Raw genomic sequence first — 87,772 nt, forward strand, 5'->3', positions numbered from 1 at the left:
TGTGATCCGCCAGCACGTGCCCGAGGATTTCACCGCGCTGCCGGCGTTTCCGGCCCCGCTGGAGTAGCCCCGGGGCTGACGCGTCACTTCGGGCGGCTGATAATTCATGAATTCTTTTGTTCAGCCACGCGGGCAAACACCTTGAGGGCCAGGTTCGTGGCGGGCAGGAGTGAGGACTTCGGGTACTCCTTGACCAGCCGCGCGTGGACCTCCATCGCCTTGGCGATCTTCTCATTCACCAGGTGCAGGTGGACCAGGGAGGAGAGCGTCTCCTCGCGTCGCTTGGACCGGGGAGACCCGTCGATGAGTCTCGTGTACTGCGCCTCCACATGCTGGGCGGCCTCCTTGGCATGCCGTCCGCGCAGTCGCCGCAGCCCCGCGCGGTGGAGTCGCTTGTCGAGGTCTGAGCGACGGACTCGGCCTACGAGGCGCTCCAGGAGTAGGAACGCGATGCTTTTTTAGCATCTTCCGGCGCGGAGCCCTTGTGGCACTGTGAATGTCCCATGCCTCCGCGCCCCTTCCGTATCGATGTGCCCCAGGACGTCCTCACCGACCTGCACCGCCGGCTCGCCGCCGCCACCTCGGCCCCGGACGCCGAGGACAAGGAAGACATCAAGGAGTGAGTTCCCTTCTTTTCCAAGACAAAGGCTCCACCATGTTTGAAATCACCCACCGCATCGTTCAGACCAACGGCATCCACCTGCACATCGCCGAGGCCGGCCAGGGACCCCTGGTGCTGCTGCTGCATGGCTGGCCGGAGTCCTGGTACTCGTGGCGCCACCAGATCCCCGCGCTCGCCGCCGCCGGTTACCACGTCGTGGCTCCCGATGTGCGCGGCTACGGCCAGAGTGACAAGCCCTGGGAGATCGAGGCGTACAGCATGAAGCAGCTGCTCGCCGACTGCACCGGCCTGCTCGATGCCCTCGGGGAGAAGACCGCCGTCATCGTCGGCCACGACTGGGGCGCGGCGATGGCGTGGACCAGCGCCGCGCTCCACCCCGAGCGCTACCGCGCGGTCGTCAGCATGAGCGTGCCGCACCTCGGCCGCTCGCCCCAGCCGCCCACGCAGCTCTTCCGGCAGACGTTCCAGGACACCTGGTTGTACCTCCTCTACTTCCAGCAGCCCGGCGTCGCCGAGGCGGAGTTCGAGGCGGATGTCGCCAAGGCGCTGCGCACGATCTACACCGGCACTCCCGGCTACGATCCCATGTCACCGGTCGTGCGCGCGAAGAAGCCAGGCGACGGCTACCTCGTTGGCCTCGAGACCCCCTCCACCCTGCCCGCCTGGCTCACGGAAGAGGACCTCGCGTACTTCGTGAAGGAGTTCTCCCGCGGTGGCTTCCGCAGCAGCCTCAATCGCTACCGCAACATGGACCGGGACTGGGAGGAATTGCCCGAACTCGCCACGATGAAGATCCATCAGCCCGCGCTCTTCGTCATCGGTGAGCAGGACCCGGGACGCGCCTTCGCGCCAATCGAGCCGATGAAGGCCCTGGTGCCTCACCTCCACGAGCCGGTCATCGTCCCGGGCGCGGGCCACTGGGTCCAACAGGAGCGCCCCGCCGAGGTCAATGCCGCGCTCCTCTCCTTCCTGAAAGGATTGCCCCCCTGAACAAGATCCACGAGGGCACCCACCAGGTGCAGCGCATCGTCATGGCGCGCCAGCTGCTCGCCGGCGTCCAGTCTCTCCGAGGGCCGTGACTCGCCGACTGGTCATGACGTGGTCGTGGTGAGGCTGCGAAGGGAGCACTCCTGCTCGGTCAGGAACCGCTCAGGGTGCGCGCCCACGGCTCGTCGATGTCGGCGAGGCCCAGGGCGGTGACGACGTTGTCGAGCATGCCGGCACCGAACCACTGACGGATCGCTGACTCGTCGGACCCCAGGAGCTCTCGGACGAGCTCGACCTGCTTGGAGTAGCACCAGCGCACGGCGTCGCCGACGAGCGGCTCGTCGGCGGCGCAGTTGGCGTGCATCAGGAACATCAGCACGTCGCGGTCCTCGATGAGCGCGGCGTACGCCCGTCGTGCCGCCCGCAGCGCCTGCGCCGGCGATCGCGGTGGCGGGGACGTCCTGCTGACGTGCTCGGTCAGCGTGCTCGTCATCAGCTCCGAGACGAAGTAGACGGCGCCCGCGAAGAGTTCCTGCTTGTTGGCGAACAGGCGGTACACGTACGGCTGCGAGATGCCGGCGCGCTCGGCGATCTCGTGTGTCGTGGTCCCGTAGAACCCCTTGCGCGAGAAGCAGGCGACAGCCGCCTCGAGCACGGTCCGACGTCGCTCGTCGCTCTTCGCGCTGGTGCCGGGTGCGGGCATGGGAGGAAGTTAATCACGCGTGCCCAGCCGGGGTACACCAGGGCTTTCGGACGGTCCGTCAGCCGCCGAAGCTCGCGGCCACGCCCGTCCCCGTGGCGTCGCCGTCGGGCGTGAGCGCCTCCATGGCGACCAGCGGGTTCCAGTAGTCGACGTAGCGGGTGATCCGCCCCTCGTCGTCGGTGTGGACCACCGAGATGCAGGTCTGCTCGTACGGCTTGCCGGTGGGAACCGCCCGCCCGACCGACCGGAACTCGGCGACGGCCCGGTTCGGGTCGGTCGTCTCGTGGAAGACGAGTCCGACGAACTCCACGTCGAAGGTCTCGGGGAAGCGGCTCATGTGCGCTCGCAGCGCCTCGCGACCCTGGACATGCTTCGGCATCCCGGTCGGCGCGAAGGGAAAAGGGTGGGAATGGAGCGAAGGGGGGCCGCCCGGGCTGTGCTCCGGGCCGGTGGAGCGGCGCTGCGGCCCTCTTCAGGCACACGCCGACCCCAGGCCCTTCCCATGAAATCATGCTAGACTATAATTACCAGTTTTCCCCTTCAGGAGGAGCATCGTGATTGTCATCTGGAGATGGTGGGCGGTAGGGATTGGGCTGCTGTGGATGGCGGGCTGCGGCGCGGCGGGTGAAGAGGTGCTGTCCCAGGGGCGGAGTGCCCAGGCGGTACAGAGCGGAGCATGGCGCATCGCCGCGGACGACCATACCCTGGCGCTGCGCTACGACGGGACCGTCTGGGCCTGGGGAGAGAACGGCAACGGAGAGCTTGGAGATGGCACGACACTTTCCAGGAGCACTCCAGCGCAGGTCCCGGGTCTGAGCGGGGTGTTGGCCGTTGCCGCGGGAAGGAATCACTCCCTGGTGTTGCGTGTCGATGGCACGGTCTGGGCCTGGGGCGGCAACTCCTCGGGACAGCTTGGCAACGGGACGACCACCAGCAGTCTGGTGCCGCTCCAGGTGCCGGGCCTCGGTGGTGTGAAAGCCATTGCGGCGGTGGCGTACTCCTCCTTCGCGCTGCTCTCCGATGGAACGGTGCGCGCCTGGGGCCGCAATGGATTTGGCGTGCTCGGAGACGGGACGACGTCGGATCGCTACACCCCGGTCCCGGTCCTCAATCTCTCCCAGGCCGTGTCCATCGCGGCCGGTGGAGACCACGCCTTCGCGGTGCTCGCCAACGGCACGGTGATGGGGTGGGGCTATAACTACTTTGGCCAGGTGGGAGACGGCACGACCATCAGCCGCACCGCTCCCGTCCCGGTGAAGAACCTCACGGGCGTGAGCGCCGTCTCCGTGATGGGGAGCAACTCCTCCGTGGCGCGGAAGTCCGACGGGACCGTGTGGAGCTGGGGTGACAACTGGGTCGGGCAGCTCGGCGTCGGTTCGGCGGTCAGCACCAGCCCCACTCCCGTCCAGGTCCCCGGTATCACCACGGCCGTGGCCATCCAGTCCGGGGTGGGTCACGGCATGGCACTGCTCGCCGACGGTACGTTGAAGGGCTGGGGCTACAACCTCTATGGCCAGCTTGGCGACGGCACCACGAGAACCCGCTACACGCCCGTCCTGGTGCCAGGGCTTGCCCAGGTCGTGCATCTTGCCGCCGGGACCCTGCACTCCCTGGCGGTGACCGCTGACGGGAAGGTATGGGCCTGGGGCGACAACGCCCAGGGGACACTCGGAGACGGGACAACGACCCAGCGCCTCGCTCCCGTGACAGTCGTTGGGCTGCCACAGTAGGTGGCCGGCAGGACCACGAGGCCCGGTGTCGCCGCCGGGCCTCGTGCGCTGAAATCAGAGTTCCCTACGGATCAGCTGCTCGAGCGAGACCGGTCCGTCGCCCCTGCACCAGCCCGCCGCCCAGCAACACGGCCCCCATTCCGCCTGGACTCATGGTGGGTTGAGCGGGCTCGGTCCAGAAACCTGGGTCTCGACGCCGGTTCGTGCTCAGTAAATCAACAGGCCCCAATCCTTCTCATACATAAAATTTCCGGCAGGCTGGAAGACGGGCGGCCTCGTCCGTTCCGCCGAGGGAGTTCTCATTTTTTTGGGATGGCACCCCACCCGAGCCCTCTTTCTTTTCGGGAAAGCCTTTTTCCGGCCTTCACTGGCGGGGCCGCGCCGCGTGCTGGTGAGGAGAATCATGAGGATCCGCGTCGGTGATGCAGTTCTGGAAAATTCATATCGCCGTATGCCTATCGCTCCTGACCCCTCTCATGCGTCGGCCACGCAGGGGGCCCTTCGTATACGCCCAGGCTGATTTTCTTTTTTGCACCAGCCCGCCCCCTCAAACAGGGCCCCCATTCCGCCTCTAGTTTGTCGGCGTTCATCGCAGCAGTCTCTCAACCACCCTGTTCGTCCCCACGGGCCCCCCGGAGTTGTTCGCATGCGCGTATTGTTCGGTCATTCGAAGGAGCAGGAAACCCCGAAGTTGCCAGTGAAGCGCCCGCGGAAGCTCGGCGCGATGTTGCTGGCGTGCCTCTCCCTCGGCGGCATGTCCATGACGGGCTGCGGCTCGACGGAAAGTGGTGAGCCGCTCGAGCAGGTGGTGAACGAGTCCGCGGACCTGCGCCGCAGCGAGCTGCACTACCTGAACAAGACGGACCGCTTCGCGACAGGCGAGGGAGAGGTGGTGGCCCACCGTCCCTTCCGGGCGGTGACGTTCCAGGTGACGGCGCCGGAGTCCTCCCGCTTCGAGTACCAGCTGCGCGAGCCGGGCGGCACGTGGGGCAGCTGGCAGCCGGTGCCCTTCGAGTGGCGCCAGGGAGAGATGGGCAGCGGCCAGGTGGTGCTCGCCACCGAGGCGGACGCGGTGCGCGTGCGCGCGAGTGAGGGGGCCGAGTTCGTGCGCCTGGAGCTCTTCGCCAAGGCCCAGGTGATTCACGACGACGACGAGGGCCTCGGCCTCTACGCGAGCCCCGACAGCATCCGCCAGTCCGTTGCCATTGCCGGCCGGTGGGCGCCTCCCGCGGACGTGCTGAATGCAGGTGCCTCGCAGTACATGCCCTACGAGGGCCCGCCCGCCGTGTGCGCCGGTGGCCTGCTGCCCGGCACGCGCGAAATCGGTGACTGGATTCGCCAGCACTTCCCGCAGGCCACCTCCTACGGCGGCTACGCCTGCCGCGGCAACACCGCCGACCCGAGCGTCCTCTCCATCCACGCCGCGGGCCGCGCGCTGGACGTCTTTGTCCCGCTCTCCGGAGGGGCCGCGGACAACACGAAGGGCGACGCGATTGGCAACCACCTCATCAAGAATGCCCGCTACATGGGCGTGCTCTACATCATCTGGGACCAGGCCCAGTGGAGCGGCTCGGCGTCCGGCACCAAGATGAGCGCGTACACGGGCCCCAACCCGCATACCGACCACCTCCACATCGAATTCTCCACCGCGGCCGCGCGCGACCGTGCCACCCAGTTCTTCAAGGACGGCAAGCCGCCTCCGGGCGGCGTCGCGGGCCTGAACCCGGCGCACAACCACCCGTCGGCGGTGTCCATGGCGGCCGGCACGCAGCAGGTGTACATCCGCGGCCCGGGCAGCTCGCTGTGGGTGAAGGGGTGGAATGGCAGCGTGTGGGGCAGTTGGCTGGACTTGGGTGGCCAACTGACGTCCGCGCCCTCCGCCACCTCACCGGCTCCCAACGTCACGCACGTCTACGTGCGCGGCACCGACAACCAGTTGCACGTGAAGGGCTTCGCCAACAACACCTGGGGGGACTGGGTGCCGCTCGGTGGCATCCTCACCTCCGGCCCCTCCGCCGTCTCCCCCAACCCGAACGTCACCTGGGTTTTCATCCGCGCCCAGGACAACAGGCTGTGGGTGAAGGGCTGGGCCAACAACACCTGGGGGGACTGGGTGCAGATTGGTGGCGACTTCACCTTCGCCTCCGACCCGTCCGCCGTCTCCATGTCCCCCGGCACCACCCAGGTGTACGTGCGTGGCCACGACAACGCCCTCTGGGTGATTGGCTTCGACGGCACCCAGTGGGGCACCTGGGTGAACCTCGGTGGCACCCTCTCCTCCGCGCCCGCCGCCGTCTCCGCCTCCCCCAACACCACCTACGTCTACGGACGCGGCTCCGACAACGCCATCCACGTGAAGGGCTTCTCCAACAACACCTGGGGCAGCTGGCTGTCCCTCGGCGGCACCATGACGTCCTCGCCCACCGCCGTCTCCGACACCCTCAACACCAACCACATCTACGCACGCGGCTCCGACAACGCCGTCTGGGTAAAGGGCTGGACCAACAACACCTGGGGGGACTGGGTGTCCATCGGCGGCACCATGCCGGACTAGGCCTGTTGAGGGAGAGGGCTGGTGCGGAGGGGCCGAGGAGGGCCGCTGACGGGTGGCACCTCGTTCTCCTCCTCCGCACCTGCTTGGGGGAGCGCACCGGGGACCGGGGGGGTGTTGCTCCCCGGGTCAGGGACTGACCCGGGGCCAACGCGTCCTACCTGTACCGGTAGGCCACGTTCTTGCCGTCGACGGTCACCGGCTCCGGCTCCCGCGCACCCACGACTTACGTCGCGAGCTTGTCCGCGCTCACGCCCGCTTCCCGTTGGCCGTGCTCGGCGGCCACCAGGCGATCCGCGAAGGTGGCGACCACCAACGCGCTGACACCCACCAACGCGGCGGGCAGGCCCAGCATCCGGGGCTCCATCACCGTCACCAGCACCCCGCCGATCGCTCCACCCAGCGCGATGCCGAGGTACAGCGCGGAGGAGTTCAGCGAGACCGTGAACGCCCCCTGCCGGCTGGCCAGGGACAACAGCCGGTGTTGCTGCGGGACCAGGTACATCCACCCGGTCATCCCCCACACGAACATCGACACGCCGGCCAGCACCGGGTGAGTGAAGGTCCACGGGATCAGCGCGAGGTCCAGGGTCATCCCGCCCACGGATAGCCACAGCACCGCGCGGTCGGAGAACCGGTCGGTCGCCGGGCCCGCGATCGCATTGCCGACCATCGCGCCCACGCCGAAGACCAGCAACAGCACCGACAGGGCCCCACCACCGCCACCGCTCGACGCCTGCAGCACCGGGCCGATGTAGGTGTAGATGAGGTGCTCCGAACAGACCGCCAGCAGGGTGACCGTGAGGGTCGCCAACACCGCGGGGCTCCGCAGGGGGGAGAGCCGATCGCGCAGCGAATGCGCACCCCCTGGAGGCAGCGTGGGCAGCCGCGCGGCCACGCCGAGCAGGGACAGCAGTCCGAGCGCCGCCACCAGCCACAGCGTGGCGCGCCAGCCCAACCGGCTGCCCACCAGGGTCCCAATCGGCACGCCGAGCGCCGTGGACAGGGTGAGCCCGCCGATCACGATGGACAACGCCGAGCCACGGCGTCCCTCCGGCACCAGGGCCGCCGCGACCCCCGAGGCCTGCGGGGTGAACGAAGCCGCACCGGCGGCGGCGACGATCCGGCCCAGGGCCACGATGAAGAAGGAACTCGCGGTAGCCGAGATGATGTTGCCCAGGGAGAACACCACCAGTGCGGTGAGCAGCACGGTGCGCCGGGGCAACGAGCCCGTGAGCGTCGCGCTGATCGGCGCGAACACCGCATAGGCGATGGAGAACACCGTCACGAGCTGTCCGGCGGTACCGACCGAGACGGACAGATCGGCGGCGAGCTCCGGGAGCACTCCAGCGATGACGAAAGCGTCGGTGCCGATGGCGAAGGTGCCTACGGCGAGCAGCCATAATACGAACGGCACGGTTGATTCACTCCTGTAGTCGGTTGGACGAAGGGCTCGCGAGAGCGTCGCGCGCGAAAACGCCGATCACGAACGCCTCGGCAGGTTGAGCTCGGACCAGACCTGGTCCAGGGCCTTGGCGAACTTCGTGGTCTCCTGCTCGGTGTGGCGCGACGTCGGCGTCACCCGGAGCCGCTCGGTCCCTTCCGGCACCGTCGGAGCATTCACCGGCTGCACGTAGAACCCATGCCCCTCCAGCAGCCGCGCGCTGACCGCCTTGCACTGGTGCGCATTGCCGACCAGCACCGGCAGGATGTGGCTGTCGCTCGACACGAGCGGGATGCCGCTGGCGGCCAACGCCGCCTTGAGCTGCCCGCTGCGCGCCATGAGCAGCTCGCGCTGGGTGGCATCGTGACGCAGGTGCCGCACGCTCGCCAGCGCACCGGCCACCACCGGAGCGGGCGCGGACGTGCTGAACACGAACTGCACGGCGAAGGAGCGCACGGTGTCCACGATCTCCTCGGGACCGACGATGTAACCGCCGGCGCCGCCGTAGCCCTTGCCGAACCCTCCCTGGAAGATGGTGATCTGATCGCGCAGCCCCAGGTGCTCGGCGTAGCCGGAGCCCTCCCGGCCATAGATGCCCGCCGAGTGGATCTCATCCAGGTAGGTCATGGCGCCGAACTCGTTGGCCAGCTTCACGATCTCCGCCACCGGGGCGAAGTCGCCCTCCATCGAGTACAGCGACTCGAAGGCGATCAGCTTGGGACGGTCGGCTCCCACCTCGCTGAGCAACTGCCGCAGGTGCGCGACATCGTTGTGCCGGAAGATGCGCTTGTCGGCCCCGCTGTTGCGGACACCGTGAATGATCGACGCGTGATTCAGCTCGTCGGAGAAGATCACGAGCCCGGGGATCTTCCGGCCGAGCGTGGTGATGGTGGCGTCGTTGGCGGTGAAGCCGGTGCTGAACAACAGCGCCCGCGGCTTGCGGTACAGCGAGGCCAGCTCGGCCTCCAGCTGCTGGTGATAGATGCTCGTGCCGGAGATGCTGCGGGCGCCACCCGTCCCGAGGCCGACCCGCTGGACGGCCTCGACGACCGAGGAGACCACGACCGGATGCTGGCTCATCCCCAGATAGTCATTGGAGCACCAGACGGAGATCTCCCGGGTCCCGTTGGCCTCGTGAACCAGCGCGGTGGGGCTCAGGTCCACGCGGCGCTCCAGGTTCAGGTAGGTGCGGTAGCGCCCCTGCGCCTTCACGGTGTCGATCTCGGAGGCCAGTTGCTTGAGGACGGTCATTGCGAAACTCCTGGGGAAGGGAAACAGGTTTTCCGGGCGCTGCTCGCGCCCGGCTCATCATGTGGGTTGCAGGGACGCCGACAGGGCGGGCCTTATATCAGGCGAGCAATTTCTTTCCGGTGATGGCGGCGGCCCGCAGGGCCGGGGCCACCCGGTATCGGGTGGGAGGGAGGATCGTGGCGAGGTGATCGAGCACGGTGCACACCCAGGGGGCACCAACGGAGTCGCCCCAGTGCAACAGACCTACCGGGTAGTTGACGGCGAGGCGCATCGCGATCTCCACCGCCTCGGCACTACACACGCCCTGTGCGACCACGTCGGTCGCCTCGTTGATGAGCATGCACACCGTGCGTGCCACCACCAGACCTGGCGAATCCCTGAAGACCGCCGTCCGGCCAGCGAACACACCGATCAAGGCGAGTGCCTGCTCGAGCTGCTCGGCCTGGACGTCATGGCTCGGAGCCACCGCCAGGTGTTTCACCGCGCGGTAGTCGAGCGCCAGATCGAACACCACGACCGGCCGGCCGAGCGCCCGGGCACGCAGATAGGCCGTCCGCCCATCCGTCACGGTCACCGCGACGCCCCCTGGAAGTTCGAGGAACCCAAGGCCGTCCGGCCCGCCTTCGTGTGCCGCCAACGGCCGGGACTCGACCTCGACTCCCTTGTTCCGCAACACCTCGACCACCGGGTTGGCGGGGCCGAGGCTCCCGTGCAGCGTCACCCGCGACGGCCGCTGGGACGAGGACACCTCTGCGCCCGAGACCGCCCGCAGACCACTGCTCCCCTCGTAGGTGAAGAAGCCCCGGCCCGTCTTGCGCCCCAGCAACCCTGCCTCGACCAGGGCCTGCTGGGTCAGCGAAGGCGTGAACCGGGCGTCATGGCCGAACGCGTTCCAGATCTGCCGCGTCACCTCCGCGTTGACGTCCTGCCCGATGAGATCGGTCAACGCCAACGGCCCCATCGCGAACCCGCCACTCCCGGTCAACACCGAGTCGATGACCGCGGGGTCGGCATTGCCCTCGTCCAGCAACCGCAAGGCTTCGGTATAGAACGGCCGAGCGACCCGATTGACGATGAAGCCGGGGGACGGTCGGCACGTCACGGGCGTCTTGCCCCAGGCCTGGAGGGTGGCGACGGCCCGGTCGGTGACCGCTCCCTCGGTGCGCATGCCGGGCACCACCTCGACGAGCTTCATCAACGGCGCCGGGTTGAAGAAGTGCAACCCGAGGAACCGCTCCGGATGCTTCAGCTTCGATGCGAGCCGGTTGATGGACAGCGACGAGGTGTTCGTGGACAGGATCGCCCCGGGAGCAAGCACCGCCTCGAGCTCGGCGAACAGGCGCTGCTTGAGCTCGAGGTCCTCGGCGACGGATTCGATCACCAGCTCGGCCTTCGCCAGCCCCGCCAGCTCGGAGACCGGGTGCAGACGCTGGCCAGCCTCCCGCGCCTGCTCCGCGGTGAGGAGCCCCTTCTCCGCCAGCCGCGTCAGCCGCGCCCGGACGGAGTCGACGCCGGCCTCCAGCCGCTCTCGCGAGCGGTTGAACCACTGGACCGGGTGCCCGGCCAGCACGGCGATCTGGGCGATCCCCTGCCCCATGCTGCCAGAGCCGAGGACCGCGATGACCGCGGTGGATGGCAGGGCCCCAGCCCGGGGCGAGACGTCCACTTTGGGCGCCCAGGCAGGCCCGGCAGCGCCATCCAACTTGTATGAGTATGAAACAGTCATGTCATTCCTCTGATGCAATGCCGAGCGAAGCGGAGCCTCGAGCGGGCGCTACGCTGGCGCGCTCATGGCGACGGCGGACGTCTGGCTGCCGATCGCGAATGCCATGGAGAGCACCTGATTGACCGACGTCTCCCGAGCCCCCTCGGCCACGTGATCCCAATCGCAGTCGGGATCCGGCTGCTCCAGGTTGATGTTCGGGCACAGGCACTGGTTGTGAATCATCAGCGCACTGGCCGCGATGTTGACCACCCCGGAAGCCCCCATCATATGGCCGAAGATGGGCTTGACCGAGGTCATGGGCGCCCACTGGCTGCGCAGGGTGGTGTCGCCATAGAGCGCCTTGATGGCCCGGCCTTCCGCCATGTCGTTGTACCGCGTCGCCGTGCCGTGACCACAGAAGTAGTCGATGCCGTCGAGCGAACGGCCCACCGTCCGCAGCACCCCGCGCAGGAAGTTCGCGGTCACCTCTCCGGTCAGATCCATGCTGGTGGGATGGTTGTTCTCGTTCATGCAACCCACCCCATCCACCAGGGCGTAGATGCGGGCGCCGCGGGCCACCGCCCGGTCCAGACGCTCCAGCGACAGCACCATCGCGCCCTCGCCGAAGGCGAAACCGTCCCGCCGCGAGTCATACGGCTTCATCGCCTCCGAAGCCACCGTCTCCCGGGTGAGGAGGTTGTTGGCGCCGTAGATCTCCAGCATCGGCCGGAAGAGCGGGAACTCGTAGCCGCCGACGAACATCACATCGGCGGTGTCGCTCTCGAGCTCACGGAGCGCGACGTGGAGCGCCTGGTAGCCGCCCACGCAGGCGCTGCTCAGGTTCATCACGAGCCCCTGGATGCCACTGTACATGGCGGCCATGGACGTCGGCGTCCCCGGCAGCCCCGGGATCATGTCGTGACCAACGAACGAGCCCTCACCCTCGAAGTGGGCCTCGAGCTTGTTGCACCACCACTCCATGGGACCGCGCGAGTTGGACGTCACGAACCCCATGCGGCTCGGGGACACGTCGTCCTGGGCCAGGCCCGCATCGCGGCGGGCCTGCTCGAGCGCCGCCATGACGATGAGGATCTCCCGGCTGTACCTGGCCGCGAACTTCTCGGGGAGCTTGGGAAGGAATTTCTTGTAGTCGAAGTCCCGGACCTGTGCCGCCAGCTTGACCGCGAAATCAGTGGTGTCGAATCGATCCAACAAGCCGATCTGCGAGCGTCCCTGCCGGAGATGAGCCCAGAAGCTCTCGACGGAGAAGGTGCCCGGCAGGATGGGACCGATGCCAGTGATGGCCACAGCACTGCTCCTCGGAACAGCGTGCAATAACATTGAAGAATCTCTTTCCTCAACAACCAAAACAGACGCGCCAGGGTCGGCCTCGTGCCGACGGATGTCAGAATTCTGCTTCGATGCAATCCATTGAGTCAGTCATGGCCCAGGACGTCGACGCTCCCCTCACCTCGCACACGACTGTCCACTGCCCAACTAACACGTCTTCCCGATTACAGCAAGACAGGGCGTTCATCCAGCCTCTCTTTTTTTCCTGCATTTGCGCGAGTGCTCGTGTCAGGCCCGAGGCCCGAAGAGCATGCGGATGCACTGGAGGGGACGAACAGGACGCAGGGGGGCGTCTACGGGCGGCCTAGGGACAACACAGACAGATACAAAGGCGCCGCATACACCAGCCTCCTGGTTGTGACACAATCGTGAGCCAATCCTTTTCAAGCCTGGATAAATCGGATTTTCGATTCTTCTACGGAAACAGGCCGAGTCGGGACAGCCATGGGGCGAGCGGCTTATACGTGAATCGCTTCTGCACTTCAATGACTCAGTGCAGAATCCGACACACCCAGGGTATGGAGGAAATCGTTTTCCATCGTGATGGAAGGGCATCAGGTCAACGGCCCGGTCGTCTCGGCTGCCACCATTGCAGACATCGACCGCCTCGCGACCCACATCCACGCACACCAGCCGCGACAGCCCGTGTCTGCCTTTGGGTCACTCCTCGTGGCGTCCAGGCGGGATGGGGGCGCGCAAAGGCCGAGGACGCCCAGCAGCGGCTGCAACTGGAGCTCACCCAGCGCAGGACGAAACACACTGGTACCTGATGTATGCCATTGAGGCCGACTTGCCCAACCCGCACGTGCTGGAGGGGGAGTAACAGGCCGCGGCACTCGCGCTCCGTCTGGGGCGGTGCGACGGGAGAAGTCGGCCCCACTGGTGACTGCAATCCGCGAGTGGGCGCCGGCCCAGCGCTCGCGTCCAGCTCCGACGGACACTGCCACACCTTGATTCGATGCCCGGTGCGATCGCACCGGGGACCAGGGGTGTGTTGGTCCCCGGGTCAGGGGCTGACCCGGGGCCAACGCGTCCCTACTTGTACCGGTAGGCCACGTCCACAGCCTGGCTCGCCAGACGCTCGGCCACCTTGACCGTCAGGACGCGGCTCGCGGCGTCCCAGGTCCAGCTGCCGGCCGGCGCCGCCTTGCCGTCGAGGGTCACCGACCCCGGCTCCCGCGCACCCACGAACCGCACCGTCCACGTGCGCTTCTGCACCTGCCCGGCGAACGACCCGACAGGCCCGTCGACACGGAGCGCCGCGCTTTGGCCGTCCTCGGTGTAGCGGATATCCGTGCGGGTGCTCTGCGTGCGGTCGGAGGTCGTGCCGTCGTCCTCGAAGAGGCTGGCGTGCCCCGTCGCGCCCGCCGCCACCGTGAGCGTGACCGCGTCCAGCGGGTTCTGGACGTCGTTGGTGACGTTCTTGCTGCGCGTGGGCACGATCCCGCCGGACCTGACGAACACCGGCATGGTGTCCAGCCCGGTGGTGATGCTCTGGCTCGTCCCGCCCGCGTACGTCTTGCCGGTGAACCAGTCGGTCCACGAGCTACCCGGCGGGAACCACACCGTGGTCGTGGCGGTGTTGCCGGGCGTGGTCACCGGCGCGACGAGCACGTCCGAGCCGTACAGGTACTCGCTGCCGGCCGTCGCGTACGCGTCCTGCTCGTTCGGGTACGCGAGGTACGTCGGCCGCACCACCGGGACGCCGGTCGCCTCCGCCTCACGCGCCAGCGTGTAGGTGTATGGCACGAGCGCCTCACGCAGGTTGAGGAACTTCTTCGCCGACTCGGCCGCGGCGCCCGGGTACTGCCAGGGCAGCCGGTCGCCGTGGTTGCTGTGCAGGCGATCAATCGGCTGGAAGGTGCCGAACTGGACCCAGCGGGCGTACAGGTCGTCGGGCAGCTTGTCCGTGCGCTGACCGTGGACGACGACCGAGCCGGGGAGGCCCCACAGGCCGCCGTTGTGCCCGCCGATGTCGTGGCTGATCGCCGACAGGCCGGTGGCAACGCCCTCGCCGGAGGTGAAGCCGATCTCGGCCGCGAGGGTCCCCCACGTCGAGGTGGTGTCACCGGTGAAGGGCAGCGTCGTGCGCTTGTCCGCCCACGGCCCGGTCGGCACCGCGGTCGGGTTGCTGTAGCCGCCCGCCTGCAGCGAGCCGAACGCGCGGGAGAACGCGAAGCCGCGGCCGATGCTGGCGTTCGTGTAGTCGGTGTACTGCTGGTTGATCCACGCGTCGCCGGTGACGCCGTCGATGTTGGCCTCGCTGGCGTCGCAGCACCAGTCGAGCCACCAGAAGTCGGTGCCCTGCTGCGTCATCGTGTCGTGCAGGCTGAAGAACGCCTTCAACTGGTCGGGATCGCCGAAGTCGAAGGTGTAGCACTCGGAGGCCTCGCCCGAGCAGCCGCCGGTGTGCCGGGTGAGCTTGCCCTTCGCGGTCGCCTGCGCGGCCGCGAACTTCGGGTCGGTCGGCAGGATGCTGGGATGGATGTTCAGGGTCGTGTGCAGGCCCTGCGCGCGCGCCCAGTCGAAGAACCCCTCGGGGTCGGGGAACTTGCTGGTGTCGATCGCCCAGCCGTTCCAGTAGTTGCCGGCCTTGAAGTTGGTGTCGACGACGAGGACGTCGAGGGGCACGCCCTCCCTGCGGAACGTCGGGATCAGGTCCACCTGGAAGTCGGCCGCGGTGAAGTCGAGGTACTCGGAGAACCAGACGCCGTACGCCCAGCGCGGCAGCAGCTTCGACGGACCCGTGAGCGTCGCGAGGTCACCGAGGGCCCGTGGGTAGTCCTGGCCATAGCCGAAGACATAGCCGTCCTGGTAGCCGCCAGGGTGCGCGGCGCGGGGAGTGAGCTTGCGCGTCGCCGGGTCGTACTCCGCCGAGGCGGTGTCGTCCAGCAGCGACCAGCCGTCCTGGTAGAGAAGCCCCGGGTTGAGGATCGCGCTGCCCTTGTCGCCGTCGAAGGCGTCGAGGCCACGCCGGTAGCCGCCGAGCGCGGCGTGCGGCGCGAGCAGCGGTGCGTCGGTCCTCGTCAGCGCCACGGTGTCGACGTTGATGGCGCACCCGCCGGCCTGCGGGCAGCTCAGGCGCACGTCGCTGGTGCCGCCGGGGAGAGTGACGTTCGTACGCACCGTGCGCCAGCTGTCCCAGTCGCTCGTGGGCGGCAGCGTGAGGGTGGAGGCCGCGCCCGTACCTGCCTGCACGGTCACCGCGCCCGGCGTCTTCAGCCCGCGGGCGTAGCGCAGTTGCAGCGAGTACGTGCCAGCCGCCGGAACGCCGACCGCGCGCACGGTCATCCGCGAGCCGACGACGTCGAACCCCGCCGCGAACCCCTTGCCGCTGTAGCCGTTGTGGTCCTTGGCGGTCCTCGCGCCGCCGGACAGGCCCGCGGACTCCGCCTCACAGATGCCACCGAAGCCGCAGGCACCACCCGCCGTGCCGCCAGGCGCGGGAAGGCCCGTGCCGGCCGGGCCGATGGCCAGGCTGTCGATGTTGGCGTTGCCGGCGTCGGTCGCCTGCCGCACGAGCGTGACGTGGTTGGTGCCGGCCGCGAGGTGCACCCGCGCGGTGACGGGCTTCCAGGTGTCCCAGTTGCCCGTGGGCGGCATGGGGATGGGGGTGCTCGAACCGCCCTCGACCCTCAGCGTCACGCCGGCCTGCGACGCGAAGCCGTTGGCGTAGCGGGCGGTCAGCTCGTAGTCGCCAGCGGCGGGCGCGTCGATGGCGAAGCCAATCGAGTCACCCACGCCCTCGAAGCCCGCGGCGAACCCGTTGCCGGTGTAGTTGAGGTGGTCGGTCGCCAGGTGCATCTGGCCGGTGAGCGCGAGCGCCTCGGCCTCGCAGAGCGCTCCGAAACCGCAGGTCCTCGCCGCCTGCGGGTACGCGTCGCCGGGCTTGAGCAGCGCGAGGCTGTCGATGTTGAGCTGGCCCGTGTCCGACTTGGTGCGCGTCAGGGCAACCACGTGCGGCCCGGCGGTCAGGTCGAGGGGCAGTGCCAGGTGGCCCCAGGAGTCCCAGTTGCCGGTGCGCGGCAGCGAGAACTGGCGCGCCGACCCGCCGTCGACCGTGAGCGTGAGCGTGCGCGGGTCGCCGAGTCCGTTCGCGTAGCGCAGGTCCAGGACGTAGGAGCCGCCCGCCGCGGGCGCGACCTGGAAGGTGACGCGGGTGCCGGTCCCTTCGAAGCCCGCGGCGAAGCCGGTGCCGGTGAAGCCGGTGTGGTCGCGCGCCTCGCTGATGCCTTCGAGCACGAGGCCCTCTGCCTCGCAGAGCACGCCGAGCGCGCAAGTCGGGATGACCCGGCTCGCCCAGGGGCGCGCCTCGACGTCCTGCGCGCCGGCCTTCAGCCGGACGACGAGGTTCTCGTCGGTGAACTGGCCGGAGCCCACCTTGTAGCGCAGCGTCAGCGCGCCGGTGTCGATGACGAGCCAGCCGTCCTCGGTGCGCGTCGTGAAGCTCGTCTTGCCGAAGCCGGCCCGCCCGATGGCGTTGAAGGTTGGGGCGTCGAGGAAGCGGGCGTCACCCGCGTACTCCGTGCGGATGAGCGTGGGGCTGAGCACCTCGAAGCGGGCCTTGCCCGAGGTGACAGCCGTGTTGGTGGCCGGGGGCTGCTGTGGGGAGTCCGGAGGCTGCTGTGGAGCGTCTGAGGGCTGCTGTGGAGCGTCCGGGGGCGTCGAGGGCGCGGTGCAAGCCGCCGAGGCTGACACGATCGCCGCGAGCAGCGCGAACGTACGCGCGCGGCCCCCTCCTCTCCTGAGTACAGCGCGACTTTGCATCGAAAGAGTCCTGCTCATTGTTCGAGCTTCCTTCCCTTCACGAGGGCGTGGCCGAGACGGCTCGCACCGGTGCTTTGCTCAGGGCTCGAACGTGCGCGAGCCTCCGGTGCGCGCTTCCTCGAGCTCAGGGTGGCAGCTCTTCCGGAGGCATCCAAGGATAAACTGCTTACCTGAACATCTCTGGTTTGTTGCTCACTCAACACCGCCTTGGGAGGCTGCTCTCCGCGGTGGCCGTCATTGCCGCCAGCATCGGGGGCTACAGTTGGCTGACCAGGGGCGTCTAGTACTACCCGGTCACTTTCCCTGGGCCGCTGCGGCTATCCGAGGGAGTGTCCTCCTCAAGGGGGTTCGAAGTGACCGAGTCGTACTAGGTCCACCGACTCCGGTAGCCCACATCCGCCACCTTCGCGTCCTCCGCCAGCCCGGGCGCCTTCACCACCTCGTCCGGCTTCTGCCACGCCTCGCGCCCCGGCTCCTCGAAGTGCCTAGCCCACTCCTCCGCGTTCTCGAAGAGATGCGGCATCGCCCCATGGTGCGCGGCCGGTTCATGGTGCGAGGTAGCTGATGTCTCCGTGGCCCGGTGCGCACACGCCGCGACGAGCAGGAACATCAGGGGAATGAGTGAGGGGGGGAATGATTCGAGGGCATGACAGTCTCCAGAGCTCCGAGCGGACGTCATAGCCCATTCGCCAAGCGTCACCCCTGACGACCTGATGCCATTCCGCTGCTCGGCCTCCACGGATTACTCAACGCATCTTTGGGTATGGGCGTCACGATCAGACTCTGGCTCACGATCCTCACTCCGGCTATAGTCTCGTGAACCGAAGGATGCAGTGATGGTCGTGTGATTGCGCAAGCGTTTGTCCACGAGGGGGATGAATGGGTGTAGCCATAGTTGTTTTCACCTGGATGGTGGTGTCGGGAACTCCGGTCAACCTGAATTGCGAGGAGCCTCTCGTCGAGGCGACAACCGGGGGTAACCCACGATGGAAGATCCATCTGGATGGAACCGCCGAGGTCGATCCAGGCGGGGAGCCCTTGATTGTATTCGATGACCTCGGAGCGGAGCCGCTCAGCGTGAGCGTCGAGGCTGCGGGTGGGCGTCAGGTGCTGTGCGGCAGACCCGAGTCCGGGAAGCCTTACGGCTTGAATCTAAAGAAAGATGACCACTCGCCGCAGACCCTGCTCACGGTCCGCTTCCTCGGGGAGGCGAGGACCTCCGAAGAAAAGGATCTCTTGGCCATGCAGGCCACCACTCTAAGGTTGGCTCACCTGCCGCGAACCGTCCTCATCGAAGCATACGCCTTGGATACCAAACTCGGATTGAGCGGGCTCAGCAAAAAAGTGAAGGAGTACAAGAATAACGTCCAGGTCAGTCCCCCAAAGGATCTCGTGAGAGAGGTCGAGACCGCTTTGACGGACGCGAAAGCGCGTGAATCCTGCGGCTCCAGCGTCCAGGGTTCTCCAACCCATGCACAGTGTCAGCGCGCGCAGGCCGTGAACGGAGCATTGAGCAGCCTGATGCAGGATCTTGAGTCGACCCCCCGCCCCACCACCCGCCTCGACATAGAAAGAGCAGAGTCCAGGATTGAACTTGCACTCCAGAAGCTGGAGACGGTGCTCGAATTCAAGCCGGAGGAGATTCAATCGTACTGTGAGCAAGTGGCCCCGGCCCTTCTCTGGTTCGACAATCCCGCCCACGCCGTACTCAACGTCGTCCAGGTTCCTTTCGGGGGGCTTGGCACGACAGTGCACCGCATTGGCTGGGGCCGAGGAAAGCACCCCATCAAGAACCAAACGCCGGGGAGCGCCGTCTCGTTCATCATCTCGAACGTGCCGCATGGCACCGACATCTCGGTCGAGGCCAGGGAGCGTACGGGCCAGAAAAAGGACGTTGCCGAGCTTCTCTCGGGATTCGCAGCAGTCGTGCTGCGGGCACTTCCATCGGCTACTCATCTCATCGTGGGTCATGAAGGTACCAAATACCTACCCCCTGCGATTGCCTCTACGGCCTGCCCCAAGGTCGATCCCAAACCTCCTCCCAACTTCGCCCCGCTCGAGCCCCGCTCAAGCCGCGCGTACGTTCTGGCGGAGATGCCAGAGGCAACCGTAGACATCCTCTTCTGCGAAGGAAAGACGTGTCCCAAGGACACCAGCACCGTGACCCGCGCTGAAGTCAAACCCACGGTGAGCCCTTCCTGGACCCTCCTCGCCGAAGTCGGCCTGAATGGAGCCATCCCGACTGCGGATCCCGGCTGGGCGATGGGGGCCCCCCGGTTCGAGTCGACCGGCGGAGCCGCCGGTCCCGAGACCCTCTTCGAGCTGCGGTACCCATTGGATGTCCGGCGTCTCGTCACCGCATCGCTGCTCTTCGGCTGGCGGTTCCACGACGACAAGTGCTTCTTGGGCTTCGGCCCGACACTGCTCGTCGGCTCCGGAGGCGGCGCGCTGACCCAGTTGAACCTCCGCGCGGGCAACCGCATTTCGAAGGGGCTCTATTTCACGTATGGCGTGGGGGTCCGGTTCGTACCGGTTGCGACGGACTTCAGGCCGGGTGACCTCCTTGCCGTAACCGGGACCGGAAGCACCGCCAAGGCGCCGGAGAGCTTTCGAACGGATCATACCGGCATGCTGGTCGTGACCGGAGGCTTGAGCTTCGATCTCGCGGTGCTCGGAACAGCAGCCGATTCACTGGTGGCTTCCATGGGGACAAAGAACTGATGCGCGCATTCGTGATGCTCGGCCTCTCAGGCCTCCTGACCCTGAGCTGTGTTCCTGACGCGCGGAGGACGCTCTCCCCCGTGGTCGACATCCGCCCCATGGATGGAGTGGAGAGCCTGCCCTGGGTCTCGGGAGGGAAATTCACGGTCAAGGTCAATGTTCCCGCGCTCCCGGACAAGAGCGGGCGCCTCTGTGGCCCCTTGAGTGCGCGTGCGGAGATCACCACGCCCACCCTGGATTCCACCGCGGTGACGAGTTCGAACTTCTCCCTCAAGCAGGAGGGAGACTGCGGTGCGTACCAGGGGCTCACGGAACTCGCGTGGCCAGCAGGCGGAGCCTTCCAGGTCCGTGTCACCGTCGCGGGCGAGGAACAGGTGCACGAGCTGCGCATGGACGAGCCGCTGGTCAGGGTCGTGCCCGGGCTCCAAACACGGGAAGGCGCCCGGCTCAAGGTCCCCCTGTGCATCGTCAGTTCCGCTTCACGCGGAACGGTGACCCTCACCGTGGAAGGCGGGACGCTCGAAGACGGTCAGGCGGTAGGCCGCGTCAACCTGGGGTCAATGGACTGCGGCGCTCCAATGGACAGTCCGAGGGCCCGATGGGCGAGCGCCGCGCTCTTCACCACGTCCGAGCGTGTCACCATCCGAGCGGACCTCGAAGGGCGCGCGAACGATGTGCGCTCGGTCGAACTGGCCCAGGATCTCCAGTCGCTCGACCTGAGGGTGGAGCCAGAGCCGAGCACCTTGCCTCCACCGGGTTCTGTCTTCGCGGTCACCATCATCGCCACTCTCAACGGAGATGCAGCGGATGGCGTGCCCGTACGGCTCGAGACGACGCCAGCGGCCGAGATCCTCCCGGCGACGGGGATCACAGGAGAACAAGGCACCTTCGTGGCACACATCACGGTCCCCGAAGGCGCCAGGTCGATGCGGATCGACGCCATCAGCGGGTCGCTCCGCCGCGGTGAATTCGTTCCCCCCTCACCCTGAAAAGGCCTGACCATGAAGTTCACCAGTGCCCACGCGTTGAAGGCAGAGCTGTCATCGGAGCTGGACAGGATGGGGGCGGGGCAACTCACCCCCCTGGCCTCGATGATGTCCACCGCGATGGGCGAAAACACCAAGGCGCTGGAGCCCCGCCATCTCGTACCGCAAGGCGTGGCGGTCGGAATCGCGGTAGGCCAGGGGAATGACGACTACCAGCTCGCGCTGAGGCTGCAGACCTTGAGCCCCGCCGACACTGCCTTCGCGAGCTATGCCAAGGAGTTGGCTCGGCACGAGGCCGACGTTCGATACATTGGACCGATCATCATCGTTCCAGAGACGGGAACGGGAGTGCAACCGTATTGCGGCGAAGTTCGTCCGGTCAGGCCAGGCTATTCCGTAGGCCATCCCACCGTCGGCGTGGGCACGATTGGCGTCATGGTGAAGAACAACAGGGGCCAGGAGGGGCTGCTCTCCAACAACCACATCCTCGCCGCTGCGGGTGACGCGATGAGGCGAGACCACATCTTCCAGCCGGGGGTGACAGATGGAGGCAAACGGCCCATGGCCATCATCGCAAGCTTCGAGGGTAGTATCGACCTCGACCGCCAGGGCATCAACGTCGTGGACGCTGCCTATGCACTGCTCGATCACGACATCGAAGTGGATCCGACCTACGACGGAAGGCCCATGCGTGGCGTCCTCGGCACCAGGGACATCGTAAAGAGACTCGACGTCTGGAAAATCGGCCGGAGCACGGGAAAGACCCATGGCAAGGTATCCGTCGTGGACTGCGATAATCTCATGGTCCGGATCAGAGGTCGTGTCTACCAATTCAACGACCAGATAGAGATCGAGAGTGATTCGCTCTTCTCTCTCGGCGGTGATTCCGGTTCCGCAATACTCAGTGACCGCGATGAGGGAGTGGGGTTGCTGTTCGCGGGTCCAGAGAGCGGCAGATTGAACGGGAAGTACCTCGCTTACGCCAACCCGATGGAGACAGTGCTCAAGCTGCTTCACCTCGAGCCCATGTGACGAGGTCAGCCCTGGCCCTGGAAGGGTGTCAGACGATTTGTAGGAGACGAGGCGTCAGAACGAAGAACGAATCCTCTGACACCTTCCCCGCGGCTCCTTGCCGGCTCCTTGCTGGCCGCTGCCTGGGGCGCCTCGTTCTCCCCCTCCCCACCTGCTTGGGGAGCAGCGGCCCTTCTCGGCCCCTCGCTCCAGCCCAATTCCTCCACATGGCTTTTCTCCCGCCTATACGCCACTCGCTTCCTCAGTTCGATGGGGTACGCCTCTGCCATGGCTGCGTCAGATCAAGACCCCATCGGTCTGGCAAACAGTATCGACGCACCCGAGAACTGGGGTTAAGTCAACTCTTCCGCCTAGAAAAAGCGGCTGTAAAGACAGCGGTTCGGCGTTGCATTCAATACACTACCGGTGGTCGCATTGCCTATAATGGCATTGGCTACTTCCCAACCGGAAGCAGTCGGGTGTTGCTGCAAATACATTGCGGCAGTGCCAGCAACAAAGGGCGCCGCCTGAGAAGTGCCACTCTTGAAGTCAATGTCAGAATTGCTCTCCATTCCAGCGGCCCCGATTTGCGACCCAGGAGCAAACAAGTCCACGCACGCTCCCTGGTTCGAAAAAGAAGTCCGCAGATCATAACCATAACTAGAACTACCACCAGTTATCGCACCAACCGTTATGGCAGCTCCAACTCGCGCGGGAGAGAATGCGCATGCATCTGAGTTATTATTACCTGCAGCGACCGTCACGGTCAACCCAGCATTGACAAGGGCGGACACGGCGCTATCCAACGTATCGTTTGCAGGTCCGCCAAGGCTCAGGTTCACAACAGCAGGCCGCACATGATTCATAAGCACCCAGTCCAAGCCCGCAATAATGTCTGACACAAAAAGTTCATCGGAGCATGCGCCAACACGCACAGGATGCAAGAGGACATCCTTAGCAACTCCGGCGCTTCGTCCACCGACGATTCCAGCAACGTGCGTTCCGTGGCCATTGCAATCGCCTACATCAGTACCAAATATGCTAAACCCCTCACGAACGCGTCCAGCAAACTCTTGATGGGCTGTATTCATGCCGGTGTCGACTATATACGCATGCACGCCAGCCCCGGTCCTATTCCAGCCATACATGCCATTCACCTTAGGAGAGCGCTGGTCGATACGATCCAAGCCCCACAAGGTCGTATATTGCATCCCGTCAACGCTTGCGATCTCGTCTTCTACAACGCGTTCCACCAGCGGGTCTTCAAGGAGCCCACGGGCCTTGTCTTCTGACATCCTCACCGCAATTCCATTGAGCGTTGCCTGATAGACATGCCGCAGAGTCAGTCCTTTCTGCGCTGCGTACTCAGCACTAGCGCGCGGCATTCTCTGACGAAACACAACGATGTATTGACCTGCGACGGGACGCGCTGCTCGAATGAGTCCGCGCGGCAGAACGAGATTGGCTCTCTCCATCTCTTTCTCAGTTTGGTCCTCTTCTACCCCACAAGAACTCATCGCCGAAAGAAGCAGAATCACACTCAACATTCGAGAATGGGTCATGTTTAGCACGCTCCGTACTGAGGGAATCCAAATCGCACAAACAACAAAACTCATACTAAGCCATCCTGGCCAAATCCGTTCAGGAGTGGCAGTGCCAAAACCCGATTTCTCGGCCTCGGCGGTTGTCAACTCTGACAGAGCTTACTTCGGCTGGCTTAGGTCGCGACACTAGCGGCCAACGAATGAAAGTGCAATGCTCTCCGTTAACGCCCGTTCTGCACCTACATGCCACACCTCAAGCAAGCGAACACCTCCAGCACGAACGTCCTGCAGGAGCCCCGCCCAGTCCAATCGTGGTGTGCGCTCCTTCTTCGGCTCATCCACGGTTGCGGGAAAGGACGGGCTCTCCTCCTCCGGCTGCGTATAGGCGGGTTGCGTCCTAAATCGCCGCCCAATCGTAATTCGCGAAGCACAGCTTCTGCGGTGTCCCCTCTGTCTGCTCGATGAACCGCGTGGGTGGGCTGCTGGGGCCGGCGTGTGCCTGAAGAGGGCTGCAGCGCCTGTCCACCCGCCCGGCGCACAGCCCTGGCGGCCCCCCCTCCGCTCCACCCCCCACCCTCTACACGGCCCCCAACGTCAGAACGGAATTCCGTCGTCGTCCTGCGCGTCGTCCTGCGGCGATTCGGGCTCGGAAGGAGGAAAAGCGTTGAGGAAGTCGGGGTTGGCTACAAGCCAGTCGCGGGCAGCATCCGTCAGGCGGTAGCCCCACAGGCGTCCTTCTTCATCCACGTTGTCTTCTAGAAAATGGCGGCGTTGCAGACCGATGAGCCCTATGTTGAAGGTGCCGCGCTCGCGCTTCGGCATTCCATTGAGAATCTCGTGTTCACGGAAGACGTTGTTGGTTTCTTGGATTATCATCGCCATCACGTTCACTTCCGCTTGACTCAATCCTTCTACCGCATTGTGTCCTGCGGACCACTCGGCCCTACGCTGCTTCTTTAGCTGGCGCTGTACGTCCAGGAGCGCCTCAACGAGTTCATCCATCGACTGGAAGCGCTCATTTACTGCCACCGCCGTCATCTTTGCCACGAGGCTTTCCCAGATGCGCGGCACCTGGGGACGCTCCCTGGACACAGGGTGTTTACCCGTCGTGATGAAGGCGACGGTCTGACCCAAACTGTACATGTCGGAGTGATGAGTGGCGCTGTGAGAACCCAGAGCTAGGACCTCGGGTGCCATGTACCCAGGGGTCCCCATAGCGCCCCGAGTTTTCGGCTCGCTCGACGTTCCCTGTGGCTTCCTCACGAATCCGAAATCACTCACGACCCAACGTTTGCCGATACGAAGAATATTATTCGGCGATACATCTCGATGAACCCGCCCGGCGATGTGGACTGCGGCCAAGCCCTGCGCGGCTTGAGCCACCGCTTCGATTCGCTCCTCGTCGCACAGTTCAGGTGCGAGCTTCGTCAGGTTTCCGTCCGCGAGGGGCATGGTGTACCAGCAGTCCCCGGCGTCGAGAATCTCAATGACGTTCTGGTGACGCAGCTCTCGGAGCGTCGCGACCTCGCGTCTGAACCGCCGAAGTTCCTCGCCGGACTCGTTCGACACCTTCAACGCAACAAGCTCGCCGGAGCGTTTGTCGAGCGCCCTGAAGACCTCGGCGCAGCCCCCTCGCCCGAGAGAGTCGAGCTTCTTGAACGTCTCTTCCCAGCCGAAGTCCGGCTGAGGATCCGCACCGAGATGCTGCGAGGTCAGTGGAATGCTGGCGCTCTTAGATTGGCGGTCCATCAGGAGATCAATTGTCTGCACCTACGGAAAGTCAAGAAACCGTTCGCGCTCCGTCTCAGCGGGCTTCAAGCGCACGACGAAAGCACGCAGCGCCTCGGGGAACGACAGTGACCTACTTCTACGGACCATCTCCCAACATGTGGTCAAACATACCCCCCCTCGGGGACGGGAACCTGTCACGACGGTGAACGGCGCGGTCTTAAAAGCGGTGCTTCGCCTCTTACGACTGGCATGCGCTGTTGCCTGCGAACCACGCGCGGGAAGCGCACGCATTTACATTTAAGGGTTTGTCGGCGGTCGCACGCTCGCGTCGCTGACACAAACCCAAACAGAGGAAGCAAGCAACGTGAACAGCGCACTCAACAAGATCGCGACGGCTCCGGTTGCGGCCGACGGGCGCTACCCGAAGTTCGATCACTACCTGCTCGAGGTGCTCGTCAATCGCACGAAGGAGGGCTTCAAGGGGGACAGCTCTATCGCCGAGCTGCTCGTGCGCGAGTGCGAGCCGCTAAGCCAGGGCGAGACGGCCAGCCGTCCGGGCGAGACGGTCGATTACGTGGAGAACCTCACCGACCAGAAGAAGGGCGGCGGCGGCCGGTTCAAGTCCTACCTGATGACGCCCGTGGGCGCGGAGGAGCACGAGTTCGCAAATGCGTATAGGCGGGATGGGGGCCGTGTGGAGGGAGGGGGATGGAGCGGAGGGGGTCCGCCAGGGCTGTGCGTCGGGCCGGTGGACAGGCGCTGCAGCCCTCTTCAGGCACACGCCGGCCCCAGCGGTCCACCCAGCAGGGGGGGGCGGCAAGGAGCGTGGGATCATGAGGCAGCGTGACGGCTTGGGGCTCCACACCCTGCGCGCTGGGCGAGCCCCTGCGCTTTAGCCTCAGCGGCGCTGGGAACCCGCCCCACGCGCCTGTTCGAACCAGCGGCGCCAGGCCGCCGTGTCCGCGCCGAAGTCCTGCCCCGCCAGCTGCGCGAGCACCTTGCGCGCGGGCTCGTGGTCCATCCCCGAGCGCATGCCCGCCATCTCCACCAGCACCTCGCCCGCCTTGTCGAGGATCTGCCGCCGGTGGACGCTGCCCTCCACCTCCATGATGTGCACCAGCGTCCAGCCGGCCTTGTTGCGATCGGACGCCAGCGGGAACCAGAGCGCCTCGAGCACGGGCTCGAGCGGAACGAGGCCGGGCTTCTTCGAGCGCTCCACCGCCGTCCCGAGCCGGCGCAGCGCTTCGTTGCGCACCCCCTCGTTCGAGTCACGCACCGACGGCAGGAGGGCCTTCACCAGCTGCTCGGGCGAGGACAGGTACGTCAGCAGCATGAGCGCGTTCATGCGCTTGCCGCCGTCCTTGTCCTCACGCAGCACGCGCACGAGCGCGTCCGCGCTGCGGGGCACCCCCTCGATGAACCGCTGCTCCAGGGGCGCGAGCTCGGGGTGCTCGAAGCCTCCGTAGCACCCCAGGGGCGCGCGGCACGTGCCCAGGCCCCACTCGGGCACCGCGCCCTCGTTGCGCAGCTTCCAGAACGTCTTGAGGTAGTCCGACCAGGCCGCGAGCAGTCCCTCGGGATCGGCCACCTCCCCCGTCGGCTCGGGGTGGAAGCGCATGCGCCACTCGTCCCCGGTGTCCACCAGGTCCACCGTCACACCCATCGTGTGATCCTGGTTCTGGCCCACCGACATCCGGATGAACGCGAAGGCTCCCAGGTCGGTGAGCCGCTTCTTGCTCTCGATGAGGTTGGCAACGAACTCCTTCTGCCGCGGCTCGTTCTTCGTGTCGAGCCGCGTGCCAGGCGCCGGCAACGTGAGCAGCCCGAGCAGCTTCTCCCTGGCAACCTTGCGCGAGCCGAAGACCTCCACGCCCTGGAACACATAGATGGAGTCCTGCACCCGTGGCGCCTCCGCCTTCGCGGGCGCGGCGGGCTGCTGGGTGGTGGCGGGCGGCTCGGCCTGGCGGGTGGTGGTGATGCAGCCGGCGAGCAGGGCGAGGCCCATGACGAAACGTTTCATGATGAGGAGGTCCCCCTTGGTGCCTGGGCGCGGGCACAGGCCTCGCGACTGTAGTGGCACGTGCACGGGCTGGCGAGGCAAGGCCTTGGAACCTCCACGTCCATGAGGCTCTCCCTGCACTCCGCTTCCAAGTTTCGCGTGTGGCCGCTCGTCGCGGCGCTGCTCTCCACCGGGGTGTCGGCCCCGGTGTACGCCTCCGAGCCGAAGAAGCCCACTCCCGCGCCCTCCCCTGCTCCGGCTCCTGCGCAGACCTCGCCCGCCGTCCCCACCGCCCCGGAGGCGAAGCCCGAGGACGTAGGTACTGACCTTGGACTGGCGCCTCACACCTCGACGAAGCGCGTGCCGGTGAGGCCCTCCGCCTCCATGGCCTGCTTGAGGTCCTCGGAGATGATGAGGCCCAGGGAGAAGCCCCAGGTGCGGAAGATGCGCGCATCCCCCACCTTCAACGGGTCGATGCGCATGCCCGCGACGACCCGATACCTGCCCACCTTCTCAGGCTGACCATCCTCTGGCTTCCAGTACTGCACTTCCTCGCATCGGGTGTCGTCGATGCAACGGAGGGTGCGCAGTGTGTTGAGGATGAAAAAGGGTCCCATGTGGCCCTCGATTCGTGCGGGTAGGAATTGCACCTCTTGGATGCCCAGGCGCTCGAAGAGCTGGACCATGCGACCATGGACCACGGGGGTGCCGAAGGCGTCCACGGTGAAGTCCAGCGTCAGCCCATCAGGATTCACGGGGAACCGGATGGTTCCCTGGGGCTCGAGCCATTGGCTCTTGGTGAACCGCCAGGGGTTGATTTTCTGACCCTGCTCATCGAGAGGATGGCGTAGGTGCCAGCGTCCCTCGATGCGCATGTCGTCCTCCAGCGCGAAGTACCTGAGCATGCTTTACTCTTCGTCCTCAGTCCGGAGACTTCGTCGCCAGCCGGTGAAGGAGTGAGCCCGCCGTGCATACCTCTTCAGCAACTTTCCGGAGCGCTTGTTGCAGCGCGCTCTTGCATTGAGAGGTGGTTCCACAGTCTTCAGTCGCAAGGCTGAGCCTCCTGAATACCTCTTTATGGTACTCCTCTGGATGCGGACCTTTGTGGCCCTTGAGGTAGACGAGATTCTCCGCTGCGTCCAGGCTCATTCCCGCCAACGCGAAGAGATCTTCGAACCTGGGAGTCCAGGGCCCACCAGAGACCGTCGAGACTTCATTTTTGTTCGTGGCGAGGTGGTGCCAGTGATAGCCACCCTTGCCCTCGGAGCCGTCGGTGCAGGCACCGCCCACCGCGGCGGCCGCCGTGCCCGCCGCCACTCCCGTCACGACGATGGAGCCATCCGCCACCATCCGCACCGTCGTCGCGCCTTCCGTCGACATGCCTCCGGGCAACGCGAACCGGGGAGCACGCAGCAACGCCCCGAGTCCTCCTGTAGGCACCTCGGGTAGACCCCTGGCCACTCCCATGCTGGCCACCAGCATGAGCACTCGCAGCCCCGTGCCTCCCACCGCCTTGCCGAAGCGTTCCGATACCGCCTCCAGTTCCTGCACCGTTCTCGCCGCTTGTGCCTCCCGGTACAGTTGCACGCAGGCCCAGGCCACCCGGGAAAGTTCCAGGACCCCCACTGCCAGTGCCAACCGGAGCGTCAGTGTCGCCGCGAAGGCTTTGGTGAACAGCGGCTCGGGCAGCAGCCATGCCGAGAAGTACACCAATACCGAGAGTGCCACGCTGGAGAGGAAGATGGGTGAGCTGAATAGTTCCCGCGCGGCCTCACGCACGCCCGCGCCCATGTAGCGAGGAGAGAGCTTCAGGGCCAGGAAAAGGGGGCTCGTCTCCAGCGATTCGGGCAGGGGAAGCAGCGGCGGGCCGTACCGCGACACGAACTCCTCCCTCAGCCGTAGTTCCCACTCCGCTGGCCCCGGCTCCGTGGAGGTCCGCACGAGCCGGAACCGGCGTCCCTCCTTCCTCGGGAAGGATTCACGAAAGGCCGCGAGCACAGCCCGCCCATCCGCCACCCGTAGTTGCTCCAGTGCCGGGTCCAGTGCCACCGGCTCGAAATGGAGCTTCAGCGCGCCTTGGGGTAATACGCTCGTCCGCACCACCTTCGGTTGCACTGGAGTTCTCGAGGAAATTTCCTCCGGGGACGTGGCACACGAAATAGTCAGAGCGAGCCACAGGGCCACGACCGCGCGCTGCCAGGAGCGGGTTCTCATGCGCCGACATCATGCATGGCCCAGGGGCCTCAAGCGATCACGTGCCGAAGAGCCGTCTCCCGCGTCACCTGGACCCGGGAAGATACGTGGAGCAGGGGCTCGCCCGGCTCGTGGCCTGGTACCGGAGCCTCAAGGGCTGAGCCCGGTGGCAGAGGTGACCTCCTCCGCCGCCGGAGCGGCCTTGCCTACCAGCGGCCCTGGACGCGCTACCACGGGAGACACCGTCCACAACTGTTCCGGGAGCCATCGCCGCGAACGGAGTTCACCCATCGGCGGCACGATCAAAGACACGTGCCAGGCAGGCCCTCGGCTCCAGCCCTCACGCATGCGCCTCGGCATGGCGCAGCAGCTCGTCCACGGAGCCCACCAGCACCCGGTTGTCTCCTACGGCCGTGGCCACCACCGGTGCGCTCGTGGCCGCCGTGAGGAGCGTTACCTCGGGCCCTCCCTCTGGCAGAGTCAGGGAGGCGCTGATCTTGTCGTGCAGATGAGGGCGGAAGTGGAGCGCGCTCCAGCTCCGGCCGACGAGGCTGCCGTCGGGCAGGAACACCGCTTCGTGTTCCCACCAGGACGTCAGAAGGGGCGTCGGGCCCTGGCTGTTCTCGAGCACCACGAAGCCGGTTGCCCCGACTCCTCCGCTGCTGTCCCTCCACGGGTTTGGAGCGACCGCCAGGTGCCCGGCCGGGCTGAACGATACCGAGCCTGAGTAGTGCAGCGTTCCCACGAAACGTTGCTGCAGGAGGGTGCCCGTCGCCACCTCCACCACGGCGAAGAAGGCGCCCTCCGTGGTATGCCCATCGACGTTGAGTGCCGCCAGGGTCCGACCGTCCGGAGCGAACGCCAGGGAGCAGTTGCCTTGGGTCTTGTCCTGAGACAGCAGCTCGACAGGGGTTGCACCCGGGGCGAGCACGACCACGCGGGTGCCAGCAGAAGTGCTCTTTGTTCCCAGCCCCACGGCGATGTGGCCGCCGTGTGCGGTCACTGCCAGGGCGATGACGGGCTGCTCCCACTGCACGCGCTGCACATCCGCTCCAGCGGGGAAGGCCCAGCGCCGGAGTGTCCCGTCCCGCCCGCCGATGAGCAGGTGCTCCCCCTCGGGCGTGAAGCACAGCGCCTCGACCGGGCCCACGTCGGCGCGAACCGCCAGTGGGGTCCCCTGCTGCGCGTTCCACAACCGGAGTCCGTCCATCCCCCCTGTCGCCAGGAGCGTGCCGTCCGCGCTCAAAGCAAGACAGCGAGCCTCGTGATGGTCCACCAGGTGCATGAAGTTCTTCATCCGCGCTCCCAGAGCCACCCGCGCCATGGAGGGACGAAAAGTATACCGCGAGGTCGATGGGGCAGGCGCACCTTCATGGCTCGCGAGGCTGGATGAGCCTCCAGGCGAGGGGCATCCACAGGCCGGCGAGGGTTGCCTTGAGCAACCCACCGGGGAGGAAAGGCAGCAAGCCCTTGCGCAGGGCCGTGGCGAGGTCGAGCGGGGCCGCCACACAGAGCCAGGGCACGCCGATGGCCAGGATGACGAGCTGGCCAGCGAGGAAGAGCGGGACCGCCTTCCATGCCACCCTGTCCAAGCCGTGCCGCGCCGCGAGGCCCACGAGGAAGGCCGCGGGGATGAAGCCCACCAGGTAGCCGCCGGTCGGCCCGAGCACCTGTGCCCAGCCGCTGGCCCCCTTGGAATAGAACGGCAGTCCCACCGCCCCGAGCAGGACGTAGGCGAGCTGCCCGGCCATGCCACGCACGGGCCCGAGCGCGGCGGCCATGAGGACGACCGCGAGCGTCTGGCCCGTGATCGGCACCGGGGAGCCCGGCACCTCGATGGCGACCTGCGCGAGCAACGCGGTGAACAGCGCGGCGCCAAGCACGAGCGCCCCATCATGGACGCGCGTGCGTGCGAAGACGTCGGCCAGGACGCGAGGCGGTGGAGAACCAGAGGGGCGTGGAGACACGAACCGATGCTCAGCGAAGAGGAGCTCCGATGCAAGACGTCAGCGAGCCCGGGGAACGTGAGCCGCTCCAGGCCCTGCCTGTCGTTGGCATGCAGGGTTCGATCCTTCAGCCGGTCGATGGCTTGCCGGTGTAAACCGCCAGTTGAGCGTCGAAGGCTCGCTTGTAGGCGGGCCGCGCTTCGCCGCGGGCGACATGAGCGGCCAGGTTCGGGTATTCGTCCAGAATGCCCGATGATTTCAGCCTGAGCAGCACCGACACCATCATCAGGTCGCCCGCGCTGAACGCACCATCGAGCCAATCGGCATCGCCCAGACGATCGGAAAGTTGTTTCAACCGGTTTCGGACACGCTCCTCGACCAGAGGCAGGCGCTCCGCATGCCAGGGCTTGTCGCCCTCCAGCAGCCTGGCGGTTTCGAGTTCAAGGATCGGCGGCTCCACCGTGTTGAGCGCGGCAAACATCCAGGTGATCGCGCGCGCCCGCGCGTTGGCATCCTTCGGCAGCAGACCCGCATGGCGCTGGGCGATGTGGAACACGATCGCCCCTGTCTCGAACAGGGCGAGCTCGCCTTCCTCATAGGTCGGAATCTGGCCGAACGGATGAAGCGCCAGATGCGCGGGTTCCTTCATCGCACGAAACGAAACAAGGCGAACCTGGTAGGGTTGGCCCACTTCCTCGAGCGCCCAGCGAACGCGCGTATCACGCGCCAGTCCCTTGCCGCCATCGGGTGAGCGTTCAAAGGCGGTAATGGTGATGGTCATCGAGAGGCTCCTCCTTGGCGAGAATCATCGGCTGCGTGGTGTTGAAGCTCAAGACCCCCAAGAACCCCAGCGTGGCGTCAGGACGGGGTACAGCGAACCGTTACGTGACAAACATCGTAATCCTCATTACCTTGAGAAGACCTGAAGACAAGGGAGGGGCTCGAGGATGTTCCAGCGTGCATGGATGAATGAAAGGCGGAAACGACGGACCATGGGAATCGTCGCCTTGGGGGCGCTCCTGGTTGTCGGCGGGGCGTCCATGGGGGATGCCTCGGCAACGACTTCAACGACGACCGCCCCATCCGCACCGTCGACGACCACGGCATCCAGTTCCGGGAACACGTTTCCTGATCGTTGGAGTGTCGGTGCGCCGGGGGTCGGAACGTACAGCCAAACCGACGCCCATCTTCCGGTGCCGGCCGGCTACACGGAGATCTCACCACCCAACGGCGAATACGACCTCTATGACTGCGGATCCGTTGTACTCGACCACGTCTACATCCGCGGATTCATCTACCTCGGAACGAACTGCTCGGGCACGGTGACGATCAAGAACTCGATCATCGCGCCTCCCGCGGGTACCAACCAACGGAGCATCCTCAACAACTCGAACGGTGGACTCACGCTCAACATCATGGACACCACCATTCGTCCGGAACCCGTGCCGTTCGGCGGAACCAACGCCGCCCTCACGGATCACGCCACGAACGGATGCGCTCCGAACTGCTACATCAACATGAACCGTGTGGACGTGGCGAACAGTGGTGGCATGTGTCTCTGCGGGGAGAACACCATCATTGAGAACAGCTGGTTGCACGACAACTACATCGCTCACCTGGCCGATCCATCGGAGGCTCACACGGGTGGTGTGTTCCCGTACGGCGGTAGCGGTCCGGTCACTATTCGGAACAACCGTCTTGAGCCGGGCTTCAATGCCGGGACCGGGCAACCCGTGAACAACTACTGGCAGGCGATCACCGCGGTGCTGTTCACGCAGGGAACCGGTGGCACGGTGTTGCGCAACTACGTCGCCGAGGGCAACTTCATCTCTCTCGGGGCATTCGACGTGGGGGTCGAGAACGGTGAAGGCCTCGTCTTTCGCAACAACGTGTTCGGTCCGAACCACTGGGGAGAGACCACGACGTGTAGCACGAGCTGCGGCGTCACCTACGCCGACTGGTCGGGCAACGTCAAGGGAGATATCAACGGCGTGAAGACTTCCGTGGTGGTGCCGCACCCGTAAGGCTTGAGAACGGCGTATGCGTATAGGATGTCCTCAGCAGCTTCCTGAACGTCTTCAGGTAGTCCGGCCAGGCCACGAGCAGTCCCTCGGGATCGGCCACTTCCCCCGCTGCATGAGGGCATCAGCGCCACGGATGAAGGCGGGAGACTTCGCCCTTCCCCGGGAGGCGCCACTACGGCAGGGCCGAGGGAACGTCTGGTGTACAGACCGTGGGGCCATCCGGAGGGCCCGTGCATTTGAATCCCTCGTCACACTCCGCGCGGCCATCGGGTGAACACCGCGCGAGGCATTGGTTGTCTTCACAGACACTGCCCTCGGGGCACGGAGGCGTTCCCTCGAGACCACAGGTCTGGGTGCACTGCATCCACACCTCCCGCGCGGGTTGAGGATAGGCACTCACCGAGCAGTACTGGCCGGGACCACAGGGCTCGGATTGACAGTTCCCTCCGTGGACCTTCGCGCAGATGGAACGCTGACCTCCCACGCCAATGCACCACTGCCCCTCGGGGCAGGCGCGTCCCTCGCAGGTAGGCTGGCAGGCCGCGCCCGCGCGGGCCTCTTCACAGAAGAACCCCTCGGGACAGGTGGACGGGTCGCCCGGCGTGCAAGGACGGCCACACCGTTCATGGCAGAGGAGTCCTCGCTCGCAGCCATACTCTGGATCCCGAGTCCAGGCGCGACACACCTCCCCTTCTTGCCTGAGGCCCACCGCCGAGCAGGCCCGGATCAACTCCTGCCGTTGGCGCACCGGATATGTCTGGCAGGAGAAGCCCTCCGGACAATGCTTGTCGGTTACGCAGCGGCTGTCCACGCAGTATCGGGACTCCAGCGTCGGGGTGGAGAAGCAGCGCAGTCGGGGATCGCAATCGCCGTGGGTGCGGCACTCGCGGCCATAGGTCAGGGTGCCTTCCCGCTCCTCGGGCGGGAGCATGGGAACGAGCGCGAGCGTGGGAGTTCTTGACGCGCGCGAGGAATGGCTTCCGGGCAGCGAAGAGAAAAGCCACAGCAGAGGCAACGGCAGGAGGATGCCACCGAGGACCACGAGCCATGTCCTGAGCCGTCCATCCTCTCGCACGTCAGGGCCCACACTCGGGATGGCAGACGTCCGGCGTCTTCTCCCGCCATCCGGCCTCGACATCCTTCGCCAATGCTCTGTCGATGCGGCCGCCCTTCCTCCACGTCTCGGGGCCTGCCGTACAGAGAGCGACAAGAACCAGGAACGTCACTGAACGCCTCATGTGTTCGAGCCTACCTGTTTTTTCCGCCCTGGGTGGGCCGCTTGGGCCCGCGTGTGCCCAGACGGGCTGCACGGCCCTTGGGAAATCCAACTGTCGTACTAGACGCGCGAGCGGAGGGGGATGTAGCGGAGCGGCAGCGCGATGGGGCCCCGTGTCGTGAGCGCGCATTGGTATTGAAGGTCGTCCGAGACACGTTCGACCCGCTGGAAGCGCGCGAGCAGCGTCTCGAGAACGAGCCGACTCTCCATGCGAGCGAGCATCGCGCCGACGCAGAAATGAGCGCCCTGGCCAAAAGCCAGGACGCCCTGCGTGTTGCGCTTCAGATCGAACCGATCCGGATCCGGGAACTTCCGCTCGTCCCGATTGGCCGAGCCCAGCATCGGGAACACCAGCGCGCCCGCGGGCAGGGTCACGCCCGCGAGCGTGGTCTCGGCGGACGTGAGCCGGGGAATGCCCTGGCCGGGACTCTCGTAGCGGAGCATCTCCTCGATGAACGGCGGAATCAGGGAGGGCTCGGCTTGCAAGCGCTCCATCATCTCGGGATGCGCGGCGAGGAAGACGAGCGAGTTGCCGAGGAGATTCGTCGTGGATTCCAGTCCGGCGATCAGCAGCAGGATGAGGAAGTCGGTGATCTCGGCGTCCGACAACCGTTGTCCCTCCACCTCCGCGCGGAGCAATTCGCTCACCGTGTCGTCCGTCGGCGTCCGACGCCGCGCCTCGATCACCTCTCGCACATACCCGGTCACCTTCGCGACGGTGCCCCGGACCCGCTCGGCGACCTCGGGGCTCGGAGGCGTGGGGGTGACCGAGATCAAGTCATCCGACCACTGCTTGAAATAGGGAAGGAGCTCCTCATCGAGCCCGAGGATGTTGCTGATGGCGGACGCGGGCAGCGGCAGCGCCATTTTCTGAACGAAGTCAGCGCCCTCCACGAGCCCGTCCGCGAGCTTTTCGGCGGTGGCGCGCACGCGCGGTTCCATCCTGGCGATGGCGTCAGGTCCGAAGGCGCGGAAGACAAGGCCGCGCAGGCGTGTGTGCTGCGGCGGATCCGTGGCAATCATTGAATTGGCGATGGGATTGTAGCCGACCCAGGGCGGCTGCCACGCCGCCTTGAAGCCCCCCGAGGAGAAGAGGGAGTGATTCTTGAGCACGTAGAGCACGTCTTCGTAGCGAGTCACTGCCCAGATTCCATTGGGCTCGACCTGGCAGACCGGGCTCCGGCGCCGGAGCTCCGCGTAATGTGGATAGGGATTCGCCAGGAACTCGGGATCCAACAGGTTGATGGAATGAGTCACGGTCTCTCCTTCGGGGGTGCGGTTTGCGAGCGCCCCCCAGACTCTAGGTGGAATGGGGACCCTGGTTGAAGGGGCGTGGCGTCCTCCAGCCAGGGTAGAGCTCGCCCCGGAGTTTGTCCGCGCGCGAGGGCACTGGCGATGCCTTCCGCCGCCCCCCCGGGCCGCCTCTGCCCGGGAGGAGCAGGCCCCGTGTGTCATCTGTTCAACCGTGTGTTACCTCGATGGCGATTGGCGTTTTTGTCACTTACGGAGCGTGCGGGTCCGTTATAACTTGGCTCTCCACCTTTGCGGGAGTTCCCATCATGCCATCTCTTCGTACATCATTGCTCTCCCTCGCCTTCCTCGCCGCCTGCGGCGACGCGACGAGCGCCGACCCTCGCGACCTGGATTCCGACAGCCCGGAGAGCCTCCCCGAGGCGATCGCCGCGGGCTTCTCCATCACCGAGGTCGCGGATTTCAATTCGCCCTGGGCGATGACCTTCCTGCCGGACGGCCGGATGCTGGTAACCGAGAAGGCGGGAACGCTCCACCTCGTCTCGGCGGACGGAACGCAGCGCAAGACCGTCACCGGCACGCTCCCCGTGTCCAGCGCGGGTCAGGGCGGACTGCTGGACGTGGTGATCCATCCCCAGTTCGCGCAGAACCGGCTCGTCTACTTCAGCTACTCCGAGTCGCGCTCAACCGGCAAGGGCGTGGCGCTCGCGCGGGGCACCTTCACCGACGGCACCTCGCCCTCGCTGGCCAACGTGCAGGTCATCTTCCGGGCCACGCCGTATGTGAGCGGAGATGGCCACTTCTCCGGCCGCATCGCCTTCTCTTCCGACGGCAAGCTGTTCTTCACCAACGGAGATCGGCAGAAGTTCGATCCCGCCCAGGACCCCACCGCCACGCTCGGCAAGGTGCTGCGCCTCAATGACGATGGCACCCCCGCCGCGGGCAACCCGCTGGCCGCCCGGGGCTTCCACCCCGCCGTCTGGTCCTATGGCCACCGCAACCTGCTCGGCCTCGCCTTCGACGCGAGCGGCAACCTGTGGGAGCAGGAGATGGGTCCCCAGGGCGGCGACGAGGTGAACCTCATCCAGCCCGGCCTCAACTACGGCTGGCCCAACGCCTCCAACGGCAGCCACTACGACGGCCGTGACATCCCCGACCACCGCGCGGGCGACGGCTACGAGGCTCCCAAGGTGTGGTGGAACCCCGTCATCTCGCCCGGCGGCTTGATGGTCTACTCGGGCAAGCTCTGGCCGGAGTGGAAGGGCGACCTGTTCATCGGCGGCCTGTCCAGCCAGTCGCTGGTGCGCGTCGACCTGAACGGCACCGCGGCGGCCAAGGGTAACCAGTGGAGCATGAACAGCCGCATCCGCGAGGTCGAGGAGGGTCCGGACGGCAGCATCTGGCTGCTCCAGGACGGCCAGAGCGGCTCCCAGGGCAAGCTCCTGCGGCTGCGTCCCGCCCCCTGAGCCACCCGCGCTCCGCGGCGGAGGGCGGGGCTCGACTCGCACCTGGGTGATGGCCTCACCTGGGTGCGGAGTTCGGGACTGCACCCTCCGGCAATGTTAAGTTCATCACATGCCCCCTCCATTTCTGGTTCGCGGTCAGGATGTGAGTCAGCTTCTCCATGGATCCCTTCCCGCTCATGACTCGTTGTACTCGGTCATGTATTCGGCACGGGCGCCCCTGATGGAGACGCTCCGAACGCATTGGGACACGAATCACCAGGGTTCGACGCCCATGGGGGGAACCTACCGGCCCGCGCTCGCGGCGTTTTCGGCGCTGGAGGGATGGTGGGGAGCGTCCTATGGAGATCGGGAACTGGCGCGAGCCATGTTCGCCAGTCCTCGCGCGGCCGACATGGCGAACATCGTGGGTCATCCCACCGCCGACGCGTTCGCGGCCGCGTTCGAGGCCGCGCGGGACGAGGCCTTCTATGTCTTTGCCCAGCCCCTCTCCATCAACGTCCTCAACGGCTTTTCCTTCAAGGCGACCTATCTCCATCAGGACGTCGAGCGGCTCTTTACCCAGTTGCCGCACTTCCAGAACCCCAACGTCCTGCGCTTCCGCGTGATGGAGACGGCACGCATCATGCTCCGCCTCCTCTGGGGCAACATGAATGGACTGTGGCGCGGCGTCTACGAGAGGCGCACCCTGCTCACCACCCTGCTGCTGGGCATGATGCACAACCGCCTGCTCCGCCAGCATTCCCACCAGGGAAGGCCGCTCTACAATCAAAGTGGCGTGGCCTTCACGCTGCTGACCTTCGCCTATGCACCCGCGCAGGCCTGGCGTGACAAACAAGCCCAGATGCCTCAGGGCTACGGCTTCAACGAGGACCAGTGGTACTACTTCTGGCGGATCTTCGGCTCACTCCTGGGTCTGCATTCACAGCTCATTCCGCACAACCACGATGAGGCCCAGGAGATGTGGTACCAGTTCTTCGCCAATGGCATCTGCCGGGGCAATCCCCACTCACTGGATTACCGGCAGCCCGGCTTCAGCTCCCTCAACGTGGGCCTGAACAATGCCTTCAACGCCGCGAACAACGTGGCACCCGACAAGATGACGACCCTCGACCTGCTCTCCTTCTTCCCCTCCTGGCTGGTCACCCAGGTGAGGAACCACCCGCGGTGGAGGGAGTTCCGAAAGGGGCGGTAGGCCTCTCGCGGGAGTGGAGGTCAGGCGCACCTCATGCCATCGAAGAACATCGCGATCAGGCGCCGGATGCGGGCCGGGTCGCCCGGGGCGGCCAGGGCGACCGCGGTGACGATGCAGACGACATCGTCGAGCAGGACGTCGCGCTTGATGACGCGCTCTCGCTTCGCCCGGGCCAGCAGCCGCTCACCCTCCTGCGTTGTCGCGTGGCAGCCCGGCGTGCCGCTCCGCAGCACCACTCCAATCGAGGTGGCCAGCCCGCGGTAGAGGCCCGCCGAGGTGACGAGCTGCTCGATGTAGCTCGCCAGCGCTTCGGCCGCGTCGCCCTCCTCCCCTTCGCGTGACTGGCTCGCCCGCGCGATCTCCAGCAGACGCTCGTCGCACGCGGCCGCCAGCAGCGCCTCCCGCGAGGGGAAGTGCCGGTAGAGCGTGCCGATGCCGACCTTCGCGTGCCGGGCGATGTCCTCGAACGAGGCGTCGGCGCCACGCTCGGAGAAGACCTCGTGGGCGGCGGTCAGCAGCCGCGCCCGGTTGCGCGCGGCGTCGGCCCGCAGGGGGCGCTCTTCGGGACGTTTCTCCATCTCGTTCATCTCCCTTGCGAACCGGAGGCTACCTCCGTATTCAATCGGAGCATTTTCCGGAGGGTTCCTCCGTATTTAACCGGAGTCACCTTCCGTTCCTATCACTACACGAGGGAGCGACCATGGCAGAGGCGAGAACGATCCTGGTTCTGGGGGCGACGGGGCAGCAGGGGGGCGCGACGGCGCGGGCGCTGGTGCGCGACGGCTGGCGGGTGCGAGCGCTGGTGCGCGATCCGGCGAGCCCGCGGGCGCGGGCGCTCGAGGGGGTGGAGCTGGTGGCGGGTGACATGGGCGATGCCGGCGCGCTCACCGCGGCGATGGCGGGGGCGTACGGCGTCTTCAGCGTCCAGCCCAGCTCGGGCCAGCCGCAGTACGGAGTCACGGATCAGGAAGAGGAGCGCCTTGGCATCGCCGTCGCCGACGCCGCCGGCCGAGCGGGCGTCGCGCACCTCGTCTACTCCTCGGTGGCGTGGCTGGGGCCGGACACGGGGGTCGGGCACTTCGAGAGCAAGTGGCGCATCGAGGAGCACATCCGGCGCAGCCGCCTGCCGGCGACCATCGTGCGGCCCGCGGCGTTCATGGAGTTGCTGCTCGAGCCCCACCTCGGGCTGACGCAGGGGCATTTCCATTTCTGCATGCGTCCCGAGCAGCCGCTCCAACTCATCGCCGTCGCCGACATTGGCCGGCTGGTCGCGCGCGTGTTCGCCGACCCCGCGCGCCACCTCGGCCAGACCCTCGAGCTGGTCGGTGATGAACTGACGGGCCCCGCCATCGCCTCCCTCTTCGGCCGCGCCCGCGGCATCGAGGCCAGCTACGCGCGCTTCCCGGCCGAGGTGCTGGCCGCCAACGACATGATGCGCCGCCTGACCGACTTCACCGACCGCGGAGGCATGACCAGTGGGGCCGACGTGGCGGCGCTCCGCCAGCTCGTGCCCGACCTGCTCACCTTCGAGGCCTGGCTGCGGCAGACGGCGTGACGTCAGCTGCCGTCACGCCCCCTCGGGCCCGCCGTGGTGCGCTCAGTTCTGGAGCGTGACGGGGAGCGACACGGTGTTCACATCACCGCCAGCGGCGGCCGTGCTCGTCGCCGTTGCCCTCAGGGTGTAGACGCCGTTGGCGAGGGTCGCCGTGTCGAGGTACCAGTCATAGGGAGCCAGTCCTTCCAGGCGGGAGGACACCACGGTGTTGTCCTTGATCAACTCGAAGAGCACGTTCTGGATGCCCTCTCCGTCCTGGGTGCCCCGGGAGGGATCGCTCGCGATCACCGCGGCGTGGAGCGTGCCACGCACGATGTCGTGGTACAGGCTGGGGCTCGTGAAATAGACCTGGGAGGAGCTGGTCACCGTGATGTTTCGCGTGCCGCGGCCAATGAAGTTCCGGGCGCTGTCGTAGGTCTCATACTTGAGCACGTGGTTGCCCACCGTGGGGGGATACCACGTGTGGGTGAACGGGGGGGTCAGGGTGGCGAAATCCACGTACGAGTCCGAGAAGTGCAACACGATGCGCGCCACGGCGGGACTGGCGGAGAAGCGGATGGGGACGCCCTGGTTCAAGGTGTAGGAGCCATTCTGGACAGGCGTGATCAGGGAGTTGTCGGTGTCCGGCAGCGAAGGCGTCATCACGACGTCTGAAATCTCCGTCCAATCGACGGTCTCGGTGAAGTCCTTGACCAGGGGCGCCGAGCCCGTGACGAGACGCGGGCCGATGATGAAATCCATTGGGTCGGTTGGAATGACGGTCTTGTCCGTGATGGTCCGCAGCAGCCTCCCATCAAAGAAGAGGGAGACATGGTCCGCATCGTACTCCAGCGAGGCCTCATGGTATTGCCCGTCATAGAGATCGACCCCCGTGTCGATCGGCAGGGACAAGGCTTTTCCAAACTTCGCGCTCTCGAAAAGGAGTTGCGTGTTGGAGAGCGACTGGTTGGTCGTGTAGCCGAAGTTGATTTCGTGGAAGTTCTTCTCGTCCGAGGTGGGACCATCGTCCCACAGCGCGATGCCCCACCACACGGCCCCCTCGGGACGGTGCGACAGGTTGAAGCGCACCTTGAAGGTTCCCGACGTGAAGCGCTTGGGCTTGTAGCGGATCTTCGACCAGGAGCCCATGGTGTCGGGTTCGATCCCCTTCTTCACATGGAACTTCGCGGTGCCGCCGGAGACAGTCGGGCAGGAGTACTCGCAGCTCCAGATCGACGAGTCGAACCGGTCGAAGGTGTCAACGAAGGGAGCCGCATTGGCATTGAAGGCGAAGGCCGTGAACAAGGCCAGTGTCGTCTTGAAAAGCGAGGAGAGGCGTGTGAATCCAGGTTGATTCTTCATTCGAAGCTTCCTTTCCATTGATGAGGCGAAGATGGGCCACGAGGGGCTGGAACAGAATCGAAATTAACGTACACCGGCTGTACGATTTTTTATGGGCACGACGCTCTCGTGGGACGATCCACGCATGTTTCTCGCCGTATTGGAGAACGAGAGCCTGTCCGGTGCGGCGCGCATATGTCGTGAGTTTTCTTTCACCTGACTTACATGTATTTCTTGTATTGCGGCAATTTTCGTGTTTTCATGCTAGGGTGCTTTCACGCTCGACCCGAACCGAGCCGCCACGAAAAGGTACAACCCCCATGAGCCGTCAGCATCGATTCGCCCGTCTGTCCATGAGTGCTTCCGCGCTGAGCACCCTGCTGCTGGGCGGCTGCGGTGTCTCCCATGAGACGGAGCAGGCCTTCCCCGGAAAGGCAGGTGAAGTGGTGACCGCCCGGGTGGCGTTGCCAGGACTCGGGTTGCAGACGGTCACCTACGAGAAGATCGACGGCATGGCGGTCATGGAGGGGGACATCCTGCTCGACCCGCGGGAGGAGCCGGCCCGAAGCGGCCAGTCCGTGGGCCGGGCGAACACGGGCTTCCGTTGGCCGGGGGCCACGGTCCCCTACGTCATCGATGCGGCCCTGCCCGACAGCGACCGGGTGACGTCCGCCATCCGCCACTGGGAATCCAAGACCTCCTTGCGCTTCAAGCCGCGCACGACGGAAGCGGACTACGTGCGGTTCCGGCCGGGTTCTGGCTGTAGCTCGTTCGTCGGCAAGAAGGGAGGCGAGCAGACGTTGGACCTGGGCGGTGGATGCAGCGTGGGCTCCACGATCCATGAGATCGGACATGCCCTGGGCCTCTGGCACGAGCAGAGCCGTGCCGACCGGGACAACCACATCACCATCAATTGGGACAACATCCAGTCCGAAGCGCAGGGCAACTTCAAGACCTACACGCAGAAGGGGGCGGATGGCATGGACCTGGGCCCCTACGATTATGGCTCCATCATGCACTACGGCGCCTACGCCTTCTCCTCCAATGGCCAGCCGACCATCGTCCGCAAGGATGGAGGAGGGGACTTCGGGCAGCGCGATGGGCTGTCCGATGGGGACACCCGTGGCGCGGAGTCGCTCTATAGCCCGCGCGCCCGCTTCAGCAATGGGGTGGCCGTGAATCGCTGCCTGGACGTCGTCAACGGCAACTCGGCGCAAGGGACTCGCACGCAGATCTGGGAGTGCAATGGCTCGGCCTCGCAGGAATGGTTCCTGAGCGTCCATGGGGAGCTGCGCAGCACCCTCGCTCCCAACCGCTGCCTGGATGTGACCGACGGGAAGACGACGTGGGGCACTCGGGTCCAGATCTGGGAGTGCAACGGTTCGGCCTCGCAGAGATGGACGATCAGCAACGGAGAGGTGCGCAGCGCGCAGGGGAGCAATCTCTGCCTGGACGTGGCCGGCGCGGGCTCGGCCCCGGGAACCGCAGTGCAGATCTGGGACTGCAACCGCTCGGCCGCCCAGAAGTGGACCCGGTTCTGACACGAGCTCTTCACTTTCTCCGTGAAGTAGGCGCCGCGGTGGGCGGGGAGGCAACTAGAGTGCGTCGACCATGCAACTCACCAAAGACGCATTCCTCGCCCAAGCCGAAGCGACGCTCACCCGGCTCGAGGGTCCCGTCCTCGCGGCCATCTCCCATCACGACGAGCCCGAGGTTGCCACCCTCGCGAGTGCCTTCGGGACAGGCAAGGCGCGCTCCGTCACGGAGTTCATCCAGGAACTGTGCCCTGGGCCCCTCACGCACATTGGTCTCGCGGCCGTGGTGCTGCGCGAGCTTCTCGAGGCCCGGGACGATGTCCTGGACGGCGAGGTCTCCACGCCAACGGTCGTCACCGGCCATGCGCGCGTCTCCGGTTCGCTGAGCGTCACCGCCCCGCTCGTCGTCCTCGGTGATCTGGAGGTGGGGGGCGTCATCCACGACGCCGGGCCGGACTCGACGGTCGTCGTCGTCGGCCGGTGCACCGCCTGGGGGCTTCGGACGTCGGGGAACTTCCTGGTCCTCGGAGACCTCGTCGTGCGTGACGCCATCCAGGGCGTCTACAACGACGAGAGCCTCGTCGTCGCCGGTGCGCTCGAGACGCGCTTCCTCGACGAGAACGACCACGACGTCACCGTGCATGGAGAGGAGCGCGTGAAGCACCGGTTCGAGCACGGGCGCTCCGGTGAGGAAGCGGCGTCGCTCGCCTCCACCTTCCTCGTTCCTGGCCTCTACGACGTGGAACTGGACGAGCTCCATCATGACGAACTCTTCGAGCGCATCTCCCGGAACGAGCCTGTCTTCACGGAGGCCCCCCAGCCGCGGCAGGTGAAGGAGCCGGACGAACCCACGGCCGAGGAACTCCAGGGCATCGACGTGGCGGGCATCGTCGCGCGTGCGCCAGTCGAGGTGAGTGCGCGCAACATCTACTACGCGCAGCGGAAGACCGGCGAGGTGTGGCTGAATGGGTCGGGTGAGTTCCCCGTGGTCATCTTCGACGGGGAGAAGTTCCTGGGACTGGAGCCCTCGCCGGCCCTCGATGCGACACGGGCCTCGGAGCGCGTCACCTTCTGGCGCAAGCGTGGCGATCTGTTCCTGGAGATCGAGCGCTTCGAGGCCATCGTGCAGGTGCACGCGGGCTACAACAACGGACGCAAGACGGCGCTTCGCTTCGCCTTCGACAGTGTGGACGCGGCGGTGCGCGCGGTGCGGGGGCTGGAGGCGCGCTACACGGGGGACTTTCTCCGCGTCACGACCGAGATTCCTGGCCGGGGCCTCCTGGAGCGAGAGCTTTCCAAGTACGCCAATGGGAAGTCCGAGTACACGTCGGCCATCATCAAGGGGACGACGCTCGTGACGAGGGATGGCGTGAACAAGACCTTCGACGACGAGGCCTCCGCGCTGCTGGCGCTCGAAGACTGGATCGCCACGAAGCGGCAAGCCGGATTCGACCTGAAGATCCTCGAGTGGAAGCCGTTCGGCTCCCTCGCGGCGCGGTAGGAGGTCATGTCCACGAAGTCGGCTCTCCCGCCACGCTCGCGTATCGGGCCCCGGGTCAGGAGAGGCCCCCTCACAGCACCTTGGCGACGGCGATCGAACCCTCGAGGCGGTTACCGGCTTCGTAGAACATGTACTCCTCGCCGTTCTCGGTGCCGAACGACGGCGCCGCCGACCGGCCCTTGTCGGGCCAGCCGCTCAACGGATTGTGGAACACCCCGAGGTGAATCTCCCTGTCGAAGTTCAGCCCGACCTCGGTGATGTACATCTTGCCACTGTTCCCGTGGTAGATGACGTAGGCCGTTCCGTTGCGGAACACCACGTGTGGCCCGGAGATGTCCGTGACACCATCGGCGGCCGGCGAGATGAGGGGCTTCTGCTGGATCGTCCAGGTCTGCGCGTCACCGGACGCGGACCAGCCCCAGAAGAGCTTGCGGCGCCCGTTCTGCATTCCCATGAAGACCATGACGAAGTGGCTGCCCTTGGACGGGATGTCGTGCTCGAACACCCGTGCGTAGGACGTCTCGGTGACGGAGCCATCCGTGAAGAATTTCGTCGAGACGCACCCGCCCTGGTAGGTGAAGTTGATGCCGTCGGTGGATGTCGCCACGCGGGTGACCGTGTTCTCGCCATGGAAGTACAGGTAGAACTGGCTCACCCGCGAGTTCCAGAGCACGTGCGGTGACGAGATGTGGCTGATGCCGTCAGGGCCTCCCGGCCACTTTCGCGAGAAGATCGGGTTGTAGGGGTACTCGGTGAACTGACCAGAGAGATGGTCGCCGTAGGCCAGGCAGATACCTCCGGGCGCATCGTGGGGCGCGTAATAGAGGTAGTAGCGCGCCAACGGGTTCGCGATCCGGCCAACCGTGCCGCGGATGCAGGGGAAGATGAACTCGCCGGTCGGGTTGTACCTGAGGTTGTTCTTGTTGAACGCCGTACCGATGTATGTGTAGGTCGGGAAGCCGGCGGGCGCCGCATGGACAATGCCTGACACGAGCCCCGAGCCCCCTCCGAGGATGAGCCCTCCCGACGTTGCCAGTGAGCCCTTGAGAAACGCTCGACGTCCCACCTCCAACCGGACCGCGGTGCTGCGCTCGAGATCGTCCCTGTCCACCATTTTCGGCTCCTTTGCGTGATCAGACAGGGAACCAGACGCTTTCCAGCATGTCAATCAAAACATGACTAACGATACTTCCTCGTAAAGTGAGAGCAAAGCCCCCTGGGGTACCTTCGGGGGCCCCGGCCCACCAGCTCCTCCACCCGACGTCCTCTCGGGCCTCGCGTTTCGCTACGAGCTGACGGCGGCCCAAGCCAAGTTGGGCTTCATGAGTTTGATCAACCTTCCGGCGTCAGTTGTCGCCGATGAAGTAGCCGAGGTGCGGCGGCTGGTTGTAGGCGGTGTTCTGCCAGGCGACGCCGAGCCGGTACACCGGATCGTGCATCAGCGTGACGTAGCGGTAGCTGGACGAATAGGGCGAGGAATAGATGCGCAGCGCCGTGCTGTCGGTGGTCCGAACGATCAGCTCCTCACGCCAGTCACCGAGGATATCGGCGCTGAGCACCGGGTTGGCCTTGGTGCCGTTATTGGACGCGGTGCCCGAGGGCGAGAGCAACGTCGAGAGCGTCTGCTCCGTGTAGTTCCACTTGCTGATGGTGACGCCGTCGAGCAGCTCGCGCTGCTTGTCTCCATCCCACCAGATGGCGAAGTTCATCGGGCCGGGGCGCGTGCCGATGTTCTGGCCGGTGGAGCTGTAGAGCGTGCTCGAGTTGGACGCCCACGCCTCGGCGCCGGGGTAGCGCGGATCGATGTCGGCGGAGATGCCGCGGCCGACGTCGCTGGAGGCGGAGCTCGTCCAGATGCGCTGGCCGGTGCGCCCGTCGAGCATCGCGGCGCCGATGCCGCCGTTGCTGCCCGGGCTCTCATGGACACCGAACCGCTCGAGGCCAGGGCGCGACGGGATGAGATCAGAGACGTGCATCGCGTCGCCATGGCCGAGGCCACTGGTCCACAGCCGCGTGCCGTTGTCGTCCAAGGCCATGGCGCCGTACAGGATTTCATCGCGGCCGTCGCCATCGACGTCGGCGATGCTCAGCTGATGGTTGCCCTGGCCGGTGGAGCTTGAGTCGCCGAGCGCCCGGCTGTCGAACAGCCAGCGCTGGGTGAGCGAGCCGTTGCGGAAGTCCCAGGCGGTGACGGTGGTGCGGGTGTAGTACCCGCGCGCCATGATGATGCTGGGACGGCTGCCATCGAGATAGGCGGTGGCGGCGAGGAAGCGGTCGACGCGGTTGCCGTAGTTGTCGCCCCAGATGCTGTTGAGCTGGCTCGACGAAGGATTCTGCGTGTCGGGGTGGCGCGGCACGACGTAGTTGACGGTGGACAGCGCGCGGCCGGTGGTGCCTTCGAACACGGTGAGGAATTCGGGGCCGGCGAGGACGTAACCCCCGCTGTTGCGATGGTCCGCGCTCGCATTGCCGATGACGCGGCCCTGGCCGTCGACGGTGCCGTCGGCGGTCTTCATCACGACCTCGGCGCGGCCGTTGCCGTCATAGTCGAACACCTGGAACTGCGTGTAGTGCGCGCCCGCGCGGATGTTGCGGCCGAGGTCGATCCGCCACAGCCGGGTGCCGTTCAATTGATAGGCGTCGAGGTAGACATTGCCGGTGTAGCCCGATTGGCTGTTGTCCTTGGCGTTGGTCGGGTCCCACTTCAGCACGAGCTCGTACTGGCCATCGCCATTGAGATCGCCGACGCTCGCGTCGTTCGCCACATAGGTGTAGGCGACGCCGTCGGGCGTGGTGCCGCCGGCGGGCTTCTGCAGTGGGAGGTTGAGATAGCCGCCAGACCAGATCGCGGCCACGGGGGAGGCCGCCTGCTCGCTGCCGTTCACGACCGCGCGAACGGTGTAGGTGGAGCTCGACGTGCCCCGCGTGTCACGCATGTTGGTGCGGTCGGTGAGCGGATCCGTCGTGAGCCTGGTGCCATCGCGGTAGACGTGGAAGCCGACGCCGGCCGGGTCCGTGGCCAGCAGGCGCCAGGAGACCAGGGTGCCGCCGTTCGACGCGGGCACGGCAACGACGCCGCGTCCAAGCGTCTCACGCTGGTACTGGGCGGTGGCGGGGGTGGCAGTACCAACGATCGCGGCGCCTGCCAGCAGGCAAGCGGCGCGGCCAAACAGGAGATGTCTGAGCATGATAGGGGTCCACTTCAGGAACACGTTCCAGGACTTCGTTCTGCTCACCGGGCTGGAACTGTCGCGGCATATGGCGGCCCAGGTGCCTCCGCCAGGGGTGAAACCACTCGCGAGGCATGCATCAATAGACGAAGGGCCAGCCCTGGGAGTCGTAACCGATGAGGTTGATCCCCAGCGTGGGCGCACCGCTGTCCGTGTAGTAGTGATACACCAGTACGTCCGCGTCATTGTCCGTCAGCACCGCCTGATGCCCAGGGCCGTGGATCGAGCCGTGCCCGGCCAGGATCTCGGTTCCCCCGCCGGCGGTCATCGCCGTGCCATTGCGGTCCACGAACGGCCCGGTCACGCTCGTCGAGCGGCCGACCATGATCCGGTAGGTGCTCGATGCGCCCTGGCAGCACCGATCGAACGACACCCACAGGTAGTAGTACGACCCGCGCTGGGTGAGGAAGGGCGCCTCGATTGCTCCTCCGCCGCGCCCGGCGATGGAACGGACCGTGTTGTCCGAGCGCTTGCCGGTAGAGGCGTCGAGCGCGATCATCTTGAGCCCCGACCAGAACGAGCCGAACGTCAACCACCAGCGGCCCTGCGGGTCGACGTAAAGGTTGGGATCGATGGCGTTGTAGTCATTGCCCGGCGAGGACTCGATCACCAACCCCTGATGGGTCCACGAACCGGAGGCGCCGGTCGTGCTGGTGGCCAGGAAGATCGCCGAGCGGTTCGAGCCGAACGTCGAGGCCGAGTAGTAGAGGTAGTAACGGCCGTTCCGGTAGGAGATGTCCGGAGCCCAGAGGTCGCGGCTGCCGCCGGTGTATGTGGTGGTCCAGGCCGCGCCGTTCGGGAAGACCGCGCCCGCGTTGCGGAAGGCCGTGCGGTCGGCCGACGTCTTGAGCTGCAAATTGGGTCCCGTGGACACGGCCAGGTACGTCCCCGCCGGGGTCTTGACCATGGAAGGATCGTGGATGCCGATGTCGCCGGTGACGCGTCCGGGATTCGGGTACGCGGCCAGCGAGTCCGCGAGGGGGGCCTCGGTCGCGGCCATCGTCAGGGAGGCTGTGGTGAGAACCGCCAAACCTGCAAACCCGTATTTTCTAGTCATCCCGGCATTGTTAGCGCTCACATGGCGACGAATCAATGTAGGCAATGGCCGCTCTTGGCTCACATGGCGACAAAGCAATGTAGGCAAGGGCCGCTCTTGGCTCTCGGAGGAGTAGCTAAAAGCCCAGCCACCCTTTCGGATGGCTGGGCTTGTCTCCCACAAGACATCAAGGATTGATTCCTCTCCGCGGTGCTGATGCCCAAGCCACCGACCAGGGGGTGAGCGCCTCCGCGCCCCGTCTACCCCTTGGCGACCCGGCTCCGGCCCCGCGGCAACGTGGCCTCCCGCCGGGAGGGGAGCCGCACCACCTCGGCTCCGCCCTCATCGGACTTGCGCGCATAACGCCGCTGGATGGAGGGAAGCAGGTACTCCGAGAAGGCCTTCTCGAAGTCATACTGGGGGAGGAATCCCCAGTCCGCGCGGGCCGCGCTGTCATCCACATCCGCCGGCCAGGAATCGACGATTCCCTGGCGCAAGGCATTGGGGTCGTATGAAATCCGGGCGTCCGGGAACGCCCGCACCACGGCCTGCCGGATCTCCTCCGCGGAGGGATTGAACGCCGCCAGGTTGTAGGTGCTGCGCGACAACCGCTCATGCGGAGCCGCCGCCAGCCGCAGCAGTGCCTCGACGCCGTCTGGCATGGCCATGAAGGGAATACGCGTGTCCGGCCGGACGAAGCATGCGTAGGGCAGTCCCTGGGCCGCGGCGTGGAGCATCTCCGGCGCGAAGTCCGACGTCCCTCCCGAGGGGACGGTCTGCGCGGAGATGAGGCCCGGGAAGCGCACGCACCGGAAGTCCACCCGCCCGCTGACCGGCTCCACCGACAATTGCTTGTAGCGCCGCGCGTAGTAGTCGCCGAGGTGCTCGCAATACAGCTTGTTGCACCCATACATCGTGCTCGGGCGCGTCCACTCGTCTTCCTTCAACCGCCCGGCCGCCTGCTTGGTCCGCACGTCCGGCAGGCCATAGGCGGCGATGGACGAGGGATAGAGGAAGGTGACGGGCCGTCCCCGCGCCTCTCCAGCCCGCTGGGCCATCTCCAACAGCTTCACCGTGCCTTCCACATTCACCTGATGGGCCATCACCGGCACGAGCTCGGACCGGGTGGAGAGCAGCGCCGCGAGGTGGAAGATGCGATCGATCTGGAACTGCTCGAACAGCCGCTCCAGCAGGCCCTGGTCCAGGATGGAGCCGGTGATTTCATGGTCCACGCGGGAGGCAATACCCGGCTCGAGCCGGTTCACGTCCAGGGCGATGATGGTCCGCTCGCCTTCGGCCGACAGACGCGCGATGAGACCGTGACCGATTTCTCCGCCGGCACCTGTGATGAGGACGCTTTTCATGGGTATGTCTCGGGGACGCTCGGGTGCTGAACCGCCGCGCCCACCCCCTTTTCCGGGCTGGGCACTCAATGCAGTGATGACGTCGTTTTCCATTATTCCAGGATTATGTCTGTGACGTCAAGCCAGGCCCCGGCGCAGCCCATGTGGGGGTAATACATACAGAGGTCAGACCCTCCACCTTGCGGACGGGTTTGCGCTTCTGATAAATCCAGAATTCAAAGTTTCACGCCCCTGTGAGGATTTTTGAAGATGCGTGCCCTATCCGAGAGTTTTTGCCTGCGAGACAACGCACTCCCGCGCTCCCGGCTCGTCGAGCACCACCTCACCCACGGTGAGGGTCAAGGCCTCATCTCGGCCCTTCCGTCCCAGCCCAAGTCCAACGAGATGGATGCCTGGCGCCAGCGCGAGGCGTGCGCGCGGGCGCTGCGCAATGCCAGCTCATCCGCGTTGCTGGAGCGGATCCGGCAGTTGCGTGACAGCGAAATCCCGGCCCTGGTGGTCAAGGGGTTTCCCATCAACACCGTGCTCCCGCCCACCCCGCCGGATGGATTCATCGACATCAACCAGGTCTCCCAGCCGCTGGAGATCCTGCTGGGGATGTTCGAGGCCATGGGGGTTTCTCCTGTCGGCTATGCGGGGGAGAACCGCGACTGCTTCATCCGGCACGTCGTGCCGTCCAAGGAGTCGCTGAACGAGGTCAGCTCCCACGGCTCGTTGATGCCTTTGAGTTGTCATATCGACAATCCACATCTGCCCATTGGCAACGAGCCGTGCGAGGCGGAGTGCTCCGCGCCCAACTACATCGCCTGGCTTGGCCTGCGGTGTGACACCACCGTGCCGACGTCCGTGGTCCTGCTGGAGGACGTGCTGTCGGCGCTGCCCGCCTTCGTGGTGGAGTCGCTCAAGAAGCCCAGCTTCGACATCCTCCGGCCGCCCTCCTTTGGCGCGGGGGCCGTGGAGCATCGCCGCGCGCCCCTGCTGGTGCCGGATGCCAGGGGAGCCCTGTGCACCCGGTATGGCTTCGCCCACCCCACGGATGCCGAGTCCGCCTACGCCATGGAGCTCTTCTCGCTGGTCGCCAACGACGCGCGCATGGCGCACCATGTCCTGCTCCCGCCTGGGGACATGCTGATCATCAACAACCAGAAGGTCCTGCATGCGCGCAACACCTTCGTGCCCCGCTACGACGGCACGGACCGGTGGCTGCTGCGGCTCTATGGGGTGAACCAGCTCCAGAGCCACTGGATGAGCGAACACCAATTGCCCTATCTGGTCCGGGCCTAGGTTCACGCACATGGCGATGTCAACTGAAACCAAGAGTCTGTGGCTTGGCTCCATCGGAGTCCTGACCTTCGCGCTCACGCTGCCCATGACGCGCATGGCGACCGGCTCGGCGCTCGAGCCAGCGCTGTCGCCCTGGTTCGCCAGCTTCGGCCGGGCCGCGTTCGCGGGGTTGCTCTCGGTGGTCTACCTGTTGGCCACCCGTGCTCCCCGCCCCACGCGGGAGGATGCCGTGCCCCTGGTCTGCGCGGCGGTGGGCAACGGGCTGGCCTGGCCCATCCTGCTGGCGCTGGGCCTGCGCTACGTGGAGTCCGTCCACGCCTCGGTCATCACCGGCATTCTTCCGCTCGCGACGGCGGCCCTGGCGGCCCTGGTGTTCCGCCGCAGGCCCTCGCTGGGCTTCTGGTTCTTCGCGATCCTGGGCGCCGCGCTCGTCGTCACCTTCGCCTGGCTGCGCGGCGCCGGCGTCAGCGTGGCGGGCGTCAGCGTGCACTGGGCGGACTCGCTGCTGGTGCTGGCCGTCCTGTCGGCGGCGTTCGGCTACGCCTTCGGCGCCAAGCTGTCTCAGCGGTGGAAGGGGGAGCATGTCATCTGCTGGATGCTCGTGCTGCTGCTGCCCATCTCGGTGCCGTGCACCCTCGCCAACTGGCCCCAGTCGCCCATCCCCCTGTCCGCCTGGGGAGGCTTCTTCTACATCTCGGTCTTCTCGATGTGGCTGGGGATGTTCGTGTGGTACCGGGCGCTCGCGATGGGAGACGCGGTGCGGGTCAGCCAGCTCCAGCTCGCCCAGCCCTTCCTCTCCATCCTGCTGTCCGCGCCCCTGCTCGGTGAGAAGCTGGATCCGATGACCCTGGTCTTCGGCCTGGCGGTGATCGTCACGGTGTTCTTCGCCAAGCGCATGCCCACCCAGACGAGCGTTGCCCCTCCCGCGGTGGCGGCCTCCCGCGCCTGAGCAGCGCGGAAGAAGCGCGGGACACGCCGTCATGCGTTCCCCCCATTCAACAACGCTCGCGCCGTGGCGAGAAACTGCTCCAGCCTGCGGGCCACCGTCCGGCGAGAGAGGCCCAGAATCCCAGCGAGCTCGGTCTGCTCGAGGCCATCCACCAGAACGCCAACGGCCACCACGCACGTGGTCTCATCGAAGCGACTCAGGAGCTGCTGCGTCAGCTTTCGCTCCGAGAAGCTCTCGGGCGCCACGCTGGAGGCGACATCGAGGGACAACTGGCTCAGCTTGTCCCGGTGGAGATGGGCGTTCCGAACCCGATTCAGACAATGGTGCGTCGCCACGCGGTGGATCCATGCCGCGGCGTGCTCGCGATCCTGGAGCCGCCGGGCGGAGAACAGCTTCACGAAGACCTCATGCGTGGCGTCCCGGGCCTCCTCCGGGTCGCGGAGAACGGCCAGGCACTGGCGATGGATCGCCGGAGCGAAGTCCCGATAGAGCGAGGCAATCTGCTCGCGATTTCCATTCCACGACGTACCGATAGGGGCGCCTCGCGAAAGAGCATGGGAGAGGCGCGGGTCTCGAGTCCCCGCGCCTCCGGTCCGCCAGCCAACCGTCTGGCGCCCTTCACCGTCAACGAATACCGACGTCCGTACCGTCCGAGGCGGCACCCTTTCCGGGCGATCCGGTTGCAAGGCGGAAGCCGGAACGGTCCGTGGGATTCGCTCCCCCCACGAACACCGGGGCTCCGGTCAGCTCGCCGCTCTGGGCGTCCCGCCGAAGGAGGTTGTGATGGCGCTCCGCCACGGTGGAGCCGTTGGACACCGAGATTTCGGTCGCCACGTTGTCGACGATGACCGTGCCCCGCCCGACGTCGTCCGCCGTCTTGCGAGTGATGTCGATGAGCCCGCAGGGGAGGTTCCAGTCGCACGCCCCGTACTGCAGCGTATTGTGGCGGACGATGGAACCGTCATCCGAGTAGAGCTCGATGGCCCACGGGCGGCCGCGCAGATCCAGCACGTTGTCTTCGATGACCGCGCGCTCGACGCCGTCGTAGGCGACGATGCCCGTAGCACAGTTGAGGAAGTAGTTGCCTCGAACCACCGCGCCCGGAGCTCCGAGCAGCTGGATCGAGTCGGTGTGGTTGGGACCGTTCTCCTGGATGTCCTTGAACTGATTGTTGAGGATGTTGACCCCCACCCCCGTCTGGATGCCGTCCGCGTCGCCCCCCTCGAAACGCGAGTTCTGGATGGTGACACCGGAGGGTGTCGAGCTGCTGTAGGGCAGGTGGATGCGTGCCGGTACGGAGCCAGTGGGGGCGTTGATGTCGAGGTGCGTGTTGCCGTCGAACAGGATGTTGGAGTTGGCCACCCCGTCAATCGTCGCGGCGCCCGTGAAGCGGCTGCCGGTGATCGTCACGTCGCGAGTCGAGCCCAGCAGCACGGCCGAGGTGATGGTGAGTCCTTCGAGACGGACGTTGTTCGCGCCGTTGAAGCGGACCGCCAGGGTGGCGGTGGCCCCGCTCTGGGGCTTGACGGTGACCATTCCAGGCTTGGTGCCCGCGGCGAACGTGCCGTAGCTCCCGGTTGCCAGGCAGATCGTCTGCCCGGCGGTGGCCGCGCTCCACTGGCTCGCCAGCGTCGCCGCGTTGGTGGCGGTCCGGTCGCAGGTGCTGGAAGCAGAAGGAGGCGGCGGAGCCGTGCTGGAGCCCTGGACGTGGGCGGAGCCTTCGCCTCCACACCCCCAGGCAAGCCACGAGAGGGCGAGCATGAAGGCCGCGCCGGCGGTGCGTCCTGAACGATTGATACTGGGTTGCATGTGCGTACTCCCTTTCCGGTTGTGGGGAGAGACACACGCGAGCCCGGCCAGATGTGACACTCGACGAGAACGCCGAGGAAAAACAGTGGGGACAGCGGCTCACGAGCGACATGGGGACGCACTCTCCCCTCCCCTCCCGCTAGGCCTCGTCCCGCACGTTGCCGGGCCCACCGGCCAGCAGCAGCCCCGGAGCGGACTCCGGGTGCGCGGGCCCCAGTTGCGCGGTGCCATAGCGCAGCCGTCTCGCGGCGGGCAGCCACACGGCCCGCTTCGTCCTCCGGGGCAGCAGCGCGGCCAGCCGCATCATCCACCGGTGCGCCCGGCCGGGGTACACCAGGGGCTCGGCGCGCTCGAAGCCCGCGAGCGCCTCGCTCGCGCACCGGGCCACTGGGATGCGCAGCCACGCCGCCAACGGGCCTTCCGGGGGCTGCGCCGCCTCGTCGCCGCCGGTGTCCACGGGCCCGGGCGCCACCTGCGTCACCACCACCCCCGTCCCCAGCAGCTCCAGCCGCAGCGCCTCGGTGAAACCATCCAGGAAGCGCTGGGTGGCGGCGTACACGGCCAGGCCCGGCACGAACGCGCTCCCCCCGCCCGAACCGATGTTGAGGATGCCTCCCCGCTTGCGCTCCACCATGCGCCGCACCAACCGGCGCGTCAGCAACAGGGGCGCCGTCATGTTCGCCTGCACCATCTGGTGGATGCGCGGCCAGCTCTCCTGCTCATAGAGGCCGTAGTCCCCCATGCCCGCGTTGTTCACCAGCACGTCCACCCGGATGAGGTTGCGGCGCAGCGAGTCCAACAGCGTGTCCACGTGCTCCGGCTGGGAGAGATCACACTGCTCCACCCACACCCCGAGTGTGGGGTTGAGTGCGAGCAACTCCTCTCGCAAGGCGTCCAACCGCTCGCCGCTGCGGGCGACGAGCACGAGCGTCCTCGCCCTCCTGGCGAGCTGGCGGGCGAGTTCGCGGCCAATTCCCGACGAGACACCCGTGATGAGCACGGTGCCGGAATCGATAGGTGGACGCATGGGCTCCTCTCTGGCTCGGGCAGATGGGAAAGCTAGCGCGCTCCCGTCCCGGGTGCAGACACCCGGCTTGCCTGGATGCCCTCCCTGCCAGTCGAAAGTGGCGACATTGCATTCACTCCGAGTCGTACCCAGGAGTAGATTGAGCAGAGCCCCCTCCTTGGTGGAGGACAGGCACACCCGGAGGGACGTCCATGAGCACGCCTACTCGTATCCTCGTGCCGGTGGATTTGATGGAGGGCTCCCAGGCCATCGTCGAGTACGCGGTCGCGCTGGGCCGGCCGTTCAACGCGGCCATCGAAGTGCTGCACGTCTGGGAGCCACCCCAGTACGTGGCGCCGGATCTGCTCGTGGCCGCGCCGGGTTGGACGCCCCAGCCGCTGGAGAAGGAGGCGCTCGCGGCGACCCGGCAGTCCCTGGAGAACTTCGTTGGCTCCATCCAGGGCGCGGGCACCCTCCCCCTCACCCAGAAACTGGTGATGGGCGAGCCGTCCGCGGCGGTGATCCAGGTGGCCGAGTCGGGCGGGTTCAACCTCATCGTCATGGGCACCCATGGGCGCCGGGGTCTGCCGCGCCTGCTGCTGGGCAGCGTGGCGCAGCGGGTCGTCTCCCGGGCGCCCTGCCCCGTCCTCACGCTGCACGTGCCCACGACGAAGTAGGCACGCGCCGCGCGTCCGTCAGGACTTCTTGAGGTCGCGCTCGCCGAGGTTGGTGGCGCCCACCCAGCGCATGCGGTTGAAGCCATCCAGGTTCTTGTTGGCGACGATCTGGAAGCACGTGGACGAGCCCTGGGCGGCGATCTGCACGGACCAGCCCAGGAACATCTGCCAGGTGCGGAACCACCACTCGCCATAGGTCTTCACGACCTCGGCGCGATTGGCCATCCAGTTGTCATACCAGCGCGAGATCGTCAGCGAGTAGTGGATGCCCACGTTCTCCACGCTGTGGATCTCGAACCCCGCGCTCTCCAGGTTGCTCACCACGAAGGACAGCGGCATGGACGCATCCGCGCCGGGGAAGATGTACTTGTTCATGAACAGGCCCCACACGAGATCCTCGAAGTGGAAGCCCAGCGCGCCCTTCTTCGCGCGCAGTCCGGCGATCTGCAGGTAGAACAGCCCGTCGTCGGTGAGCATCCCGTGGATCTGCCGCATGAAGGCCTGGAAGTTCTTCACGCCCACGTGCTCGGCCATCTCCAGGCAGGAGATCTTGTCGTAGGGCCCCGCGGGAATGTCGCGGTAGTCCAGCGTGAGGATGCGGGCGCGATCGCTCACGCCCATGCGGGAGATCTGCTCGGTGGCGTACGCGGCGCCCTGCTTCGCGATGGTGACGCCCGTCGCGTCGACGCCCTGGTTCTTCGCCGCCGTGGCCACCAGCGTTCCCCAGCCACAGCCGATGTCGAGGAAGCGCTCGCCCTGGCGCAGATGCAGCTTGTCCGCCACCAGCTGCATCTTCTGATCCTGCGCCTCTTCCAGGCTCTGGTTGGGCGAGGTGAAGAAGCCCGCCGTGTAGATCATCCGCGGGCCGAGGAACCAGCCGAAGAAGTCATTGCCGCGATCGTAGTGCTCGCGGGCGATGCGCACGTCCTGCTCCTGCGAGTGGATGAGCACCTCGGGCAGGAAGCGGGTGAAGAGGAACTTGAAGTGCTCGGCGACGGGCGTGTAGTCGACCACCTTGTGCCGCTCGCGGATGAAGGCGAGGAAGTCGCCCTCGATGTCGAGGCGCTGGTGGATGTAGTCCTCGATGAGGGTCGCCATGGGGACCTTGCCCCCGGCGTAACGAGCGGTGATGGATGGGTCCTTCGGGTTCAGTCGGAACGAAACGGGCGCGTCCATGCAACCTCTTGTGGATGGGCTCATTGTCCGCGGGGGACGGGAGCCGGTTGGGCGCGCACTCTAGGAGATGCCGCATCGCGGCGTGCGGAAAACAGCTTACTCCCCGCTTTAGCGGGACTCGGCGGTCCGCGCGGGCTCGCCCTCGGGCGCGTCACCCGCGCTCGTGAGCGGCTTCAACTGCTCGCGCATCTGGAGGATCTGCTCGCGGGCCATCGTCTTGAGCCGCTCCAGATCCGCGAGCGTCATGCCCTTGGTGGAGATGGGTGTGCCCACCGTCACCAGGGCGCGCGCGGTGGCGAAGCGCCAGGAGTGTTTGGGCAGCGCGCGGCGCGTGCCGCTCACCGCCAGGGGCAGCACGTCCGCGCCCGTCTCGATGGCCAGCCGGAAGGCACCATCCTTGAAGGGCAACAGCTCGTCGGTCTTCGAGCGCGTGCCCTCGGGGAAGATCATGATCGGCATGCCCTTGTCGAGCCAGCGCTTGCAGATGCCCATGGCCTGCATGGCCGAGTCCTTCTCGCCCCGGCGCACGGGGATGTCGCCCGCGAGCCACATGCTCCAGCCCACCACGGGAATCTTCAGCAGCGACGCCTTGGCCATCCACTTCATCTCCCAGGGCAGCATGGAGATGATGAAGGGATCCGCGTTGGACTCGTGGTTGCTCACCACGACGGTACGGGGCGCGGGGCGCACGTACGTGCCATGGATGCCGAACTTCCAGAAGGGGTTGAGTCGGGCGGCGGTGGTGCCCATGAGCCGGAAGGCGCGTCCCGTCACCACCTTGCGCTTGTCGAACGGCCAGGTGATGACCGCCAGGGGAGCCTGGATGCAGAAGCCCGTCAACGACACCAGGCCGGTTTCCAACCACGCGTACATGGAGAGCAGTGCATTCATGGGAGTGCCCCCCCGCCTATCAGCGACGGACCTTGGGGTCTAGATCCACGCTCACCGGACAGTGATCCGAGCCGAGCACGTGCGGGTGGATGGCGGCGCGCTTGACGTAGGGCATGGCCCCGGGCGAGGCGAGCACGTAGTCCAGGCGCCAGCCCACGTTGCGCTCGCGCACCCCGAAGCGCTGGCTCCACCAGCTGTAGTGCCCTGCCCCCTTCTCGAAGTGGCGGAAGGTGTCCACCCAGCCCGCGCGCAGCCAGCGGCAGAACTCCTGGCGCTCCTCCAGGAGGAAGCCACTCGTCTCCCGGTTGTCCTTGGGCCGCGCCAGGTCGATCTCTTGATGCGCCGTGTTGAAGTCGCCCACCACCACGATGCGCTCGCCGTCGCGCAGGCCCTTCTCCAACAGCTCGAAGAGACGGCGATAGAAGGCCAGCTTGAAGGGCACGCGGCTGTTGTCGCGCTCCTTGCCGTTGCCATTGGGGAAGTAGCAGTTCACCACCGTGAGCCGGCCGAAGCGGGCCACCTGCAGCCGGCCCTCCGTGTCCATCTCCTCCACGCCCAGCACGGACACCACGTCGTCCGGCGTCTTGCGCGAGAACAACCCCACCCCGCTGTAGCCGGGGCGCTTCGCCGACACGATGTGCGCCATGCGCCACCCCTCGGGCTGGCGCACCTCCTCGGGGAGCTGCTCCTCCCGGGCGCGCACCTCCTGCACCCCCACCACATCCGCCTTCTCGGCGGCCAACCAGTCGAGGAAGCCCTTCTTGTGGGCCGCCCTCAAGCCATTCACGTTCCAGGAAACGATCCGCACGGTACGGCTTCTTTGCCCAAGCGGCCCGGGTACGGCAAGGCCCTCTCTCTACGCCCCGCTCGCCCTGCCCGGCCAGGCCGGCCCCACGCCGTGTGCCTGACGGAAGGCCCGTATGCTCCGGGCAATCTCCTCGCCCGCCTCCAACAACCCGGCGTGGCCCGCGTCCTCCACCAGCACCCAGTCCGCGCCGGGCAGGCACTCGCGCATGCGCGACATCTCGCGCAGCGGCACGAGCAGATCATCCTGGGCGGCGATGATCTGCGTGGGCACCTGGAGCGTGTGCAGCACGTCCCACGATTGCGGCCCCTCGAGCAGCCCGCGCATCGTCAGCCAGTAGGTGCGCGGATCCATGAGGCGCAGGGCCTCGAGGAACACCTGGATCTCCTCGCGAGGCGCCCGCGCCCGTAACAGGCCCGTGACCCGGGCGAACGAATAGGCCCAGCGCGAGGCGACCAGGGGCTGGACGACGGGGGCCAGCCGGGGCACCAGGGGCGTCAACCCCGCGAAGGCCCGTGCCAGGGTGGCCTGTCCCCCCGGCAGGGGAACCACCCAGTTCCGCGGGTCCGGCACGGAGGGACTCCCCGCCACGAGCGAGACGGCGGCCACCAGCTCCGGCCGGCGCCGGTACAACTCCAACAACACCCGGACGCCCATGGAGAAGGCCACGTGGTGGAGCGGGCGCCCATTGCCCTCGGCCATCACCTGTTCGGTGACGCGCTCCAGGTCGTCCACCTGGGCACGCAGCGAGTAGTCCTCCCCCGGGGGCAGCTCGCTCCGGCCATGGCCCCGGTAGTCCCAGTGCACCACCCGGTGATCGCGCTCCAGGTCCATGACGAGGTGGCGCCAGAAGTTCTCCGTCGTCCCGATGCCATTGGTGAGCAGCACGGCCGGGCGGGACAGGAACTCCGGAGCGGGCTCGCCCTGGGCGGCCGCGTGCGTGTGATAAGCGACGCGGGTACCATCCGGCGCGGTGATGAAGCGGGTGAGATAGCTGTAGGGCATGTGCCCCCCACCATTCTGATGCTTTCCCGGCGCCGCAAGGCCCCGCGTTCACTATCGTGCGCCACCCCTCATGACTTCCGTCACCTTCCCGTCCCCGCTCGCGCGCTGGCTCGAACCCCGCCCCCCCGGCGCGGACGCCCCCCCGGCCGTCGTCGCCGTGGGGACGATGAACTTCGGAGGCCGCACGCCCGCGCCCGAGGCCCGGCGCATCGTGGAGCGCGCCCTGGAGCGCGGCGTGCCCTTCTTCGACACCTCCAACTCCTACAACCACGGCGAGGCGGAGCGCCTGCTGGGCCCGTCGCTGCGAGGCCGGCGCGAGCAGGTGGGCATCGCCACCAAGGTGGGGCTGGCGCGCATCCGAGGCAAACCCGAGGGCCTGGGCGGAGCGCATCTGGTGCGCGCGGTGGAGGAGAGCCTGAGGCGGCTGCGCACGGAGTACGTGGACGTGCTCTACCTGCACGCGCCGGACGCGGCCACGCCGGTGGAGGAGACGCTCGAGGCCGTGCACGGCCTGCTCACCGCGGGCAAGGTGCGGCACTGGGGGGTGTCCAACCACGCCGCCTGGCAGATCCTCGAGCTCAACGGGCTGTGCGCCGGGCGCGGCATGCCCCGCCCGGTGATTTCCCAGGTGCTCTACAACGTGCTCGTGCGGCAGGTGGAGGTGGAGTACCTGCCCTTCACGCGCCGCCATCCCCTGCACACCACCGTCTTCAACCCGCTGGCGGGCGGGTTGCTCTCCGGCCGCTACGCGCCGGGCGCCCCCATCACCCCGGGCTCGCGCTTCGAGGGCAACCGCCTGTACCAGAGCCGCTACTGGTCCCCGCCGCTGCTGGACATGGCCGCGCGCCTGCGCGACGTGGCCGGGCAGGCGGGACTGTCGCTGGTGGCGCTCGCCTATGGGTGGCTCGTGGGGCGGCCCGGGGTGGACTCGGTGCTCGCGGGCCCGGGGACGGTGGAGCACCTGGACGCCGCGCTGGACGCCTGCGCCCGGCCCCTGCCCGAGGACGTGGCCCGGCGCGTGGACGAGCTCTACCGGGAGTGGCAGGGCACGGACGCCAGTTACGTGAGGTGAACATGCTGGCGGTGGATGCGAAGACCTTCGAGATCACGGACGTGCTGGCGCACTACGCCGAGCACGGCTACGCGCGGCTGGGCCGGGTGCTCGACGCGCACGGGCTCGAGCTGCTGCGCGAGCGCGCGGACGACTTGATGCTCGGCCGGGTGAGCTACCCGGGTTTCTTCTGGCAGATGGACGCGCCCACCGGGCGCTACGAGGACGCGCCGCTGGGGCTCGGCTGGCAGGGGCCCTCGCTGGACTACCGCAAGCTGGAGAAGCTGGAGAAGGACGAGCGCTTCCTCGCATGGATGCAAAACCCCCTCTTCGAGCGCATCGCCCGCGCGCTGCTGCCGCCCGGAGACATCTCGCTCTACCGGGCCATCCTCTTTCACAAGGGCCAGCGCGGCGGCAGCGAGGTGCCGTGGCACCAGGATGGAGGCAAGCTGTGGGGCCTCACCCGGGACCCCGAGCTCCAGGTGTGGACGGCACTGGATGACGCACCTCGGGACGGCGGCTGTCTGGAGGTGGTGCCCGGCAGCCACCGCTGGGGACTGGCCACGCCGCTCGGAGGCGTGGTGCCTCCGGATCAGGTGGCGGCCCGGGGTGCCGAGCGCCTCGGGGTGGCCCTGCCGGTGGAGGCCGGGGAAGTGGTGTTGCTGCACAATTACGTCTGGCATCGCTCGGGGCCGAGCCGCACGGGCCAACGCCGCCGGGGCTTCTCCGCCTGCTATATGGACGAGGCCACCCGCTGCGTGCGCAAGAAGAAGGCCCCCCGGGACTTCTTCCCCCTCTTTCGCGCTGGAGAGCACCCATGACGGCTCAGACCGTCGAACTCAACGGAGTCCGCGTCCTCGAACTGCCCGCCGAGGGCCCCCGGCTCCGGGACGCCATCGAGCTCATCACCCTGGCCTCCGAGCACCAGGCGGACCTGGTGGCGATCCCCGCCGGGCGCCTGGACGAGGACTTCTTCAAGCTGGCCACGGGGGTGGCCGGAGAGCTCGTCCAGAAGTTCGTCAACTACCGCCTGCGGCTCGCCATCCTGGGCGACATCTCCGCCCGGGTGGCGGAGAGCAACGCCCTGCGCGGCTTCGTCATCGAGGCGAACCGCGGCCAGCAGCTCTGGTTCCTGGAGGATCGGGAGGCCCTGGCGGCGCGCCTGCGTTGATCCAGGAAGTGGTAGACTTCAGCGCCGAATGAAGTCAGACGGTTCGGCGCCGCGTGCCCTGTTCCAGCTGAAGAGGAACAACTACTTCGCCTGCGCGGCGCTGTTGTTGGTTTGCGGCGTGCTCCTCCACCTGCCGGTGTTCACCGCCTATGTCCGGCTCGCGCCAATGCTGCTCGCCTGGGCGGTGGGCTTCGTGGCGCTCGGAGCGGGCGTGGGCGCCGGATGGATTCCGGTGAAGGTCTCGGGCGTGTGCGCGGGCCTCATCGGCATCCTCGCCAACACGTGGCTCATCCACCTCACCGGAGGGCTGAACAGTCCCTTCTTTCCGGCGCTCGCGACCATACCGTTGCTCATCGCCATGTACACCCCGGATGCCTGGTGGCCCACGCTGGTGAGCGGCACGGCCATGCTGGGCTCGGTGGCGTTCCTGGACACGATGGCCCACCTGCCGGTGGAGGTGATGGTGCCGCAGCTGCTCGCCCTCGCCATCATTGGCGGGGTGGCCCTCTTTGGTTCGCGCACCTACCGGCGCATGTGGGACGCGCAGAAGGCGGCGCAGCAGGAGCGCTTGCACGCGCTGGAGCAGCTCGCGGAGAGCGAACGCCGCCGGGTGCGCGTCGAGCGCGAGCGCGCCGAGGTGGAGCGGCTGGTGTTGGTGGGGCAGCTCGCCGCCGGGGTGGCCCACGAGGTGAACAATCCCCTGTCCTTCGTGAAGTCCAACCTGAGCTACCTGGAGCGGGAGGCGAGGGCCTTCGGCACGGAGCTGGACCGGGCGGAGCTGTGTGACGTGCTCGCCGAGACACGGCATGGGGTGATGCGCATCGAGCAGATCGTCACGGATCTGCGCGGCTTCTCCCGCGGCGACGAGGGCAACCAGGAGGTGGGGATGCCGGAAGAAGCGCTGAACGAGGCGAGGCGGCTGGCATCGGTGCGCCTGCGCAACCTGGCCGAGGTGACGGTGGATGTGCCTCCGGGGTTGCCACCGGTCCAACTGGGACATCGGCACATGGTGCAGGTGCTCCTGAACCTGCTGGTCAACGCCGCGGACGCGGTGGAGATGGTGACGCCCTCGCGTCCGGCCCGCATCGGCGTGGGGGCGCGGCGGGTGGACGGCGGGGTGCGGGTGGTGGTGGAGGACAACGGCCCGGGATTTCCTCCCGAGGTGCTGGCGCGGCTCTTCGAGCCCTTCTTCACCACCAAGCCCCCCGGCAAGGGCACCGGGTTGGGGCTCGCCCTGTGCCGGGAGTACGTCACGCGCGGCGGCGGCACGCTCCACGCGGAGAACCGCCCCGAGGGCGGTGCCCGCTTCGTCCTGATGCTGCCCGTGTGCCTGGAGCGTCCCTCGGCGAGGGGGTGATTCCGAGGCCACCCGGCTTCGCCCGCTTGTCTGGTGGGTGGGCGGCGCGAGACGACGGGGTGACGCACCGGGAGGCGGCACCCCTACGTTGAGGGGTCCTCATCCCGGGAGCCTCGAATGACCCGCATGCATCGACACGTTGGCGGCCTGTTGAGCACGCTGGCGCTGGTATCCGCCGAGCCCGTTTCAGGTGCCCCGTCCCCCGCGCCTCCCGCTCCGGAGACGCTGCGCTTCACCGATGATGGGCGCATTCCCAACTCGCGCTTCCCGGTGTTGATCTACCGCGCCGTGCTGCCCCCGGAGACGGAGGATCTGGCCGGGGCCTTCGAGACGCTGTTCCGGCGGCACGGCTGGCCCGCCCAGTGGCGCGCGGGCGTCTACGCCATCCACCACTACCATTCGACGGCGCACGAGACCCTCGGTGTCGCCGCGGGCCACGCGCGGTTGATGCTGGGCGGCGAGCACGGCCAGGAGGTGGACGTGGGACCCGGAGACGTGGTGGTCCTCCCCGCGGGCACGGGACATCGCCGCCTCCGGGCCGACTCGGAGTTCCTCGTGGTGGGCGCCTACCCCGAGGGCCAGCAGTGGGACATGATGCGAGGCGAGCCCTCCGAACGGCCCGCGGCGCTCGAGCGCATCGCCGCCGTCCCCCTGCCCAAGGGAGATCCCGTGAGCGGAGCGAAGGGCGCCCTGGTGACCCTCTGGAAGTAGGGCCCTGGCTCGCCTGCTCCGCGTCCTGGCATCCAGCGCCCACGGCATGGCACTCCGGGACAGCGGACCCTACCCTTGCCTGTCACCGCCACACAGGAGCGCCGCCATGGGATTGATGGATCGCATCTTCGGACGAGGTTCCTCGCCTTCGGTGCCTTCGGCCCGCCCCGCCGCCACGAGCGCGGGGTCCGCCGATGACCAGGCGCTGGCCCGCTATCGCTATCTGCTGCGGACGGCCCCTCCCGAGGCGATCGAGCAGGCTCACGCCGAGGCCTTCGCCCAGCTCACGCCCGAGCAGCGCACCCGCGCCCTGCGCGAGCTGAGCCAGGAACTGCCCCCCTCGGAGCGGGGCTCGGCTCCCCTGAACGCCGATCCCCGGACGCTCGCGCGGATGGCGACCCGCGCCGAGATGCGCCAGCCCGGCTTCATGGAGCGCACCTTCGGGGGTGGGGGCTTCGGGGGCGGCGGCTTCGGCAGCATGCTGGCCGGCAGTCTGCTCGGGAGCATCGCCGGCAACTTCATCGGCACGGCGATCGCCCACCAGTTCCTCGGCGGCTTCGATGGAAACGAGCCGGGCGATCTCGACGCCGCTCAGGCGGAGGCCTCGGGCCAGGAGGAGAACGGGGGCGGCTTCGACGACAGTGGCTTCGACGACGGGGGCGGCTTCGACGGGGACAGCCTCGACGTGTGACGCCGCGCCCTACCCGCCCAACGCCGTCTTCATCTTGCTCTTGCGGATGGCCGGCAGGCTGATGCGGAAGGTGCTGCCCTTGCCCACCTCGCTGCTCGCGGTGATCTCCCCGCCAAAGCCGGTGATGATGCCGTGGCAGATGGACAGCCCGAGGCCCGTGCCCACGCCCACCGGCTTGGTGGTGAAGAACGGATCGAAGATGCGGCTGAGCACCTCGGGCGCCATGCCGCACCCGGTGTCGCGCACCTCGAGGATGGCGTGGTCGCTCTCCGCGCGCAGCACCACGCGGATCTCGTTCTTGTCCGGCTGGCCCGCGCTGATGGCATGCGCGGCGTTGATGAGCAGGTTGAGCACCACCTGACCGAAACGCGCCTCGCTGCCCTCCACGAGCGGCACGTCGGACATGTCCTTGACCACCGTGGCGCGGTGGCGCAGCTCGCCGCGCGCCAGCGCCAACGCCGAGTCGATGACGCGCCGCAGGTCCACCGCCGTGGGCAGCTCCTCGTCTCCGCGCGAGAACGTCTTCAGGTCCTGCACGATGAGCCGCACCCGGTTGACGCCCTCGTTCGTCTCCTCCAGCACCTCCTCCAGCTCGCTCAGGCGGCCCGGGGGCAGCAGCTCGGTGATGGCGTGCAGCTCCTCGGTGAGGAAGGACAGGTTGGAGATGACGAAGGCGAGCGGGTTGTTGATTTCGTGCGCCACGCCCGCCGCGAGCGTGCCCACCGACGCGAGCCTGTCGGCGACGACGAGCCGCGCTTGGATCTGCTTGCGCTCGGTGAGATCGCGCGCGCTGACGATCGTCGCGGGCTGGCCGGCGAAGACGAGCCGCAGGCTGCTGATCTCCGCGGTGAGCACGCCACCGTCCGGGGGCAAAAAGCGCACCTCGCGCACGCGCAGCGAGGTGCGGCCGGGCAGCATGCCTCCATCCAGCGTGCCGGCCGCGGCGGCGCGGTCATCCGGGTGGATGAAGTCCAGGAGGGAGCGGCCCACCAGCTCGCTGACCTTGAGGCGCAGGAACGAGCACGCCGACGGGTTCACGTACAAGAGCGGCCCGCCGCGGTGCACGAAGATGGCCTCGGGCGAGCCCTCGATGAGGGCGCGGAAGCTCTCCTCGGAGCGGCGCAGCGCCTCCTCCGCGGCCTTGCGCTCGGTGATGTCGAAGGACACGCCCCCGAGGAAGCGCCGGCCCGAGCTGTCGCGGGCGATGAAGCGGTAGGTGAGGAACTGCCGCGGCTCGCCATCGGGCGTGGGGATCATGCTCTCGGAGACCGAGGGCTGACCGGACTTGAACGCCTGATCGTCCTGTTCGCTCAAGAGCGAGACCGTCTCCGGCGGCATGAGCTGCTCGTCGGGGATGGTGCTCACGTCGGTGCCGGGCGCCAGCGCGAAGAAGCGCCGGAAGGGCTCGTTGACGAAGACGCGCCGGCCGCTCTCGTCCTTCATGTACGCGAGCGCCGGGTTGTTGTTGAGGAAGGAGTCGAAGAGGTGCTGGCTCTCCTGGAGCGCGGTGACGATGGAGGCCACCTCCGTCATCAGCGCCTGCTTCGCGGCGTGTTCGGCGGCGTTGCCCATGGCGGCGCCCAGCAGGCCCGCCATCAGCTCCAGCGTGCGCTCGTCCGAGTCCACGAAGGCATAGGGCACCTGCGACACGATGCTCAGCACGCCCACCGTCTGGTTGTCGCGCTTGAGCGGCACGTTGAGCATCGAGCGCACCTTGAGCCGGCGCGCCACGTCGAAGTTCGCCCGCGGGTCGCGCTCGGCGTCGTCCGTGCGCATCACCTGGCCGCGCAGCACGCTCGAGCCCGCCATGGTGCTGCCCACCGGCAGCCGCGCACCCTCGAACTGCTTCGAGTAGCCCGTGCAGACGCGGTAGTACATCTCATCGCCCTCGATGAGGCCCACCGCCGCGCCACCCGCGCCGCAGAGGATCATCGCGCGCTCGGAGATGAGCCGCATCACCACCTCGAGATCCAACCCCGCCAGCGCGATGTCGTTCTGGGTCTGGATGATGGCCGCCAGCCGCTCGATCTCCCCGCGCGCCGACTCCTCGTGGGATTGCCGGCGCATGAAGGCGTAGCAGCGGCGCTCGAACAGGGTGATGCGCGCGCGGATGTCCGCCGCCTGGAAGGGCGCCACCAGGTAGTCGTCCACGCCGATTTCCATCAGCGGGGACAACTCCTCATCGGCGAGGCTCGAGACCATGCCGATCATGGACACCTCGGCGGCGCGGATCTGCGCGCGCAGGCGGGTGAACCACTCGGATTTCTCGCGGACCTGTTCGGCGCCGACCACCAGGACGTCCACCAGGGAGATGGTGGCGGCCGTCACCTCGGGACCCGAGGCCACCACGACTTCGTGCCCCATCTGGGCGAGTTCCGACCCGATCGGATGGTCACCGTCGCGGCTGAGAAGGAGAAAGCGCATGGAAGCGGAGGCGAATCCGGGGAGAGCGGAAGATTGAAGGAGTAAGGCCCTTGCCGTCCACCCCGGCGTGCCGGATTCCGGGGGGGAGTCCCCTGTTTTCACGCAAGCCTACCCCCGTTCTCCGGTCCGAGGGGAGTGGACGTTGGTCGATCCCGGATGATCGCCAGCCAGCCGCCCCCCCCCACGAGTGCTCTATGGCCGACGATCGAGCCGTCTCCTCCTACGCACTGGGGCACGCGGGGCGACGGAAAATGACGCGGCCTGCCTGCGCGTCCGGGCCAGACGGCCTATCTCAAGCCGACCCACGCGGTGTGTGCTGGTGCCGCGGGGGCCAGGTGCATGCTCTGGACGGGGGCGGGTCCGGGGGAAGGTGACAGAATGAAGTACATCCTCGCGGTGGGGATCTCGATGATGGTGTTCGGCGCCGTCCAGGTGTCGACGCTGCCCCAGACGGCGGACCCGCGCGAGCAGAGCGCGTCCGCCGTCCTCTTCGTCCCGGGTGCCCTGACGGTCATGACACGCAGCCTCGGCACGGAGCTGAGCGGGGAGCGGGTTCTGCAAGCCCCTCACGCGGCGTACGTGCCCACACGTGCGGCGGAGCTGTTTGGCCGCCAACCGGATGCCTCCTCGCGCGCCCGGACCCTCGCCGATGAGGTCCAATACGCTCGGCCCCACCTCATTGGTCTGCAGCAGGTGACCGAGTTGAGGCTCCAATCCCCCGGGGACGCACTCTTCGGGGGCCGCGAGCCGGCGCGGACGCCCTACCTGGATCCGCTCCCCCTGCTGCTGGGCGAACTGGAGGCACGGGGCCTGCACTACCGGGAGGTCGCCCGGGTGCGCAACACGGACGTGGAGGTGCCCCTGCGCCGGGGGCAGGAGCCGACCTTCGACGATTTGCGCCTGACGGACTTCGACATCATCCTCGCGCGCTCGGACGTGACGGTGAGCCAGGTGCGCACGGGCAATTACCTGGCGCGCCGCGAGGTGAAGCTGCCGCGCATGGCGCCGGTGGAGCTGACGCGCGGGTGGGTGTCGGTGGCGGCCGAGGTGGAGGGGCAGCGCTACCGCTTCGTCAGCACGCACCTGGAGCCCGCGCCGGGCGAGGAGGGTCTGCGCGTGCAGCTCGCGCAGGCCGAGGAGCTGATCGGCTCGCTGCGGGGCGAGACGCTGCCGGTGGTGCTGGTGGGGGACTTCAACTCGCCGGCGAACCTGGGGCTGGTGGGCGCGCCCACCTACCGGGAGCTGCTGCTCGCGGGCTACGTGGACGTGTGGACGCGCCGCCTGGGGGGCGCGCTCGCCTCGGGAGGAGGCCTGACGCTGGGGATGACGGCCATGGAGGAGCGGCTCAACCTGGTGCTGGTGCGCACGCCCGTGTCGCCCGCGCCCCGCCAGCTCGGCCCGGTGCTGGCCTATGGAGTGGGGGCGCTGCACGAGCGGCGGCGCTTCGGGCCATGGCGCACGGACCTGTCCGGCGTGGTGGCGCGCCTGCGCATGCCCGTGTCCGCGCGCAACTGAGTACAGTGGCGGCCGTGAGCGCGCCGTCCCGAGTCCTCGTCGCCGAGCAACCCCACTACCTGCCGTGGCTGGACTTCCACGAGCAGCTGGCGCGCGCGGACACGCTGGTGGTGCTGGACAACGTGCAATGGCTGCGGCGGGGCTGGCAACGCCGCGCGCGGGTGGCCCTGCCCTCCGGCACTCCCCTGCCCCCGCCCACCGAGCCTGCCTACCAGTGGCTGACGATTCCCCTCGAGGGCGCCCATCGCGACACGCGCATTGGCGACCTGGTGGTGGACACGAGCCAGCCCTGGACGCGCAAGCACCTGGCCACGCTGACGATGCTCTACGGCCGCAGGCCCTACTTCCGCTCCCAGGTGCTACCCCGGCTGGAGCGCTTCTACGCCGCGGCGGCCGAGGAGCGCGGCCCCGGCTCGCTCCTGCGCACGCTGCTCTCGAGCATGACGCTCTTCGCCGAGCCCCTGGGACTCGCGCCGCGCGTGGTGCTCGCCTCGAACCTCGCGCGCTCGCTGCCGGAGAAGACGGAGCGCCTGGCGGACTACTGCGTCCAGCTCGGCCAGGACACGTACTACTCGGCGGTGGGCTCGCTCTACCTGCGGCCAGGCCCCTTCCGGGAGCGCGACGTGCGCCTGCTGTGGCAGAAGTTCCGCTATCCCGCGTACGACCAGGGCCGCCCCGGCGAGCGCTTCGTGGTGGGCCTGTCCATCGTGGACGTGCTGTCCAACGTCCCCGTGGACATGGTGCGCGAGTGGCTCGCGCCCAGTCCCTGGGGGCCCTTCGCCCGGCCCGATCCGGAGCCGGAGCGCTGAGGCTCCAGGCTCTCCGGAAGACCGCTCAGGACGCCGCGGTGCCGTCCTTGTCGAAGCGCACGAAGTAGCTGCGCACCGCGGCATCCACCAGCTCCCGGGTGAGCCGGGGCGACTCGCCGTGGTAGTGCGCCATGTCGATCATCTGATCCAACAAGTCGCGTGGCTGGCACGCCGCGAAGGGGCGGATGTTGGGCGTGTAGTGGGCGTCGATGAGGTACTGCACGATGTCGGCGTCGTAGTCCACGCCACGCTTGCGGCACATCACCTCGAAGATCTGATGGAAGAGATCCTCGTCCGGCCGCTGCACCTCGAGCTTGTAGCGCACGCGGCGCAGGAAGGCGTCGTCGACGAGATCGCTCGGATCCAGGTTGGTGGAGAAGGCGGAGAACACGTCGAAGGGCACCTGCACCTTCTTGCCCGTGTGCAGCGTGAGCATGTCCACGTCGCTCTCCAGCGGGACGATCCACCGGTTGAGCAAGTCCTTGGGCGACACCTTCTGACGGCCGAAGTCGTCGACGAGGAGCATCCCGTTGGTGGCCTTCATCTGGAAGGGCGCCTCGTAGTACTTGACCTCGGGGGAGTACACGAGATCGAGCATCTCCAGCGTGAGCTCGCCCCCGACGACGACGAGGGGCCGGTGGCAGCGCACCCAGCGCCTGTCGTAGGGCTGGGCGCCGGCCTCCTCCTCCACGGGCTTGTGCAGGATGTTGTCGTAGATGCGGACGATGAAGTCGTCGATGAGGATGGCGTGGGGGATGAAGATGTCCCCAGCGAAGCAGTTGACCATGCCCTGGCAGATGGCCGTCTTGCCGTTGCCCGGGGGCCCGTAGAAGAAGATGGCGCGTCCGGAGTTCATCGCCGGGCCGATGCCGTCGAAGATGTAGTCGCGGATGATGAGGTCGCCGAACTTGTCCTCCATCCGCTGGCGGGTGATGCGGTTGCCGCGGATGGTCTGCTTCTTCACGGCGCTGATCCACTCCTGGAGCGTGACGGGAGCGGGGCCGTTGTAGCGGTTGCGATCGAGGATCTGCCGCAGCACGTCCGTGGCGAACGTGGTGAGCTGGTAGATCATCGTGGACTTGCCGAGACCCGAGCCGCCACCGCCGCGGATGTCGATGTACTTCTGGCGGCGCAGGCCCTCGAGCACGTCATCCACCACGGAGGTGGGCAGCTTGAGGCGGTTGGCGATGTCCATGCCCCGCATCTCGCCCGCGTAGAAGATGGCCTTGAGGACGAGCTCCTCCACCATGCTGGCGGTGAGGCCGGACTCCTCGAGCGTGCGCGGCTGGGCGGGCCAGAAGCGGGCACCCTCGGGTGTCTCTCCCGCATCGGAGGGGACGCGGCGCACCGTGCCGGTGCTGGTGCGGCGCTCGGGCCCGGCCGGGTTGCCGCTCGAGGAGCCCGCGCGGCGCTCGACGACCCCGGGGGATGGCTCCGAGGGGGACGCTGGAGGACCCGGACGGCGCGAGTCGACCACCACCGACGGCTGATCCGCGCCGGAGCCCGGCGGGGTGGCGCGGCGCTGCGGCTCGGCGAAGGGAGGAGGCGTGTCCAGGCGCGGCGGAGGAGGCGTCGTGCGCTTCTCCGGGGGCCCGCCCGCGACCTCCGAGGAGGGGGGAGGAGGAGGAGGAGCGCGGCGATCGGTCACGGGCTCCACGGACGTCAGGCTCCGACGGGACTCGGCCGGGGGGGAGGGCCGGCGCTCGAGGAAGGCACTGGGGCCGGCGGGGCGGCGCTCGGTGGCCGTCAGGGTGGGCGGAGTCCGCGGCGGTCCCGGGGGTGCTCCGAGACCAGGAGCCGGCCGGGTCCGGGGAGGCGAGGAGCCAGGGCCCGCCGCGACCGTGGGAATCTCCTGGGGAGTGAGGGTGCGGCTGGTGTCTCGCTCGCTGTCGTCGGGGGACTCGAATCCGGGGGGACTCGCCCCCGGCCTCCGCTGCTCGGCCATGCATGCTCCGGGTTGAGACACCGACTCTATCAGGACCGGGCGGTGCTAGGTTGTGACGTATGAGCTTCTTCCAGGAACCGCCCCGCCTGGGCAATCAGTATGACGAGGACGTCTTGCTGCGCAGCTACCTCGAGCGGGTGCTGCCCCCGGACCTGAAGGCCTCGCTCGAGGACGAATTCCGGGAGCTGGGCGAGCTGTCGGGCGGCTACTTCTACGAATTCCAGCTCAGGGACAGGCTGAACGAGCCCGAGCTGACCCAGTGGAACGCCTGGGGCCAGCGGGTGGACCACATCGAGGTGTCCCCCCTGTGGAAGGAAGCCGAGGCGCTGACGGCCAGGCGGGGGCTGGTGGCGGTGGCATACGAGCGCAAGAGTGGAGATCGCTCGCGCGTGCACCAGTTCGCGCTCAACTACCTCATCCAGCCGTCGCTGGACATCTACTCGTGTCCGCTGGCGATGACGGACGGGGCGGCGCGCACGCTGGTGTCGCTGGGCGACAAGGCGCTGGTGGAGCGCGCCCTGCCCCACCTGACGTCGAGGGATCCGTCGACGTTCTGGACGTCGGGCCAGTGGATGACGGAGCGCACGGGCGGCTCGGACGTGGGGCTGACGCAGACGGTGGCGCGGCGGGACGCCGAGGGGTGGAAGCTGTACGGGACGAAGTGGTTCACCTCGGCGACGACGGCGCAGATGGCGCTGACGCTGGCGCGGCCCGAGGGCAATGGGGAGGGAGGCAAGGGCCTGGCGCTCTTCTACGTGGAGACGCGGGGGGCGGATGGGCGGATGAATGGGATTCAAATCAACCGGCTGAAGGACAAGCTGGGCACGCGCAAGGTGCCGACGGCGGAGCTGACGCTGGACGGGGCGCGGGCGGTGCCGGTGGCGGGGCTGACGGATGGCATCCGCAACATGGCGTCGATGCTGAACGTGACGCGCACGTGGAACGCGGTGGCGTCGGCGTGGATGATGCGGCGGGGGCTGGCGCTGGCGCGCGACTACGCGAAGCGGCGGGTGCAGTTCGGCGCGCCCCTGGCACAGAAGCCGTTGCACGTGGACACGCTGGCGGGGCTGGAGGCGGAGTTCCACGGGGGCTTCCTGCTGGCGTTCCGGGCGGCGGAGCTGCTGGGCAGGATGGAGGCGGGCACGGCGACGGAGGAGGAGTTGCTCTTGCAGCGGCTGGTGACGCCGCTGGCGAAGCTGACGCTGGGGCGGCAGACGGTGCACGTGACGTCGGAGGTGGTGGAGGGGTTTGGCGGCGCGGGGTACGTGGAGGACACGGGCGTGCCGCGGCTCTTGGCGGACGCGCAGGTGCTGTCCATCTGGGAGGGGACGACGAACGTGCTCTCGCTGGACGCGCTGCGGGCGATGGCCAAGGGGGGCACGCTGGAGGCGCTGGACGTGGACGCGCGGCGGCGGCTGGCGGCGGCGAAGGACGCGGGACTGCGGCCGGGCGTGGTGGCGGTGGAGGAGGCGCTCGGCAAGGCACGGGCGTGGGTGATGGAGGCGATGAAGGACCCGGCGGGGGTGGAGGCGGGAGCGCGGCGGTTCGCGCTGACGCTGGGCCGCGCCTACGAGCTGGCGCTGCTGGTGGAGCACGCTCAGTGGTGCCTGGACCACGGACACGGCCCGAGGGCGATGGCGGCGGCGCGGCGGCTCACGCGCCATGGCGTGGATCTGCTCGCCGACATGAACCTGGAGGAGTCGCGGCTGCTCGTGGAGTAGCGCGGGGACTCCGCCTGCCTCAGCGCGCCCAGAGTCCACCCAGCTCCAGCAGGAGTGGCGTGAAGGGCTCGGCGCGCACGAGGGCCTGGCCGCTGTGCGTGCCCAGCGGCGCCCAACGGGCCCCCTCCAGCCCGTACACCTCCAGGGCCTGCCGCGGCGGGTCCACCAACCACAGGTGGCGCACGCCCTCGCGGGCATAGACCTTCATCTTCTTCTCCCGGTCCAGCACCGCCGTGGATGGGGAGAGCACTTCACAGACCCAATCCGGTGCGAGGATGACGCGGACCTCCTCGGGCATCTCCGGCATGCGCTCGCGGCGCCAGGCGGCGAGGTCCGGCACCAGGATGTCCTCACCCAGGCGTAGCTCGGGCTCGAAGAGGAGCAACCAGCCACCGGGGCCTCCCCGCCCTTGGTCAAAGGGGTTGTAGAGGGCGTTGTGCAACGCGCCCTGGGCACACGCATGGCGCAAGGCGGGCCGGGGACTGACGTACAGCTCGCCGTCCACCCGTTCCGCCACCCGGTGTGGAGGCACCGCCTCCAGGTCCGCGTCGGTCGCCTTGCGTCGCTGGCCGCTCATGTCTGGAGGATGGACAGCCGGGCGGGCCTCTTCAAGCGCGGTCCAGGCCAGACTACCCGCGCAGGTCACCCGGAGCCCTTCCGTTCACGCCACCGGCCGGATGGAGCGTTGAGCCTGCCGGAAGAATTGGGAGCAGGAGTAGTCCAGCGGGGCCTCCTCGTGCTGAAGCGCATGGCGGGCGCGCAAGAAGGGCAGCCATGCCTTGTCCCCCACGCGCACCGCGCTCTCTTCCAGCTTGCGCCTTGGCACCCACTGCCCGCCCAGCGCGGACACCAGGTACATCCCCAGCCATGCCCCCAGGGCGGGAATCAACGCCTCCTTTTCCTCCGCCGAGAAGCGCTCTCCCCAGCCCAGGTGCCACAGAGCGAAGTCCACCGCGGCGAGCGCTTCCAGCGTTCCCTCCGTCGCCTCGGGCACCTGCTGCGAGTGCATCAGCGCGACGAGTTGCTCGGCGTAGAGCCGCTCGTAGGTGTCGATGGCCTGCTTCACGTCCTCCACGTCCGGCGGAAGTGCCTGTTCTACGGGCAGCCACTCCGAGACGGGAGGCGGACGGTAGTGGTTGAAGCGCTCGACCACCCGGCGCTTGTTCTCGAGTCCCTCGAAGGCGACCTTCTTGTGGAGGATGTCGGCCACGTCTTCGTCGAAGTGCACGGGGATGGGGACGAAGACGCGGCTGCGCTGGCGCAGGGTTTCCAAGGTGGTTTCCAATTTCAACTCGGGCCGCAGATGAACCAGGGCCCGGGCCTGGGCCTGCCGCGCCTCCTCGGAGTCGAAGTCAGCGGGCGTCGGCCGGGTGAGGAGAAGCACGGCTCCTCCTGGCAACTCCTCTATCACCGAGGCGGGCGTGGATAACACATGCTCACGTCCCATCTCCGACACCATCTGAGGCCCATACACATTGAGCCAGTAGACTTCATCCACTTGGTAGGGCGCGAACGGATCTTCCACGAGGGGATTGATTCCCATGGAAAAGTCAGTGGCGCTATGTCCGAAGCCATAGGTCACAGGGAATAGTGAGGCAAAGCTCCTTACCCACGACAAAATCCGTCTCGAGTGGTCCTCAGCGGCCCCCGGTTGCCGGACAATCGAGAAAGGTGTGAGGTCCAAACTCACGAAGAGTCGCCCACTCCTTTCTTTCTCGGAAAGGCTGATCCACAACCCCATCCAGGGAGCATTGGAACATTCAACGGCGAACGACGTATGCCCTTCGCTGGATTGCTCGAGGAATATCTCGCGGACAGCCTTGCGAGAGTATTTTCGTCTCCTTTTTCCACTCAGGAGGGTGTCTGGCGAACCGCTTCCTTCCATGGATTCGATGAAATCGAGTATCTTCTCAAACCCTTTCGCACCCTGCTCCACTGGATAGGCTGGCGAATGGAGATGGAGCCAGAATCCGTCTTGGCTGTTCCATTCATCACTCGGCATGGAAATGGAGTTCGACACCACGAGCTCTTGCCTCGAACCGAAGGGTTTTCCTGAAAAATTCTGGTACAAACCGCGCGTCATAAACAAGATGAACCTGGCTGACGGAGACTTCTCGTCCGAATAGTGGATGACCAGGCCGACGAATCTCCACCCGTCCCCCGTATTTCTTCAGCGCCTCTCTGGCATCCATGGAAACCCAGTGGCGTGCTTCCACTTCGCTCATGCGCGTGAAGTCACGTTGCTTGTTACTGAAGCAATGCACCGTGGGCTTCCCTCCATGAACCAAGGATGCCTCGTCCACAGCGATCTGGTCCACATAGGTCAGCACGGGCCCCGGCTCACGGGACAGTCCCAGGTTCCCATCCACCCGAGCCCGCGACAGGCCTCGCAGATACACCCTCTCCGCCTCGGGCAATATAACCTCCCGTTGGAGGGCGCGCGTGACCCCATGCTGGAAGTCCACCCCTCCTTGGACCTGGCTCCGGAAGACAGTGTAGTCCGGCCACTCCAGAGGCGGCTTCACCTCGGACAGCCGTGCCGCTCCCGGCCGGCGCCCCGCCAGTTCCCCGTAACGCTTCTCCCAGTAGGCGACGTAGTCCACCCACCTCGGGTGGTCCGCGGCCACGCCAGGGGGAGTCGCCTGCAAGGAGGGCCGTCGACGTTCCAGCAGCTTCAAATCACTGGACTGGCGAGCGCCATTCGCGACCGCCTCGGCCTCCCGTAGCCGGACCTCCAGCGCCGCCGCTTCCTCCAGCGCCGCCGCCTCTTCCGCCTGGCTCAGAGCGCGCTGCCGCGCCACGCCCTCCCGGGCCAGCTTCTCCGCCTCCGCCGCTCCCGCCCTCACCTCCCCACTCGCGGCGCGGCCTTCCACCGCCATCGCCACACCCCCCACGAGCAGGGCGTTCAACGCCACCGTGATGACGGCGCTCTCCACCTGCTCGCGCCGAGCCTGTCGCTCGAAGCCTCGTGCCAACAACCCCCGCAGCCGGGTGCCTCCCGGGCCCGGCGAGGAAATCAACTCACTCAGCTCCGCCCAGCGCACCGTGCACGTGGGCAAGGCGCTACAGCCCAGCCCCAGCGCCTTGTCCGCCAGCTCCACCCCCGCGGCTTCGGTCGCCACCTCTAGTTGGTCCAGCAGCCTCCGGGCCCGCGCGTCCCCGGCCTGTGCATCCGCATAGACTTTCTCGAGATGCGCGCTGCGATGCACCAGCAGCACGCCCGAGGTCTCGCCAACCAATCGCCCCTGGGCATCGCTGTACAGCCCATAGTCGAAGGGCGGAGCCACGTCCCGCCGCCACATCTCCGACGGTACGGCCTCCACACCGCCGCATCGGCTCCCCATCAACACCACGGAGAGCACCACCAGCCATACCCGCCACAGAGGCTCAGAAGTGCAGACGGTCTTCACCTCAAACTTCCTCCGTTCACTCTGCCGGCCGGATGGAGCGTTGAGCCTGCCGGAAGAATTGGGAGCAAGAGTAGTCCAGCGGGGCCTCTCCATGCTGAAGCGCATGGCGGGCGCGCAAGAAGGGCAGCCACGCCCTGTCCCCCACACGCACCGCGCTCTCTTCCAGCTTGCGCCTTGGCACCCACTGCCCTCCCAACGCGGACACCAGATACATCCCCAGCCAGGCCCCCAGGGCGGGAATCAACGCCTCCTTTTCCTCCGCCGAGAAGCGCTTCCCCCAGCCCAGGTGCCACAGGGCGAAGTCCACCGCGGCGAGCGCTTCCAGCGTTCCCTCCGTCGCCTCAGGCACTTGTTGCGAGTGCATCAGCGCGACGAGTTGCTCGGCGTAGAGCCGCTCGTAGGTGTCGATGGCCTGCTTCACGTCCTCCACGTCCGGTGGAGGCGCTTGTTCCGCGGGCAGCCACTCCGAGACGGGAGGCGAGCGGTAGAGGTTGAAGCGCTCGACCACCCGGCGCTTGTTCTCGAGTCCCTCGAAGGCGACCTTCTTGTGGAGGATGTCGGCCACGTCTTCGTCGAAGTGCACGGGGAGGGGGACGAAGACGAGGCTGCGCTGGCGCAGGGTTTCCAGGGTGGTTTCCAGTTTCAACTCGGGCCGCAGATGAACCAGGGCCCGAGCCTGGGCCTGCCGCGCCTCCTCGGAGTCGAAGTCCGCCGGCGTTGGCCGGGTGAGCAAGAGAACGGAGCCGCCCGGTAGAGTCTCGATGTGTGAGGCAGGAGTGGAAAGGACTCGATCGTGTCCGAGCTGTTCCAATAATCGTGAACCATACACGCTCAACCAGTACTCCTCGAGAACGGAAGCTCGATCAAAGGGATTCTCGGCGTTCAGGTCGACCCCCATACAATAGTCGACCCAGCTATGGCCCAATCCATGAGAAATGGGATACCGCTGGGCAAATGCCCTCACCAGACTCAAGATTCGTTCCGCACACGAGTCCGCCGAGTGCTCTTCACGGACAAGAGAAAAAGGGCTGACCCTCAATTCGAGAGAAAGACGATCCGGCTTCTGCTCTTGTTGGAAGCTCAAGTGCACGCTGACATCAGGAGGCTTCGTCCTGTCCAGTGTGAACATGACACATGAACCAACGGCCATCTCCTGTAGATGCTTCCACAGAACCTGACGAGAGTATTTTCGCTTGCGTCTTCCGGAGAAGATTCGATCTGGCCTCCAGCGCTCATCGAGAGACTCAATCATGATCAGCAGTTCTTCAAGCCCCTCGAATCCTCTGTCGAGTGGATTGTCTGGAGAGTGAATTTCGAGATAAAAATCATCTTCTTCGTTCCACTCATCGTTATTCATGAAAATGGATCTCGACATTGAATTTTCTGGCGATCTGCTGAATCGCGACCCTGGTCCTTTTTTGAGGAACGAGCCGACCATCGTAGATAAGATGCACTTTGCTTATGGTGACCTTGCGTCCAAAAAGGGGATGGCCAGGGCGACGTATTTCAACCATTCCTCCATATTTTTCCAGGGCTTCCCTGGCATCCATGGAAACCCAATAGCGTACTTCCACTTCGCCCATGCGCGTGAAGTCACGTTGCTTGTTACTGAAGCAATGCACCATGGGCTTCCCTCCATGTGCCAAGGATGCCTCGTCAACCATGAATTGGTCCACAAAGGTCAGCACGGGCCCCGGCTCACGGGACAGTCCCAGGTTCCCATCCACCCGGGGCCGCGACATGCCTCGTAGATACACCCTCTCCGCCTCGGTCAGTGTGGCCTCCCGTTGGAGGGCGCGCGTGACCCCCTGCTGGAAGTCCACCCCTCCTTGGACCTGGCTGCGGAAGACGGTGTAGTCCGGCCACTCCAGCGGCGGCTTCACCTCGGACGGCCGTGCCGCTCCCGGTCGGCGCCCCGCCAGTTCCTCATAACGCTTCTCCCAGTAGGAGACGTAGTCCGCCCACCTCGGGTGGTCCTCGGCCACGCCAGGGGGTGGCTCCCGCAGGGAGGGCCGCCAACGTTCCAGCAGCTTCAAATCACTGGACTGGCGCGCGCCATTCGCGACCGCCTCGGCCTCCCCCAGCCGGACTTCCAGCGCCGCCGCTTCCTCCAGCGCCGCCGCCTCCTCCACCTGACTCAGGACCCGCTGCCGCGCCACGCCCTCTCGGGCCAGCTTCTCCGCCTCCGCCGCTCCCGCCCTCACCTCCCCACTCGCGGCGCGGCCTTCCACCGCCATCGCCACACCCCCCACGAGCAGGGCGTTCAACGCCACCGTGATGACGGCGCTCTCCACCTGCTCGCGCCGAGCCTGTCGCTCGAAGCCTCGTGCCAACAACCCCCGCAGCCGGGTGCCTCCCGGGCCCGGCGAGGAAATCAACTCACTCAGCTCCGCCCAGCGCACCGTGCACGTGGGCAAGGCGCTACAGCCCAGCCCCAGCGCCTTGTCCGCCAGCTCCACCCCCGCGGCTTCGGTCGCCACCTCCAGTTGGTCCAGCAGCCTCCGGGCCCGCGCGTCCCCGGCCTGTGCATCCGCATAGACTTTCTCGAGATGCGCGCTGCGATGCACCAGCAGCACGCCCGAGGTCTCGCCAACCAATCGCCCCTGGGCATCGCTGTACAGCCCATAGTCGAATGGGGGCGCCACATCCCGCCGCCACACTTCCGACGGCACGGCCTCCACACCGCCGCATCGGCTCCCCATCAACACCACGGAGAGCACCATCAGCCAGGCCCACCCCAGGGGCCCTGAAGCACAGCTGCTCTTCACCCCGGAACCTCCTCCCGCCCTTCCGAAAAAAAGCCGTGTGGGCAGCAACGTTAACCCGCCCTGCCATGCTCCTCCACACCAGGATGCGGAGCCTCGCCTGCTCCACGAGCTGTCGGGTTTTCCCGTGAGCGCATGGACGATGGAAAGATGATGTGTTAATTCACCGCCGCGCTCATGGACAGCCACACCGATATTACCGATGGCATTGGTATTCCTGACGCATCAGGTCAATCCCCCCAAGTATCTCATCCCCCAAGAAAATGAACATGAATCATTTCAAGACGTATGGCCTCGCCGTGGTGGCAATGGCTTTCAGCGCGTGCGGTCCCGCTCCCGAAGGGTCGAAGCAGGCCGAGGGCGTCGCGCGGATCGAGTCGGCGCTGACGGCTCCCATTCCGAACACGACGTGCGTGGTCGAGGCGACGGAGCCCTACAAGTACGACAGCGGTCCGTACGCGGGCCAGATCAGCGCCCAGGCGTCTGTCTGGGACTGCAGCCAGGACTACCCGATCATCTACGTGTGCTCGATCATCGAGAAGAGGTCGGTGAGCAGCACGGGCGTCGTCACCTGGACGGCGGTGCCGGGCAGCCGCAGTTGCTATGCCGAGACGAACACCGACTTCGGCGGTCAGACGGCCACCCCCACCACCAACCCCGCGGGGACGTACCGCCAGCGCTCCCAGGCGGCGATCAAGCTCAACGCGACGACGTGGACCCCGGCGCAGCCGTCGACCTGCGGCACGCTGTCCAGCAACGTGCCGTGCGCGTTCACCTCCGTGATCTCCCCGAGCGTCGCGCTGTAATACGCGCCCTCCGGGCGTGAGTCCCCGAAGGTCCGGCCCGTGCCTCGCGCGCGGGCCCGGACCCGTGGCACCTCAAGGCCCGGCGCGCAGCGCTTCTCCCCGGACGAACTGGAACAACTCCTCGCGAACCTCGCGCGTGTCGAGCACGTTGTTGTGGTGCTTGCCCTCGAGGATGCGCACGGAGGCCTGGGGAAACAGCGTGCCCAGCTTCTGCCCCATGTCCACGGGGACGACCTGGTCCCGCGTCCCATGGACGATGAACACCGGCAGGTGGATTCCCGGCGCCTTGGACGCGGTGTCGAACCGGTCCTTCACCAGCAGCCGCGCGGGCACCCAGGGAAAGAGCCTCGCGCCCAGCTCCACGATGGAGGTGTAGGGCGTGATGAGCACCAGCCGCGTGCCTTGCCCCCGCCTCGCCATCTCCGCCGCCACCCCCGAGCCGATGGACTGCCCCTGCAACACCGTCCGCTCCCGGGGCACGCCCAGCTCCCGGTGCAGGTACTCCAGCGCGGCCTCGGACGCGGCGTAGATGCCCTGCTCCGAGGGCTCCTCCTTCCCCTTCGCCAGCCCATACCCCGGGTACTCCACCGCGAAAAACCCGAACCCCGCCTCCTGGTAGCGCTGCGCCAGCCACGCCTCGTGGGCGAGCTGCTCGCCGTTGCCGTGGAAGTGCACCACCGTGGGGACCTCGGGCGGCGCCGGGACGTGCAGCGCGTAGACCGTCGTGCCCTCCGGCCCCGGGATGCGAAGGAGCGCGGCTCCGGACAGTTGGGGCTCGAGCGCGCCCTCGGGCACCGGAAACACCAGGTGGCGCTGGTTGAAGTACAGCAGGGCGCACACGGCCAGGTAGCAGATGACGAGCGTCACCACGATCTTCACCATCACCCGCCTCACCCGGAGCCAGAAACGTCCCATGGGTGGGGTCCTTATCACGTGAGGCCCGCCCCTACACGCGCACCGAGGAGACGATCGGCTCCAACTGCTGCACCTTCACGTTCATCACCTTGCCCGTCTTCTCCAGGGTCCCCTGCCCCACCAGGAACAACGCGCCGTGGATGTCCTTGCGAAAGCGCGCATAGGCGTCCGGCGGCACCACGAGGTTGGCGATGCCCGTCTCGTCCTCGAGAGACAGGAAGCAGAACCCCTTGGCCGTGGGCGGCATCTGCCGGCAGATGAGCATCCCCCCCACCGCCACGCGGCTGCCCGTGCGCACCCGCTCCAGTCCCGCCGCCGTCACCGCCCCCCGCTTGCGCAGCGCGGGCCGCAACAGCTCCAACGGGTGCTTCTCCAGTGACACGCCCACGGTCTCGAAGTCGGTGCTCACCCGCTCCACCACGTTCATCCGGGGCAGCTCCACCGGCGTCCCATCCATCGCCATGCCGAAGAAGAGATCCGTCTCCTCCAGCGGGCCCAGCGCCTGGATCTCCCACAGCGAGTCGCGCCGCGAGCCACTGAGGCTCCCCAACGCGCCCGCCAGCGCCAGCCGCGCCAGCTCATGCCGGGGCGCGCGCGTGCGCCGCGCGAGGTCTCCAATGCTCGTGAAGCGCTGCCCCCGCCGCGCCGCGCCTATCCGCCGGCCCGCCGCCTCCTGGAGCCCGCGCACCATCCGCAATCCCAAGCGCAGCCCGCCCTCCTCCAGCGAGCAGTCCCAGTCCGAGTGGTTCACGTCCACTTCCAGCACCGGCACGCCGTGGCGCTGGGCGTCCGCCACCAGCGTGTGCGGGGCGTAGAAGCCCATGGGCTGCGAGTTCAACAACGCCGCGGTGAAGGCCGCCGGGTAGTGGCACTTGAGCCAGGACGACGCGTAGGCCAGCAGCGCGAAGCTCGCCGAGTGGCTCTCCGGAAAGCCGTAGTGCGCGAAGCCGCGGAACTGCTTGAACAGGGTGTCCACGTACTCGGGCGCGTACCCGCGCGCCACGCCACCGTCGACGAAGCGCTGGTGGAATGGCCCCAGCCGCTCCTCGGCGCGCTTGTGCGAGAGCGCCCGTCGCAACCCATCCGCCTCGGCCGCCGAGAAGCCGCCCACCGCCATGGCCAGCTTCATCGCCTGCTCCTGGAAGAGCGGCACCCCCAGCGTCTTCTGCAGAATCCTCCGCACGTCCTCCGAGGGGTACACCACCGGCTCGAGCCCCTCGCGCCGCCGCAGGTACGGGTGCACCATGTCCCCGACAATGGGACCCGGGCGGATGAGCGCGATCTCCACCACCAAGTCGTAGAAGCAGCGCGGCTTGAGCCTCGGCAGCATGTTCATCTGCGCCCGGCTCTCGATCTGGAACACGCCGATCGAGTCCGCGTTGGTCAACATCTCGTAGACCTTCGGGTCCTCCGCCGGAATGGTGGCCAGGGACAGGTCCCGGCCATGGTGCACCCGGATGAGCTCCAGGCATTTGGCCAGCGCCGTGAGCATCCCGAGCCCCAGCAAGTCCACCTTGAGGACGCCCACCGCCTCCAGGTCATCCTTCTCCCACTGCACCACCGTGCGGCCCTTCATCGCCGCGTTCTCCACGGGGATCATCTCCACCAGGGGCTCGCGGGTGATGACGAAGCCGCCCACGTGGATGGACAGGTGCCGCGGCGTGCCCTCGATCTCCCGGGCGAGCGCGAGCGTCTGCCGCACGCGCCGGTCCTCCTCGGACAGCCCCACCTCCTTGAGCAGCTCCGGGGACATCTCGCCGCCGTGCGAGCCCGCCACCTTGGCGAGCCGGTCCACCTGATCCAACGACAGCCCGAGCGCCTTGCCCACCTCGCGCAGCGCCAGCCGTCCCCGGTAGCAGATGACCTCGCACACCATGCCCGCGCGGTGCCGGCCATGCTTCTCGTAGACGTATTGCAGCACCTCCTCGCGCCGCTCGTGCTCGAAGTCCACGTCGATGTCCGGGGGCTCCTTGCGCTCCATGCTCAGGAAGCGCTCGAAGAGCAGCCCCATGCGCACCGGATCGATCGCCGTGACGCCCAGCGCGTAGCACACCGCCGAGTTGGCCGCGCTCCCGCGCCCCTGGCAGAGGATGCCCTTGGAGCGCGCGAAGCGGACGATGTCCCAGATGGCCAGGAAGTAGCCCGCGAAGTCCAGGGCCGCGATGAGCTTCAGCTCGTGTTCGATCTGCTTCACCACCTCGGGGGGCACGCCGGACGGGTAGCGCACCTGGAGCCCCTGGTACGTCAGCTCGCGCAGCCACGTGGACGTCGAGTGTCCCGGCGGGAGATCCTCCTCGGAGAAGTGGTAGCGCAATCCATCCAGCGTGGCGTGGCAGCGGCCCGCCAGCTCCACCGTGCGCTCCAGGGCTTCGGGACAGTCGGCGAACAGCCGGGCCATCTCCTCGGGCCCCTTGAGCGTGCGCTCCGCGTTGGGCAGGCGCCGCGTGCCGAGCTGTCCCAGCGTCGTCTTGTACCGGATGGCCGTGAGCACATCCTGCAGGGGCTGGCGGGCGCGGTGGTGCGTGTGCACGTCGTTGTGGGCGCACAGCGGCGCGCCGAGCTCCCGCGCGAGGAGGCGGGCCTGGGCCACGCGGGCCTCGTCCCCCGAGGACAGCGTGCGGCACACGCCCACGTAGAAACGGTTGGCGAAGGACTCGGCCAGCGGGGCCACCTGCGAGGTGGGCACCGGGTACGGGAGCATCGCCAGGAGCCCCTCGTTGCCCTCGGCCAGCTCGCGCCAGGGCAGGCCCGCCTCGCCCTTGGGGTGCAACATCCGGCTCTTGGAGATGAGCCGGCTGAGGTTCGCGTAGCCCCGCGCGTCCTGGGCGTACACCACCACCCGGGGGCCATCCATCAGCGTCAGCTCGCTGGCGAGCACGTACTTGAGGCCCGCGGCCCGCGCCGCCAGGTGCGCCTTCACCGCGCCATACAGCCCGTCCCCATCCGCCAGCGCCACCGCCGCCAGCCCCCGCTCGGCCGCCGCGAGGATCAACTCCTCGGGGTGCGAGGCGCCCCGGAGGAACGAGAAGTTCGATCGGCACAGCAGCTCGGCGTACACGCCCGCCACCCTACTGAGCAGCCGTTCAGGCGGAAGGTCCGCCCCAGTAGGTCCGGACAGGATACCCGGTGTGTCTCGTCACTTCGGAAGTGGGCCCGGTGGATCCGACTTCCGCTCCACGCATGTGCGTGGACTAGAGTGCCGGTGCCCATGAAGCTCCGCTCTCCCTGGCCTTCCGCCTGCCTGCGCGCCTTCCTCTGGTTGCTCCTCGCGTCAGGGTGCGCAACGACGCGGGTCGTGAACCTGGACATCGGGCAGGGAGCGCCCATCACCTACGAGCCTGTCGACTCCCGGCCGATCAAGATAGAGGGATCGGAGTTCAAGACCGCTGTCGCGCAGCTGGTGCTCGACATGAGGCTGAACCTGGGTCTCGAGGACTCGAAGCAGGGCGACCGACTCTCATTGCTCGCGTCTGCCAGCACCGGAGGGGTCGTCGACGGCGCTCACGGTCGCACGGTGCCCCCTTCCTCAGAGCGGATGTGCCAACAGCAGCGCGATCCGAATGGGTGCCTGAGCCTGCTCACAGGCGGAGCCATGAAGGATCCCTCGGAGCGGCGCATGATGGCGCTCTTCTTCGCCTTCGACACCGTCTGGGACGGGGTTGAGGATGCGGTGGGCGACCTGACGAATCCGGCCGCCCTTCGCGCAATGGTTGTATCAATGGTTGGAACCGCGCTCGTCATGCTCGTTGCACCCGAGCCCATCACGAAGCTCCTTGCGATTGGGCTGACGGCATCCCTGATCGCGTATCTCGGCACTGGCCCCGTGTGGAACCTCGGGCGGGGATTCCTGCGGCTCATGGAGGAAGCGAAGAACGCCCGCGACATCTCGGAGCTGGAGGATTCCGGGCACCGTTTCGGGAAGGTGCTTGGGGACAACGGTGCTCGTGTCCTGGTCATCGTCGCCTTGGCCGCGCTTGGCGGCGAGAACGCCATGGCCGCGCGGGGAGCGAAGATGCCGGGGTTCACTCGAGCGGCGTTGAGAGCGCAAACCGAAGGAGGCTTCCAGCTATCGGGGGCGCTGGCGGGCGAGGTGCAGTCCATCGCCCTTCCTTCCGCGTCGGTGCTGAACGTCGCGCTCGCTCCGACAGCTGTCGCGGCGGTTGCGATGGGGCCTGGAAGTGCCATTCAGGGAGATCCCGAGGGCAACATCCACCACATCTGCACGAACAAGAACGAGGTTTCCGAAGCATCGGGTGGCCCGTGGACACCGCAGTTCGAGAAGATCTTCGAGCTGGCCGGAATGAAGTTGAGCGACACCGCGAACCTGGTTCGGCTCAAGGGCCACAAGGGGCCACACCCAGCCGAGTACCACAAAGATGTGCTTGGACGGATTACCGAAGCAACAAAGGGCTGCCGGGGCACTGCGCAGTGCCAATCCGTGTTGGTTGACGCATTGGCGGAGATTGCCCGAGACCTCACAACCGCGGGCACCAGGCTTCGTCAACTAGTGCTGAAAAATCCCGAGGCATGACATCATGGAACGACGCTTCTTTGACTTGAGTATCGACGTCTATGTGCCAGGACGTTGGTATCTCGCGGAGCCGAGAAATCGCGATGGCCAGAAAATTGAAGACATCTGGCAGTTCATTGACGGAAGGAGGGTTGAGGATCCAGGTCCCCTACTCATCCCCATGTTCAGACCTGGGAAACCCATCGACATTGAATTCGCCGGGGCGGGTCAAACCCCCATTGTCAGCGCACCGGTGGCATCCGTGTTCCGCGAGCTGGCGTCCAGCGATGTTCAGCTCTTCCCGGTCGAGGTCCAGGGAACAGCCGAACCCTACTACCTGCTGAACGTGGCGCGAACCGTGCGGTGCATCGACGACTCGGCATGTGCGGAGGTGCGTCTCTGGACGCCGGAGAATCGTCAACCCGAGAAGGTTGGGCAATACCGTACGGTTTCCGGCCTGCGCATCGACAAATCGAAGGTGAGCGAGGAGCGTGTGTTCCGGCTCTGGGGCTGGAGTTCGCCCATCATCATTGATGAGGAAATCAAGAAAGCCCTGGAGCGAACCGGTTGCTTGGGTGGACGCTTCGACGAGGTCTGAATGGAGCGGCGCAGATTTTTTGACTTGTGGATCGACGTGTACGTTCCCGGCCGCTGGTATCTCGCAGAGCCTGCTACCTCGTCGGGAGAAGAGATAGAAGACCCGTGGATGTTCTCGGCAGGAAGACCCGTCGCGGCTCCAGGTCCCCTACGAATCCCCATCTTCAAGCCTGGCAAGCCGCTCGACATCGAGTTTGCCGGCGTGGGCAATACACCCATTGTCAACGAACGGGTAGCATCGGTGGTAACCGTTCACCGCATTGGCTTGGTTGAAGAGGAGCCAGGCACGAGGTGACTGCGGAAGTGGTGCTGGACAAGAGGACGTCTGGCGTGGTGTAGCCAGGGCATGGTGCAGGTGGATGCCCGAGACGTGCAGATAGCGCAGCTGGAGGAGGAGAATGCGCGGTTGCGCGAGGAGAATCGTCGGCTCAAGGAGAGGCTGGGGCTCAACTCGAGCAACTCCTCCAAGCCGCCCTCCTCGGACGCCCCCGGCACTCCGCGCCAGCACAAGAGGCCCACGGGCCGGCGAGCTGGAGGTCAACCCGGACACAAGAAGCATGAGCGGGTGCTGCTGCCGCCCGAGCAGGTGCAGCACGTGGTGGAGTTGGTGCCCAAGGAGTGCAAGGACTGTGGGCGCCGACTGGCGGGAAGAGATGTGGAGCCGCGACGGCATCAAGTGGTGGAGGTGCCGCCGCTGTCGGCCATTGTCACGGAGTATCGCAGCCACGCCTTGAAGTGTGGCGCGTGCGGCACGGTGACGCGAGAGCAGGTGCCCGCGCATGCCAGCAGTGCCTTCGGCGACAGACTGGGCGCGCTGGCCAGCCTGCTGGTAGGCAAGTACCGACTGTCCAAACGACTGGTGAAGGACGCGCTGTCGGACATGGTGGGGGTGAAACTGTCGGTGGGCAGTGTGGTGAATCTGGAAGGAGAAATGGCCGAGGCGCTCGCCCCCGCGGTGCACGAAGCCAGCGAGTACGTGAGGGAAAGCGAGAGGGTGCACGCGGATGAAACGGGGTGGGTGGAGGGGCGAGAAGAGGGCCGGGGCCAACGTGCCTGGCTGTGGCTGGTGGCCACGGCGCTGGTGGCTGTCTTCCACATCGCCCGAAGTCGCGGAGGCAAGGTGGCACGAGCCCTGCTGGGAGAGGACTTCGCGGGCATTCTGGTGAGTGACAGGTGGAGCGGGTACGAGTGGTACGACGCGGGCCTGCGCCAGGTGTGCTGGGCGCACCTCACCCGAGACTTCCAGGGCTTCATCGACCGGGGTGGCAAGGGAGGGCAGCTGGGCGAGGAGTTGATGCACCAGCGCAATCGCTTCTTCACGTGGTACCACCAGGTGAAAGAAGGCAGCCTGCCACGAGAGGACTTCGAGAAGAGGATGCCCGAGGTGGAGGGCGAAGTGGGCCAATTGCTGCGCCGGGCCGCGGTGTGCGCGGAGAAGAAGACGGCCGGCATGGCGCGGGAAATGTTGCGCTGGGAGAAGTGTCTGTGGACGTTTGTCGACGTGCCGGAGCTGGAGCCGACGAACAACTTCGGCGAGCGGTGCTTGCGGCACGCCGTCATGTACAGGAAGACATCCTTCGGAACGCAAGGCCCCGAGGGCAGCCGCTTCGTGGAGCGAATCCTCACCACCGTCACCACGCTCAAGCTGCAACGGCGTGGCGTGTTGGACTTCCTGACCGACACCCTCCAAGCACATCGACGTGGCCTTTCAACACCCTCGCTGCTCCCCACTCAGGCGTTGGTTCAGCTCTCCAACGCGGCCTGAGTCGGTGAACGGTTAC

Annotated in this window: 71 protein-coding genes (1 of these 71 running past the window's edge); 31 read left to right on the forward strand and 40 right to left on the reverse strand. The window is 66.9% G+C overall.

Translation table 11 applies throughout. From position 1 onward, the window contains the following. Positions 1-67 carry the end of an N-acyl homoserine lactonase family protein gene (locus D187_RS33710; protein WP_020918456.1) on the forward strand. 782 nt of this gene lie to the left of the window's left edge, so only the last 67 of its 849 coding nucleotides appear in the window; the start codon falls outside the window, past its left edge; the stop codon is at positions 65-67. Positions 68-104: 37 nt separating this feature from the next. Here the strand turns inward: D187_RS33710 and D187_RS33715 are convergent, their stop codons facing one another. Then, a complete protein-coding gene (locus tag D187_RS33715) occupies positions 105-329 on the reverse strand; it encodes a hypothetical protein (protein WP_002624232.1) in 225 nt (74 codons plus the stop codon). 326 nt (positions 330-655) lie between these two features. On the opposite strand from D187_RS33715, the gene D187_RS33720 reads away from it, so the two are divergent. Next, a complete protein-coding gene (locus D187_RS33720; RefSeq protein ID WP_043432742.1) occupies positions 656-1,612 on the forward strand; it encodes an alpha/beta fold hydrolase in 957 nt (318 codons plus the stop codon). Positions 1,613-1,760: 148 nt separating this feature from the next. Here the strand turns inward: D187_RS33720 and D187_RS33725 are convergent, their stop codons facing one another. Then, positions 1,761-2,312, reverse strand: a complete 552-nt coding sequence (locus D187_RS33725) for a TetR/AcrR family transcriptional regulator (protein ID WP_043432743.1) — start codon at positions 2,310-2,312, stop codon at positions 1,761-1,763. Positions 2,313-2,370: 58 nt separating this feature from the next. Beyond that, entirely contained in the window at positions 2,371-2,691 is a 321-nt protein-coding gene (locus D187_RS33730) for a nuclear transport factor 2 family protein (RefSeq protein WP_002624236.1), read from the reverse strand. A 175-nt stretch (positions 2,692-2,866) separates the two neighbouring features. Between D187_RS33730 and D187_RS33735 the strand changes: the two genes are divergently transcribed. Together D187_RS33735 and D187_RS50755 are read left to right on the forward strand one after the other, a co-directional pair. Further along, the gene (locus D187_RS33735; RefSeq protein ID WP_002624237.1) at positions 2,867-4,042 is read left to right on the forward strand and encodes an RCC1 domain-containing protein; all 1,176 of its coding nucleotides are present in this window, start codon (positions 2,867-2,869) and stop codon (positions 4,040-4,042) included. A gap of 646 nt (positions 4,043-4,688) precedes the next feature. Beyond that, complete coding sequence (locus D187_RS50755) at positions 4,689-6,596, forward strand: PLL family lectin (protein WP_002624238.1); 1,908 nt, start codon at positions 4,689-4,691, stop codon at positions 6,594-6,596. A 223-nt stretch (positions 6,597-6,819) separates the two neighbouring features. Here the strand turns inward: D187_RS50755 and D187_RS33745 are convergent, their stop codons facing one another. The 6 genes from D187_RS33745 to D187_RS55675 form a co-directional block, all read right to left on the reverse strand. After that, positions 6,820-8,010: an MFS transporter gene (locus D187_RS33745; RefSeq protein WP_002624239.1), complete on the reverse strand. Its 1,191-nt coding sequence runs from the start codon at positions 8,008-8,010 to the stop codon at positions 6,820-6,822. 66 nt (positions 8,011-8,076) lie between these two features. Next, positions 8,077-9,288 carry a 5-aminolevulinate synthase gene (gene hemA, locus D187_RS33750; protein ID WP_002624240.1) on the reverse strand — a complete coding sequence of 404 codons (1,212 nt, stop codon included), beginning with the start codon at positions 9,286-9,288 and terminating at the stop codon, positions 8,077-8,079. 97 nt (positions 9,289-9,385) lie between these two features. Then, positions 9,386-11,014, reverse strand: coding sequence for a 3-hydroxyacyl-CoA dehydrogenase (locus tag D187_RS33755; RefSeq protein WP_081713964.1), 1,629 nt, complete (start codon positions 11,012-11,014; stop codon positions 9,386-9,388). Positions 11,015-11,062: 48 nt separating this feature from the next. Next, complete coding sequence (locus D187_RS33760) at positions 11,063-12,301, reverse strand: beta-ketoacyl-[acyl-carrier-protein] synthase family protein (RefSeq protein ID WP_002624243.1); 1,239 nt, start codon at positions 12,299-12,301, stop codon at positions 11,063-11,065. Between the two features lie 1,077 nt (positions 12,302-13,378). Further along, positions 13,379-17,110: a TIM-barrel domain-containing protein gene (locus D187_RS33765; protein WP_051256662.1), complete on the reverse strand. Its 3,732-nt coding sequence runs from the start codon at positions 17,108-17,110 to the stop codon at positions 13,379-13,381. 367 nt (positions 17,111-17,477) lie between these two features. Next, a complete protein-coding gene (locus D187_RS55675; RefSeq protein WP_002624245.1) occupies positions 17,478-17,633 on the reverse strand; it encodes a hypothetical protein in 156 nt (51 codons plus the stop codon). Positions 17,634-17,989: 356 nt separating this feature from the next. On the opposite strand from D187_RS55675, the gene D187_RS33775 reads away from it, so the two are divergent. From D187_RS33775 to D187_RS33785, 3 genes are all read left to right on the forward strand, one after another. Further along, on the forward strand, positions 17,990-19,831 hold the full coding sequence (locus D187_RS33775; RefSeq protein WP_002624246.1) for a hypothetical protein: 1,842 nt from the start codon (positions 17,990-17,992) through the stop codon (positions 19,829-19,831). An 80-nt stretch (positions 19,832-19,911) separates the two neighbouring features. Further along, on the forward strand, positions 19,912-20,820 hold the full coding sequence (locus tag D187_RS33780) for a hypothetical protein (protein WP_002624247.1): 909 nt from the start codon (positions 19,912-19,914) through the stop codon (positions 20,818-20,820). Positions 20,821-20,832: 12 nt separating this feature from the next. Beyond that, entirely contained in the window at positions 20,833-21,849 is a 1,017-nt protein-coding gene (locus D187_RS33785) for a chymotrypsin family serine protease (RefSeq protein ID WP_002624248.1), read from the forward strand. Between the two features lie 350 nt (positions 21,850-22,199). Here the strand turns inward: D187_RS33785 and D187_RS52955 are convergent, their stop codons facing one another. Both D187_RS52955 and D187_RS33790 read right to left on the reverse strand, forming a co-directional pair. Then, positions 22,200-23,444 (reverse strand): S8 family peptidase, encoded by a 1,245-nt coding sequence (locus tag D187_RS52955; protein ID WP_081713965.1) that lies wholly within the window; start codon positions 23,442-23,444, stop codon positions 22,200-22,202. Positions 23,445-23,966: 522 nt separating this feature from the next. Beyond that, a complete protein-coding gene (locus tag D187_RS33790; protein WP_155893778.1) occupies positions 23,967-25,121 on the reverse strand; it encodes a serine/threonine protein kinase in 1,155 nt (384 codons plus the stop codon). Between the two features lie 346 nt (positions 25,122-25,467). Here D187_RS33790 and D187_RS58315 point away from each other — a divergent pair, with 346 nt between their 5' ends. Further along, positions 25,468-25,950, forward strand: coding sequence for a hypothetical protein (locus D187_RS58315; RefSeq protein ID WP_002624250.1), 483 nt, complete (start codon positions 25,468-25,470; stop codon positions 25,948-25,950). A 51-nt stretch (positions 25,951-26,001) separates the two neighbouring features. Here D187_RS58315 and D187_RS33800 read toward each other — a convergent pair whose 3' ends face one another. The 6 genes from D187_RS33800 to D187_RS33825 form a co-directional block, all read right to left on the reverse strand. Further along, on the reverse strand, positions 26,002-27,123 hold the full coding sequence (locus tag D187_RS33800) for a HEAT repeat domain-containing protein (protein ID WP_155893779.1): 1,122 nt from the start codon (positions 27,121-27,123) through the stop codon (positions 26,002-26,004). 320 nt (positions 27,124-27,443) lie between these two features. Continuing rightward, a complete protein-coding gene (locus tag D187_RS33805; RefSeq protein WP_002624252.1) occupies positions 27,444-28,007 on the reverse strand; it encodes an imm11 family protein in 564 nt (187 codons plus the stop codon). A 16-nt stretch (positions 28,008-28,023) separates the two neighbouring features. After that, positions 28,024-29,316, reverse strand: coding sequence for an AHH domain-containing protein (locus D187_RS33810; protein ID WP_002624253.1), 1,293 nt, complete (start codon positions 29,314-29,316; stop codon positions 28,024-28,026). Positions 29,317-29,635: 319 nt separating this feature from the next. Next, a complete protein-coding gene (locus D187_RS33815; protein ID WP_002624255.1) occupies positions 29,636-30,592 on the reverse strand; it encodes a WD40 repeat domain-containing protein in 957 nt (318 codons plus the stop codon). Positions 30,593-30,665: 73 nt separating this feature from the next. Continuing rightward, positions 30,666-31,262, reverse strand: a complete 597-nt coding sequence (locus tag D187_RS33820) for a biotin transporter BioY (RefSeq protein WP_020918460.1) — start codon at positions 31,260-31,262, stop codon at positions 30,666-30,668. A gap of 106 nt (positions 31,263-31,368) precedes the next feature. Beyond that, positions 31,369-32,022 carry a glutathione S-transferase family protein gene (locus D187_RS33825; protein WP_002624257.1) on the reverse strand — a complete coding sequence of 218 codons (654 nt, stop codon included), beginning with the start codon at positions 32,020-32,022 and terminating at the stop codon, positions 31,369-31,371. A gap of 211 nt (positions 32,023-32,233) precedes the next feature. Between D187_RS33825 and D187_RS33835 the strand changes: the two genes are divergently transcribed. After that, positions 32,234-33,265, forward strand: coding sequence for a hypothetical protein (locus tag D187_RS33835; RefSeq protein ID WP_155893781.1), 1,032 nt, complete (start codon positions 32,234-32,236; stop codon positions 33,263-33,265). Positions 33,266-34,601: 1,336 nt separating this feature from the next. Here the strand turns inward: D187_RS33835 and D187_RS33840 are convergent. Beyond that, positions 34,602-35,798, reverse strand: a complete 1,197-nt coding sequence (locus D187_RS33840; protein ID WP_002624261.1) for a cytochrome P450 — start codon at positions 35,796-35,798, stop codon at positions 34,602-34,604. 302 nt (positions 35,799-36,100) lie between these two features. On the opposite strand from D187_RS33840, the gene D187_RS33845 reads away from it, so the two are divergent. Together D187_RS33845 and D187_RS33850 are read left to right on the forward strand one after the other, a co-directional pair. Further along, on the forward strand, positions 36,101-37,258 hold the full coding sequence (locus D187_RS33845; protein ID WP_002624262.1) for a PQQ-dependent sugar dehydrogenase: 1,158 nt from the start codon (positions 36,101-36,103) through the stop codon (positions 37,256-37,258). A gap of 220 nt (positions 37,259-37,478) precedes the next feature. Beyond that, on the forward strand, positions 37,479-38,450 hold the full coding sequence (locus D187_RS33850) for an oxygenase MpaB family protein (protein WP_162159735.1): 972 nt from the start codon (positions 37,479-37,481) through the stop codon (positions 38,448-38,450). A gap of 20 nt (positions 38,451-38,470) precedes the next feature. Here the strand turns inward: D187_RS33850 and D187_RS33855 are convergent, their stop codons facing one another. Continuing rightward, complete coding sequence (locus D187_RS33855; RefSeq protein WP_002624264.1) at positions 38,471-39,028, reverse strand: TetR/AcrR family transcriptional regulator; 558 nt, start codon at positions 39,026-39,028, stop codon at positions 38,471-38,473. 122 nt (positions 39,029-39,150) lie between these two features. Here D187_RS33855 and D187_RS33860 point away from each other — a divergent pair, with 122 nt between their 5' ends. Further along, complete coding sequence (locus D187_RS33860) at positions 39,151-40,005, forward strand: NmrA/HSCARG family protein (protein ID WP_002624266.1); 855 nt, start codon at positions 39,151-39,153, stop codon at positions 40,003-40,005. 42 nt (positions 40,006-40,047) lie between these two features. On the opposite strand, the gene D187_RS33865 is transcribed toward D187_RS33860, so the two are convergent. Further along, complete coding sequence (locus tag D187_RS33865) at positions 40,048-41,346, reverse strand: LamG domain-containing protein (RefSeq protein ID WP_002624268.1); 1,299 nt, start codon at positions 41,344-41,346, stop codon at positions 40,048-40,050. Between the two features lie 299 nt (positions 41,347-41,645). Here D187_RS33865 and D187_RS50760 point away from each other — a divergent pair, with 299 nt between their 5' ends. Together D187_RS50760 and D187_RS33875 are read left to right on the forward strand one after the other, a co-directional pair. Further along, entirely contained in the window at positions 41,646-42,866 is a 1,221-nt protein-coding gene (locus tag D187_RS50760) for a M12 family metallopeptidase (RefSeq protein WP_002624270.1), read from the forward strand. A gap of 70 nt (positions 42,867-42,936) precedes the next feature. Then, positions 42,937-44,361 carry a hypothetical protein gene (locus D187_RS33875; protein ID WP_002624272.1) on the forward strand — a complete coding sequence of 475 codons (1,425 nt, stop codon included), beginning with the start codon at positions 42,937-42,939 and terminating at the stop codon, positions 44,359-44,361. Between the two features lie 70 nt (positions 44,362-44,431). Here D187_RS33875 and D187_RS33880 read toward each other — a convergent pair whose 3' ends face one another. From D187_RS33880 to D187_RS33895, 4 genes are all read right to left on the reverse strand, one after another. Beyond that, entirely contained in the window at positions 44,432-45,475 is a 1,044-nt protein-coding gene (locus tag D187_RS33880; protein WP_002624273.1) for a hypothetical protein, read from the reverse strand. 232 nt (positions 45,476-45,707) lie between these two features. Further along, positions 45,708-47,549 (reverse strand): rhamnogalacturonan lyase, encoded by a 1,842-nt coding sequence (locus D187_RS33885; RefSeq protein WP_162159736.1) that lies wholly within the window; start codon positions 47,547-47,549, stop codon positions 45,708-45,710. A 121-nt stretch (positions 47,550-47,670) separates the two neighbouring features. Continuing rightward, a complete protein-coding gene (locus D187_RS33890; protein ID WP_211241600.1) occupies positions 47,671-48,621 on the reverse strand; it encodes an arabinan endo-1,5-alpha-L-arabinosidase in 951 nt (316 codons plus the stop codon). Between the two features lie 266 nt (positions 48,622-48,887). Beyond that, positions 48,888-49,991, reverse strand: coding sequence for an NAD-dependent epimerase/dehydratase family protein (locus D187_RS33895; RefSeq protein ID WP_211241601.1), 1,104 nt, complete (start codon positions 49,989-49,991; stop codon positions 48,888-48,890). Between the two features lie 249 nt (positions 49,992-50,240). Between D187_RS33895 and D187_RS33900 the strand changes: the two genes are divergently transcribed. After that, positions 50,241-51,275, forward strand: a complete 1,035-nt coding sequence (locus D187_RS33900; RefSeq protein ID WP_002624279.1) for a TauD/TfdA family dioxygenase — start codon at positions 50,241-50,243, stop codon at positions 51,273-51,275. Between the two features lie 10 nt (positions 51,276-51,285). Further along, positions 51,286-52,224, forward strand: coding sequence for a DMT family transporter (locus tag D187_RS33905; RefSeq protein ID WP_002624280.1), 939 nt, complete (start codon positions 51,286-51,288; stop codon positions 52,222-52,224). A gap of 29 nt (positions 52,225-52,253) precedes the next feature. On the opposite strand, the gene D187_RS33910 is transcribed toward D187_RS33905, so the two are convergent. From D187_RS33910 to D187_RS33920, 3 genes are all read right to left on the reverse strand, one after another. Beyond that, on the reverse strand, positions 52,254-52,886 hold the full coding sequence (locus D187_RS33910; RefSeq protein ID WP_245591890.1) for an RNA polymerase sigma factor: 633 nt from the start codon (positions 52,884-52,886) through the stop codon (positions 52,254-52,256). Next, positions 52,849-54,033 carry a right-handed parallel beta-helix repeat-containing protein gene (locus D187_RS33915; RefSeq protein WP_002624282.1) on the reverse strand — a complete coding sequence of 395 codons (1,185 nt, stop codon included), beginning with the start codon at positions 54,031-54,033 and terminating at the stop codon, positions 52,849-52,851. Before D187_RS33915 ends, D187_RS33910 begins: the two co-directional genes overlap by 38 nt. Positions 54,034-54,172: 139 nt before the next feature. Next, complete coding sequence (locus D187_RS33920) at positions 54,173-55,060, reverse strand: SDR family NAD(P)-dependent oxidoreductase (RefSeq protein WP_043432753.1); 888 nt, start codon at positions 55,058-55,060, stop codon at positions 54,173-54,175. Between the two features lie 191 nt (positions 55,061-55,251). On the opposite strand from D187_RS33920, the gene D187_RS33925 reads away from it, so the two are divergent. After that, on the forward strand, positions 55,252-55,716 hold the full coding sequence (locus D187_RS33925) for a universal stress protein (protein WP_002624284.1): 465 nt from the start codon (positions 55,252-55,254) through the stop codon (positions 55,714-55,716). Positions 55,717-55,734: 18 nt separating this feature from the next. On the opposite strand, the gene D187_RS33930 is transcribed toward D187_RS33925, so the two are convergent. The 4 genes from D187_RS33930 to D187_RS33945 all read right to left on the reverse strand — a co-directional run bounded on the left by D187_RS33930 (position 55,735) and on the right by D187_RS33945 (position 59,593). Beyond that, positions 55,735-56,892 carry an SAM-dependent methyltransferase gene (locus D187_RS33930; RefSeq protein WP_002624285.1) on the reverse strand — a complete coding sequence of 386 codons (1,158 nt, stop codon included), beginning with the start codon at positions 56,890-56,892 and terminating at the stop codon, positions 55,735-55,737. Between the two features lie 108 nt (positions 56,893-57,000). Next, positions 57,001-57,783 carry a lysophospholipid acyltransferase family protein gene (locus D187_RS33935; RefSeq protein WP_002624286.1) on the reverse strand — a complete coding sequence of 261 codons (783 nt, stop codon included), beginning with the start codon at positions 57,781-57,783 and terminating at the stop codon, positions 57,001-57,003. 19 nt (positions 57,784-57,802) lie between these two features. Continuing rightward, complete coding sequence (locus D187_RS33940) at positions 57,803-58,591, reverse strand: exodeoxyribonuclease III (RefSeq protein ID WP_002624287.1); 789 nt, start codon at positions 58,589-58,591, stop codon at positions 57,803-57,805. A gap of 48 nt (positions 58,592-58,639) precedes the next feature. Next, positions 58,640-59,593, reverse strand: a complete 954-nt coding sequence (locus tag D187_RS33945; protein ID WP_002624288.1) for an alpha/beta fold hydrolase — start codon at positions 59,591-59,593, stop codon at positions 58,640-58,642. A gap of 70 nt (positions 59,594-59,663) precedes the next feature. Here D187_RS33945 and D187_RS33950 point away from each other — a divergent pair, with 70 nt between their 5' ends. From D187_RS33950 to D187_RS33975, 6 genes are all read left to right on the forward strand, one after another. After that, on the forward strand, positions 59,664-60,665 hold the full coding sequence (locus D187_RS33950) for an aldo/keto reductase (RefSeq protein WP_002624289.1): 1,002 nt from the start codon (positions 59,664-59,666) through the stop codon (positions 60,663-60,665). 2 nt (positions 60,666-60,667) lie between these two features. Continuing rightward, entirely contained in the window at positions 60,668-61,465 is a 798-nt protein-coding gene (locus D187_RS33955) for a phytanoyl-CoA dioxygenase family protein (RefSeq protein WP_020918461.1), read from the forward strand. Further along, the gene (locus D187_RS33960; RefSeq protein ID WP_002624291.1) at positions 61,462-61,815 is read left to right on the forward strand and encodes a DUF4180 domain-containing protein; all 354 of its coding nucleotides are present in this window, start codon (positions 61,462-61,464) and stop codon (positions 61,813-61,815) included. The genes D187_RS33955 and D187_RS33960 overlap by 4 nt, the downstream gene beginning before the upstream one ends. A 28-nt stretch (positions 61,816-61,843) precedes the next feature. Then, complete coding sequence (locus D187_RS33965; RefSeq protein WP_002624292.1) at positions 61,844-63,172, forward strand: sensor histidine kinase; 1,329 nt, start codon at positions 61,844-61,846, stop codon at positions 63,170-63,172. Between the two features lie 126 nt (positions 63,173-63,298). After that, on the forward strand, positions 63,299-63,883 hold the full coding sequence (locus D187_RS33970) for a cupin domain-containing protein (RefSeq protein WP_245591891.1): 585 nt from the start codon (positions 63,299-63,301) through the stop codon (positions 63,881-63,883). Between the two features lie 106 nt (positions 63,884-63,989). Then, positions 63,990-64,574, forward strand: coding sequence for a hypothetical protein (locus D187_RS33975; RefSeq protein ID WP_002624294.1), 585 nt, complete (start codon positions 63,990-63,992; stop codon positions 64,572-64,574). Positions 64,575-64,583: 9 nt separating this feature from the next. On the opposite strand, the gene D187_RS50765 is transcribed toward D187_RS33975, so the two are convergent. Next, the gene (locus tag D187_RS50765; protein WP_002624295.1) at positions 64,584-66,938 is read right to left on the reverse strand and encodes an ATP-binding protein; all 2,355 of its coding nucleotides are present in this window, start codon (positions 66,936-66,938) and stop codon (positions 64,584-64,586) included. A 438-nt stretch (positions 66,939-67,376) separates the two neighbouring features. Here D187_RS50765 and D187_RS33990 point away from each other — a divergent pair, with 438 nt between their 5' ends. Both D187_RS33990 and D187_RS33995 read left to right on the forward strand, forming a co-directional pair. Beyond that, entirely contained in the window at positions 67,377-68,513 is a 1,137-nt protein-coding gene (locus tag D187_RS33990) for an endonuclease/exonuclease/phosphatase family protein (RefSeq protein ID WP_002624298.1), read from the forward strand. A gap of 5 nt (positions 68,514-68,518) precedes the next feature. Then, a complete protein-coding gene (locus D187_RS33995) occupies positions 68,519-69,322 on the forward strand; it encodes a WbqC family protein (protein WP_002624299.1) in 804 nt (267 codons plus the stop codon). Between the two features lie 25 nt (positions 69,323-69,347). Here D187_RS33995 and D187_RS34000 read toward each other — a convergent pair whose 3' ends face one another. Continuing rightward, a complete protein-coding gene (locus D187_RS34000; protein WP_002624300.1) occupies positions 69,348-71,267 on the reverse strand; it encodes a DUF8689 domain-containing protein in 1,920 nt (639 codons plus the stop codon). A 59-nt stretch (positions 71,268-71,326) separates the two neighbouring features. Between D187_RS34000 and D187_RS34005 the strand changes: the two genes are divergently transcribed. After that, positions 71,327-72,988, forward strand: coding sequence for an acyl-CoA dehydrogenase family protein (locus D187_RS34005; protein ID WP_002624301.1), 1,662 nt, complete (start codon positions 71,327-71,329; stop codon positions 72,986-72,988). Positions 72,989-73,007: 19 nt separating this feature from the next. Here the strand turns inward: D187_RS34005 and D187_RS34010 are convergent, their stop codons facing one another. From D187_RS34010 to D187_RS58330, 5 genes are all read right to left on the reverse strand, one after another. After that, positions 73,008-73,565, reverse strand: a complete 558-nt coding sequence (locus D187_RS34010) for a Uma2 family endonuclease (RefSeq protein ID WP_043432757.1) — start codon at positions 73,563-73,565, stop codon at positions 73,008-73,010. 84 nt (positions 73,566-73,649) lie between these two features. Next, positions 73,650-74,372, reverse strand: coding sequence for a hypothetical protein (locus D187_RS58320; protein ID WP_245591893.1), 723 nt, complete (start codon positions 74,370-74,372; stop codon positions 73,650-73,652). A gap of 607 nt (positions 74,373-74,979) precedes the next feature. Further along, positions 74,980-76,398 carry a hypothetical protein gene (locus D187_RS58325; RefSeq protein WP_020918463.1) on the reverse strand — a complete coding sequence of 473 codons (1,419 nt, stop codon included), beginning with the start codon at positions 76,396-76,398 and terminating at the stop codon, positions 74,980-74,982. A 16-nt stretch (positions 76,399-76,414) separates the two neighbouring features. Next, positions 76,415-77,755, reverse strand: a complete 1,341-nt coding sequence (locus D187_RS51720; RefSeq protein ID WP_002624305.1) for a hypothetical protein — start codon at positions 77,753-77,755, stop codon at positions 76,415-76,417. After that, positions 77,748-79,121, reverse strand: a complete 1,374-nt coding sequence (locus D187_RS58330) for a hypothetical protein (RefSeq protein WP_245591894.1) — start codon at positions 79,119-79,121, stop codon at positions 77,748-77,750. The genes D187_RS51720 and D187_RS58330 overlap by 8 nt, the downstream gene beginning before the upstream one ends. 311 nt (positions 79,122-79,432) lie before the next feature. Between D187_RS58330 and D187_RS34035 the strand changes: the two genes are divergently transcribed. Then, the gene (locus D187_RS34035) at positions 79,433-79,969 is read left to right on the forward strand and encodes a hypothetical protein (protein ID WP_020918466.1); all 537 of its coding nucleotides are present in this window, start codon (positions 79,433-79,435) and stop codon (positions 79,967-79,969) included. 72 nt (positions 79,970-80,041) lie between these two features. Here the strand turns inward: D187_RS34035 and D187_RS34040 are convergent, their stop codons facing one another. Further along, positions 80,042-80,884, reverse strand: coding sequence for an alpha/beta hydrolase (locus D187_RS34040; RefSeq protein WP_002632600.1), 843 nt, complete (start codon positions 80,882-80,884; stop codon positions 80,042-80,044). Between the two features lie 31 nt (positions 80,885-80,915). After that, positions 80,916-83,951 carry an error-prone DNA polymerase gene (locus tag D187_RS34045; RefSeq protein ID WP_002632601.1) on the reverse strand — a complete coding sequence of 1,012 codons (3,036 nt, stop codon included), beginning with the start codon at positions 83,949-83,951 and terminating at the stop codon, positions 80,916-80,918. 141 nt (positions 83,952-84,092) lie between these two features. On the opposite strand from D187_RS34045, the gene D187_RS34050 reads away from it, so the two are divergent. From D187_RS34050 to tnpC, 4 genes are read left to right on the forward strand one after another with little or no spacing between them, the layout of a single operon-like run. Continuing rightward, positions 84,093-85,415, forward strand: a complete 1,323-nt coding sequence (locus D187_RS34050; RefSeq protein WP_051256666.1) for an AHH domain-containing protein — start codon at positions 84,093-84,095, stop codon at positions 85,413-85,415. 4 nt (positions 85,416-85,419) lie between these two features. Further along, a complete protein-coding gene (locus tag D187_RS34055) occupies positions 85,420-85,992 on the forward strand; it encodes an imm11 family protein (RefSeq protein WP_043432763.1) in 573 nt (190 codons plus the stop codon). After that, positions 85,993-86,286 (forward strand): hypothetical protein, encoded by a 294-nt coding sequence (locus D187_RS55680; RefSeq protein WP_155893787.1) that lies wholly within the window; start codon positions 85,993-85,995, stop codon positions 86,284-86,286. A 51-nt stretch (positions 86,287-86,337) separates the two neighbouring features. Continuing rightward, the gene (gene tnpC, locus D187_RS34060) at positions 86,338-87,756 is read left to right on the forward strand and encodes an IS66 family transposase (protein ID WP_020918467.1); all 1,419 of its coding nucleotides are present in this window, start codon (positions 86,338-86,340) and stop codon (positions 87,754-87,756) included. Positions 87,757-87,772: the final 16 nt, after the last annotated feature.

The sequence above is a fragment of the Cystobacter fuscus DSM 2262 genome (assembly GCF_000335475.2).
Taxonomy (GTDB): Bacteria; Myxococcota; Myxococcia; order Myxococcales; family Myxococcaceae; genus Cystobacter; species Cystobacter fuscus.

Excerpts from the sequence above, each read along its gene's own strand:
- tnpC (WP_020918467.1), top strand. The coding sequence starts at position 86,338 with ATGGTGCAGGTGGATGCCCGAGACGTGCAGATAGCGCAGCTGGAGGAG.
- D187_RS34050 (WP_051256666.1), top strand. The coding sequence starts at position 84,093 with ATGAAGCTCCGCTCTCCCTGGCCTTCCGCCTGCCTGCGCGCCTTCCTC.
- D187_RS33895 (WP_211241601.1), bottom strand. The coding sequence starts at position 49,991 with ATGAAAAGCGTCCTCATCACAGGTGCCGGCGGAGAAATCGGTCACGGT.
- D187_RS33755 (WP_081713964.1), bottom strand. The coding sequence starts at position 11,014 with ATGACTGTTTCATACTCATACAAGTTGGATGGCGCTGCCGGGCCTGCC.
- D187_RS33860 (WP_002624266.1), top strand. The coding sequence starts at position 39,151 with ATGGCAGAGGCGAGAACGATCCTGGTTCTGGGGGCGACGGGGCAGCAG.
- D187_RS33815 (WP_002624255.1), bottom strand. The coding sequence starts at position 30,592 with ATGAAGAACTTCATGCACCTGGTGGACCATCACGAGGCTCGCTGTCTT.
- D187_RS50765 (WP_002624295.1), bottom strand. The coding sequence starts at position 66,938 with ATGGGGCACGAAGTCGTGGTGGCCTCGGGTCCCGAGGTGACGGCCGCC.
- D187_RS33970 (WP_245591891.1), top strand. The coding sequence starts at position 63,299 with ATGCATCGACACGTTGGCGGCCTGTTGAGCACGCTGGCGCTGGTATCC.
- D187_RS33850 (WP_162159735.1), top strand. The coding sequence starts at position 37,479 with ATGGAGACGCTCCGAACGCATTGGGACACGAATCACCAGGGTTCGACG.
- D187_RS33920 (WP_043432753.1), bottom strand. The coding sequence starts at position 55,060 with ATGCGTCCACCTATCGATTCCGGCACCGTGCTCATCACGGGTGTCTCG.
- D187_RS52955 (WP_081713965.1), bottom strand. The coding sequence starts at position 23,444 with ATGAGTTTTGTTGTTTGTGCGATTTGGATTCCCTCAGTACGGAGCGTG.
- hemA (WP_002624240.1), bottom strand. The coding sequence starts at position 9,288 with ATGACCGTCCTCAAGCAACTGGCCTCCGAGATCGACACCGTGAAGGCG.
- D187_RS34005 (WP_002624301.1), top strand. The coding sequence starts at position 71,327 with ATGAGCTTCTTCCAGGAACCGCCCCGCCTGGGCAATCAGTATGACGAG.
- D187_RS33855 (WP_002624264.1), bottom strand. The coding sequence starts at position 39,028 with ATGGAGAAACGTCCCGAAGAGCGCCCCCTGCGGGCCGACGCCGCGCGC.
- D187_RS33765 (WP_051256662.1), bottom strand. The coding sequence starts at position 17,110 with ATGCAAAGTCGCGCTGTACTCAGGAGAGGAGGGGGCCGCGCGCGTACG.
- D187_RS33825 (WP_002624257.1), bottom strand. The coding sequence starts at position 32,022 with ATGACCATCACCATTACCGCCTTTGAACGCTCACCCGATGGCGGCAAG.
- D187_RS34035 (WP_020918466.1), top strand. The coding sequence starts at position 79,433 with ATGAATCATTTCAAGACGTATGGCCTCGCCGTGGTGGCAATGGCTTTC.
- D187_RS33725 (WP_043432743.1), bottom strand. The coding sequence starts at position 2,312 with ATGCCCGCACCCGGCACCAGCGCGAAGAGCGACGAGCGACGTCGGACC.
- D187_RS58330 (WP_245591894.1), bottom strand. The coding sequence starts at position 79,121 with ATGGTGCTCTCCGTGGTGTTGATGGGGAGCCGATGCGGCGGTGTGGAG.
- D187_RS33835 (WP_155893781.1), top strand. The coding sequence starts at position 32,234 with ATGGGAATCGTCGCCTTGGGGGCGCTCCTGGTTGTCGGCGGGGCGTCC.
- D187_RS33900 (WP_002624279.1), top strand. The coding sequence starts at position 50,241 with ATGCGTGCCCTATCCGAGAGTTTTTGCCTGCGAGACAACGCACTCCCG.
- D187_RS33975 (WP_002624294.1), top strand. The coding sequence starts at position 63,990 with ATGGGATTGATGGATCGCATCTTCGGACGAGGTTCCTCGCCTTCGGTG.
- D187_RS55680 (WP_155893787.1), top strand. The coding sequence starts at position 85,993 with ATGGAGCGGCGCAGATTTTTTGACTTGTGGATCGACGTGTACGTTCCC.
- D187_RS51720 (WP_002624305.1), bottom strand. The coding sequence starts at position 77,755 with ATGAATAACGATGAGTGGAACGAAGAAGATGATTTTTATCTCGAAATT.
- D187_RS33925 (WP_002624284.1), top strand. The coding sequence starts at position 55,252 with ATGAGCACGCCTACTCGTATCCTCGTGCCGGTGGATTTGATGGAGGGC.
- D187_RS33935 (WP_002624286.1), bottom strand. The coding sequence starts at position 57,783 with ATGAATGCACTGCTCTCCATGTACGCGTGGTTGGAAACCGGCCTGGTG.
- D187_RS33885 (WP_162159736.1), bottom strand. The coding sequence starts at position 47,549 with ATGCTCAGACATCTCCTGTTTGGCCGCGCCGCTTGCCTGCTGGCAGGC.
- D187_RS33965 (WP_002624292.1), top strand. The coding sequence starts at position 61,844 with ATGAAGTCAGACGGTTCGGCGCCGCGTGCCCTGTTCCAGCTGAAGAGG.
- D187_RS33880 (WP_002624273.1), bottom strand. The coding sequence starts at position 45,475 with ATGGTGGACAGGGACGATCTCGAGCGCAGCACCGCGGTCCGGTTGGAG.
- D187_RS33845 (WP_002624262.1), top strand. The coding sequence starts at position 36,101 with ATGCCATCTCTTCGTACATCATTGCTCTCCCTCGCCTTCCTCGCCGCC.
- D187_RS33865 (WP_002624268.1), bottom strand. The coding sequence starts at position 41,346 with ATGAAGAATCAACCTGGATTCACACGCCTCTCCTCGCTTTTCAAGACG.
- D187_RS33730 (WP_002624236.1), bottom strand. The coding sequence starts at position 2,691 with ATGCCGAAGCATGTCCAGGGTCGCGAGGCGCTGCGAGCGCACATGAGC.
- D187_RS50755 (WP_002624238.1), top strand. The coding sequence starts at position 4,689 with ATGCGCGTATTGTTCGGTCATTCGAAGGAGCAGGAAACCCCGAAGTTG.
- D187_RS33720 (WP_043432742.1), top strand. The coding sequence starts at position 656 with ATGTTTGAAATCACCCACCGCATCGTTCAGACCAACGGCATCCACCTG.
- D187_RS33955 (WP_020918461.1), top strand. The coding sequence starts at position 60,668 with ATGCTGGCGGTGGATGCGAAGACCTTCGAGATCACGGACGTGCTGGCG.
- D187_RS50760 (WP_002624270.1), top strand. The coding sequence starts at position 41,646 with ATGAGCCGTCAGCATCGATTCGCCCGTCTGTCCATGAGTGCTTCCGCG.
- D187_RS33960 (WP_002624291.1), top strand. The coding sequence starts at position 61,462 with ATGACGGCTCAGACCGTCGAACTCAACGGAGTCCGCGTCCTCGAACTG.
- D187_RS33905 (WP_002624280.1), top strand. The coding sequence starts at position 51,286 with ATGGCGATGTCAACTGAAACCAAGAGTCTGTGGCTTGGCTCCATCGGA.
- D187_RS33945 (WP_002624288.1), bottom strand. The coding sequence starts at position 59,593 with ATGCCCTACAGCTATCTCACCCGCTTCATCACCGCGCCGGATGGTACC.
- D187_RS34000 (WP_002624300.1), bottom strand. The coding sequence starts at position 71,267 with ATGGCCGAGCAGCGGAGGCCGGGGGCGAGTCCCCCCGGATTCGAGTCC.
- D187_RS55675 (WP_002624245.1), bottom strand. The coding sequence starts at position 17,633 with ATGCCGCATCTCTTCGAGAACGCGGAGGAGTGGGCTAGGCACTTCGAG.
- D187_RS33775 (WP_002624246.1), top strand. The coding sequence starts at position 17,990 with ATGGGTGTAGCCATAGTTGTTTTCACCTGGATGGTGGTGTCGGGAACT.
- D187_RS33810 (WP_002624253.1), bottom strand. The coding sequence starts at position 29,316 with ATGAGAACCCGCTCCTGGCAGCGCGCGGTCGTGGCCCTGTGGCTCGCT.
- D187_RS33875 (WP_002624272.1), top strand. The coding sequence starts at position 42,937 with ATGCAACTCACCAAAGACGCATTCCTCGCCCAAGCCGAAGCGACGCTC.
- D187_RS33790 (WP_155893778.1), bottom strand. The coding sequence starts at position 25,121 with ATGGACCGCCAATCTAAGAGCGCCAGCATTCCACTGACCTCGCAGCAT.
- D187_RS33800 (WP_155893779.1), bottom strand. The coding sequence starts at position 27,123 with ATGAAACGTTTCGTCATGGGCCTCGCCCTGCTCGCCGGCTGCATCACC.
- D187_RS34055 (WP_043432763.1), top strand. The coding sequence starts at position 85,420 with ATGGAACGACGCTTCTTTGACTTGAGTATCGACGTCTATGTGCCAGGA.
- D187_RS33805 (WP_002624252.1), bottom strand. The coding sequence starts at position 28,007 with ATGCTCAGGTACTTCGCGCTGGAGGACGACATGCGCATCGAGGGACGC.
- D187_RS33990 (WP_002624298.1), top strand. The coding sequence starts at position 67,377 with ATGAAGTACATCCTCGCGGTGGGGATCTCGATGATGGTGTTCGGCGCC.
- D187_RS34040 (WP_002632600.1), bottom strand. The coding sequence starts at position 80,884 with ATGGGACGTTTCTGGCTCCGGGTGAGGCGGGTGATGGTGAAGATCGTG.
- D187_RS33785 (WP_002624248.1), top strand. The coding sequence starts at position 20,833 with ATGAAGTTCACCAGTGCCCACGCGTTGAAGGCAGAGCTGTCATCGGAG.
- D187_RS34010 (WP_043432757.1), bottom strand. The coding sequence starts at position 73,565 with ATGAGCGGCCAGCGACGCAAGGCGACCGACGCGGACCTGGAGGCGGTG.
- D187_RS33930 (WP_002624285.1), bottom strand. The coding sequence starts at position 56,892 with ATGGACGCGCCCGTTTCGTTCCGACTGAACCCGAAGGACCCATCCATC.
- D187_RS33950 (WP_002624289.1), top strand. The coding sequence starts at position 59,664 with ATGACTTCCGTCACCTTCCCGTCCCCGCTCGCGCGCTGGCTCGAACCC.
- D187_RS33915 (WP_002624282.1), bottom strand. The coding sequence starts at position 54,033 with ATGCAACCCAGTATCAATCGTTCAGGACGCACCGCCGGCGCGGCCTTC.